We start from the raw sequence: 115,343 nt of genomic DNA, 5'->3' as shown, positions 1-115,343 counted from the left end.
ATGGTTTTGGGGTTTTCGAGATTTTATGCCAGCTGAATTGTACGACCTGTTAAATGAACTTGAGCGGCTTTAAAGAGCCGCAAATTTTTGTCCTAGGTGATAAGGATTGATAATTTAAAATTGCAGTTTTTTCTAAGTAGATGAATGATAACTCTTCTTTCAAACGGTTCGGTTTCCAATTGCTAAAGGTCCTAAACGATGAGTCCTCGGCTCCTGGGGAACAAATACTTATCCAAAGACAATGCCCTTAAATTAATGGTCTGCGTGGCCAAAGAGAATGTATGATTGATAAGACCTTTGATGGCATAAAATAAAAAACACCCTGCGCAGAGGGTGTTTTTTACTTAAATCAAGGTAACCTAGGTATGCAATTGATCACATCTTTAACCGCATAAAAAGTTCATGGGTATTGTGGTCCAAGCCGTCAATGGGATTTTGAATGGAGGTTTCATAGGCATATCCCAAATTGAATCCATTGCTAACGTTGAACAGGAACAGTCCGCTGATGCTCTCGTCATACCTGTAGCTTGCCCCGAACTCAAAGCGCTGGCCAAAGTCCAGGATTCCCGTCACTTCGACGGATAGGGGCGATGCGTCCACATACCGTAGCATCCCCATGGTCTTGAGGTCCAAGGTTTTTCCCAGCAGAAAGGTGTATCCCCCGCTCAGGTAGGCGTGCATTCGGTCCGTGCCCAAATAGGCATTGCCCTCACGTTCTTGCAAGCGGTCGGGGGTCAACAGCTTTGGTGCTGACAGGGATGCGAAATACCTGTCGTGCTTCAAATAGACCCCGGCCCCCACATTGGGGGTAAAACGGCTATCGTATTCCATCAATGATCCGTCCTGGCCCACACCATAGGTCACAAGACCTTGGGTGTTGGCTTCATAGGAGTTGGCACTTCCCTTGATGCCAAAGTAGAGCATATGTTCGTAATCCAATTGAATGTGGTAGGACACATCGATCGCCACCCAGGTTTGCTGCTCAATAAAGGTCTTGTCATTGAGGATGGAGGCGCCAAGTCCTATGTTTTTGCCCACGGGCATCCCAAAGATGGCACTCTGGCTTTCTGGAGCCCCTTCGATTCCCGCCCATTGGCTACGAATCCCCAAAGAGAATTCCGCAGCCTCGGAACTTCCCACAAAAGCGGGATTGTAAATGTTCATATTGTAGCGGTAAAAGGTGTAGTTGGGGTCCTGTTGTGCACTTGCCCACATGGAAAGTCCAAGGAACAGGGCCATTAGCTGTATTTTATTGATACGTTTCATCTGTCTTGAATGGTGTTTTTTGTTTTATTGGTGTTAATAGTTGATGAAAATCCAGCCTTGCAAGGGTGCGCTTCCATCTCCCAGGTTGATGATGTACATGTACGATCCCGCGGGTAGTTTCTCGTTCCTGTTCTTATAGAAGCCTTCCCAGTTGTTTCGGTACGATCTGGTGCCGAACACTTCATGACCCCATCGGTTGTAGACTTTGACCACATTGTTGGGGTAGTTGTCTATTCCCGGGATGACCCAGGCATCGTTGTTACCGTCGCCGTTAGGGGTAAAGGCCTGTGCAGGGACCAATGAGGGCTCCTCACTTGTTGGGAAAGCATCATCTGCATCCGGAACACCATCATTGTCGTCATCCTCATCAATGCTGTCTGGAATACCATCTCCATCGGTATCCAATGGCTTGCTGGATGCATCGTAAGGGTCGCTTCCTTCGGTCAATTCCATTTCGTCAGAATAGCCATCATCATCATCATCGGTATCTGCATTGTCGCCTATTCCGTCTCCATCGGTATCTATCGTCTCGGAAGCATCATTCGGGAAATCATCTTGATCATCCGGTATACCGTCGTTGTCATCATCGTTGTCAACGTTATCACCAAGACCGTCTCCGTCCGTATCGGTATCGGTAACCCCGTCATTGTCATCGTCCGTATCGGAATTGTCGCCAACACCATCACCATCAATGTCGGAATCCTCTTTCGGGTCATAGGGGAAAGCGTCCTCATCATCCGGGGTACCGTCATTATCTGCATCATTGTCGGCATTGTCGCCTGTTCCGTCACCATCGGTATCGGTATCCTCCGAATCATCCTTCGGGAAGGCATCCTCGGAATCAGGGGTGCCGTCGTTGTCATCGTCTTCATCGGCATTGTCTCCTTTTCCGTCGCCATCGGTATCGGTATCCTCGGAATCATCCTTCGGGAAGGCATCCTGGGAATCGGGAGTACCGTCGTTGTCGTCGTCTTGGTCTGCATTGTCGCCAGTTCCGTCTCCATCGGTATCAGTGTCCTCGGAATCATCCAATGGGAAGGCATCCTGGGAATCAGGGGTGCCGTCGTTGTCATCGTCATCATCGGCATTGTCGCCAGTTCCGTCGCCATCGGTATCGGTATCCTCGGAATCATCTTTCGGAAAGGCATCCTCGGAATCAGGGGTGCCGTCGTTGTCATCGTCATCGTCTGCATTGTCGCCAGTTCCGTCGCCATCGGTATCGGTATCCTCGGAATCATCCTTCGGAAAGGCATCCTGGGAATCGGGAGTACCGTCGTTGTCGTCGTCTTGGTCTGCATTGTCCCCGGTTCCGTCGCCATCGGTATCGGTGTCCTCGGAATCATCCTTTGGGAAGGCATCCTCGGTATCTAGGGTTCCGTCATTGTCATCATCCTCGTCTGCATTGTCCCCGGTTCCGTCGCCATCGGTATCGGTATCCTCGGAATCATCCTTCGGGAAGGCATCCTGGGAATCGGGAGTACCGTCGTTGTCGTCGTCTTGGTCTGCATTGTCCCCGGTTCCGTCACCATCGGTATCGGTGTCCTCGGAATCATCCTTCGGGAAGGCATCCTGGGAATCGGGAGTACCGTCGTTGTCGTCGTCTTGGTCTGCATTGTCCCCGGTTCCGTCACCATCGGTATCGGTGTCCTCGGAATCATCCTTAGGGAAGGCATCCTCGGTATCAGGGGTACCGTCGTTGTCATCATCGTCGTCGGCATTATCTCCTGTTCCGTCTCCATCGGTATCGGTGTCCTCGGAATCATCCTTGGGGAAGGCATCCTGGGAATCAGGGGTACCGTCGTTATCATCGTCTTCGTCGGCATTGTCGCCAGTTCCGTCTCCATCGGTATCGGTATCCTCGGAATCATCCAATGGGAAGGCATCCTGGGAATCAGGGGTACCGTCATTGTCATCGTCTTCATCGTCTTTGTCAGGTACGCCATCCCCATCGGTATCCTGGGCCGCATTGATACCCGCTGTGTGCGTGGTCGAGCTTAGTGCATCATCTTCATCCTTTACCTTAAATGAAAAGGAGGTATACGATGAACCATATTCTCCGTCTGCTGTTGTAAAGACGAGCAATGTCACATCGTCAATCATATCATTGGGCTTTACGGGAGAGCCGTTGTATTCCAATGTGCCTTTCGTCGGAAGTGAAATCACTTGTATGCCATTGAAGGTATCGCTCGGGTCAACATCAGAGAAGGTAAAATCAGTAGGTTTGAAAGCGTATCCTACATCTTGGGTTACGTCCAAGGTAATGTCGCCGCCTGCTGGAGCATCGTTCACATTGGTAATGTTCAATGTGGCCGTAACGGTTTCCGAGAAGGAAACGGCATCCTCAAAATTGTAGGTAAAGCTATCTGTTGCGGATTCATCGCCATTATGCTCGTAGCTGAATGTACCGTCAGCATTAAAGGTAAAAGCGCTTGCATGGGATGGATTTGAAATGATGTGATAAATTCTATCATCACCATCCACTTCCATGTCGTTTGTGGATACATCATCGCTCAAGGTGGCGTTTTCATCCAAAGTGAAGGAGTCTGCTACAGCTGTTGGTGCGTCATCCACTGCGGTAATGGATAAGGTAAGGGTTGCGGTTACCTTGGTGCCCGCATCATCCAGTTCATAGATGACGGCGTCACTTCCAAATTCATTCGCATTTGGAGTGTAGACAATTTTATTGTTTTCGTCCACCACGGCTGAACCTTTGGTTCCTTGTGTCGTAATGCTAACAGTTGGAGTGTTGTTGGTATCGTACACATCGTTGTACAACACATCGACCGGGTCGGATACGGTATCCTCATCCAATACGGCCAAGTCGTTCTTTGCACCGACCACCAAAGCAAGATCAAAAGGGCCAAAAGAGGCGGTTCCCGTGTTTCCGGCATTGTCCTTCGCCTCTCCATGGATGTACCATCCCGTACCGCCGCTGGAAAACGAGGTGGTCTTGGATTGACTGTTGCTCCAAGAGGACCATAGGCTGCTATCCGTTGCTGGAGGATTGCTGTCCTGAACCAATGCATAGCGTTGAACATCAAACCCACTTCCGTCATTTTCATCTTGAAAGGTCAACAGAATGTCGGTGTCGGTATCAATGGAGCCATTGTTCGGGGTGGCCGATAATGTAGGTTCGGTAACATCGTGAGTTATGGTCAATGTTCGGAAAAAAGGTTCTGACCAAACACCGGTACTGGTCTGTACACGCAGACTAATGATGTATTCTGCGGTTAGATTGTTATAACTTGAGAAATCCGTCATCTGGGTGGTGGAGTTGTGAATTTCCGTATCCGTTGGATTTCCTTCACTATCGTATACTCTTTGCGTCACAATCCATTCTTCATTGGAAAGCGTTCTTCCATAAGGGTCGATGGAGTTGTTCTCTATATTGATGTTCATCGAACCTGAGTAGGTAAACAGTGCATCAGGTTGAATGTTGAACTGTGCCACTGGCAAGTCTTCGTTGGTGGAAGAACTACTGCTGTCCACTAGGATATAGGCACTGGAAGGACTGCTCCAAACCCCCTGATGGTCTTGTACATTGAGCATCACCAAATATTCTCCATCCCCAACGGAATTCTTGTCGAACATTCCAGTATTCCAGTCTGCAGTGGATGCCGCATCCACGGGTTTCCATTTCCATTCGGTCTGGGCTATTCCATTGTTGGCACCACCATCCAAATCGTAAGAGGTGTCGTTGAACACGCCTGTGTCCGAACTGTAGGAGAAGCTAGCCACGGGCTTCCTGTGAAAATAAAGGGTGGTGGGGGAGGTGGGCAGGTCTTCGAAGGTAAAGGAGTATTTCCCGGGCTTTTCATAGAATTCCGGAACATCCTCCAGATAAAGATCGTTCCAGGAAACCCTTCCCTGGTTGTTGGGGAAGAAGGTCTCGTCATGTGTGATTTTCCATCTCCCGCTTGGGTAGCTTGCATTGGCGGTACTCGTTTTCATCTCAGAAGGGTCGACCGCTATCTCAACACTTGTTCCCGCAATGAAATAGTCGCCTTCGGTCACCGTAAGGAACTGGTATTGTTCATAAATATATTGGGCCATATCGTCCATCCAACTCGACCAGCTGCCCATATCTCGATTTACAAAAGTTCCTTGGTTGTTGTTTTGCTGTACAAAACGCTCGAACTGCACTTGGTTGCCGTTCAACCCCCACCCGATGTAATGGATGTCTTCGTTGATGGTTCGCATCAATATTTCGGCCAGATCCTGGTCGTTGTCAAAGTCTGCCACCTCTTGATCATCAAGGTTCACGTTGAATCGCATGGCACTGTTCCTCCATTGCGGCTCCCGAAGCACATCCTTGAATTTTTTAAGGCTCAATGAGGTCACTTCGATGTTCTTGAATGTGGCATAGGGCTGACTGTTGGAGAAGAATCCATAACTGCCTCCGATTTCCTCGGTTGCGGTGTAGTCGATGATCAATGCATCATCCATATAAATTTTTACGTTTTTACCGCTGACCACGATTTTAAAATGATACCAAGTCGTGGTCGAGTTGGGATTGAAAATAGTGCTTGAGGCATCTTGTAGTCCCTGAACATAGTGTTGCGGGTTGGCATTGCCATCGTCCCTTGTAATTTTGTACAAGCCCGATGCAAAACCGTGACCTGGAATGAACTCACTGGTGGTGAAGCCCCTTACGGCTCCCGATAGATTGAAAAGATAGGAACCCACAGGGCCATTTTTCATTCCGAAGGTTATCCCCATGTCATCGTTGTCGGAGCCAGAGGTAAAGGCAATGTCAGCTTCCAAGGTATAATTGGACGAATCAAAAACAGGATCGTAAAAACCCGCCATGTAGTCATTGTTGATTCTGCGGATGAATTTTTCTGCATCCACAAACTCCCAGGTCTCTGGGTTGTAGCCCCATCGTACCCAGTTATTGAAAATATCGGCAGCATCTTCCGAGTTGGAGGAAATGGTGGTTCGTTCAAAACCTTGCACGTAGAGTTTGTCGGCTGGGATACCCTTGCTCTCCAAGGCAGCACCTAGGTCTTCTTCGAAGGTATCTATATTTTGGTCGGTGATTCCCACGGTAAGTACCACATCAATGTTGGGGCCTTGTTGCACTTCCATATTGACCGTTTGGCCAAGCATGGAGTTCCATCCTAACCCAAAGAACAATAGTACTATGATATATGAATGGTGAAGGTTGATTTTCTTCATTTTGGTTGAATTTGTATTTGGAAATTGAAAAGGTTATTCAAAAAGGTTGCTGGTAATAGTCAATGGTCTTACCGAGTAATCAAACTTGAATTCTTCGTTGAGCTCTTTGCAAGAGGCACAAGAGGCTACATTGAAACCAGTTTTGGAGGATATGTTTTCCAAAAGAGATATCCCTGAAGGGTTTTTGGCCAATGTACAGGAGTACACATAAAGGGTTATGTCCCTGTTGGTGCTGAAATCAGATGAGGTCAGCTGCTGGTCCAGGACTTCGGCCGTGTACGCCATTTCCCCCATACTGATCGATGTCTCCGTGGATGGTGCAAAAAGATGGATGTTCTTTACACTGGGGTTCTCGGCCATCGCCTGCTTTAGGGTTTCGGCCAGGTTGGCAGCGGCATCGCTCTCGATCATTGTGACAGCAACGGGTAGGGACGCTATGAGTCCTGCGCGATTGGGAAAATCGGAATCCACGATCACCGCCTCGTCGGTTTGGGCAATGGATACGCTTAGCGTTAGCAAAAAGAAGAGCACGAAGCTCAACCGGATTTTTTGTTTAAAAAGATTTTTCATGGGTACGTTTGTTTTTTTTTGTGATTTGATTCGGTTCGGAAAAGGCACTAAAATTCCTGTCCGCTTGGATGCAGCTAATTTCCTTGCCTTGGACCTAGCTTTGGCTAGCTCCGGTTACCGAGGCTTGTCTGTAATGAATAAGTGAATGGAAAAGTATTTTTCTATGTCATGGGGCTAGGGAAACTTTTGTTGTTATGTTGAGAAAATAGTTCATCTTTTTGTGGGAACCTGAAATAAAAGCCGTATTATTTTTCTTTCATATGTGTAAGAAACGGCAATTCATTTTTCCTAGTATAAAAAAAAGTTTCAGAAATTGACATATGTCAATTTGATGTTATTTTCTTACATAAATTGCAGGACAACCGTAGAAAACACACCGGGAAAGATGAAAAAAATTCTTCTTATCCGAATCTGTTTCGGGGATATGTTGGGGGTGCCACAGGGGCGAAGGACTAATCTATTTCCTTCAATAGTCTGGATAAAGTCTCAGGTCTTATGGCCAGATAGGAGGCCAGGTGTTTGCGTGGGATTCTCTCGACAATTTGGGGTTTCATCTTTTCCATATAGTAGGTCAATCTTTTTTGGGCATTGGGGATCCTGGCCAAATACACCCTTTGTTCCGCAAGTATGTAATATTCCTCCAAAAGTATACGGTTAATGTGCCGCATTTCTGGAAAATTGTTCAAGCAATACTTATAGTCTTCATACTCCATATAATCACAATGGGTCTCTTCCAGGCTTTGGATGTTTTCTTGGCAAGGTTGATTTCTGAAGAAACCGGTAATCGAGGTGAAAACTTCGTTTTCGGTGTCCACCCAGGTCGTCAATTCCATCCCGTCGCTTTCAAAATAACCGCGAACCATACCTTTTTTGATAAGATAGAGACGATCGCAGACTTCTCCAGCTTTGCAAATGAACTGGTTTTTCTCGAAGTAACAACTTTTGATATGCTCAACCAGGTAGTTTTTTAAACTAGGGCTTAGGGGGTAAATGGAGTTGAGGAACAAAATGATGAAAAGATTTCCCTCTTTATGTTTATTCGGTAACATTTGATCAATTCGTTAGGTTTTCAAAAATAAGATTTATACTAAAAAATGAGCCATCTCTCATCTGGAATTCCTTTGAAGTATATGTATCGCAATATTAACTTTTGTAAGAAACCTTATCCTGACCGTAACCATCCGGTAAGCTCTTCGGTAAAAAAAACATTTTCTCGTGTTCACACGCAAAAAGATTGTATTGTTGGGAAGGGGCTCCATCCCATATGCTGTTTTGGTAAGCTCCAACAATGCCTTGGCTTTGGTGGTCAAAGAGCCCAGATCACCAATGTCCTGCTAAAGGAAACGTTTTGGGCGATAGGTGATATTTTTGGAACATCAAAGTATCCGATAATCCTTTAGAAATACCCAGGGTTTGAGAAATGACAAATACTTCTTGCAGATTTGCCATTCACCTTGACAATCTTTTCAATTTTCCATTAAGTCTTCATAGGCCATCAACCACTTTTCAATAGGTGCCAGCCATGACAATGATTCCTCGAAGGCCAAATTTCTGAACATCCAAGTTTATTCGGTCCATATTGTGCCCAGAAATACAATAAGAACGAGGTGGTGATGACATTTTTAAAAGGGTTCGATATATGGGTATATATGAAACCTTAAACCATCGATTATGAGAACACCGTCTTTTTTTGGGTATAGTCGGCTGATGTCCATCCTGTTCCTTTCATTATTAATCTCCTGTAGTTCTGGGGATGGAGAGGCACCACCCGAGCCCAACAGCAATCCAAATCAAAACCTAGATCTTGAACCGGAGCTCGAACCCGAACCGGAACCCGTAACACAAAATGATATCGGTGTGGTCGATGACGCAGTATCCGGATTTATGGCCCAGTATGGGGTTCCCGGGGTCGCCTTGGCCGTCAGCGTGGACGAAAAAATGGTCTATTCCAAAGGATACGGCAAGGCCAATGTGGAGAACGATATCGATGTGTCACCGGACCATCTTTTTCGGATAGCCAGTATCTCAAAGGTGTTTACGGCAACGGCCATACTAAAGCTTGTAGATGATGGTTTGGTGTCCCTGGATGAACCTGTCTTCGGCCCTGATGGCATATTGGGAGGTGATTTTGGTACAGCGGTGCTCACCGAGGATGAACTCGACATCACCGTGGATGACCTCTTGTTGCATGCTTCGGGCGGTTGGGGCACATCCACTGGGGGAGATCCCATTGATTACCAACCCAATCTTGGGGCTTCCGATTTTATCGAATATGTATTGAACAACTGGTCGCTGAGCAATGCCCCGGGAGAAGTGTTCAGCTATAGCAATATGGGATACTGGCTTTTGGCTCGAATCATTGAGGAAAGGTCCGGTGAACCCTATGAAGCATACCTCAAAGGGCTGCTTTCACCCTTGGGGATAAGTTCGTTCCGGGTAACGACCTTTCGGGAGGATGACCTCGGGGCAAATGAAGTACATTATTATGGCGCAGAGGGCGATGCACCATACATTTTCACGATTGCCTCGAGAAGGGATGGAGATGCCGGGGTTGTCATCAGTGCGCCCGATTTGCTCCGTTTTTTGTGCGCCATCGATGGGGCACCGGAGAGACCCGATATATTGACCCCTGGTTCGATCGCATTGTTGTCCGAGACCACCGAACTGTCCAATCTGGGAAGGGGTCTGGCCGTATGGCCGGAACAGCAATTGACCTATTTTACGGGAAGTCTTCCGGGAAACCGTTCGTGGATGATGATCGCTGAAAATGGACATACCGCCACCATTGTTTTGAACATGAGAAGGACGGATACCTCGGCTTTCGATAACGACCTGCAATCCCTTCTATTGAATATCGTGAAGGATGGAAACATTCCATGGCAAACCGATTTGAACCAGTTCTAGGTGGTTCGTTCAAAACAAATATTATGACTACAAAAACCTTAAAAATTAAACACAGCCTTATGAAAAGACCAATGCTAGTGGTGATTTCCTGTCTCTTGATTGTATTCTGTTGGGGAAGATCCAGTTCCAGAGCAGACGAAGTGGATGCCGAAGAAACCGGATATTCCGATCGGACCATTGATGAGGAGTTGGAAGATGATACGCTGGATGGCCGGGAATATGGGTTGTCTTCAGCGCTTGCACCTTCAAGCTCCACCAAAACACATCAACTAATAGATGCCCGGACAGGCCTTGTAGTGAACAGTACCGAATACCCCTCCAATTGGAATGTGATTTCCAAGCCTTCCTATACCATTGATCAAAAGCTGCCCACTTTTTTGATACAGATCACGGGCCCGGACCATTTGAATAGTTTCAATACCCCCATTGCATATCATGTCGATTACCAAGACCCACAGATGGCACAATTGATGTACAATACCCCCTATGGTAAAATGATCAGACCCTTGGCCGGTCCCCAACAGATTTTCAACGAGGAGGTAAAGGGCCGTATGGCCAAGAGTGGTTTTGAATATCTCGGGGAGCGTGAACAGCCCGAAGTGACCCGGTACCTCAGGAACAAGATCGCCTCCAAATCAGGGATGGACACCGCTCTATCGATCTACAATACCGAGTGGAAAAATTCCAAGGGCCAAAAGGCCATGGCAAGTGTATCGGTCATAAGCATGGAACAGCCGACCGTATCCGGCAACATGATGGTCTGGTTCTATACGGTCAATTACACCTTTGTGGATGAATCCGCATATGAAAAGACACTTGAACTGATGAAGGAGGCCACCTTCAGCTATAGGGAAAACCCACAATGGGAAGAATATGTGAACCGATTGGGGCAGCAAAGGGCACGGGAAAATCAAAGAAGGGCACAATTGGCAGCCGCCCAGCATCAAAACAGGATGCAGGCAAGGTGGAGCGCTTTCAATGCACATCAGGACAAAATGAAGGGGATTTGGGCCGCCCAGGATGCCAACCATGCTTCCTTTATGAACCGGAATTTCGGTGCAGGCAGCGATACGGGCCAACGCCAGTTCATCAATATGATCAATGAAGAGGAAACGGTGTACAATCCGCTTACCGGAAACAATTATCAAGTGAACGCAGGCTCCACGGAGTATTGGATGGACAGTGATGGGAATTACATCCGCAACGATGATCTATTCTATACCCCAAATGGGGACATCAATCTCAATAACCGCGAATGGGTCAGGGTCGAGAACGCCCATTGATGACATTTTTGAATAACCACGATATGTAATAAACCTCTAAACTCAAAGCAATGAAACAAGTTAAAATAATTTATGTGATCCTTGTCCTTGCTGTTGGCCTATCCTGTTCAACTGATAACGGCAATGAATCCCAAGAACAGGCCATCTTCGCAGGAAATTGGTCAGGAACCTATACGGGGGGCGACAGCGGAACTTGGACCGCAACCATCGACTCAAACGGCTCGGTGGAGGGGGAGGCCTTTTCCAATAATCTGCAACAATCCCTTCCCTTGAACGGCAGTATTGATACCTCTGGGGATTTCAGGGCCACGGTGGGTTCGGCGATGAATGGTGCAACATTTAAAGGTGCCTTTGCCTCAGATCAGGGCAGTGGCACATGGGAGAACAGCACGGACCAAATTTCAGGTAGTTGGACAGGAACCAAGGATTAATTTAAAAACGAGAACCGAATATAATACACCAAATATGAAAATTCCATATCAAAAAATTGTAATTGCATGGTTTGTTTTGGCGCTAACCATGGCTTGTAGCTCCAATGACAACGGGACCGACCCAATGACCGATGATGATTTCTCACAGACCGATGACGATCCTACACCTACAGACGATGATCCTGGCAGCGATGAAGGCTATGAAATGGCGGATGTTCAAGTGTTGTTGCCCGAAAATGCGGATGTAGATCTTACCAATGCCACATTGGCATCAATGGGTGCCGATTCCGATGTAGATGCCAGTGGGATGGGGAAATTGCCGTTCAACAGTGGTTCCGTTGAATCGGGATATCTGCTGGATGCGGACAACCACGTTTTACTTGCAGGTTTTATTTCGGGAGACAGGAAGGAAGTCTCTGTCGAGACCACCGCCGAACTGATGGTATACTATGCACTGGGTTATCACTTATTGCCCGAGAGTGGAAAAAGTGCTTTTTTGAAAAGTATAGGGCAAGTTCCTGGATTCCCAAATTTTGTGGGAGAAATTCGAACATTGTTCGAGAACAACCCACTTATGTACAGCGAAGGGGGTTATGAAGCCTCATTGCAGGCTTTCTTGGATCAAATAACGGCAAAACATTCGGTGGGCCTCGAAAACCGGATTTTTTTCAATGATGAAAATACCAAAAGCGGAGTGACTTTGTCAAGTGTCGATTCCACTAGGATAAAGTTGCAAAATTCCCTGGCAAGAAAGTCCAGGGTCGTCATTTACAAGAAGAGCTACAAGAATAGAAGCGGAGATCTTTTTGAGATACCAAATTATACCTCAAGTACCTTTGCCAATTTTAAATTGGAGTCGGGCGGCTCCAACGCCATACAGGAACTGGAAGTGGGGAACTCGCTCCAACAGATAAATGCGCAACAGGCATCTATAGACAATGCGATAGCAACAGACCCCATCCTTTTGCCGGTAGACCCTGACACTGAATTGGTGGCCGAATATGAAGTGGTCGTCATCGGTTCTGGTCAACGCAACACCGAAGTTAGGGGCATGACCGCCGAAGAACTGGAAATCTATACCGAAATCAATAAGGAGACCTATGTCATCGATTATTTTTTGCCCACCTTGCTTGATGTGGGCGGCAACAAATCATTGTTGCCACCATTTGGAAGTGACAAGGAAAATGCGCTTTACAATGCGGTACTTCCTGTTCTTGAACAATATCCCGATGTGATTGATGCGGTGGTGGAGAACGAGTTCAAGGAAGCCACTGAAATCTTTCTTCCCGCTCTGTATGAAGATGTCCGTTTGAGCAATGACCTAAGGGCCCTACTAACGGATGTGTACGCCATATTGTCCGGCAACGGAGACTTTCCGAATACGTTTATACAGACCCAAGAGTTGATCGAAACAGGTTATGAACGAACAAAGTACATTTTGGCCACAATCGATAAAAATATCAAGGCAACCAATTATTACGCCAATTTCAACGGTCTACGTACGACAGCCTTCAATTTTGAAAGTTGGGAGGTCAAGTCCATCGATGCCGTGGTGGAGCTGCAACAGGACAACGTTTCGCTCTGTCTGGGCGAGGCAACGGAACTGCGTGCAAGCGCAATTACAGATTATGACCCGGAAGTGGAGGACTTTGAATTCCATTGGAGCACTTCGAACGATTTTGGGGGAAGGGTCCAGGACATTGGCGGCGACCCCAACAATTTTGGAGTCTCCATTGTCACGACCAATAATTATGTGTCCTATATCAGTACCGCACTTGATTCCGAATTGGGCGGCGGGGACAACCTGGAGACCGTCACCGTGATATTGTATTTCCGAAACAAGAATACGGACGAACTCACCGAGGCCGGGAGGGACACTATGACCGTAAACAACAAAAAGGGCTGTGAGTCCTTTACGGTATCCATTGAGCGACAGCCCAATTTTAGGGAAACCTCAAGCTCAAGTCTCCTTTGTTCTGGCGGTCCCGAGTACCAAGCTTTTAGTCCGGTCCCATTTGCCGCTGAATTTGCCGCCGTGGATGGAGCGATTGGGTATAGGGGAGTCATAACCTCCAACAATGGCAACAAGAGCCCGGAGCAGGTTTTGAATACCGCAGATATTGGAGGAGGCATGTTAAGACTCAATCTGGGTGTGGGCAGTATCATTATTTATAACAGCTGCAATGAAACGGAGGCCCAGGCCTATGCTGAAGAGATTGTGGACAATTTGAATTCGCAGCCCGTAAGCGTTGAAATCACACCCATTTTTAATTAGAATATGTACTTTGTCGATGAAACCGTGCACCGGACTTTTAAATTACCCAAAAAGATGAATTTTTGTAAATTCCCCATACTTTCAATTGAAGTATGGGGAAAACCTTGCAGACAAAAGATAACCCACAGGTCACCGCATTCAAAAAAAATGACAGGCAGGCCATGCAAGAGGTATATGAACATACGTTTCCAAAATTTAGGAGCCACGTCTTCAGGAACAGTGGGAATGAAGCGGAGGCGAAGGATGTTTTTCAAGACGCCTTTGTTGCTTGCTGGAGAAATATCAAGGATGACAAGTTTGATGGCGCAGGAAGTGTTGAGGCCTACCTGTACACCATAGCCAGGAATAAATGGACCGACCACCTGCGTTCCGCACGGTTCAGAAAAACGGTGGGAGCGGAGGGCCTTTCCAAAGTGGTGCAAGAAGCGGGCGATGATTCCGGTGGGGAGCTGGACGATAAAAGGGAAACAATGCTTAAGGCATTGGATCAACTGGGAGATGCCTGTCAACAGCTTTTGGGTCTTTTTTATTACGAGAGAAAGACAATGAAGCAGGTGGCCAAGGACCTTGGGATTGCGGCCACATCTGCCAGAAATAAAAAATATAGGTGCATGGAACGTTTGCGTTCGCTTGCGGAACATATAACAAGGAATGGATAGGGAAGAAGCATATTGGACAAGGGAGGAGCAAGAGCTGTTCGAAAGTTGTCTTTTGGACCAGATGACACCTGCGGAAAAAGCCGGTTTTGAGTCAAGGATGGCCTCGGATCCGACGCTCAAGGCCAAGTTTTTGGAATTTAAGGCCCTTTTCGGAGCCATTGAAGAGGCTGGACTCCGCCTTGCCATGGACCATTTTCACGAGGGAGTTCAAGACGATGGAAAAGAAAGGCGACTTTCCACTGCCTCTAGAACGGTATATCGCATGGCAGCAGCAATAGCTGTGTTAATGACCTTGGGGGGCATATGGTATTTTTATTATCCCAATGACAATGAAAGGCTCTTTGCTGCATATTACACCCCCGACCCGGGACTGCCAACGGTCATGGGCAACAGTGACAACTATATGTTTTACGAAGCCATGGTGGACTATAAACAAGAGGATTATGGTACCGCCCTTCAAAAGTGGAAAGGCCTATTGCCGGGGAAAATGGACAATGACACGCTCAATTATTTTATGGGATCGGCCCATTTGGCCAAGGGTGAGGCCGATAAGGCCATCAGTTATTTTGACCGTGTGCTGGTGCACGACAGCACGCCCTTTCGGAGCGAGGCGGCTTTTTACAAAGGCCTGGCCCACCTTAAAATGAACGAGGTACGGGAGGCGCTCAAAAGTCTGGAGCATACCTCGGATGACAGGGCAAGGGAATTGGCACAAAAACTAAAGGACTGATCTGGCATGGGCAAAGGGTTGGTATATATTTTTGTTGGGGTTGCCCTTTTCTTGCAGACGGGCCTATATGCGCAACATAGGCATCCGGTGCTCAAACAGCTGGACAGCCTTATCTCAGTGGATGGGTTTGACGCTGCACAGCATATCATTGGAGAGGTCATTTCGGGGGAAACAACATACCCGTTCCTCAATGAGGGCCGATTGGTCTATCCCCTTGCCAAGTCGGAATTTTTATTGGACCCGGAGACGGAATTCCCAAAGGCACAGGAACTGTTGAAAATGATCCGATCGAACCATGAGGGGGATTCCATAGCGTATGAGGCACTCTTGGGACTGGGGCTGGCGCATATCGATCAAGGGAGCGCGGTTCAGGCCAAAGCGTACATCACACAAGCCAATCGATTGGCCGATGGCCTTGAGGATGCACAAAGAATGGTGGCCTCGGAATTTCACCTGAGCGAGGTGGGCTTGAAACTTGGGGACATGAACCAATTGATGAAACGGACCAACAGGGCCCTGCAGTTGATGGGGGAACATCCAGGAACACAGTTCCCTTTGGCACCCAGGATATTGAATTACAAGGGATCGCTGATGTACTTTACGGCGAAACCCGACAGTGCCGACTATTATTTTGAAAAGGCCATCCAGAGCATTGACACTTTGAACACCGATCCGGAACAGCGGTATTACCTGCCCGGTACCATTTATGGCAACTGGACCATGGTCAAACAGAGCGAGAATGATTTGGAGAAGGCGATGGCACTTACCTTAAAGAGCATTGCAAGTTTCAATGCATTCCTGGAAGGGACCCATAACCATCCTTTGACGGAAAAGGTACGCTTCAACCTATCGATCTCCTATCGAAATTTGGGCAGTCTGTACAATGATTTCGGCGACAAGGAAAAGGCCATCCAAGTGGCCACTTTGGGATATCACCATTCCAAAAAGCACTTTCTTCCCAACACGGTACAATATTTCAGTGCCGTATTGATGATGGGGGAGGCACACCTCTATGGGGAAGACCTGCAAAAGGCTCGAAAGTATCTCCAAGAGGCTGAGGCGTCACTGCAGGAGATACCGGGGGACAACTGGGCCTATGCCGCCAACCTGTATTACACCATTGCGGATCTTGATAAAAGAACGGGGGATCTCCTAAGTGCCATTGCGCACTACGAAAGAACATTGGAGGCCTACGGCAACAGCAATTCCGAGGAGTTTAGCCAGAACAGTATCTACGCCAGGGCGAATTTGGCCCAAAGCCTTGCCGAGAACGGACAGTTTGGCAAAGCGCAGGACCTTTTGGAAGAAACGTATGCCAAGGTGCTCGCCAGCTATGGGCAGCGGAGCCATCTGTCCAAAATGTTACAGCTTACCAAGGTGAGGATGTTCTTTTTAAAGGGTGATTTCGAACAGGCCATCCAGCTCTGTGAGGGTTTGTTGGAGGCACGTGGCGATCAGGACCTGCAGAACAGGCCCTATCTATGGGGTGAACGGACCGAAATTCTTTTATATCTGGCCAAGTCGAAATTGGGATTGGGGTCCCATTCCCAAAACCAGCTTGAGGCAGTGGCGAAAATCCTTGATCGGGCCATATCCCTGGTGGAAAAGCGAAAATCCCTGGTCACCTCCCAGGAAGGGGTGGCCAATTTGATCGAAAGCAGTCGCGAAGCCTTCGATCTGGGTAAAAAGGTCTATCTGAAGCTATATGACCAAACCGGGGACAAGGCCCATCTTGAAAAGGTCATGGCCCTTCATGAGTCCTCGATTTACAACCGTATCAGGGCGCGCTTGAACCTAAGGGGGGATGACATGATCCCCAAAGAAGTTCGGGAACGAGAAGGTCGGTTGCGAGAGGAAATAAATACCTTTTTTGATGTTGAGGATGACGAAACTCAGTTCAATGTGGCCATCTGGGATTCCCTCAGCAGAGGATGGCAGGACCATATGCGTTTCCTTCAAAAGGAGTATCCAAAGTACTATGGGATGCGGTACGCTTCCATAGTGGAACCCTTGCGGGACTTGGGGCGGCAAGTTCCGCCGAACACCACACTGGTGCGTTACTTCTCGGATGGTGATGATCGTTATGCCTACGTTTACCATAGGGGGGAGGCCGAGTTGGTGGCATTGGGGCAATCGGACGCAGCTTGTATATCCACCATTTCGGACTACGGGGCTGTCGGGGAAGAGCTTTTTGATTGCCTTTATGAGCTCTACCAAAGATTATGGAGGCCCTTGGAAGGTGTTGTCCGGACAGAACAGGTCATCATCTTTCCCGATGGGGAGCTCTTCAACCTGGCCTTTGAACTGCTCACACCAAAAAGGATACAATCCTATGCGGAACTGGCAACGGGCAGTTTGCTGGCCGAACATATCCTTTCATACAACTACAGCCTGTTCATGCTGGGCGAAAACAAGAAGGTCGTGGGGTACAAGGACGACTTCATTGCCTTTGCCCCTGAGTTTGACCAAGAAATGAAGACCCGGTATCAAATGTCGATTTCCGATTCGTTGTTTTTGGACAAAACCTATCTGACCCTGTTGCCGCAACCGTTCAGTACCGCATTGGTGAAAAAATTCAGCCGGAGATTCGATGGAAGTTCATTTTTGAACGAAAGGGCCTCCAAACCCTTGTTTATCCAAAATGCCAATGAACACAAGATCATCCATATTGGCACCCATGCCGAATCCAATAATGTGAGTCCCGAACTTTCACGCCTGGTATTCGCCAAGAATGTGTCAAACCCTTCGGATATCAACGACAATTACCTATACACCTATGAGATCTACAACCAAGACCTCGGGTCCAACTTGGCCATACTGACGGCCTGTGAGACAGGAAAGCCGACCTACCAGCCCGGGGAGGGGATGATTTCATTGGCGCATGCGTTTAACTATGCGGGCAGTGAAAGTGTGTTGACAAGCCTTTGGCAAATCGATGAAGAATCGAGCAGCCAATTGTTGGAAAGCTTTTACCGCCATTTGATGGAGGGCAGGCGCAAGGACGAGGCCCTTCGCTTGGCCAAACTGGAGTATCTGGCCCATGCGGAAGGTCGTACCCTGCATCCACAATATTGGGCGGGACTGGTCTTGATGGGGGACACCTCACCCATACACTTTACCCAAGGCAAACTTTGGCCTTTTGGAATCTTGGCGGGCTCATTGCTATTGATTTTGTTGGTTTTTTTCCTGGTAAAAAAGAAAAGCTCCCCAAAGGGAGCTGATCCAAACAAGAGCTAATTACCATTGCTGAAAGAATAGATTTCATCCCTGGTTGTTGGGGACATTGGGATTGTTGTCGTCAGGATCCTCGTTGGCGGGGACCCCGTCATTGTCATTGTCCACAAACGTGCCGTCCCTCCCCACGAAGAGCTGGAAATTTATGGGCAGGAAAGTGTCCATGACCTGATCATTGTATTCATTGCTCGGGGCCGAGGTGACCGAAATGGCGGAAAATGTGCCGCCGGCAAGATAGGTGGACCTTACCCAGACCTGGGCGGTTATGCCATTGAAACGGAGCAAGCGGGCCTCAAATTGGGAGGGTATCCCCTCGAAGGAGTTGTTGGCCGAGCTGATGCACAATACATTGGGGGTGCCATTGAAACCGTAGTGGGCGAACACCCCATTGATTTCATTGGCTATGATGGACCTGGCAGCGACCTGTCCTTGGAGTTGTGTGTTCGGAATCCATCGAAATACAACGGCATTGTCGTTGCGTACGAGATTGACACCAAGTGTCCCAGTCTGCGTGTCGGTCAGCTCAAAGGCAGAAAACCCTTGGGGATAGACAAATCCGATAAGGGGGTGTAGACTATGGACAAACTGTCCGCCCGGATTGTTCACTGTTGGCACTTGGGACAAGGGGGCCGGAATGGAATTGGCAAACTCCCAATAGATGCCGGTGAGCCCGGGGGCATTTTCACAAAGGCCCTGAGGCTCGGCATTGGCCAGGCCATTGTTGGAATCTGAATCCGAACTGCAGCCAAATAGGCATAGGGCAATCGTTGATAGGAATAGGGTTGGAATACGCTTCATGATATGTTTCTTTTTCCTAGTATCGAGGAAAAGGGGAAATGTCATCAGGATAGCTTTGGACTAGAAGAAATGGGGCGGGATGATGGATTTTATGCTCACCAAATAGGTCACCTAATTGTTAGGAATATGATTGTTGAACAGTTATTAATTTCATTGATTGCATAAGTCATGTTAAGCATAAGTATTACTATGTTCATCATAGATTTAATTGTTCAAATAATCTGTTCAAAAGTCAGCTTTGGTTGGAGGTACGATTATACCGTATATTGCCTCTGGTCAACATTTCAAATAGGAATCTAGAAAGATAAGTATACCACATATTACTGTTTTAGCAGTGATTTTTAATTATTGTACTAGTTTAACTAGAGAGCTCGGTAATAACAATTAAAATTACTGTTATAGCGGTAAAATTAATAATATTAATCACTTTTTAAACCTATTTGATAAATAAAACACTATATTTACCGCTAAAACGGTAATATATGGTTGATTTAGGTTTGCTGGTCAAAAAGCATCGCAAGAAAGCGGGGCTGACACAGCTTGAACTGGCCAATTTGGCCGGTATAGGCAAGACAACCGTCTTTGATATCGAAAAAAACAAGGAGACTGTTCGTTGGAGCAACATCCTTGCCGTGCTCCAGGTATTGAACATAGAAGTGGAATTTAAAAGCCCATTGACTGAAAACGGATGAGAAAGGCAGTGGTATATGCCCATGGAAAAAGGGCGGGTGTTTTAACGGAATTGTCCCAATCGAAATATAGGTTTGATTATGATGATGATTACAGTGGTCAGGCGATTTCATTGACCATGCCCGTTAACGAAAAGGGATTTGGTTTTGATGGGTTTCCTCCCTTTTTTGAAGGGTTGTTGCCCGAAGGTATCATGCTGGAAGGTCTACTTAGGATTTCCAAAATCGATCAAAAGGATTATTTCTCCCAATTAATGGCCACCGGTGCTGATTTGGTAGGCGCCGTAACTGTAAAACCTCTGGAATATGAATAGGTGCCCTATCACATATGAACCCTGTGGTACGGCTAAGTACAGCGCGAAAGGTCTTAAAATGATAGCGCCTAAATTAATAGGATTGAATGATTTGCCCTATACGGCATCCGAATTACGGAGAGAGGCGGCAAACAGGGCGAAGAAATTATCCATACAGGGGGTACAGCCTAAATTGAGTGCTAGTATTTCCGTGGTCGAACAAGAGTTTAAAATAGTGGATCAATTCGGAACCTACATCTTAAAACCCCAAAATGATATTTTTCCAGTATAAGACCGTTTGTGATAAACAAATATCATAGAAATATAAAAAACGATGTTATAGTCCAATTTTGACCAAGAGTTATATGATCTAAGATATGGCGTGGAACGAACCAACGCGTGGATGGACAGCTACCGTTCGCTTCTGAACAGATTCGACACAACCCCCGAGAGCTGGAAAGGATTCAACTATCTCGCTTTCATGGTCATAGCACTGAAAAAATTCAACAAAAAGAAAAACGAAAAAGTTTAAACCATTTCAATGATTACCAAAAGGTAACTGATTACCAATAGTAATCAAAAATAGTTAAATTTGTTGTGCCATCAATAAAACCTATCGCAAAATGAAAAACAAGATTCTTACAGTATTATGTATCCTATTCGGATTAATGATGATTAATTCAGGTTTAAACAAATTCTTCAACTATATGCCTATGCCCGAAATGTCTGAAGAAATGATGCAAATTATTGGCAGTTTTATGGCAATAAAATGGATTTTTCCGCTTGTTGCAATTATTGAAATCATTGGAGGAGCTTTAACAGCAATCCCGAAAACAAGAGCATTGGGAGCGTTAGTAATTCTACCTGTTATGGTAGGGATAATTGTCCATCATTTAGTACACGACCTATCAGGTATTGGAATCGCATTAATATTATTCGCAATCAATATTTGGGTCATTGTTGCCAACTGGAATAAATACCAGCCAATCATAGAAAGCGAAAAAAACCAAATAAAAGAAAAGTCCGAACCAATAAATAGTTAGTAGAGAATCCTTTGCAAAAACCCCTTTTCGATCTTGACTTGCTTTGATATACTATGGTTATCTTAATGTTGTCGACAAAAATCGCTTAATAATAGGGCAGTTGAGTTTTTCGGACATCGATCAAAGAGCCTTTACCCCAGGCCCTCGCCTACCAGAGCTTCCTTGAAGTGCCATATTGTCGTGAAGTCCAGCACCGTGGTAGTGTTGCTTTCATCTGCCCGCGAAGTGCTAGAAGCTGAGCCGGTCGTTGACTTGGTTCCCGAGTTCCAGGTCGCTCAGGTCATAGAGGTGCTGCTGGAAAAGTATCTTGACCTTGACCGAAAGGTCGCGGTGCGTTGCACCGCCGGTCCTGGGACTCGCCCTGTCGACCACCTTGACCTGAATACGGGAGGAGGTCAACCTTTTATTTTCAAGTGTTATTCTATTGGAATTGACAATAATGGTATGTTTATACCTGAAGCCATAACTCTTGTTTTACTTCTATGGACTATAGATTCCCAAAAACCATATTTTTTTGGCATCATCACTAACATATCAAAACTTGATTTGACAATCTCTTTTTCAATTACTTTTATTACAGCATCTGAGTTCACTTTCTTATAAAAATACGTAACATTTTCTAGACCTTTTTCAATATTCTCATAAGCTTTGTTTTCTGATTTTAGTTCATTTATTTTTTTCTCTACATAAAACACAGTGACTTCAGATTTAAGCTGGATGGCAACTCTCCTTAATTTTGCCAAAGTTCGTAAAGGTACGTCACTCATTACATCACAGGCAAAAAGAATCTTGTGTATTCCCGAAAATTTAGCATTTACAGGAATAGCCAATACTGGAAAATTTTTCATGCTGATTAAGGTTGTTGTTGGATTTCCCACTAAATTTTGTTCTAGTGATTTGGCTGACATTCCCATAACTAAAAATTTTGAGTTATATAATTTCAATATAGAATCTATTTCAAGTTCAAAATCCAAATAACTACATTGATACTCAACTTCAATTTTGAATTTATCGGATAATTTTAAAGCTTGTTTTCTTAATTTCTCTTTGGTGCTTTCAATTAAGGCGTCCATTGAGGTCGCCGATATACGCGCGTTAGAGGCGTGAATAGGCAACTTAAAAGCATTAAAAAGCACCAATTTTATATTTAATAGTTGAGCTAATGATGCTGAATACAGTACAGCATTATCTGATGTTCTGGAAAAATTTGTTGCAACTAAAATTGAGTACATAGTTTTGGTTAATAATGTTTAGTATGTAATTAATATTATCTCCACCACCAAGTGCTTCATATAAATCTACAACAGATATTAATTATAACCATCACTTATCTTTAGACTAAGTTCAGTCCACTTTTAGTTGAAGATTTACATCTCCGGAAAGAATGCATAAAGTCAATAACGGAAAGTGAAAATTTTTAACAAGTACGCAGCTAAAATTGCTGCACTTGCTGGAATAGAAAAAAAATTGCAACCTATACCCTTCGGGATACGTGGACAAATATCGGCTTGGACATGGGGTATCGATATCCGAAAAATCTCATCGGGACTTGGACATTCCACTGTTCAGGTAACTGAAAAACACTATGGCAAAAGTGTTTCCGAGAAAATATTGGATGAAATCAAGGCCAAGATTACAAAAGTTCAAAGCCCTTGACCAAAATCACTTTGGGAAGTACAAACCCCTACAGCTGTAATCGTCACTATTTAATCACACAGTTAGGGAGTACTTAAAATTGTCAGCCATGCTTTCAAGCACTAAAATCATATCCCTAAAGCGGCTTTTTTGTTCCTTGATTGGGACGGCTACATTTCGTGTGTCTTTAAATTGAAATCGTTTTATAGAAATTAAGGGTCTTTTTTTCCAATACCGAGATGATCTCTTTGCAAATATATCAATTCAATAAGCCCGATTTCCGGGTCTGTTCCACGTTCGAGTACCCTTACAATGATAAAGTCCCTGTCCTTTTCAGCATCCAAAAGGTTAATGTCCACATCCCAAAAGGTAGCAGGGTTTAAATGATCTTTGTTGAGCCTTTGCCTTTCCATATCTTATAATTCTAACAAAAATTTACTGATTTTTTAAGTGTTTGGCAATCCTGCTGCCCTGATTGAACATTGATTTTCTCGCTGTTCTTTTCTATCCCTTTCCACAAAAGAGCACCCCAAGGGTGCCAAAATCCCTAACTGTAATGCAAATAACGTGGGGTCGCCGTAGGAAAGTTGGTTTTTAGGCAAGAAAAAAAGAGGCTGGTTGTCCCTTTGTTCCTTGTTCTGGTGTTCCATATTATTTCTCTTTCAATCTTTTAAACCATTTCCTTGGGCTTCTGGACTGATGGAAAACGGAAATTACCGTAATCATGTCATCCTCGACCATATAATGGATCCCATAGGGAAAACGCCTGATGAACTTTATCCGAACGTCCCTGTATCTGACCTGATAACCAAGGGGTGTATTCAATATATCCGAATACCCTTCCTCCAGGCAAAGTTCAAAATCTACGGATAGACCCTTGCGGATATCCTCATACTGTAGAATCGCCTCTGCAATATCCTGATCGGCGGCTTCAAGAATCTGGAACTTATAGGTCATTCCTCAATTTGGCATTTCGTTTCCTTGATTCCTCCAGGGAATAATACTTGGCCCCTCCGCTCTTATGGTGGTCGATACGGCTATCGAGTTCCGTTTTCATTTCATCGCTCAACTCTATGGAGTCCTTGTCCTCTATTGAGTCCCAAATGTCCTGAGCAATCAAAATACGCTTGGCCACTGGCATTTTTTTAATATCCTGAATATCCATAACCTGATGTTTTATTGTCCTGTTTTCCCTTCATCCGTTGCCCCGCTTATCCGTACTTACCTGTAAAAATAATCCCCTGGATGCATTTGGGAATTTAGTGAGTTCCCCTTTTTGGTGACGTCGGAAACCTCTTTGACAGACAAATACTTGACAATAGCCCAAAGTTAAGCAATTAATGTTTTGGATACTTGTGTGTCGATAATTTAGACAATTAAGCAATTCTAAACTGAGGTAGCTTACAATAGGACCAAAATATTTTTAATAATGACCAACTATTACTGTTAGATTAAGAAACATCCAGTCTTTTAAAACTATAGTAAATACATTGACGCTGTTTCCATAAAAAATAGTTTACCGGTTTATGATATAAGAATATTGATAATCTCCTCCGGATAGGATTTTTGTGGGGTTGAAACAAAGCAATGTCCGGTAAATATTAATATCTCCCAAGAATTTAATACCTCAGACTTTTAAGGGTTTTGGTCTATTTGTATTAAAAAATAATATTTAACGGTTTCGCCCGGTTTCAATGTGACGAGGTGTGACTTTTTTTCGATATCTTTTGGAGAATCTTCAAAATCGTGGTGTGAGGCCATAGGTTCAATGCACACAAACGGATATCCTGGAGGGCTCCAAATATTGACATTCGGAAAATTCCCCAAAATCAAACTTATGTATGGTTTTTGGCCAGATTTGGCCAGACCAATTTTATTGATAACTGAGTCTTTGATGAAAATTCCAGTATTGGGAACCCTGTCATCATCAAGTCCAAGAGTCGTCTCATCTTGTAAAAAGGGGGCTACCGAATCTTTCAGAAGACTATTTTTAATTAGTTCTCTTTTGGCAGAAAGGGATTTATAAAAAAATAACTCATGTGTTTTTCTATCATTTGGTTGACCAAGTGACAGATTAAACCCAGGATGCCCACCGAGTGCAAAATACATGCTATGAGTACCGTTATTTGTGATGATATATTCGTTCAAGATGGTATTATCCGTCAATTTATATCGAACCGAAATTTTGAACAAAAATGGGTAGTTTTCGTGCAAAACCTCTTCATCGGGGACAAAACTTAATGTTGCCTCATTTTTAGATTTGTGCTTTAGGGCCATAAGACTCTGTTTTATGATTCCCATTTTTGGCATCTCGTATTTCACATTCCGAAAATAAAACTCATCGTCCTTGAATCTGACATTTACTGGAAACATTATAGGAGCCCTGTCGGTCCAATATTCACCATTGCCCTGCCATAGGTACTCAAACTCGCTGATTTTGCCTTTTATGCTTTGAAGTTCAGCCCCTTTTTTGCTAATTGATACTCTAATCGAATCATTTTCGAGCCAAAATACCTCAGAATCTTGGCCATAGACTGGAAAGAAAAATGTCAAAAAAATAAGTAAAAAACCCAATACTTTCAGGTGTGGTACTTTGCAATCCCACTTAACAGCCCTTTTTGAATTTGTTAGTTTCATCGTGTGAATGTATTAGTTCATAATAAGAAATTTAGCATAAGGACTGGAATTGGAAGCAAAAAGTAAAAAAGCGCAGACAAGCTGCGCTCTCATAAAAAACTAACTCAAAATCAACCTACGTATTATTTTTCACCATTTAAGTATTCAGACATTGCCGGAAATACCTCATTCATGAGTTGTTCACTCACCTTATCTGTATGATTACCGGTGTACCAGCATGTGCTATGTGGTATTTTTTCCTCTTTCAGCAATGTAGAGAAATAAACTGAACCTTCGAATAATCCGGGCATTTCGTCCTGATATCCACAGCTCAGCGCAAATTTTTTGAATTGGATTAAATTGTTTCTATATTTTTTTATTTTTTCTTCCAAATTTCCAAAACCAGCTACCCATTTCTTATGGATTTCTTCTACCTTAGTAAAATTACCATCAGGATTCCTTTTAAAAGGGAATGCGATTTTTAAAGGTTGTGAGAGATCGGGTGAGAAAGCTGACCCAAAGGCGAGAATACCAAATATACTCGTTACCTTTCGGTCATAGGATTTTAATTCTAGTTGCAAGGTTTCGGCAAAATCCTCATCCCTCACCTTTGCCATTTTTTTGGATAAATTCTGAACATGCACCAAGATTGAATCGTTCTGAAACATACCATTCAATAAAATATCATTTGCTAAAACGGCAGGGCTCATGGCATAGACCACAGAAAACACATCAGGATGCTTCAAACTGATGTTGATTGTGCCACCTCCCCCCATTGAATGACCAGTTATACCACGAGATTCCCGTTTTGCCAAAGTTCTATAATGGCCGTCAACATATGTCACGACATCTCTTACGATAAAATCTTCCCAATTTCCCGAAACCGGTGAATTGGTGTACATTGACCCTTCGAACAGGTTATGACCGTTCAGTTCTATTAAGATGAACTCTCGCTTTTCGCTATTTTTCATATAGCTGTAAAAAGCTTCCGTTTTGGGATATTCGCCAGCCTCAACAGTATATCCGTTCAAAAAATAGACCACTGGAAATAGTTCGCCCGAGCCTGAATAGGAAGGTGGTAAATAAACACCTATCTTTTGGATGTCATTTGTTCCTATTAAATTATCCTTGAGTGATGGGGCGGGAATTTCTACAAGTGAATAGCTACTATCTTGGTCCTGGGCTGCAAGGATACCGCTGACAAATAGGAATAGAATCAACAAACTTTTAATTTGATGTCGATTTTTCATATATCTTAAAATTAAGCGCATTTTAAATTTCAATGATAATTCAAAGGTCACCCCCGGTCTTTCAACTGGTCTTTCCCTTTGACCAAATCTGAATTATGTTTCTTTACCAAGGCTTGAATTTGTTCGATGATATCAAGATTGCTATCGGCAACATTAAATTTTTCAGACGGATCCACTTCAAGATTGTAGAGAAGTGGGGGATTATGTTCTTCTCGAGCAGGTGGGCCATAGGCACCTTCGGTAATGAAATGTGCTTTGAAGGCGCCCAATCTAACCGCATAGAGCTCATCGCCCCTATAATAAAACACTTCTTTTCTTATGCTGGGCATTTTTTCGAAAAGCGTTGGGCCCAGGTCTGTTCCGTCTATTTTTCGATCATCGGGCAATGGCACATTTGCCAATTTACTGAAGGTCGTAAACAAATCCATGGTGGTACCTATTTGTGTCACCAAACCAGGTTGTATTCGGCCGGGACCCCAAAAAATACATGGTTCACGCATACCTCCTTCCCAAGTTGAGCCTTTTCCTTCTCGCAAAAGTCCTGCACTTCCACCTTCTTCGTTCATGATGAGCCAAGGCCCATTGTCAGAGGTGAAGACCACAATGGTGTTTTCATCGAGGCCGTTTTTTTTCAGTTCGGCCAATATCTGCCCGACCCCGTGGTCAATCTCTTCAACGACATCCCCATAGATGCCCCTATTACTGGTACCCAAAAAATCCTTCGAGGCAAAAAGAGGTACATGTGGAAGATTATGGGCCAAATAAAGAAAAAATGGTTTTTCCTTGTTTTGCCGGATGAACTGAACAGCCTCTTCATTATAACGTTTTGTCAATGTGTTCTGATCAGCTGGTCGTTCCACTATCTCGGTATTGCGCATGAGGGGAACGTTGAAAGTGTTTATATCCTTTCTTTCTTCTGACTTCCAAAAATCAATATATCCATGAGCAGACCTAAATGGTATGATATTGTCCATGTCATTGCTGTAAGGAATTCCAAAATAGTAATCGAACCCTTGGTTTGTTGGTAGATACTCTTCTTTATGGCCCAAATGCCATTTACCTATACAGGCCGTTCTGTAACCGACTTTTTTTAATTGTTCCGCCATGGTTACCTCATTCTGCGGCAATCCATTGTGGGAATCGGGAAAAAGGACGCGGTTTACCCTGCTTGTCATCCCATTTCTGATGGGCAACCTCCCTGTCAACAATGCTGCCCTACTGGGGGTACATACGCTGGATCCAACATAGAAGTTCGTCCACTTTTGGCCTTCTACCGCCATTTGGTCCAGATTTTTGGTATGTATGGTAGGATGGCCGTATGAGCTCAGATCGCCATACCCAAGATCATCGGCAAAGATGACCACAAAATTCAAAGGCTTATCTTTCCCTTTCGATTCTTGGTCTTTCTCAGTTTGTTGTTCTGTACACGCTATTGTGAACGACAAGACTGAAAGTATAATAAAAATGTTTTTGCTCATGAATCTAATTATTTTTTCATTCAAATTGACTTTTTTATCTTCAATATTCCTACCTAAAGTTTGGGGTATTCGCTAAAATTTACTGACGAAGAAGCCTTTCAGCTGATTGTTAAAGATGGAAGAAAGCTTAGGTAGGCTGCCCATTAAAGTTGTCCACCGTTGCTTTTCTATTTTAACCTTTATTATAACATTCTGAAGACCCTTAAAATATTTAATACCCAGCATTTTGTTCCAGATTGGAATTGGCATCCAGCTCTCTTTGCGGAATTGGATAGAGCACATGAAATTCTTGGGCATTTTTTCCCCTTGCTTGAGCCCTAGAGATCATAACCCCGTGCCTAATCTGGTCTTCCCTTGCATTTCCTTCAAAATAGAATTCCCACTCCCTTTCACGTAAGATGGCATCCCGCAATGAGTCTTTGTTGAAACTTCCCAAAATCAAGGGAGTGGCCCCGGCCCGATTTCTGACCTCATTAATAAGGTCAATGACCTCTTGAGTGGGCCCGTTGAGCTCATTAAGCGCTTCAGCCCTTGTCAACAATATGTCGGCATACCTGATGACCACGATATCATTGCCAGCAGAAGGTCCTACCGCATTAGGGTCAAAAGGCAATTTATAGGGGTGTGATTGGTCATTGCCCAATCCCATTACAAGTTGACCTGTTGCTGTACTTTCCCATTCCGTTATTATGCGGCTGCTTCGTGTGTCTGTCGCCTCAAAGGAGTTTACAAAATCATCGAAGAGGTATGTGCGTGCCGCAAACACCGAATTGTTGGGAAAAGGCCGGGGATAATCAGGAGGAAAAATCAATGCATTCATGAACTGGCCTGCCCCGGCGGCATTCTTGGGAAGTGCCCAAATAACTTCAGCATTGCCCTCGTTCGATATATCAAAGACATCAGAGTAATTGGGCAATAAACTATAAAGCCCTAGATTCATGACATGTAGAGACATATCGGCCGCTTTTTGCCATTGTTTGGTATTTAGATAAAATTTTGCCAGGACCGACATGGCCACTCCCTGGGACGCCCGACCAAAAGCCATAGGCTCGGTCGGCAAAGTTGCAATCGCCTCTAGAAGTTCTTGTTCTATAAAAGCCCGTGTTTCTTCATCGCTAGAGCGTGGCAACAAAGGATCGTCAGTTGAAGACTGATAGAGCGGCAACCTGCCGAAAAGCTTGTAGAGCTCAGAATAGGCCCAGCCCCTTAAAAAATGGACTTCGGCCTCAGTTCTTTGCTTGTAATCATCCGAAAAAGAATCATTGTCCAAATTATCCAAGACTAAATTCGCATCACGAATGGAGCTAAAGTACACTATCCATACAGGAATTAACTGTCCATGGTTACTGTCCCAAGTGTAATCGATCAATGATTGCCATGCACTTTCAATCGACCCGCCGGCACCCCAGACTTCCCCAGCCGGCATGGTTCCCAAATAATAGGGGGACCAAGATTCATCATCCCCTGACCTGTGTGAATAACTATAAGCTGCATTCAACAGAGAATTGAGTCCTTGCTCAGAAGTAAAAAGTGTAGAGGGTGAGAGCTCAGAGAATACCTCCTCCTCCAAACGTTCTTCACAGCCCATCAAGCTTGTCAGCATTAAAATAAGGACTATTTTATAATGATAAGTTTTCATAATTGTAAATATTTTAATTGTTAGACCTAAAAGTTGGCAGTAAGACCCAACATGTAGGTTCTCGCCAAAGGATAACTACTATAATCAATCCTTACGTTACTTCTACCAAATGAATTTGCCTCTGGATCAAAACCTATATAATCAGTAATTGTAAATAGGTTCTGGCCAGTCACATAGACTTGAAGTGCATTTAAAAAATCAATATTCTGAACTGGCACGTTGTACGATAGCCGAACATTTTTCAATCTTAAATAAGAAGCATCTTGAATGGTAAGTGTATTGACTTTTCCTGCCCCGTACGCATTAGGATTTACCCCTGAAGGCCATTTTGTATTTGTATTTTGAGGTGTCCACCGATTCAATATTTGATTCGCCAGTCGGTTTCTTCTGAAATTTGCAGGATAAAGAGACTCTATTACATTAATGTTCAATAGGTCGACGCCGGCCTGGCCCTGAAAAAAGAAATCCAGCTTCAAATTTTTGTAAGAAATTGAATTTTGTATGCCATAGGTAAAATCAGGATAAGGCGTACCAATAATGCTCTGGTCTGCAGGTGTGATGGCACCATCTCCATTTCGATCTTCAAAAATTGGAAAACCGGGCTGGGCTGTCGGCTGCGCCGAATTGGCAATGTCGTCGCCTTCTTGAAAAATGCCGGTGACCACGTACCCATAATAGGAGGCAAGGGGGTCACCTTCTTGGATAATCGCCGTATTGCCCACTGCCTGAACACCTCCTGTAACGATACTTTCAATACGGCCCAAATCCACCACTTCATTCTTAATGGCAGAAAAATTCAAAGAAGTGTCCCATTTGAAATTATCGGTTACTATATTGGTCGAGTTGAAAAGAAACTCGAACCCACTGTTCTTAACCTCACCTACATTTGTCAATATTGAAGCATAACCAGACGCAAATGGCAAGGGAAGATCGAATAACAGGTCTTTCGATTCTTTTGAAAAATAATCCAAGCTTCCACTGAACCTGCCACCAGAAATGCCAAAATCAAGACCAACATTTAGCTGTTCGGTGGTTTCCCACTTAAGGTCAGGATTTGCAATACGCTGCGGGACGACACTGCCCGAAATCGTGCCACCAAACACCACGTTGGGTCCAGTGCCAAAGGTCAATTGCGATGCGTAGTTGCCAATTTCCTGGTTACCTGTCTGGCCCCAACTTGCTCTCAGCTTAAGCTGGCTGAAACTATCGGGAATAAATTCTTCTTGGTCTAGCTTATAGCCCAAGGCAAAGGAAGGAAAATAGCCCCATTTGTTGTTCTCTCCGAATCTTGATGATCCATCTGCCCGTATCGAGGCGGTCAACAAAAATTTGTCGAAAAGGTTATAGTTAACCCTCCCCAAATATGACAACAAAGTATTTTCTTCCTTGCCACTGGAGAGTACATCCGTATTGGTATCACCCAGGGCCAAATTGTTCGTTTTGATATCATCTGTCGGAAAACCACTGATATTACCCGAAAAGAACCTTGAACTGAACTTTTGAAAGGTGATACCGCCCAATACCGTAAGCGCATGATCTTCGTTAAAAGTTTTGTCATAGGTCATCGTATACTCGAACAGATAATTTGAACGTTCCAATACGTTGATGTTCGCAATACCACCAGCTGCTCCACCACGTATGGTCTGTGTGGTATTGTAAATGTCACGTCTTGATGTTTGCCTGTCGGTTCCGAAATTGAACTTTCCCGAAAGGTCTTCTGTGAAATCGTAGTTCAAAAAAGCACTACCGAAAGTTCTATTTGTCTCGCTCTCACTGATAATGGCGTTTATCAAGGTGACAGGATTGTTGACCGTAAGATTCGCGGATTGGCTAAAAGTACCATCGTCATTTAATATGGGTTCGGTAGGGTCATATAACAACGAAGAGTAAATGGGCCCTGCTTGCTCATTGGTATTGACGCCATCGACATTGTTGTTATCCTTGATCAAGCTTGTGTTGAAGTTTAGGCCAATCTGGGTCTTGTTCCCAATTTTTGTCTCTAGGTTTATTCTTCCGGTATATCTTTTTATACCAGAATTTTTGACAACACCTTCTTGGTCAAAATAGTTGAATGAGGCATAATAATTTGTGTTTTCGCTGCCCCCGCTCACGGCTAAGTTATGGCTAGTCAAAGGGGCCGAACGGAAGACCTCCTCTTGCCAATCTGTTCCTCTGCCAATTCTTGAAATGTCGTCATCATTAAAAACTGCTTCATTTCCTTGTGCAATGGACAGATCGTTTATGGCATCGATGTATTGGGAAGTAGACAACACATCAATTTTTTCGGCGACCGATTGAATACCGGCATAAACATCATAAGTAACATTTACCTTGCCCTTGCCTCCCTTTTTGGTGGTAATCAAGATTACCCCATTCGCACCTCTTGAACCATAGATTGCTGTTGCCGAGGCATCCTTTAAAATCTCTATGGATTCCACATCAGCTGGGTTCAGGGCATTCAACGGGTTTCTTGGGCTCAGGTTTTGGCTTACTTCGGCCACTCCGCCAGAACCAAGGTTGGGACTGTTATCAATCGGGAACCCATCAATTACATATAAAGGTTCATTGCTGGCATTCAAAGAGTTAGAACCCCTGATCCTAATTGCCAGTCCCCCACCGGGCGCTGAACTGGCCTGGTTTATCTGTACCCCGGCCGCCCTACCGAGCATCATCTGGTCGACCGATACGTTTGCCCCTGGGTTCATGTCATCTTGGCTCAATGATGCGACAGATCCTGTTAAGTCACTTTTCTTTTGCGTTCCATAGCCAACGACCACAATTTCATCAAGTGCAGCAGCGCTTTCTTGTAAGATGATGTTCAGGTTAGATTGTCCATTGACAGGTATTTCCTTGGTAGTAAACCCTATATACGACACAGTCAATACGGCATCACTGTCAGTCACTCTAATTGAAAAATTACCGTCAAAATCAGTCTGAGTGCCATTCGTGGTCCCTTTTTCGATAATATTGGCTCCCGCCAAAGGAACTCCTGAATCATCCGCTACAGTTCCGTTGACCGTAAGATCTTGAAATACAACAGTACTGGTGTCCAGTGACATATTGGTCGGGTCTTCAAATACTGTAACTTGTCTGCCTATGATATTGTAGCCTAGACCGTATTGTGCCAGAAAAGAATCCAGAATATCCGGCAACGTTACATTGTTCCGCTTAAGGGTAATCGAATTTTCGTTGGGCAAAATACCATCTTTATAAAAAAAGATGTACTCGCTATCCTCTTGTATTTCATCAAAAAGTGTCTCTAGATTTACCTTTTTAAGATTAAGGTTAAGTTTTGTCTGTGCATAGGTGTCATTTGCATTAAGGGCCGTTAATCCTATCAATATGTAGCAAAGAAATGACCTCATGAGGTTAGATGAAATGGACTGGTTATTTAATTTCTCCAAGGCATATGCAATTCTTGAGTAATTATTCATAATTTTATGATTCAGTTAGTTATTACTTCGGTAATACATTTACAACCGGCAGATGCTCCAACATCTGTCGGTTTTTGTTTAGTTGGTTTTAATTCATTGGCTTGGCGTTTTATAAATTTGTTGAGTGGTTATTAGTATGATTTTATCTGCTTGGCGTTCCATAGTAAAGTGATATGCTTTGCCTAAAGTTTGAATAACACTATATACATCTTCCTTTAAGTCAATTTTTCCAGAATAAGTGTCCTTACTCAATTGTTCGCCCTTGACAATTATTTCAACCCCATAGTATCTAGACAATTTTGTTGCTATATACTTAAGATCATTTTTTTGAAAGCTGAAGAATCCTTTCCTCCATCCAAAATATTCATCCATATTTACTGCATACTGTATATCAATTTCCTTGGTTGTGCTATTATAACTTGAACGTGTGCCAGGAGTTATTTTAAAAGATTTCCCATCATCTTTGGCATATGTAACCAATACACTACCGCTTTTAAGGACTGTGCTTGTTTTTTCATCTTCCCTATAACTACTAATGTTAAAAACAGTACCCAGCACCTCAACTTCCTGATTTGAAGAAAGCACTAAAAACGGTCTTTTAGGGTTATGAGATACTTCAAATATTGCTTCGCCTTCTAAATAAACCTCTCTTCTATCACCTTTAAAAACTACAGGATAAACCAATCTCGAGCCTGAGTTGATCCATACTTTTGTACCATCTGAAAGGGTCACATCTGTGCGCTTTCCATAGGGTACCAGGATAGTATTGAAAATAGGCTTGTCTTCATCTTTTAAGATTTGTCTATATTTTTCACCCGTTCCCACTTGTAGATCCTTTCCCGTTGGGGAATATTTTAATGTGTTGTTCTTTTCTTTTAGTTGTACTTTCTTTCCCTCGCCCAGCACCACAGTTACCTGATTACTCTTGCTAACGTCAATAAATGGCGCATCTTCATCAACAAAATCTTGTAAAGATTGTTCGCCGAGCATGTCAAAAACGCTGAAAACACCAAACAATATCACTATAGACGCCGCTGCGCCGTACAATAACCTAGCCCTTTGTTTAATCTTTCGATTTTCTCTCAGAATCCTTGCCGACCTAATTATGCGACTTTTGAGCTTTTCCCGCTCCGTATCGGATAGGGTTCCTTTGTTATTCAATTTCATAATTGTTTGGATAATCGGCAGTGGAAATTACAGCCACTGTATATATGTAAGAGAACAATTTCTGTTGTTTATAGACAATGAAATCTAATTATTTTTAGAAAAGTATACTTAATGCGGTCTTCCGGATTGTTTTTAAAGTTCGGTAAAATAACGTTCTGGCAGAAGCAACTGAAAGACCCATTTCCCTAGAAATTTCTTCGTAACTTTTTTCTTGATTAAAACGAAGACGGAGTATCCTTTTTTGATGATTGGTCAAATTGTCCATTATTCTTCTTAACCTCATCAATTGGGCATTCTCATTTTCTTCTTCGATAATTACTTCTTCATGTGATGCGACAGTCAAATTGGTGTTAGCTGTCATGTTGGTAATGTGTTTGAACTCGTTCTCTAGGCTCTTTAACCTATAATCATTGTGTTTATATAGATTTCTTTTAAGCGAAACGATTAAATAAGCCTCTATGTTGACCACATTTGACAATTTTTCACGGCACCTGTAAAGGTCTAGAAAAAGGTCGTGGATTTCATCTTGAATCAGCTCCCTGTCGTTAATGATTTTATACCCACAAGCAAATAGTTTGTCAACATGAAAGTTATATAGCGATTCTAGTGCCGATATGCTACCCTTCTTAAGATCATTCCAGATTTGAGTCTCTTCTGTTTTCATTAGCGTTACTTTTCTTTAGTTTCTTTAGTTTCTTTAGTGGCAGAGTTACCATTTAATTTTCGAAACGGAAAATTTGAATTTTTGCAGATTACGCTTGTTTTTTTTGAAGTTTATCGACAAAAACTCAACTAAAGTATAAAATATTTAGCAAATTGATAATTCATACAATTAAATACCCAATCTTTTGAAAGAAATGATATTCAGGCGTCAGCCTTCTTATAGGAAAATATGAGAAAAAGAATCAAGACTCCACTAAGCCAAATATACGACCTAATGCAGAGACATGTAAATGCAGTAATAGCTGACAGAATTATCATAGCTGAGCCGATTCGTGCTGGTATTCTAATTTGAAACAACACTTTTAAAATTGGAGAAGTTGAGGCAAATAATGTAAAAATCATTTATGTTAAAAATAAGCGCCAGAGTAAAAAAACTTAAAAGAATGTCTATAAAAACAGTTTTTCTTCCTCCTTATTAAAAGAGACAGTATGTTTAAAAGTCTGATCCCATGGAAAAATTATAGCAGGAGAATAAGGCGCGTATTGCTTTTGATTGTTATTTTAATAATCTTTTGTTTTTTTACAGCATCTTTTGGCCAAAAAAAGCCAAATATAGTTTGGATAGTATGTGAGGATATTTCTCCTTTTTTGGGGGCATATGGTGATTCAATCGTAAAAACTCCGAACATAGATAGTCTGGCACGTGAGGCAGTGCTTTTTACAAAAGCATATACCACAGCTGGGGTCTGCGCGCCGAGCCGATCATCGATAATCACGGGCATGCACGCCATTTCAATAGGAGCCCAACACATGCGCACTCTTTCAAGTTCCCCCTTTTTCATGCCTCAAGGCCTGCCAAGCTACTCAGCCGTTTTGCCCGATTATGTAAAGGCTTTTCCCGAATATCTAAGAGCCAAAGGCTATTATACAACAAACAACTATAAAGAAGATTATCAATTTGAAGAGCCTGTCACAGTTTGGGATGACAGTAGCCCTGCAGCATCTTACAAATACCGGCCCAAAAACACTCCGTTCTTCAGCGTGTTCAATTTGGCAATCACACACGAATCAAAGTTGATGGTCTCGCCCGATAGTATTCGGTATGACCCCAATGATATGAAATTGCCGCCTTATTATGTTGATACCGAAACCGCTCGAAATGACATGGCCGTCCTTTATACCCGTATCGAACAAATGGATCGAGCTGTTGGCGAGATTGTTGGTGGGCTAAAAAACAATAAAGTATATGACGACTCTTATGTGATATTTTTTAGTGACCATGGTGGATGTATGCCCTGGACAAAGCGAGAAATTCTCGAAAGGGGCACACATATACCTTTGATCGTGAAATATCCCAAAAACCGTTTTGCGGGCACTAAAGATGATAGGTTGGTCAGTGCGGTGGACCTGGCGCCAACCATGCTTTCCATAGCGGGCATCGAGCCTCCCGACCACCTTCAGGGAACCGCTTTTCTGGGACCTTTAAAAAAAAAGGAAGAAAGAAAATATGTTTTTGCCGCTAGGGATCGAATGGCAAATAAATATGACCGGGTACGATCTGTAAGCGATGGGAATTTCAGATATGTGTACAACTTTATGCCCGAACTGCCAAAATACCAAGACTTACAATACAGAAAGGGCATACCTACAATGAAAGAAATATTGGAATTGCACGAAATGGGACGTTTGGATAACCCAAATCTACTGGACTGGTTTGCAAAAAATAAGCCCACGGAAGAACTCTACCACACCAAAATGGACCCCAATGAGGTGCGCAATCTGGCAGATGAGCCCCAATATACGGCTAAAAAGAAAGAACTGAAAGAAGCACTTTTTGACTGGATAGCAGAAGTGGGCGACCTATCCTCGATACCAGAGAAAGAAATGGTATTCAACAATTGGTGGAAAAACAAAAAAGGACCACCTAAAACATCACCACCTAAAGTAATAAGGAACAAAAAAGGGTACACAATAGAATGTGGCACAAAAGGTGCCTCAATCGGTTATCGTATCGTTGAACAAAATAATCAAGCTTTAAATTCAAAACGTAGGACCGAAAGTTGGGATTTTGGTTTTACGATCGACCAAAATAAAACTGTTGCTTATGTTGATGTGCCCCAACCCTGGAAAGTCTATCAAGGTGAGACCATAAAATTGAAAAAGGGACAGACACTTTTAATCAATGCCCATAGAATAGGCTATTTGCCCAGTGAAGTAACATATACCCATTAGAATTCAAACCATAATTTTTACAAATAAATTAGTTTAATCATGAAGACAACCAATCGCTTATTTTTTGGAACGACATTCTTGTCGTTGCTTATGTTCACCTCTTGCTCAGATACATCTTTTGATGAAGCAAACTTAAATACAACTGAAAGTCTATATGAATCAGATAAAATACCGTTGCTGTTCGGGGACGAGTCTGAAGACATTCAATTTGATGGTTATTATGTTGGTGCGGACACCTTGCTTTTTGACCACCAGACCACCAGTATATTGGATGTTCCCCCTGTATATCCTGACATTATAACAAATGATGAACCCATATGGTTTGTCAATGGTGCTGGTACTGATGTGGCCAAGCAATATAAGAATATGGTGGAGATTGCAGAATTTACTGGCCGACCAGTTGTGGGTATTCATAATGGTACCAAAGAAGGAATAGCAGATGTCATTGAAATTATTTTACCTACTAATGAGACGGTGGAGGCAGCAATTGAAAAGAGCGTGCTCGAAATCATTGACACAGAGGAAAAGGTATTGTTGCTTGGGCATAGTCAAGGAGCCTATCACTTGGCAAGATCACTACGGTCATTGGAAAACCAGCTTTCTAACAACCAATTGGGACAACTAATGGTAGAGACTATTGGCGGTGCCGGTATGTGGTTCCCCAGAGGTCCACAGTATATCCACTATGCCAATCAAGGAGACAATGTACCAAAGTTTCATGGTGTGCTTACGCCTGGTGCTCTACCGGGAAATCGAAGTGTCATATTCACTTTTGATGACGAATGGTATGATATTCCACCAGAAATAGATACACCATTTATAAGGGTACATGCCCAAATTGTTTATTTGCGAAATCGACTGACTTTTGCTGAGGCCCGGACGTATGCCCCATTGTTCGGTCATAAAAAAATCAATCTGGATAATCTTTAATTGACTGAGAAATGAGACGATCAAAAAGTTTTATACTTCATACCGCCGCAATTACCATAACTTTTTTAAGCTCGGTGTTTTGTTTTGGACAGGGGAAAGTATTGGAAGCACAATCGATAAAGAGTGCCATTTTGGACAAAGAAATTGATTATACTATTTATTTGCCGGCCGGTTATGATGAATCAAAAAGAAGTTACCCTGTAATCTACCTGTTACACGGTTATGGGGGTGATGAAAATGTTTGGGTGCAATATGGTCTCATAGACCATTTCATGGATTCTGCCATTGAAAATGCCGAAATCCCCCCCTCGATTGTAATAATGCCTGATGGGGGGCAGCATTTTTACATAAACGATTTCCAGGGGTATTCAAAATTTGAAGATATGTTCTTTCAAGAATTCATCCCTATGGTCGAAAAAAACTATAGAATTAAAAAAACAATGGAGCATAGAGCCGTGGTTGGCAATTCAATGGGTGGCTATGGGGCCTTTCTTTATGGGGTGAAACACCATGATATGTTCGGCACCTGTGTTCCGCTCAGTGCTGCCATCATTTCGTTGGATCATCCGATGACCAAAAACCCTATGTGGAAGGGAATCGCGAAAAACCTATATGGAATGGATATGGATTCTCAAAACCCCTCCACTGGTCATTGGGATGCCAATAACCCCTTGAAATTGATCCAAACAATACCAAAGGGTCAACTGAAAACAAGGTTTTACTTCGATATCGGTGATGATGATTTTCTTTATTCCGGCAATGCCAAAGCCTATGTTGAATTACGAAATATGGAGGTAGAACACGAGTTCCGTATCCATGACGGTGGCCATGATTGGACATTTTGGAGGTCATCGATACCGGGTTTTTTAAAATTTATAGGGCAGGGCTTTATGAGGCAATAATGCTATAGGGTTGAGAGGGAGTTAAGTCCCAATTGGGCGGGCACAATACGTAATCTTCTTTTTCTATTATGTTGGAAAAATAACGCTTTGCCCAGGGGGCTTACTCTTTTTCGTTTTGTTGTGTCAAACTGATGTAACGGATAAAGGAACTCGGTATAGCTATGGTAGTTTACCCTTTTTTGGAATATTATCGAAGTAAGATGTTTTTTGAAAAAATGATAATAAGTTACTTACCGCAATCATATATACATTTCTTAATGGCCTCAACTAGTAGAATAAAGTTCAAAGTGTTCTATTACCTTTTTTGTTAAGTACCAACATTAGGAATTGATACATGACAAAAAAAATAATGGTTAAAAAATAAATTGTAAGGCAATTAGTATTTACTTCTTTTTCTCCTTTTTTGTCTTTTCACTATATGCAGAAAAGCAACAAGATTCGTTGATGGAAAAGAAACCCCGAAATGTGATTTTTATCCTGACAGATGACCATCATTTTGATTATATGGGTTTTACCGGTAAGGTACCATGGTTCGAAACCGCTAACATGGACAGATTGGCAGCTGAAGGCGCCTAATCTGCCCAATACTTTTGTTACTACTTCTCTATGTTCTCCAAGTAGAGCCTCAATTTTGTCCGGGCAATACTCACACACCCATACCATTGTTGATAATCAAGCTCCCAATCCTGGTAATCTAATCTTTTTCCTTACCTATCTTCAAGAAGCCAATTATCAAACAGCATTATTCGGGAGATGGCACATGGGCAGCCATACCGATGAACCTAGGCCAGGTTTTGACCATTGGGAAAGTTTTCACGGACAGGGAGTATACTATAATCCTCAATTGAACATAAGTGGAAAACGAAAACAACATAAAGACTCGACCTATATTACAGATTTATTGACCGAACATGCCATTGATCGGTTAAAGCACCGAGATAAGGACAAACCTTTCTTTATGTATCTGTCACACAAAGCGGTACATTCGGAATTTAAGCCCGCAAAATGGCACAAAGGTAAATATAAAGGCAAAAAAATTGATTTGCCTTCAACCTATGACCAAACCAAAACGGGTGAATGGAGGGATTTGAAATGGCCAAAATGGGTTGCCGAACAAAGAGTAAGTTGGCATGGGGTAGATTATACGTACCATACTAATATTGGTATACACGGATTTATACAAGCCTATTGTGAAACTTTATTAGGTGTAGATGGAAGTCTTGGTTCGGTCATGAAGTATTTGGAATCGGCAGGAATTGATGATTCAACGTTGCTCATTTATATGAGTGAATATGGATTCAGTTGGGGTGAACATGGACTGATAGATAAACGCCGTTTTTATGAAGAGTCGGTCAAGGTTCCTCTTTTGGTTAGATGTCCCGAACTTTTTCAAAAAGGAACTCAACCAAAAGCCATGGTTCAGAACATTGATATTGCTCCTACTATTTTGGCCGAGGCGGTCAAAAAACCTGATTATATGCCCGGGGTTTCCTTTATGCCGGTTCTGACAGTTGATTACCCTGCCGCAAATCGAAAAGAGGTATTCTACGAATACCATTGGGAAAAAGACTTTCCCATGACACCGACTATGTTCGGTATGCGAACCGACCAGTATAAATATATACGTTACCAAGGAATTTGGGACAGGAATGAATTTTACGATTTGCTAAACGACCCAGATGAAAAGCATAACCTAATCGGTGACCCTACCAAACAGGGCACCAATAAAAATATGCCTCAATCACTTTATGGATGGTTGGCAGAAACAGATTGAATGAAGATTCCTTTGAAACCGATATACAAACCGGCTTGGGGTGACTACAAGTACAAAAAGGAGGATTAATAATTTTAAACTTTACCGAAGTCATATGATAAAATTAAAACAAAGTGTCTCTATCTGCCTCGTTTTGTCATTGGCTGGTTGCCAGAACAGGCATGAAACTAAAACCGAATTGTCCACAATCGGGACGGAAGAACCCTCAACAGTTACTACCAAGAAAGAACCAACAATGGACACCCCTGACGGAATGGTCTGGGTCCCAGGCGGGAACTTTAGGCAGGGAGCCGTTGCTTCAGACAAAATGGCAATGCCCCATGAGCGACCTGCACATCAGGTTTTTGTGGATGGATTTTATATGGATATCCATGAGGTGACCAATGCTCAGTTTACCAAGTTCGCGGAAGCAACGGGTTACGTAACCGTCGCAGAAAGGCAGATCGATTGGGGGGAAATGAAAAAGCAGCTACCCAAGGGAACACTAAAACCACATGATTCCATTTTAAGGCCTGGATCGCTTGTCTTCAAAAAGATCAGGTCCACCCTGCCAAACCTGTATGATTATTCTCAATGGTGGGAGTGGAAAATCGGGGCCAACTGGAAACATCCAAATGGCCCCGACAGCACTATCGAGGGAAACGAGAACAATCCAGTGGTCCACATAGCTTACGAAGATGCCATCGCCTATTGTGATTGGGCAGGCAAAAGGTTGCCAACAGAAGCCGAATGGGAATACGCGGCACGTGCCAATAATAAAGATCTCATCTTCTCTTGGGGAAATGAGATTGAACAACTTGGGTCATATGCCAATACGTGGGAAGGTGTATTTCCTGTCGATAACACCAAAAAAGATGGTTTTGAGAGAAGTGCACCAGTTATGAGTTACCCCAATAATGATTTTGGCCTATACGATATGGCAGGTAATGTTTGGGAATGGACTAGTGATTGGTACAATACCAATTATTATAAGAGTTTGAAGGACAGCATTGTAATAAATCCCAAAGGCCCTCGGAGTGCTTACAACAAAAACAACCCCTATGCAAAGGAAAAGGTGATCAAGGGAGGATCTTTTCTTTGCAGTGCCTCGTACTGTGCCAGCTATCGAATATCTGCCCGGATGGCCACAAGCCCAGACTCAGGTATGGAGCACCTAGGGTTCAGGACGGTTTTATCCGCTGTAAAAACGAGAAAATCATCAATATATCATTCTAAAAAAAAATGATTAGAAGGGACTTAACGTAGGGATATTACGTTGAACGCTGTATGGGAAGAACCATTACAAACGATAATTTGAGTCACTATAAAGCCATAAGAGTCTGTTTATTGGTGGCTTAAATACGTTTTGCTATGCTCTGTTTTTTCCGTTTTGTCTGGTGTACTATGCCCGTTTTTTTTGCATTATGATTCGTTCAAACGTGATGGGCCCACCATGTATAATGCCATCATAAATAATGTAGGCAAATCAATATTTCTGTTTATTTTTTTATTGAAGTGATTTAAACTTTTTTTGTACGAGAGATAGGGCTTCTGAGATTTGTGTTACCATACTCAAATTTCATAGCCCATGCACAAAGTACTCGATAAAGATACTATAGAAATGGAGATAGTTCCGTACATACTTCTTTCCCAACTTGGTTTTCCATCGATAGCCCCGATTTCTGAAATTATGAATGCCATCCTATTCAAGATGAAGAGCGGTGGGTAAGGGAAGGAAGAGGCGCAAAAACAACCAATGTACTTTATCTGATCGATAGGCAGGTTTATGGGCTGGCTCGTCAAGTTTTTGTTTGTAATTCCCCTATTGTCAGGGGCGGACGGAAAAGTGACATAGGCATCCACAGATAGAAAATATATTCTTCCCTTTTAAAATGTGAACGGCATTATCGAATGTTTTTTGGGAATCCTTTGAATAATCCATTGGCAATAGAGGATATTTTTAATAGCAGTAGGCATTTATATTCGGTAGTTTTCGCTTCAACCTAATTTACCTTGAAATACTTTTTTACCAAATGATAGTTGTCGGTCTATTTTTGGATAAACCTGTTGGTGTAATCCTTGGTCACAATACCTTTTATGGTGTTGATGATGAGATGTTGTAGAATCTCTTGCTGGGTATATTTATCAAAAAGACTGGATCTACCAAAAGCGATAGCGTTCAAATTCAAAAAATACAGTTCACAAACCAATCTCAAGTTTACCTCATTTTGAACACAGCCCAATTTTTGTGCGTCGACAAAAAGTTCATAAATGGTTTCATTTACCAGGTCATTCCGAAAGCCGTTAAAGAGTTCATAGGCCTTGGGATAATATTTCCTTAGCCCAAATAGGAACGTGGGACTGAAATATTTTAAATGTTCGAAACCCTTTTTGTATATCAGTATGATCTTTTCCAGCGGATCTTTACATAACGCAATCTCCGGTCCTTGAATCTCCCTTGAATAACTTAGCAACAGATAGGCGGTACTCTCTTGAACCAATTCTTCTTTTTTGTTAAAATAATGGTAGATGGTCTTCTTTGATATGCCGAGCTGATTTGCCAACTCATCGAGTGTGAAGCGTTTGCTCCCAAATCGAGTGAAGTTTAAGGCGGAGCATGCGATAAGTTCGGATTTACTGATCATTTGGGCAAATTATTAAGGCAATATAAAGTTTACATATTTACGATGATAGCGGATATGATAAGGATCACCAAAATGATAAATGGTGCTAGGTCGTTAAGCCTTTTGTCTCGGTTCTTTCTAGACAAATATAATCGGTATTAAATTTCAATAGCTTTTTATTATATAGACCAGATAATGCCGGGAACCTTAAAATTCCATGTTCCGGCAGTTAACTTCCACCTTCTATGGCTCCATAGCCAAAGTTCCGGCGATTTCAAGATCACGTTTTCCAATGCCCCTGCATAGTCCTCTATAATCCCATTGGTTCTCATGGAAACGGGATTGTCCGTAATTAAACTAAAACGCAGTCCATAGCACCCTCTTCTTATTTTTTTGAAAGAAGGAAACAGAACAACTTCACCGGTTTTTTTTGCAAGCTTTTCGGCCCCTACGAAAAAAGCCGTTTCCCGATTCAAAAAATGGCACCAATGTTTGGCACTGATCCTGACAGGGCTTTGATCACCGATAATGCAATTCATCATAATGACATTCTTTCGTTCAAGGTCTATAATGGTCCTATATCCCTTGTTGGATTCAATGCAATGGACACCAAATCGCTCTCTGATAATTTTAAATAGGCCATTGAAATAGTGGTTTTTGATCGGTTTGTAAAATGTATTCGATCGGTATGGAAAAAAAAGGGGCAGGAATATCATCCATTCCCAATTTCCCTGATGGGCCGTATAAAGCAAAATATTCTTCTTCTCGCTTAAATAATGTTCAACCAAATCCGGATTCTCTATACGCAAACGTTTCATCGCCGACTTTTTACCGATGGTCAATGTCTTAATGGATTCGACAAGTATATCACAGAAATGCCGATAGAAGTCCTTTTCGATTTTTCTCCGAGTGATTGGTGGCTTTTGGGGAAAGGATTTTTTGATATTGTCCGATACTACATTTCTTCTATACTTCATTAGGTAATAGACCACTATAAACAACAAGTCGGATAACAAGTACAGAACGGGCATCGGCAGGGCCGAGATTGCATAAAAAGGCAAATACCTTATTTTGGGCAGCATCTTGTTTTTCATTTCATAAAATTTATAATTTCACAGGCAACAAATAATTGGTTTCCTTTTTCTAAGGGCCCACAATTTATTTTTTGATTCCTTTCATGAACATATTCAATGCGCTTTCATATTGTTTCTGCAATAAGGAATATTCGGTTTCCGTGATATTTATGGTGTCTTTTTTAATAATTACATCGTGCCGCAACCCTTGGAAGATTGCAATGAACAATTCGGAAAAATAAGCGATATCAAGATTTTGAAAATCTTGGGTGGCAATACCTTTTGCCAATATTTCACCCACAAGCCGTATTTCTGCTTTGCGAAAGTTTTCGAATAGGCGGGCGTAAACGGGCTTCAAACTGTTTATGGATTCCAGGTTCAAAGCATTGAGGTGCACAAATTCGCGAAAGTAGTTCAGTCGTTTTTCTAGGTAACCTTGTAATATTTCTTCTGCCGGAACACTCGAGGAAAGGAGTCCTTCAAACTCGTTCAAAAGTGTTTTATGTCCTTGACTTACTACTTCTTTGAATAGTCCTTCCTTATTGGGGAAGTAGTAGTACAGGGATGCTTTCGACAGACCTATATCCCCGGCAATCTCCGTCATGGTTGTTTTTTTAAGGCCATAACGGCAAAATCTTTTCTTGGCGGAATCAAGTATTGACAAAAAAATATCGGCGTCTCTATTTTTGACCATTCGACTATTATAGTTATAAAGTCGAAAATAGTGTTTATATTCGCAAAAGAAAAATATTATTCTTTTAAATTTTACAATAAGACCAATGCAGGAAAAAGGGCAGGATGACCATTTGTTTCTAAAGCATGCCATTGAAAACATGATGCCGGCCAATAGAATATTGGGGCTGGAAATCATGGAGATCAAACCTCGGTACGTGAGCATCAAAGTCCCTTTTAAGAAAGAATTTATAGGAGATTATCTGCAAAAACGATGGCATGGAGGTATTTTGGCGGCTATCGCCGATACGGCGGGAGGGGCTGCCGGAGCGACGACCCTCGATTCCTTACAGGACAGGATAAATACCTTGGATATGCGGATCGATTATCTCCATCCTACCGTTGAAGGGGATATTTTGGCCAAGGCAAAGATCGTTAAAAGTGGTAAGGCGACCGCCGTAGTGGACGTGGAACTTTTCCAAAGTGGACAAAAGGATCCAGTGGCTTTGGCAAGATGTATCTATAGCATATATAGAAATGGCTCCTAGACTTTAAATGATAAAGAATTATGCATAAAAAAAGAGGTATCTTAAAAAGCCTATAGGACATCCAAAAATTTCTTCCCATTAAATACGTATCCGTTTATGATCAAAAAATTTTTAAGCATTTCCCTTTTATGCCTTGTTTGCGTAGCCAATGCCCAAGAAATAAAACAGCTTAGTTTAAAGGAGGCCGTCACCTATGCACTTGAGAACAAGGCCGATGCACAAAAATCGAAGCTGGCAATTGAAAATAGTGAGTACCAAATCCAGGAAGTTCGTTCGCGGGCATTGCCACAGATCACAGGGAACGGTAGTTTGGTCTATAATCCCATTCTACAGACCAATGTGATCGATGGAAGTTCCTTTGGGCAACCGGGCACCATTATACAGGCAACTTTGGGGCAAAAATGGAATTCGGTCTTTGGTGTTTCGTTGAACCAGACCATATTTGACCAATCGGTTTTCACGGGTTTAAAAGCCGCTAAAACTACCCGTGAGTTTTATCAGATCAATAATCTATTGACACAAGAGCAGGTAATAGAAAAGGTAGCCAATAGTTATTATCGGGTATATCTACAGCGGTTAAACCTTCAAGTACTCGATAGTACGTTGGCAAATACGATCAAGGCAAAAAATATCATTGAGGGCCAGTTACAAAATGGGCTGGCGAAGAAAATCGATCTGGACAGGATCATTGTTAAAATTTCAAATCTCGAGACCCAACGGCTCCAGATAAACAATGCGTTACAACTTCAAGAAAATACCCTGAAATTTTTTATGGGTATGCCCATAACCGCCCAAATCGAAATTCCGGAAATCGAGTTCGAATTCAGGCCAAGGGAGGTAGTTTCATCCCCGGATACCGAGAATCGAACGGAGTATCTGCTTCTCAAAAAGCAGGAACAATTGCTGACCTACCAGAAAATGGCGGTCAAGGCGGAATATTATCCAACGCTTTCCCTGACAGGTGGGTACAACTATCTTGGCCAAGGCCCGGATCTTCCCTGGTTCAAAAAGCCGGAGGACAATGTATATTGGTCCGATTTTTCATCGATAGCATTGAGTTTGAAAATTCCCATTTTCGCTGGTTTTGGGACGCGTTCCAAAGTACGGCAGGCCGATATCGATCTGAAGATCTTACAAGAGGATATCAAGGATACCCAATTGGCCTTGGACCTTGATTACGAAAATGCCCGAACCCAAATAAACAATAGTGTTGCGACCATCGACAATCAAAACGAAAATGTCAGGTTGGCACAGGCAGTTTTGGACAATACCAGAAACAATTACGTCCAAGGTTTGGCTCCGCTAACGGATCTATTGGATGCGGAAAACGCCTTGACCGAGGCCAGGAACAACTTTAACACCGCAATTTTACAATACAAACTGGCAGAAATTCTGTTGTTGAAGGCCATAGGGGAATTAAGGACATTAACAAATTAATAAGCACGATGAAAAAGAACGTAATATACATACTTGTAATTGTAGTGGCATTGGCCTTGATCGCCTTTACCTTAATGAACAATAAACAGGAAAATCAAACAAAGACGGATATCGTTGCACAAAAAAATGCTAGCGTCGCCGTAAAAGTGGATACGGTAAAAACGGAAACCAGTTCCCTCAATTTTACCGCCAATGGGAACTTCGAACCCTTTAAGGAACTGGATTTTTCTGCGGAAAAGCCAGGTAGGGTCGTTAGGGTTTTGGTAGAAGAAGGCGATCATGTCAGAGTGGGGCAAACTTTGGCAATTGTGAGAAGTGAACAGGTATCGGCAGAACTGCACGCTGCTGAAGCTGCCTATCAGAATGCGGCCACAAATTATAAACGTTTTGAAAATGCCCTAAAAACCGGTGGAGTGACCGAACAACAAATGGACCAGGCCAAGCTGACCTTGGTTACCGCACAATCGAGACTGGAACAGGCCAAGGTAAATGCAGGGGATGTCAACATAAAAGCTACGATAAAAGGAGTTGTGAACAAACGTTATATCGAACCGGGTTCTGTTCTAGGAGCGGCAACTCCAATGTTCGACATTGTCGATGTCTCGAAACTGAAACTAAGGGTTACGGTCAACGAGTCCCAAGTGGCCAGTTTAAAAGTGGGCGACCCGGTAAATATAAAAGCCAGTGTTTTACCTGACAGGACATTCTCTGGAAAAATTACGTTTATAGCACCGAAATCGGATAGCAGTTTGAATTTTCCGGTGGAAATCGAGATATCGAACAATCCGGACAATGCCCTGAAGGCGGGCATGTACGGAACGGCAACGTTCACCTCGTCGGACCGGGAAAGCGAAAAGATACTGGTGGCCCCTAGAAATGCGTTCTTGGGAAGTGTAAGCAGTAACCAGGTTTTTGTGGCCGAGGATGGAGTTGCAAAACTGACCGACGTAACGGCCGGAAGAATATTCGGTGATAAGGTCGAAATATTGGATGGTCTGGACAGCAATGAACTCGTAGTAGTTACCGGTCAGATCAATCTACAGGACGGTTCCAAGATAGATATCATCGACTAGAACCGGACAATAACCTCTAACATTTTATTTCATACTATGAAATTAGCTGAAATTTCCATAAAAAGACCTTCATTGGTCATTGTGCTGTTTACCATACTTACCCTCGGGGGCCTGTTCAGTTATAACCAACTGGGATATGAATTGATACCCAAATTCGACCGAAATGTCATAACCGTCGCCACTATCTACCCCGGTGCCTCGCCCAACGAGATCGAAAATACCGTGACAAAAAAAATAGAGGATGCGGTTGCCTCTCTGGAGAACATCAAAAAAATAGAATCGCGTTCTTATGAAAGTCTTTCCACGGTTGCGATTACCTTGACGGATGATGCCAATGTTGATTTTTCCCTAAACGATGCACAACGGAAGATCAACGCTATTATCAGTGATCTGCCAGATGATGCCAAAACACCCTCCTTAAGCAAATTTTCATTGAGCGACCTTCCGATCATGACAATTGGTGCTAATGGCACGATGGATGAAATCAAGTTTTATGACCTGATCGATAAAAAAATTGCCCCTTTACTTTCCCGGGTCAATGGTGTTGCACAGATAAATTTGATCGGGGGACAAGAAAGGGAAATCCAGGTAAATTTAGATGCCGACCGACTTCAGGGATATAACCTTTCCATACCACAGGTCCAACAGACCATCCTGGCCTCGAATTTGGATTTCCCCACAGGAAATATTCAGACCAGGCAGCAAAAAATATTGATCCGATTGGCCGGAAAATATAAAAGCGTTGAAGAGCTGCGTAATCTAGTGGTCGCGGATCAAGATGGCATCCAAGTGAGGCTCAGTGATATTGCGGATGTTCAGGACAGTCAAAAAACACCCGAAAAAATTGCAAGGGTAAATCAAAAAAGTGCCATCCTATTGCAGGTAATTAAGCAGTCCGATGCCAATGCCGTGGCCGTAAGCGAGGATATATTGAAACGGATAGCACAGCTCGAGACCGATTATAAAGCCATAGACCTCAAGCTCAATGTCGCCAATGACAGTACTGTTTTTACCTTGGAGGCGGCCGATTCGGTAATCCATGACCTATTGATCGCTGTATTATTGGTAGCGATCGTTATGCTCTTCTTCTTGCACAGTTTAAGAAACTCGCTAATTGTAATGGTGTCCATACCCGCATCGTTGATAGCGACATTTATAGGGTTTTTGTTTTTGGACTATACCTTGAACCTAATGAGTTTATTGGGACTGTCTCTGGTGGTGGGCATCTTGGTGGACGATGCCATCGTTGTACTCGAAAACATTTACCGGCATATGGAAATGGGCAAAAACCGTGTCCGTGCGGCCTATGATGGTACCGCTGAAATAGGGGGCACGGTAACTTCGATAACGCTGGTAATCGTGGTCGTCTTTTTTCCGATCGCCATGAGCAGCGGTCTGGTGTCAAAAATCATTACCCAATTTTGTGTGACCATCATAATTTCGACTTTGTTGTCCCTGTTGGCATCGTTTACCATTATTCCTTGGTTATCGTCCCGTTTCGGAAAATTGGAGCATATCACTGGTAAAAACCTGTTCGGTAGGCTTATCATCAAATTCGAAACACAATTAAAACGTTTCACGAATTGGATCTCCGGTTTATTGACTTGGTGCCTGGATCATTATAAGACCACGTTGTCCATCGTTTTGGTTATCTTCTTTGCTTCGATTGCCTTGGTAGGGGCAGGATTTATAGGAGGTGAATTCTTTGCCGCATCTGATAGGGGCGAATTTTTGGTGCAGATAGAACTACCGAAAGATGCCTCATTGGAACAAAGTAATTTTATGGCCCAAAAAGCAGAGGCCTTTTTGAATACCCAAGAAGAGGTCAAGAGCCTTATCACTACCGTAGGCCAGACCAGCGAGGGCTTAGGTGCTTCACAGGCCACCGCTTACAAAGCGGAAATCAACGTTCAAATGGTAGATGAAAAGGAACGCGATGACGATTCTTATGTATTTGCAGCCAAAACAAAACGTCGTTTAGAGAAAATATTGGTAGGCGCCAAGGTGAAGACCGTACCTATAAGTCTTTTGGGAGTGGCGGAGGAAGCCCCGTTGGCCTTGGTCGTGACCGGGCCTAGTTTGGATAGTGCCATGGTCTTTGCCAGAAAGGCCGAGGCGGAACTATATAAAATTCCCGGGGCCACGGAAATCGAATTGTCCGTAGAAACGGGAAACCCTGAAATCAATGTTCAGGTAGATCGGGATAAGATGACCTCCCTCGGCTTATCGTTACAAACGGTAGGATTGACAATGCAGACCGCATTTAACGGCAATACCGATGGCAAATTCAGGGCAGGGGAATATGAATATGATATTAACATACGCTACAATAGTTTTGATAGAAAAAACATTGCCGATGTTGGGGATCTGATCCTTACGAACAATCAAGGACAAGAAGTAAAACTCTCACAATTCGCCGACATCACGGAAACGTTGGGCCCGAGCCAATTGGAACGCCGGGACAAGACCGCGTCGGTTACCGTAAAAGGTCAGTCCGTAGGCCGGCCGGCCGGTACGGTCGCGGATGAATGGGAAGCTGCCTTTAAAGATGTCGAACGGCCTACGGGTGTCAATTATGTATGGGGAGGGGATAAAGAAAGACAATCGGAAGGGTTCGGAACACTGGGAATTGCCATGTTGGCGGCTGTTATATTGGTCTATTTGGTAATGGTTTCCCTGTACGACAGTTTTGTGCACCCGTTCGTAGTTCTTTTTTCCATTCCGTTATCGTTCATCGGAGCTTTGCTGGCATTGGCGTTAACGAACAATTCCCTGAACATCTTTACCATTCTTGGTATAATTATGCTGATCGGGCTGGTGTGTAAAAACGCCATCATCCTGGTTGACTTTGCCAACGAAAGGGTCCGGTCGGGGGAAACGGTCAGGAACGCTTTGATACAGGCCAACCACGCACGTCTGCGCCCGATTCTGATGACCACCATTGCCATGGTTTTCGGGATGCTTCCCATTGCTTTGGCCTCAGGCCCGGGATCGGGATGGAAAAACGGTCTTGCATGGGTTATCATAGGGGGATTGATAAGTTCGCTTTTCCTGACCTTGATAATAGTACCGGTAATATATAATTTAATGGAAAAATTAGTGCATAAGTTTACCAAGGGAACAAAAACTGATTATGAGGAGCTTATGGTGGCCGATTACGAGCATAAAAAATTGGTAGATGGCTTTAACCCGGACCACACACTCTGATATGCTGGCCGTGTCCGGCGGCTGAGCTTTATCGACATCTAAAATGCTATGCCATGGTAGTCCTTGGTGCCCGCTTGTCAGAGTAGTGACCTCCTCCTAACCACACTTTATTTAATAATTGTCTTAAGAAAGCCCAAAGCAGAGCTTTGGACTTGCAACAAAAAAACGGACAAAAAGTTAAGCCGCATTTTTGATTTTACTTAAATTTTCAAATTCGTCGATCGTCATGTTCCCCAATGCGGAGTGTGTTCTGCTTTTATTGTACCATGTCTCTATCCATTCGAATACCGAGAGTGCGGCCTCTTTCTTGCCGGCATGCCGTTTTCTATGGATCAGTTCCACCTTGATGGACTTGAAAAAGCTCTTGGCAACGGCATTGTCCCAACAGTTGCCCTTACAGCTCATGCTCCGTTCGACACATCTGTAGCTTTCCAACAGGTCGACGAACTCTTGGCAAGCGTACTGGATTCCCCTGTCCGAATGGAAGACCGACCTTTCGGACGGGGGCCTGTTGCCCACGGCCATTTTCCATGCCGCTATCACGGTATTCCCCGCGCTCAGGTCGGTGCTCTGCGACCGGTGAAGATGCTTGGATTATACATCGTAATGGTCAATGACAATAATTAGCAATCAAATGACCTATATTGGTCATTGCGACCAAAACGAGGCTTCACTGGAATTCACCGACCCCACCTTGTTTTGATATTATCTTGGGTCATTTGGGCTCTTCCGGTGCTGTTTACGGTAGGATGTTGGGGATACGGATGCATTGCGCTTAAAGAACTTACTGAACGCATAGGCGGTGTTGAACCCGAGCAGATAGGCAATTTCCTTGATGGATCTCGGGCCGTTTAACAGTACTTTGGCCTCTTGCGTCAAGAGCTGCTGGATATGGTCCTTGGCCGTTCGGCCCGTATTCTTTTTGATGACCCTGGAGAGGTGGTCCGGTGTAACCCGAAGACGCTTGGCATAAAAACCTACTTGGTGCTGAGAGCTGTAATGGCGGGCGAGCAATTCCATAAATTGCAATACCAAAAAATGTCCGGCGGTGTGCATGATAGATGTCACAGGTTTTTCTTTTTGAATCAAACGGTCCAGTTCCCACAATAGCATATGGAGTCCATAGCGAAGGACAATTCCATGGACAGGGGAGGGAGTAGTAGGATGGATCTTGGCCTTGAGGATTACGAAGAGTTTCAACAACCAATGCAGTTCTTTGGTTTTAAGGTCCAAGGTACGGGGCTGTCGCTCCCAATACTTAAATAAGCTCATGGGCAATGCCCTGGAGGTATCTACATGAATCTGTTTTGAATCAAGGCCAACAATGCCCATTTCAATAGGGGAAAGGGATTGCTGGAGGAACCAATTTCTCCCTTGGGGCAGTAAAAGGAGTCGGCCAGGATAAAGCATCCGGGCGACTTGCTCAATTACTATTTGGATCCGCCCTTTTTTGACAAGAAACAGCAGGGCGTGCAGCCTGCCAAATTGGGTATGTACCGTACTTACTTGCTTGCTCTCCTTGATAAAAAGGATAACCAGCCCCGCTACCGGTTGCTTTCCATGGCTATCTGACCGTCCCAAAAGGTTCAGCGTTCTCCGATATCCATGAGCTTTGAAAACAATGTGCTGAGCGTTAGGAATAGGTTGCACAGCACACTGATGAACAAGAGCAGGGCCGGTTTTCCGGGATGAACACGTCTTGTGATACCTTCCGGATTAAAATGATCCACCAGTTGATCGTAACCGAACAGCTTAATGACAATCCAAATGGCACAGAGGTTGATGGCCATTAGGGTCACGGGCCAAAGGAGCTGCCATTTTCGTTGTGCACGGTCACGGGATTCCATCAGTTTTCCAGGCTAAAGGGTTCGGCCTCTGGCATGGGAGCAATGGAATCGAAATCGAGATTGGTCCGTTGTCGTATGAGAACCTGTGGGTTCCCAACTGCGTTGGGGATCGACAGGTCCCAGTCCTCATCTTCGATGACGGGGTCGGTGTCATGGGCCATTGGTTGCAGTGGCAACTGTTGTTTTGATGGTGAGGCGAGGCTATCCCCTAGTGGATAGTCGTCATAAAGGGTATCGGGCGTGCAGGCCACAAGTGTTGCCATGGCTAGTGCAAAGGTGTAAATGGAATGTTTCATTGTAATGGATTTTAATTGACCAATATTTGAATCGGTCCATGCTCACCCGGGTAATCTGAACCTTGTTGACCGCCGATGGTACGGAAGCCTTAAGGATTGAATTCGATGTAAAACTAGGGGTGATTCGGGTATCCGTGCAAGGGCTTGTTCGGTGATTTCCCGAAAAGGGCAGATGGTTTTCCTGAAATCGTCATGGTGGATTTTTAACAAGTATGTAAGTAAAAACGTACGTTTTATAGTATCTTAGGGAAATCCCGCTTTCATTTTTCATACTGGTAAAGAGCAGTAGGTACCAAAAGGATGGCAGTAGGATGGTTCCCCCGTATATTTTTATTGCCATGCAGCAACCGATGATTGGAAAACTGATCGTTTCCCTGTTCCTCATGGGCATGGGCACCCTATGGGCCCAAGATCCTACGGGACAGGTCGATTCCCTATTGGGACTGGAATATTATGTGCTGTTTGAACGGATCAGAAGCTCAGGGAAGGATACTATAGCCCGCGGTAGTTATCTGAAGGCCTATCTGGAGAAGGCCAAGAAAGAAAACAATGCCACCCAGTGGGTGCAAGGCTATAAAAACTACCTTCACCGTTCTTCTGGCAAGGCCAGGCTCGCGTATGCGGACAGTATGGTTTCCACCGCCAAATCCGTCATGGACACTGCCTTGATCGGCTCCACTTATCTCACCAAGGGAATTGTGTTCTACAGCGAAAAAGAGTACAAACGGGCCTTGGAGAATTACCTCTTGGCCGATGAGTACCTGGCCCGTATCGATGATGCCTACCTGCACCATAAGCTTCAGTACAATATCGCCCTGGTCAAATACTACACCGAGCATTATGATGAGGCGGTCGTTTTGCTCAACAAGGGACTAGGGTATTTTAAGGAGCACAGTGTGCCCGGTTACCTCAATTCCCTGTTGCTCCTCGGGCGTTGTCACCAGCAGATGGAAAATTATGGCCTGAGCCGTAAGGTCAATACCTTGGGGATGGAAGAGGGGCAACGGCTGGAATTTCACAGCTTGGACAGGTATTTTGTACAGTCCGAGGGCATCAATTATGCCCTTCAGGGCGACTATCCCATGGCGATAAAGTATCTGGACAGCGGTCTACAGTTGATACGGTACAAGGGCAACGATTTTGCCAATGAGGTATTGACCGGGTTTTACTTGGGACGCTGCCATTGGGCATCGGGACAACGGGAAAGGGCGGTGAGATATTTTAAGCAGGTGGATACGGTCTTTATGGAGCGGAACTATATCAAGGCTGAACTGCTGGGAGCCTTTAGTTACCTAGCGGAATACTACGGAGCCCAAGATAGACCTGATCTTCAGTTGGCCTATCTGAACAGGCATATTTCGGCCATTGATTTTTTACGGGAACAGCACCAATACCTGGATGATAGGGTCAAGCATGGTTATGACCTAAAAAGTATCCAACGGGAAAAACAACACATTCTCGGGATGTTAAGCGTCAGGGAGAGACAGAAAAACATCGGTGTTGGGGTAGTGGTACTATTGTCCATCCTGATGCTTTGGTTGGCTTGGCACTACCGACGTACCCGAAAGCTGTACCAAAAAAGGTTTGAGGCCATCCTTGCCGGGGAAAACCCACCTGCCCGTAAGCCGGAAAAAATCCATAGTGTTCCATCACATCCTTTGGATATATCCCGGGAGAAGATAGATGCCGTATTGGTCCGTCTGGAACGTTTTGAAGTCCGTCGGGATTTTCTCGACCCCAAAATGTCCGCGGGTAAACTGGCGGTCCTGGTCGAAGTGAACGGAAAGTACCTGTCCCAGATCATTACCCACTATAAGGGAAAACGGGTAACAGAATACATCAATGATCTTAGGGTGGACCATATCATTGAACAAATGAAAATAGATCAAAAGCTGGCCCGTTATAGCAATCGTTCCCTTGCCGGGGAAGCGGGCTTCAATAGTGAACGCACCTTTATCAAGGCCTTTAAATCCCGGGTGGGCATTACCCCGATGTTCTTTATGGAGCGGTTAAGGACAAAATAAAACAAGGGGTGGTAGGGCATTGAATATCAATGCTTATTAGGCCTAACCCTGACAGCGGGCCATAATACTTTAGTTGTTTCTTGGGCGTGTCCCTAGGGACCGGGCTTTCCGTTGCAAGGCCTGATGGCAAGGATTCAGGGCTTTTCACTGCAATCCCTCACGCGATGGAGGTTGGGAAAATTGTGTTGCCGAACAGTTGCTGCCTGCCAGCAAGAGGATTACCATACCAAATCAGTCCAAATAAATTCATATAAATTTGTTTATCAGTATGTTACTTGATTTTGAGTTCATTTAAGTTCAAATAAAATCAGCTATTTGCGTGCAAATTTTTTTACCTTTGATTAGGATGAATACCAATATAAAACTTTCTTTAGATACGCATAGGAAGAAAAAAGATGCTATTATTTTACGATTAACTCATTTTCGAAAAACAACTTCCATAAGCCTAGGTCAATCTATAAAAAAGGAATTTTGGGATAATAAAAATGAGAAATTAAAAAGAGCATTCAAAGGCACTTCATCATTTAGTAAGCTAAATATCAACTCTTAAAAGAAAAGACCAGAGGGGTCGATATAATTAATGAGCTGAACGAAAAGGACGAGCTTAATTTTTTATCCATTTTACAGCTTATAAAGAAAATGGACTTGCAACAAAAAAGTGGACAACAGATAAGAGTCATGCCGCTGATTTTTGGTTATACATTTCGTTTTCAAATTCCTCTATGGTTTTATAGTCCAATGTCGAGTGTATCCTCCTTCTATTGTACCAGATCTCTATCCACTGGAGTATCGATAGTTCCGCTTCGGACCTGAAGCCATAATTTTGATGGTACACCCATTCGACCTTCAAGCTCTTAAAGAAAGATTCCGCCACTGCATTGTCCCAGCAATCCCTTTTCTGCTCATTGACTGTACCACTGTACCATTATGTTCTTTTAGGATATCGGTAAACTCGTAATTGGAATATTGCGAGCCCCTATCGGAATGGAAAATAAGCCTGTCCGTGATATCCTTCGACCTTACCGCCATCTTCCAAGCGGGAATTATGGTTTCTGTAGTCCCCAAGGTCTTGCCCATCGACCAGTTATCAACAATAAGACTAGTGGGAATTTGAATACGGGTGCTTTAAAAAAGGTAGATTTTGGTGTTCGGAAGTTTCCTTTTTTAATACATCAAACAGAAAGCCAAACATTTTTTGGAAAAAACCATTCTAAAATTCGATCTATTTTATGATACTCACGAATATCAATAAAAACGTGTAAATCAATGAAAATAAACAAAATAAATCATCCCTTTAAACACTGGATTTAAAATACCATTAAGAATACTGTCAAACCAATAAATTTCGTTCAATCTGCTTCCAAACAAACTTTAATGATGACATTACATTAATTTAGTTATATACTACTAGAGGTTAATCAAAAGCATTCTAAAATGGGCCGTAAGTTTTACAAAAAACCCCACAACTGGCGTTGGCAACGATTTTATGGATTGAAGAATTCCCAGACTTCTTTGGAGGAAGAACTGGAACAATACCATTTAGACAAATCTGGAGGCCATGTCCATGATATGTACTGGAACAACCTAAGGGACCCTTTGGCCGCTTTGAATGGTTATATTCCCGGTTTCCACTGTTGTGTTGATTGCTATTATAGCGACATTGGAATGGGAAGCCAAGAGGATATCTGCGAATACAATTATCAAAGGGTGTACGAGAAGGTCATCAGCCGGGAAAGGACGGTTCAGAAGTTAAATGTCGGCGATAAGCTGCCTTGGGATTCAAGTCTACAAAAACTTCAAAAGACCTTGGTGCCGGGAAACCAAATCGAGGAAAGACTGCACTCCTATTTTAAGGATTTGAATAATCTACCAGACACTATGGACAAGACCGTGGAATGCCTACGAAAAGCGATTGGTGATCTATCAAATATTGAAATAATCAGAAAGGCGGTAGGCCAAGAACATGGGGAGTTTATTGCAAAGTGGTGCAGTTTGTTGTCCCCTTTTTGGTTGAGAGGTCCCGAATCTTGGACACCGGAAAGCGGAAAACACATCCTTGATCACCTTTTCACAGCATACGATGTACCCAGTTTTCTCAATAAACAATGGTTCCCAAATACCAATGGTGGCTTTGAAAGAAATTACATTCCCTTCAAGTGGATATGCTGGCACTTGATTATTGGACAAGGTGGAAGTCTTAAGAACGCGTCAGAATACTTTGGATGGAATATTTCCAATAAATTCCAGCACTTTCTTAAAGACGCACCCAACACCGATTACCCCATGGAATCATGTCTCTATGCAGAAATACGAAGGTTGGGAGGGAACCAACAGGACTTCATGCGCATTATGTACAGTCGTTCACTGGTGATTGACCCGACGGAACGGACGTCCGATGAGGCTTATCGCAGATTTTGGAAAAACACGGTGGTATGGTTGATTAGGAACCGAGAGTCAATAAGCGACGAGGAAAGCAACCTAATAATTGATTGGGCTCTTCATCGATATACTGAAGCGACTCGTAATGGTAATGAAGCGGAATTTACATGGAAAGGGAGGACGGTGAACAACGTGCTCGCGGCCAGCGAGGAATATTTGGCCTCCCGATACTTGCCCTCATGGGTAGGATACCAATGGGAGGGGCATTATTGGGATTGGACCTTTACGGACGGGAAGGACAATATATGGGATTTTGTGGAACTGACCAACGGCAAACAATTGTATGAAGAAGGACGGATTATGCGCCATTGTGTGGGAACCTATGCAGGAAGGTGCGCCTCGGGCACTTCGGCAATTTTCTCCCTGAAAAAGAATGGAAACAGGGCCATTACAATCGAGATAAGTCCAAAGTTCCGCATATTGGTACAGTGCTTGGGCAAAGGCAACAGAAGACCTTCGGAGGAGGAATCCAAAGTGACCAAGCAGTGGTTGTCAAGTGTCTGTAGCAAAGATTTATAGGGAAATTTTCCACTTAAAAGATGACATTTGCTACATTTGGTTATATACCATAAAAACAAGATGAAACCAACCTTTTCCACTCTTCTAGTCATTCTCCTTTTTAAATGGTCCGGTGCACAGGAACTGCCCTTGGATAAACTTGACGAGGCCATAGCCGTCTACACCTCCAAAGTTGAAGATGCAGCCTTGTTGAACAACTGTGGCCATGCATTTGATGGCCCCGCCTTTCTATTGAAACAGGCGGAGAACAATTGGCTTGATTTTGCACTCTATATCAGCAGTAATTCCAAAAGCTCCATCGGCAGGGAAATTTACAGCCGATACGTCTTGTTGGGCCAATTGGACAACACCCATTTTGCCAAGGAAAAGGTCGAGGAAATCCTACAAAAAATCTCAAAGAACGTTTCCCGTAAAGGGATAAACTACAAATTGAGCATACTTAAATCGGATGAAATCAATGCTTTCGCCACTCTTGGTGGCTATCTCTATATCACTACCGGACTATTGGACTTTGTGGATTCCTATGACGAACTGGCCTTCATCATTGGTCATGAGGTTGCCCATGAGGACCGATTGCACACCCAGCGTAAAGTGACCAAGCTCACACTCTCCACTGATCTAGGGGATATGACCCGAATGGAAGGTTTTGCGGAAATAGCTAGTAAAATCAACAAAACACTGGCCCCGCCCTTTGATCAAATTGACGAATATGAGGCCGACAAAGTCGGCTTTGAGCTTGCCAAGGCCGCAGGTTACGATGTGAACCGGTTTGCGGATTTCTTCAAAAAATTGGAGCGATATGAAAAACAGGATTTGCTAAGAAAGCTTACTTCGACACACCCCTTTGCAGAACATAGAAAGAACTGCATACACTCCTACATAGACAACAATAGATAAAAGAGATGTATTTAATTTACAATACGCGGTCGATACCCCTTGAGCCGGGGAAAAAGCTGACCATTGGAAGAAATGGACACGGTGCGGAGATTGAAGTGGACGGTGGAAGGGTCTCCCGGGAGCATGCCCAAATTGAAAGAAGATCAGAAGGGGTCTTTATCATCGACTTGGAGAGTGCCAATGGTACCAAGGTGAACGAAAAACGCTTGCAGCCCAATGTTTGGTCAAGTTTGAAACCAGGGGATATGGTCAATATCGCTTCTTTAACCTTTTACCTTTCCACTGAAAAACCTACCCAAAAAAAGGAACAAGAAGAAATTGAAAGACAAGGTCCATCCGATTTCAAACAAAAAATAATGGCGAAAGGGGTTTTAAAAGTTGGACGCCAAAAAAGTAATGACCTTGTTTTGGAAGACCCTACGGTGACCCGTGAACATGCCCTGCTGTCATATTCCCAGGGAAGTTTTTGGGTTGAGGACCTAGGATCCACCAATAAGACCTATCTAAACGGAAAAGAAGTAAAGACCAAGACAAAGCTGAACGACAGTGATACTATCACCATATCCTTTTACAGCATAACACTTGGTAATGGTCCCAGAGACCTAAGAAAAATCAAAAGTGCCATTATGGCCCGTGCCATCCAAAAAAAATACCCGAACAACAAAATCGGACTCCAAGATATGTCACTGGATATCCATCAATCCAAGTTCGTGGCATTGATGGGTCCCTCAGGTTGCGGAAAATCAACTTTATTAAAATGTCTCAATGGGGAGAATCCCGCCACTTCTGGGGAAGTACTGATTCATGGACTTTCGCTGGCAGAAAATTTTGGCTTAATCAAAAAAAAGATAGGATACGTACCACAGGATGATATTGTCCATAGGGAACTGACCGTTTACAAGACCTTGTTCTATGCCGCCAAATTGCGTTTACCGGATGATACGACCAATGAAGAAATCAATGAAAGAATAGACAAGGTCATCTCCGATCTAAATCTGGACCAAGACAAAGAGAAAGATATTCGGACTATAAAAGTAGGTAGTCTATCTGGCGGTCAACGCAAGCGTGTCTCCATTGCCGTGGAACTTTTGACCGAACCTACCATCCTCTTTTTGGATGAACCCACCTCTCCACTGGATCCTGAAACTATAGAGGGTTTCTTGACCAGCTTAAAAGAATTGGCACACAATGGGACTACTATAGTCATGGTCACCCACAAACCAGAAGACCTCAGTTATGTGGATGAGGTCATATTTCTGGGAGTACAGGGGCATTTGGTCTTTAAAGGATCAGCGGATTTATTGACAGCCCATTTTGAAGTGGGCAATATTGTAGAGGTTTACAGCAAAATGAGCGATTTCGAGGTGGTTGGTAAGTTTTATCAAAAACCGCCCAAGCAAAGTGTGCCTAGGACGATTAACCAGGAAATCAAAAAAGAGCGGAAAGACTCCCATTGGCTGCAATTGTTTTGGTTGATTTCCAGGTATTTCAGAATCAAGGTCAACGACAGGGGGAACCTCGGACTTCTCTTGGCACAACCTGTTATTATAGGTGGGCTTGTTTGTTTGGTCTTTGACAAGTTCCAGATAGGGGTTCTTTTCTTGATGGCCATTTCAGGGATTTGGTTCGGAGTCAGTAATGCCGCCAAGGAAATTGTCGGGGAACTTCCCATTTACAAAAGGGAGCGCATGTTCAATTTGGCCATCAATACATATATTCTTTCCAAATGGGCGGTTCTTGCGCTCATCGCACTGATTCAGACCCTAATTTTTGTGGGCATTGTGTATGTTAACTTTAAGTGGAACTCCCACCCCGACTTTGAAGAGATATTCCTTCGCTCGTTTTGGGGAAGCGCGGCATTCATGTTCTATATCTCCGTTTCGGCGTCACTCATAGGGCTTTGGCTCTCAGCGACCTTCAACAATACTGAAAAGGTGATGACAGTGGTGCCCATTGCATTGATGCCACAGATTATGTTGGCAGGGGTAATGACCAAAATAAACAATATCCTTGTGGAACTGTTGAGCTTTTTCACTTTGGGAAGATGGGGCACCGAGGGATTGGCACGGGTACAGGACGGGGCATCCCCGAATTTGGAAGGCACTGTCGATACCACACAATCCGTAATTGCTACAGTGGCACTGCCCCCTCCTGCCAACGGGGTACGGGATGCCCCTTCCTCAGCCCTTCGAATATTGGACCTTTATAATGAAAAACTGGTGGACCAAGGAAAATTGATAGGAAGTCTCTTTGATGGGTTTGATAGGAACCTTCTGGCCATCGCCATTCTCAGCATGCTTTTTTACCTGCTGATTTTCGTATCACTTAAAAAGAAGGATGCCCTATGAAAATAACAACCGAAATAAAGGCAACAGTCCTGTTTGCCGTCCTTTCTGTCATTATCTCATGTGCCAAGAGACCGGAATTCGTGGCCATCGACAACATTGCCATTTTGAATTCCAAAAATGACACCCTTATGGTAGGGATGGACTACATTGTTTACAACCCAAACAATGTCAGGACAAAATTGCGCCAATCCAGTATGGAAATCTACTATAGGGACTCGTTGGTGGGCAATGGATTCCTAAAGGAACAGATTGCGCTAAATGCAAATGATACCATAGGAATCCCTGTAAGCTGCAAAATAAGCCTAAAAAGGTTAAGCACATTTTATCCCGAACTGCTTACCTCGGACTCTTCGACTTTTGAGCTCAAGGGAAACGGAAAGGTCAGCTTTATGTTGAACTCTTTCAGTATAGGATTGGATGACCAAATTCATCTTAATACCAAAGAAGCTATTCTGACCCAGATTGAGCAAAACTTGGACTATGGTAAAAATTTTAAGTTACGCTCCATATCCAGTGACAAGCTACCTTCTTTAAGAAAAACGCAACTCAGACTCGAAATGGAGGCCATCAACCAAATGCCCATTGCATATCAAATCGATAGTTTGGAGCTGGGCTTTTATCTAGATAAGGCTAAAGAATCCGTAGCACATTGGACGTTGGAAGAACCATATGATCAGAAACCCATGGGGTCACAAATAATTCCTTTACAGGTTACCTTGAACAATCTGGACTTGTTGAAACAAATGAAATTCTCTTGGCTGACCGATCAAAAAGTGAATTTTGTTATTTTGGGGGAGGCACAAGTACTTATAGAGGGGTATAGGTTCAATGTGCCCATAGAAGACCTGCTTGAAATAAGTTTTTAAGAAAGCCTTTTGACCAAATGACTGACCAAGAACTTTTAAGCCAGCTAAAATCAGGTAACGAGGAATGCCTTGGGCAGTTATATGCCCATTTGGGGATGGTAAAAAGCTGGATTTGCAGAAACAATGGGAACGAGGAAGATGCGCTCGATGTGTTCCAAGAAGCGATAATCGTCTTTTACAAGAATGTCATATCGGGAAAATACGAGCAAAGAAGTAAAATAAGCACATACCTGTTTGAAATTTCCAAAAGACAGTGGCTTAACCAACTCAACCGAAGAAAGCGCCACGAGCAACCTAGGGAAGCCAATGGTTTTGAAAGCAAGTTTGAAGAAGAACTGATATATGAGGTTACCCACCGAGGGCCCAGATTAAAGGATTATTTGGGCAGGGCCATGTCACGCTTGGGGGAACCGTGCAAATCCCTTCTGGAAACCGCTATTTTTTTGGGCATGCGCATGGAGGATATCGCCGAAAGGTTCAACTACTCAAGCGCCCGGTCGGCAAGCCAGCAAAAATTAAGATGTCTCAAAAAGCTAAGGTCCAGCATTTCGTACGAGGACATAATCGCTTTAGAACAGTAAAATGATAGAGGATTTAAAGTACATAGCATTGATAGACAAGTACCTTCGAGGTACACTGGCCCCATCGGAAAAAGATGAGGTAGAGGAATTAATGCACCACAATCCCGATTTTGCCAAAGAGGTAAGGGTCTATGAAAAAATATATGAGGGAATAACCAAGAAAGAAAAGGCAGAATTAAAGAACCGCTTACGAAAGTACTATAAAGAGTATCAAGAAAACCAAGAAACTCCAACTTCAGACCGACCAAACGGAAGATATCGAAGACTTTTCATTTATAGTGGGGCAATAGCAGCCTGTTTGATAATCGGTGGGGCCATTTTACTGTTCAATCAGTACGGCCCTTCAACATCAAACACCGAACCCACCGTGGTGGACGTGGATACAACATCCACAATGAAGACCGATTCCATTTTTGATCTGGATGAGGGAAAACTGGTCGAAGAAAACAAGCTAGATAACCCAGATATTGATAGAGTGCAGGATAATGACAATCTGGTCAATCGAGAGAATACCGATGGTTTACAAAAACACGACAGTGTTCAAAATCCCAACACAGAGAGCGAGGTACAATTGGCTATTGGTGGTTACAAAACCCTTCCAAGCAGAGCGGTAAGAAAATATCAATCCTCTAGGTCCCTTTCCTATACTTTTCATGACGGTGTTTTCAAATTGTACGGTCGTCCATTGATGGGGAAATTGGAAGCCCTGTCCCTTAGGATTTTAAAGAACAAGGAATCTGGCTATTTTCTTAAGTATAAAAACGACTACTATGATCTGGAAAAAACAAAACGGAGGTTACCGTTGATAAAGGTTGATGCAAAGCGCAACAACAAGGGGGTGAATACACTTTTCAATAGACCCATTAAATCAGTTCCATCCCAAGAAGAGGTAACCGTGAACATTGTTGGCGTCCAAAATGCTTCAACTGTCCTATCGGAATTGTTGGTTAGGTTTGATAATGACAATAGTGGAGAACAAACATATTTTTTCAATAAAGAAGAACGGCAGTTGGAACTTATAATCCAAGCCGATCTGGATTTGGAAAAGGCAATGGTATACCGTGTGGAAGAAGCTGGACGATATTACTATTACCTGGTCCAGGACAGTCAAATTTATGCTTTGGATGAAGATGCAAAAGATGCGACGCCCTTAGTTACCGTTGATATTACCACGAACAGATTGGCACGCCTTTTTATAACAAGGGAACCCATAAAAACAGTAGTTTACGAAGAAAGATAAATGGGAATGGAAAAAAGAGACAAAATCCTTGCCCCGGCTCTCGTTCGCGGAAAATGGGGATATATCAATAAAGCGTGCGATTTTGAAATACCGCTCCAATTTGATAGGGCCTTTGGTTTTTATGAAGGCTTAGCGAAGGTAGTGCTTGGAGAAAAATGCGGCTTCATAAATACTGTGGGAGAATTCGTGATTCCTCCCATTTTTGACATAGATGGTTCCTATAATTTTTTTAATGATGGTTTTGTCAAGTTAAAACTAGAAGAGAAGTCCTTCATAGCAAATACAGATGGAGAAGAAATCGACGTAAATAAATTTGAAGAAATTTATGGGTTTTCAGAAGGTCTGGCCGCGGTCAAAACAAATGGAAAATGGGGATACATCAATAAACTTGGCGAAATGGTCATACCCCCAAAGTATAGCACTACCTACGAATTTCAAGAAGGTTTGGCCGAAGTCGAATTAAATGGGAAATGGGGCTACATCGACAAAATAGGTAACGAGATCATTTCTTTAAAGTATACCGATGCCTCGGAATTTTCAGAAGGTTTGGCCCGTGTAGAATTTGGAAACGGTTATGGTTTTATAGACAAGAGGGGCAATGAAACAATTCCTGGCAAATATGAGCATGCCAGTATATTTTCTGAGGGCAGGGTTGCCGTGGCGAAAGATAAATATTGGGGATATCTTGATGCCCAAGGAAATCCCATTACTGAATTTAAATATAATGAGGAACCCCCATTCCATTATGTGCTCAATGAACCCCAAGCTTTTTCTGAAGGCCTGGCAGCGGTTCAATTCAGTAACAAATATGGTTTCATCAATAGAGATGGAATCGAGGTCATACCATTCAAGTTTTCTATGACTCATGGTTTTAAAGACGGGTTTGCTTTCGTTGTAAATTCCCTTGGAGGCTTTATAAATAGTTATGGGGACGAGGTAGTTCCTTTAAGGTACTGGGAAGCCAAAAGGTTTTCCTACGGTTTGGCCCCGGTCAAATTTGAAAAAAAATGGGGCGCGGTCAATACCGACGGCGAAGAAGTCATTCCTATAAGCCTTGATTATTTGGGAATTTTCAGAAAATGCAGCTCACCCTTTGAACGGATAAAAGAATAGAAGTCGTAAAAAAAAGATGATATTTTCATTTTATGGTTATACATGTATGTAAACATGAACCAAACAGAAGATGAAGACCTTAAATTACATAAGCTTTAAATTACCCCCACTTTTATTGATTATTTCCTTCCTATTCTGGTTCCTAATATCAGGGATGAAACATGGATACTCCCAAAATGCACAAGAACAACGGTCAGTCATAGGATTTCACTGCTCTTTTTTCGGCAGACCAACAAAGTTGGTTTTGGAAATGGAGTTGGCCATAAAAAGATCGGAACATGAAAAGATCCGTGAGCTGCTTTTCTCGAATGATACCGGAAAAAGATATTTGGCGGTAGTGCTATGTGAGGCATTGGAAGAACAAAAAGTTATCAAATTGACCAATTTGGAGAAAGTCTACGTTAAAGGTCTCTATGATTCGGAAAGCGAGGTATCGTTTTGTGCTGGTTGTGCATTTTTCGAATCGCACAGTTTTAGGGACTTGCTCGGAGAGCATACCCGGTTTGGTGAAGAAGCCAGGAAATGGGCTTTCAAAAAAGTAAGTAGATCAAACTCTAATTATAACCATCAAAACTGAAATAATGAAAAAATTTGTTTTGATAGTATTCTTAATGGCCCTCGTTCCAAACATAGCCATGGCCAAAAGGGTCAGGGGTCTTTTCGGAAAAAGCGAACGCATAGAAAAAATTATGGATGTTGACATAAAGGGTTCGAATGGGGAAGATCTTTATTTAGGATATAAGACCACTTCCCAATTCTTCTTTATGGGAGTCTACATAAAGGATGATGGCTACGTTTTGGGCATTAAAGGAAAGTTTGGATCGTACTATCCACTGGATAACCAACAACTTTTATCCTTTCAAGAAAACGGTAGTCTCCCGAATCCTCTGCCGTCTTACGAAATACCATTTACGGATTGGCTATGGGGTTTTTCTCTTTGGATATTAATGGTAATATTGGCGGTGATTTGGTTCTTTCCAAAAAGCGGAAAGTCCCTTTATGAAAGGGGTTGTACATACTATTTTGGAAAAAATGTCAAAGTAGACTATTCCAAGGCTTTTGCATACTTTCAAAAATCGGCAAAAAAGAAATATGCCCCGGCGATATTCAATTTGGGAATCATGCACCTCAAGGGCCAGGGAGTGCCCAAAGACAATCAGAAAGCCGTTCCGCTATTTGAACAAGCATCGGATATAGGAAACACCAATGCAAATGTGACATTGGGCAACCTCTACTATGAAGGGGTGGAAATTCCGAAAGACTTGGGCAAGGCAAAGGTATGGTTCAACAAAGCTTGTGGACAAGGCCATGATGGGGCATGCAAAATGGTGGCTCATATCCAAGAACAACATTGATTTTTAGTACATTTAGGAAACGACCGAACAAACAACAAAAAACCTATGAAACTATCACATTATGAGTGGGACCCTGAAAAAGACCTAATCGCGGAAGGTGGATTTGCCGAGGTTTTCAAGGCACGTGATTTAAATACCGAAGGCAGGTATGTGGCACTAAAGATTTACAAAGAAGCCGTATCCAGGGGTACACAAGGGAGTACGGGACAGAAAAAGTACAGTCTGGAACAGGAGTTCTCCAAAATTGATGGGCTTTCTCATACGCATCTGATCACTTATTATGATCTCGAGTACATTGTCCACAAAGATGCCATGGGAAGAAATGCCAGCTATCCAGTTCTTATTATGGAATATGCTGGGGAGGGCACCTTAGCCCAGGCCATACAAAAAGGCCTGTCCCTAGAGGATTCCGAAAAAATCATTTTGGAAGTCGCCCAAGCCGTGGATTATCTTCATGGACAGGGTATCATTCATAGGGATTTAAAGCCTGGCAACGTTCTTTTCGGCAAGGATAGAGGCGGAAATAGAGTTTCCAAAATAACGGATTTTGGTATCAGTCAAGATGTCCTATCCGAAAAAACCATCCAACAGTCCATGACCGAGGGGGTAGGAACACCCCATTATATGGCCCCTGAGCAGTTCTTCAAAAAGAAGTTTGGATTGAATGGTGAAATCGGTGAACGAACGGACGTTTGGGCCTTGGGAATCATGTTTTACAAGATGTTGACGGGTAAACTACCTTTTGGTCATGGCAGTAAGGACTATGAACTGACCAGGGATAGTATCATTGGTGAAGAACCGGATTACTCAGAAGTACCAGAAAAATATAAAGCCATTTTACGAACCAGTCTTGAGAAAAATGCCATAGATAGATTTTCCTCTGTCTCTGGCTTCGTACGTGCGGTGAACGGAATCGATGATGGCGAGGGCACCATTTTTATTCCTTCAAATATATCCAAGGACAAAGGTAAAAGGAAAAAGGTCTGGCCTGCCCTGATAACATTCTTTTTGGTTTTGGGACTGGGCTTCGGGGGCTACGCTTTTTATCGCTCCAACAAGATAAATACGCTTTTGGCAGATGGGTGGAACCTTTATAAAGAAGGCAAATTCAAAGAGGCCTATGACATCTTTATTAAGGCCTCCGACTATGGGTCCGGAGAAGCCTTTTATTTCCTTTCCAGATTCAATCAAAATGGGTACGGGACAGAGGTCGATTACGAAAAGGGCTTTGAATATGCGGATATGGCCATTGATGCAGGATATGACCTGGCGAACTTTAATCATGGATGGGCCTATCAGAACGAACTCGGTGTGGATATGGACACGGTCGAGGCCAAAAAATTCTATGGAAAGGCAAAGAACAGCATTGTGACCTTAAGCGATGATGGCAACCCAGAGGCTCTAAATCTAAGGGGGTTAATGCACTTTTTTGGTTTTGTTATGGAAAAGGACGCGAGTAAGGCAAAACTGTATTATGAAAAAGCTTCTAGTAAGGGCCATCCAGCTGCAATCGAAAACCTAGCAATCCTCAATACGTCTGAAAAAAATTATAAGGAAGCGTTCGAGGGGTATGAAAAATGCGCGTCCATCGGCAGGTATTCTGGATATCGGGGCATGGCAAATATGTACAGGTTTGGTCAGTATGTGGCCAAAGATACTGTGAAGGCTTTGGAACTATTTACAATCGCTGCTGAGAACGAGGATATTATTTCCCAATTTAATCTGGGCATTTTCTATAAAAATGGAGTATTGGCTAAAACGGACCGCATAAAGGCAATACAATGGTTGACCAAAGCGGCAGATAAAGGACATTTGGGAGCTCAAAATGAATTGGGCACTTTATATTTCACCGATAAGAATTATCGAGAGGCCAAGAAATGGTTCCAATTGGCGGCCGATAAGGGAAATACGTTCGGAATGCACAATATGGGTCTTCTACACTATTATGGACGGGGTATTGCAAAAGACATAAAAATTGCAAAAGGTTGGTACCAAAAAGCCGCTGACAAAGGGTATGCCAACTCACAATACATGATGGCCAAAATCCTTGAATATGGGGAAGCGGATGGAACCGTAGATCTGCCCAAGGCAATAAAATATTATGAGCTTGCTGCTGGTCAAAATCAAGGTTCAGCTCTTTACGCTTTAGGCAGATTATATTATGAAGGAAAAGGAATAAACAAGGATTACGAAAAGGCCAAAGATTTTTTTACCAAATCAGCGGCCCAAGATATTTTAGCTGCAGACTTCATGTTGGGCACTATGGCTGAAAAGGGTTTGGCTGGGCCTGTAGACTATTTGGAAGCCGAAAGAAGGTATCTCAATGTAGCTACTAAAGGCCATCTCGAAGCCCAAATAAAATTGGCTGACCTGTATTACGACCTCAAGTTGGGCAAGGACAAAAAAGGAAATGCTACCCCGTGGTATTTGAAAGCCGCAGAAAATGGGGACTTGCACAGCCAATACAGGGTGGCGGTGATGTATTACAATGGCAAATATTATTACGCTGCCAAAAAATGGTTCCAAAAGGCGGCCGATCGAAATCATGCCAATGCGCAAAGTTATCTCGGCTATATGTACGACAGTGGCCTCGGAGGGTCTAAAAACATGAAACGGGCTTTTGAACTATATCAAAAGTCTGCCAAAAATGGTGATCGAGTCGGAATGTATAACCTGGCCTCTTGTTACTATAGTGGCCTTGGAACCGGAAAAAACACCTATCTGGCAAAAACCTGGTTTCAACGATCTTGTGAAAAGGGGTATAAAAAAGCCTGTGATTGGGTTGTTAAAAAATATTGAAGAAAATGGAAATTCAACTACCGGTCCGTTGCAATGAAATAGGCAGTAGGGAATCAAATGAGGATACCATATACCCTGCAATTCCAACCAAGGATTCCCGTCTGTTCATGGTATGTGACGGTGTCGGTGGCCAGGCCAAAGGTGAATTGGCATCCCGTCTGGTATGTAACGAAATGGCTTCCTTTATCAAAGATAACCCTTCCAGGGGAGTGCAAGATCCAGCCTATTGGTCGAAAGCCCTAGAATTTGTGGAAAATACCTTCCGTGAACATTTAAGAAACTTTCCGGAATCAAAGGGCATGGCAAGTACATTGAGTCTTTTGTATATATCAGGCCAAGTTGGAAAAGTGCAGATAGCTTGGTTAGGTGATAGCAGGATATACCATATACGTGATGGAGAAGTGCTCTACCGCACCAAGGACCATTCAGTTGTGGAGGCAATGTTGGATATGGGAGAGATTACGCCGCGGGAAGCAAGGAACCATCCCAAACGGCATATCATTACGAGGGCGATCAATGGCCTGAACCCATCCAAAGTAGATGTGAAAACCATCGAAAATCTTCAAGAGAATGATTTCTTTATGCTCTGTTCCGATGGAATCCTCGAGAATATAGACGAGGAAAAAATTGGAAAGTTGTTTAAAAAGGAAATTCCTGTTGAGAAAATATCAGCAATGATAACGGCCGAGGCAAAGGGAAACACGAAGGATAATTACTCCTTTTACCTAATAAAAATTGATAAGATATAGGTACTGCTTTGAGCCTTAAAAACTTCTATAGAAAATTTGAACGGATGAAAAATACGTATTTAAAAAATTCAGTCCTTATAATGATAGTTATGTTCCTTGGTTCCTTTGATTACCCAGTTGAACAACATCCAATCAGTATTAAAAAGAGCGGCGATTCCATGGAACTGAATACAGAAGGATTGTACTATGCAGAGTTCTTTGACTATGTCTTTCGGGGGCATTTTGAAAACATTGAAATGACCAGGGAGGACATGGAATTCCTATCCATATTCAGTCAATATCTAAGGGCTTTTGGAAAGCAGTGCCCTCAAGCACTACCCTATGATAAAGTTGAGATTATGGAAGATGTTTGCGTTAAGGAACGAGTCAAAACCGATGTTTTCGGGGTGGAGACGGATAGGATATGCGTGCAGTGGGAAACCGTTGGTACAGGAATCTATGCACGTCCTCAACTTTACGGGGCTTATTTGACCGTTCGTGACATACAGAACAGCGATGCACTAAAGACTACTATTGAGATTATGACCGATCCCAACGCCATGGGAAACACCGTTGATATGGCCCATAAAGCCAAAGGTCTGGCAACGGATATGACCATGATCTTCAATCTTAATCCCTGTTCCAGTCCCTCTATTGAGCGCCTTGAAGAGAATTTGCGATTGTTTGCACTGGACCGGCCGGCAATTCGAATGAAGGAGCGCAGCAAATATGAAAAAATGAAAAATTCAGGAGGGCCAAGTGGTGACCAAGACTTTGAAAGATTGATAGACGACCTAGTGGACGACCAGGCAAAAACTTGGGCATTCAATCGTTACGTTCCAAACAGTGTATCCGGTGTAAAAAAATATACAAATGCCAGAGGAAGACCCACAGAGCTGGTCGCAAATTACAGATACAACGGGTTCAAAACCAACAGTCCAGGAACTGTTAGGATCACCTTTGAAAAAGGTATTCCGAAATGTATCTATTTCTCCGATTTCCCGAATAATTGTAAAACACCAAATGCATCCATATTGGCTTCTTATGCGAAAGGAGAATATTCCAGGTAGATTTTTTGTGGAGATTCCTTTTTTAATGAAATTTATGAATATACTCCTATGGTTCAAAACATGAAAACCTGATTGAAAGAACATCTATGCCTCCATCCACTAGCAGTTGGAGAATGATATGAATGATATTCCCATTGGTTTTGGGAAGCAAAAAGTGAAAAAGAATCAGGATATTTACTCAAGTTTTAATGTAATGACTATCTGGTTTTTCTCTTTTCTTAAATCAAATTTTGAATTCCTTGAGAAGGTGACCATTATTCTCCATAGACAAAAATAGACCATACAATTATGGATATACTGGAAAGAACAAAAGACTACGCTATCAGAAAACATAAAAGTGTAAATCAAAAATATGGCGAGCATGATTATGATTTTCATTTAAACATGGTGTTTGAAACAGCTTTGAAATTTATACACTTGATAGAATTTGATGAACGGGAAAATGTATTGGCTGCTTGTTGGGTACACGATATTATTGAAGATGCAAGAGAGACCTACAACGATGTCAAGAGGGAGACAAATGAAACAATTGCTGAACTTGCTTATGCCTTGACAAATGAAAAGGGACGGACCAGGCAGGAGCGGGCCAATGACAAATACTATAAGGGAATCAGAGAGACCAAAAATGCTTCATTCATAAAGTTTTGCGATAGAATTGCCAATGTAACTCATTCAAAAAATAATGGTTCAAGGATGTTTAAAAAATACAAAGATGAGAATGAGGCTTTTACAACCAAAATATTTGTTCCTGAATGCGAAGAAGTCTCTGAATATTTAAAAAAAATATTGGAGGAGTAGTATGATATCAACTATGGAAAATAACGGAACACTCACCTTTTTGTTTAAGATTGATTTTTTTAAGCTTTTTGGTTTAGTTCTACAAAAACGGTAAAAGTTGACGTTAAGGCTATTTTAAGATCATATTTTCTTTAACAGTTATCGTGAAAATGAAAAACAGCAATGTTTTATATCGTAAAGGACTCGCCGAATCCGTTGAAATCTTTCCTTTTAATGGAAAGGTGTGTATAAGGGGGAACAACCACAGTGGTGAGCATTTGTTATACATCCCAAAGAATAAGGAAGAATATTAGTTGAAAAACCTGAGGTAGAAAAATCTTCTAAAAAGATTATTTCTATGGATAAGGAAAGAGAAATTGTCCCAAAAGCAACGGAAGGAAAAGCTTATTGCACTATTAACCGAAGCATTCTTTTACAATGACAAAAATCCTATGGTAGACATTCATTTCTTTTTCAAGAAGTATGAGGTTAAATTAGACGAGGAATATTGGCCAGATTCGGATAGGTTTTAAAGGAATATTTCTTAGAAACCTTACTCAAATATTTTTAAACCTTACACAGTGTTGGAGTCGTTCGTACTCACCTAAGAATTGAACTTCTTTTTGAAGTTTTTTAAAAGACTTCTTGGTCCGAAGAATTTAAAGGAATCTGCTGGTTTTTCACTCCAGTCTTTCACAACGGGCGATTTAAGGAACGGTTCTCCAATAATTACTACTTTCCCAAAGTGAGTCTCAATTGCGGTTTCTTTCGTGGTTTCGTAAATTCACCTTTTATGGGACATAGCTTCTTAAAGCTAAGAAGAAGTTAAAGAATGTAATAGATGATGTGATACTTTTTCAAAATATACTGCAAAGAGTGAAAAACATCAAAACAGACCAGTTTTTATCAAAAAAACCAAGTTTTATTTGAAACCAAAATTGCGTGCAAATTGCGTGCAGATGAAAAAAGCTTCAAAAGTCATAAACTCTTGAAGCCCTTGTAAACATTAGTGTAGAATACCGGATTCGAACCGGTGGACTCTTGCCTTCCAGAAAAGGGGTATGCTTCGATGAAAGGATTGGTTACTGGCGATGGTTCACTTGGAATTGATCGACTCCAACACAAAATCCGCTCTTTCCTGAACAGTAACCCTGGGAACCTCAATTAGGTCATATTGGTAGCCCCGATAGGTCTGGATCATTTTGTTGTAGGTGAACACCGATTCGTTCCAGTCCTGTGTCCGCTGGGCATCGGTATGGTAAATGTCCTTCCAAGGGGGCAGGATAAAGACCTGGGGATGGTATCTGCGGGTTTCGGCCAAGCTTTTCATTTCCTGGTCAATGGGAAGGCCTTCCAAAGCGGCATAGCAGAGGGCGTCCAAAAAGCCGCGGTCGAAAAATACGGGCTGATCGGTCCTGACGTCATGGAGGGTCTTTTCAAATTGGGCTTTGCAACCCTCGAACATCAGCTCCATATACCGTTTTCTATTTTTCCAGGGCAGGGCCTCCCCGTCGATGGCCTGTTGCGCCTTGATCAATTGGCGGGCCGTTTCGGGCACGACCTTAAAGCCGCGTTGACGTAGTTCCTCCAAAAGGGTGGTCTTGCCCACGCCAGGGCCTCCGGTAATTACATAAAACGGAAGGTGGTCTTTGCTTCGTTTCAAGGGTAGGGAATTTGGTTTGGTGTTGTCACTGTTATTTCGGGCTGCAATAATACAAACTTTCATGAAATCCAAAACTACTTGGGCAAGCTTTGGAAATAAGGGTTCCATCAATAGGTGGCCAAAGCTAAACGTCGCAGCCTGTTGCCGGACAAGGGACGGCATAAAACGGTTCCGTTGGTTTCTGCTTGTAGGGGAGGGGACATTTATTCCGTTTCCTTGCCGCTCCACAGCCTGTCTTCCGTTTGGTGCATCCGGCACATATTGTTTAACCTTAAATCATTGATTATGTATTTGAACAGATTACAACAGGATGAGGTCTTTGTGCCAGTACAGCTAAGACCTTTGGAAGCATTGACGGGAATGCCCAACAGAAAGGGGATGGAGCGGGCCATTGTGAGCAATGAGAAGATCGTGAACGTGGTATCCAAGCGCTACGGGCATATCCCCAATGAACTGTTTTTTGGGAAAGCCGAGGAGCGGGTCATCAAAACGGGACTGGCCTACCGTAGGCAGACTATCAACCGGGCCGATCGTAGTTTCAGTATGGACTTTATCCTTACCGACAGTTCCCAGTTTTCCGTGGGACAGCGGGAGGATACCATACTGCCCATGCTGCGCTTTACCAATTCCTATGATGGGAGCGAACGCACATCGGGACATTTTGGATGCTATCGCAAGGTGTGCTCCAATGGACTGCATGTGGCCCAAACGGAGATCGGTTTTTCCATCAAGCACCACAAGCGTTGTGTGAACTTGATCATGCCCGAGCTGGAAGGATTGTTCCGTAAGTTTATGGACAATGAGTTCTACACCATCTCCGATAGGTTCCATCAATTGATGACCGTGGAGCTATTGGATACCAAGGCCTTTGTGAAAGAGGTGCTGGATCGGACCAAACTCTTCCGTTATGAGTGCAGTGATACCAATGACGATCCCTCCAAAAGGGCCCGTGAGGTCATCGAGGTCCTAGATCGTGAAGCCGTGTTATTGGGTACGACTCCCAACCTCTGGTTGGGCTATAATGCCTTTAATGCTGTATTGCACGGTAGCCTCAGAAGAAGCTTTTCACGACAGGAACGTTTGGACAAACAATTGTTCGAGACGGTTTGTGAGATGGTCTAAAGGCCAGAAAGGGCCGCTCCGGTGCCCATAAACCGGAGATTTTTGATGAGCGCGGGGGTAGAGATAAATTTTATTAGAGTTGTTAATTTATTATTTAGAATATTATCAATATTAATGGTTAAAAATTGGGTTGGTGCTGGGATTTATAGATAAAGATGTTTTCTGTTTTAAAATAAGCTTTAATCTAAACTAAGGCATTTTTATCCAAGCTACTGAATAGTTCGGTTTGTTTTGTGTCTAGAATTTCGATTGGTATGGTACCAATCTTATATTTCTGTTTTTTTAGTTCTGCTTTGAAATTTATACAATACTTAGAAAGCTTGGTTATTAATTGATTGTTCATTATATTTACTTGTTCATTGTCACTGAACACACAAAATAAATGAACACACATGGCCATGTATCACAATAATGATTTTGTTTATGAAGCAGTCGCGAACCTAGAGAACGTCATCGATGTTCCAATAGATATTGAAACGAATAGGGGGCAATATAATGCGATATTAAATATAAAGGATATTCAGTTCATAGTAGAAGCTAAATCAACTATGAGAACCTCCAATCAAGGACTTGTATTATCAAAGTTAGAAGAATTGAGAAGCATGAGTAATAGGCCAGTAATATTTATTGCAGATTATATCTCAAAAGCAGGAGCAAGTCAACTAAAGGAAAGAGGAATTAACTATATCGATGCAGCTGGGAATGCTTTCATAAGTAACGGCGATTTAATGATTTTTGTGGAGGGCCGGAAAAGAACCTTTAAACACCACACTAATCAATCTCGTGCTTTTCAAGAAGCAGGTATAAAAACCATTTTCCATCTATTAAACGAACCTATAAACTTACAGGATTCCTACAGAGAGATAGCTCAAAAAGCAGATGTGTCATTAGGTTCTGTAAGCAACGTAATGTCTGAGCTTGAAGATCTTAACTTTATTTTAAAAACAAGATCAAAAAGAGTATTGAAAAATAAAAAAGAGCTTTTAGAAAGATGGGTGGTAGCTTACAACGAGGTATTGAAACCTAGAATATTAAGGAAAAGAATGAGGTTTATTGATAGACTTTCTGAAAATGAATGGAAGAGTTTAACATTAAAAACAACATCAGATTTTATTTATGAACAGGCAGAGCAACAAAATAATATACTTTGGGGTGGAGAGCCTGGTGCTTCCATTCTAACAGGTAGACTAAGACCAGAGGTCTTTACCTTATTTACAAATTATGAAATTCCTCTAATTGCCAATCAGTTAAGACTAGTACCAGACTCAAAAGGAAAAGTTTATATATATAAAAAGTTTTGGAATGACTCATCTGTAATAGGCAATGCAGCCCCGGCATTATTAATATATGCAGATTTGATCAATAGTGGCCAGGGCAGAAACATGGAAATAGCGAACCAAATATTTGAAAATGAGTTACAGCATATCCAGTAAAAAGTTCAACCATCCGCTATTAAAGCCTATTCTTCAGGAATTAACCGACTATTTCAAGGCTTCGGGTATTTCCTTTTTTGTCATTGGGGCAACAGCGCGGGATATTATTATGGAGTTACACGATGAAAGTTCCGGACGTTTAACTCACGATTTGGATATTGCCATCACCATCAACGATTGGGAACAATACAAAACAGTTGAAGAAGGTATCACCCAACTACCTAATTTTACTAAAGACCAAGACCAAAAGCAACGCTTCCAATATTTGGGAAAGTTCGATTTAGATATCGTTCCTTTTGGTAATATAATGAAGGAAGACGACAAAATCTTTTGGCCACCAGACGAAGAGTTTGCCATGTCGGTACTTGGGTTTTCTGCCGTAAATGAGGCGTCTTTAAAGGTAAGTATTGATGAGGATATCAATATTCAAATTGCATCCTTGGCAGGTATAGGGCTCCTAAAAATAGTAGCTTGGAAAGACCGAAATCATAAAACGAATAAAGATGCGGATGATATCGCTTTTATCCTGCAAAACTATCTGGAAATTCATCTGGACGAAGCTATAGAGCACTATGATGTTGTATATACAGATGACCATACCATAATTAAAGGTGGTGCAGCCTTATTGGGGATACACATCAATCACTTGTTAGATAACTATCCAGAGGCTAAACAAAGCATCAAGGAGGTGCTTTCAATTGAAGTGGATAAAAAAGAAGAAAGCAGACTCATCAATCAAATATTGGAAACCCATAAGACTTTAAACTACGATGAGGTTTTAAAAAGTATAGATAACTTAAACAACCAAATAAAAATATAGTCAATCAATGGCAACAGAAATAAAAGAAAAAAAGTAAAGTACCGTATTAGAGGATAACCAATTACTCTGTTTATAATAGGATGTTCAGACATTCCTAAATTCCAAATCACATTTCATGATATAGGATATATGAAATGGTGGCATAAAGGAAAGATTTCCTATGAAAGCTTTGTTTAATGTTATCTTGGGGGAGACGTAAATATAACCAATTGAAATTCAATAACATTGAAGTAAAACCATAGGTTTTTGGCAGGTAAACCATAGATAGATGAATTCCACGGACAATGGTGTCGTTTTATCGATTGAAAAACAAATATCGTTAACTGTTGATAGGCATTTTAACCCACATTTATTCTAAGAAGGAGTCCTTTTTATAGGAGTGCACTGGTACATAGGTCTGGATGATATAGGGGGTGATCTTTCGCAAGGTTTCGTCATTGGTCGGATGCAGTCCCGGAGCCGTAAAATATTCAATTTCCCCATCCTTGTTCTTATGGTACCATAGTAAGGGTTTATCATCCTCCGAAAAGAACTGCGTTGCCATGTTGACGTCCACTTTTTTAAAATGCTTCAGCTTTGTTATATCCATGGGCTCCACCTTGGTTCCAAACGAAGAATAGGGTTTGGTAGTACAGGGGACTTCCACATATATGGAGTCGGCCCATGCCATGCATTGGTTTTCAGCCTTTTCACCTGTGGAAACTGTAGTGTTCCCATATCGTATCCCCATCACGATCGCCAAAACCAAGGAAACGACCACGAGGATGGGTATGGTCCATTTTGTGGCAGGGACCGTTTTTCTTTTTTTTATATAATCGGCATAATTGTCATAGCCTAGATATTTACAGCATAGATCCACACTCTCCGCTTGTGGGGCACCGTACTTCTTTTTTTTGTTGATATACCTGTCATAGGCCCTCTCCAAGGTTTTTGAACTCAAATCGCTATGGTCGCTGATATGACTGGACAATGCAAACCTAGAGTGGGAAGCATGCTCCGTCTTCGCTTTTTCAAAAACCTTCCGAACGATCTCTGCTATATATTTTTCATCCATTGGACTAAAAGTACAAATTTTAAAAAGGCAAATCATATTACTGAACCCTTCCGAACCCTTGATTTTATTGGTGTCTAAAAAATGTCCAATACAAGTCCAACTGCTGTCTGCAATGTAAATGAACACTTCAATTTACTTTGTCGCAGAAAATGGATTCCGCTATGTGTTGCTGACATGGCTTTTCTAGAAAGTTCATTTTTATGGGATGCTGTAATGCGGCCTGTAAGGTCCATTGGAAAGTAACCTAAAGGGTCGCTTACAGTTTCCACTTTCCAAAAATAGCAAAGGAGTACTCCAAAACTCACGGGTGGCTGAAAAGCAAAAACGCTCCGGAAGATTCCGGATGGCCACCTCTTTGTTTCTTTGGACAAATACAACCAATTATAGATCGGACTGCACGGGGATTGTGTTCAATGATCGCGAGTTCAATATTCCTGTGCTGAAAGATGTCTGGGACGAAGGGAAAAAGCGTATCAAGGCACGCAACTTTGCTATTTTTGCCCCGACCGGGGAAGGGAAGTCCTTTTTGGCCAATAACATGCTCCGTCAATACTTTGAGGTGGGGGTCCGGCTGGTCATTATCGATCTGGGCGGTTCCTACACCAAGTTCGCGAGCCTCTATCCCGGACAGAGTACCGTGCTTCGTTATGAAAACGGTAAGAGTCTTGGCATCAATCCATTTTATATATCGAATCGTGACGATGTGATCCCAGAACGCTTGGAGGATCTTTCCCTCTTCCTTTTTGAGCTAATGGGGGCCGGTACCACACCCCAAAAGGAATGGTCGGTGGCCTTGAAGAAACTATTGCTGGCCTACTATAAGGAAAGCCAAATTGTTCCACATTCTTTGGAAGGGTTCTACAATTTCGTCAGCAAACATCAAAAGGACCTACTGTCACGATTGCAGATCGATTCGGAATATTTTAATGTCAAGGGATTCCTGCACATCCTTTCGGAATATGTGGGAGAAGGACTCTACAGCTTTCTTTTTGGCGCCAATGAAGACCAGTCCTATCGATTGGAGGATAAACGGTTGATCGTGTTCGAACTTGATGAAGTAAAGGACAACAAGGAGATTCTCTCCGTGATGCTCAAGCTCATCAAAACGGCCATCCAACGGACCGTTTGGAGGAATAGGGAGGAGCGGGGCATCATCCTCTTTGATGAGTTTGCCAAACAGCTCAAGTTCGACAATGTGTTGGAAAGCGTGGAGTTTTATTACCAGGCTATCCGGAAACAGGAGGGGGCAATTGGCATCATCCTACAGTCCATCAACCAACTGCCCCAGAATTCAACCTCGGCCAGTATTCTGGAGAATACACAGATCATTTATAGCCTTAGAAATGAAAAAGGCTATGCTGCGCTCCAGGAAAGACTTCAGCTATCCGCACATGACCTGAATCAATTGAAATCCATCAGGAACCATCTTTCCGGACATCCTAAATACACCGAAATCTTTATCAAGATTGGAAAGGAAAGCAACATCTTCCGCTTGGAGGTGCCCCCAGAGGTCTATGCGGCCTACCTGACCGAGGGCCCGGATAATGAGTCCATTATGGCCCTGTACGAAGCATATGGTGATATGGAGCAAGCCATCAAAGCATTTATAAACCTAAAAAACAAGGAAGAATGAAAACAAAGGAGAATCAAAATAGTGGAAAAATGAGCCTATTAATAATTGTGGTGTCCCTGTCCTTGGCAATGCACTTGCCCGGCCGCGCTACGGCCCAGGGGATGCCGGTATATGACAATACCAACTTTATCACCTTGGGCAAACAGATCATCGAATCGGCCAAGCAGACCTCCGAACTCTTGAAGACCGTGGAATTTTTACGGGAACAAAAAGAGCGTATCGAAAAAGTCAACGATGTCATCAAACAATTAAGGGCGGTCCGTGAACTGACCCGGAACCACCAACGCCTTTTCGATCTGGTGCGGGACGATCTGCGGGACATTCTCGACTCTCCCCATATCCGTCCAGAGGAGGTGGAATACATTTCCGATGCCTTCAATGCCATCATCGAGCACTCGCTGGAAGACGTGAAATTTGTGGAACACATACTCTCCAGTGATTTTTTGAAGATGACCGATGCGGAACGGATCAGGGTGCTCAAGGAAAAAGAAGTCCAATCCAAGGAAATGGTCGGTGAGGTCCAGCGCAAGGCCAAACGATACCGGGACATTGTTTCCTTTCGGGAAATGCAGGAGGCCATCAATAACCGTATAACAACCCATTGATCATGGCCGGCGTATTGTTAAGTATCGGACTGGAATATGTGGATGCGGTGTACAGCACCATCACCGGAAGTGATTTTTCCCAGTACACCATCACGGGCATGAAGGCCTTGGCCCTGTTGTTCTTTTTGATCAATATCATCAAAAAATACAATGAGGGAATAGCGGCACGCGATGGACATACCTGGGGGCTGACACCAACGGAACTGGCAAAGAATTTTGTCGTGGTGCTGTTGGTGTTGTTTTCCGATCAGGTGTTGGATGCCTTTGATACCATCCTGGTGGGCATTGAGACCCAATACCGCGGCACGGCACCGGATCTGTTGCCCCTGCAGTTGCAGGATATTTCCATTGAAGAGGATGCCGGATTCATGGACGCTGCACGAAAGGGGATGGCGCTGCTTTATGAGGCGCTGGTCAGTCCCTTGTTCGGGATGCGGCTATTGGCATTTATCATTAGTGTGTTCCTCTGGCTGCTGGACCTGTTCATCTATCCGATGTTTTTGGCGGAACGTTTTTTTCTCCTCGGCATCATGCGTGCCTTTTTTCCCTTGGTCATCAGTTTGGCGGTTTTTGAGAAGTTCAGAACCTTGGCCTACAACTTTTTTAAGCTCTATGTGGCCGTTTACATGCTGGTACCTGCCTTTTTTCTCGTGAACATTTTTATCAATGCCCTCTATGGGGAGTTGACGACCAACTTTTGGATCAACCTTTTTGGTACTAATTACGGGAGTTCCGTGTTTGCGCCTTTGGTGGAACTGGGCACCATTGGCTTTATCGTCTTTTTGAAATTCAAACTGTACCGAAGGGCAACTTCTTTTTCACTCAAACTCTTCGGTGCCTAGTACCGGATCAAACCTAAAATAATATGAAAACAATGTATAAAAATATATCTGCAATACTTCGGACCAATCGTTTTGTGGTCCTGACCGTGGTCATGACATCGACCCTCTGTACGCTGGGTGCTGTGTTGGTGGCCTATCAAATGTATCAGGAAACTAGGACGGGAAACTTTGCCATTGGAACGGATGGTTCCATCATTCCATTGAAATGGACGCTCCAACAGGAAAACCGTGAGGTGGAGGCCTTGGCCCATATTGAACAGTTCCATAGGTACTTTTATGGTATCGATGCCAGTAACTATCAAAAGCATTTGGAAAAGGCCCTATGGTTGGGGGACAGTTCTGTGGACAATGTCTACCGGCAAAAAAAGGCCGATGGGGTCTATAACCGGCTCTTGCAATATTCCTTGGTCCAAAAGGTGCTGTCCGTGGAAACCGATCTTTTTGGGGAAGCAGGTGCCTTCTCCTTCAGGTCCCGGGTGATTTTTGAAATTGACAGGGGTTCGGTAACCGATACCTACGAACTGCAGACCTCAGGTCAACTTCATATGGTCGACCGACACTTTCCCAATAATCCCCATGGACTATTGATCACGGCCTATTTTGAAAATCAATTGAAAAAGGTCAATGACCTATAAAGACTTCTGCTATGAAACTGGATAAAAAGAAAATCGTTTTTGGGATCGTCATTCTGTTGGTCCTGGTATTTATGGTAGTGTATGCCATGCTCTTCCTTACCGATGGAGGTGATTCCGTGGAACCATTGAAGCAACCCTTGGTACCCGCTTTGGAAACGGCCCAAAAGGAGTATGCCTCCAAACTGGAGGCCATTGATGATCTTAAAGAGGTGAAGACGACCAATGCGCCAAGTATCTATGATGAGAAGTATTTGGATACTACAGGGGTTTTTGCCCCAGATTTTATAGATAGGAAGAAGGCGCGGATTGTGGACAGTATTTACAGCTTGGGGCGCATTGATTATACACAGGGGTCCTATCGGAAACCATATAAAGAAAATGACGTAAAGGTCAATGCCCATGTTCCTAAGGAATCAAACGAGCTGGTGCATGGATCTGAACAAAATGAAAGCACAATACCTACCTTACCTGAAATGGCCTTGGAACAGCAATTGTTCTTTGCTTCCGATCCCCGACCCGATGTAGATGATCGGAATGACATGGTTATTTCGGCGGTGGTAGATCGGACACAGACAGTCAGGGCCCACGACCGATTGGAAGTCCGACTTCTGGAAGAGATGGTCATTCACGGTAAGGTCGTGCCAGAAGGTACCATCGTTTTCGGAATCGTGGGCTTTCAGCCCAATAGGATGGTACTGGATATTGGGAATATTGACCATATTCCCTTAAAGTTAAGGGCATATGACTATCGGGACGGGCTGGAAGGTCTCTATATCCAGAATTCCCTTAGGGCCGAACTGTCCAAGGAAGTGGTCGATGATGTCGTGGGAGATATCAATGTACCGGGGGTCCCCCAGGTAAGGGGCCTGAAAAATATCTTTCAACGCTCCAACCGTCAGGTCAGGGCCACCGTAAACAGAAACTATAAAATCCTTTTAAAAATAAAGCCTTGATATCTCGTTTGAACCGGGGTCTTTCGGGCTTCTAAAACCATTTCGTCATGAAAAATGCAATCATCATTGTTGGGATGTTACTTGCCGTTGCCTCCCAAGCCGCCAACAATACAACCTTGGACACCATTTATGCCAATGAACATATGAACATGGCCCTGTTCTTTCCCGCCAAGATCAAGCAGGGCATCGTGGGCAACAACAATTTCGCCTTTACCTATAATCGGGAAAAAGGACAGACCTTGGGACTATTAAAGGCCGTTCCGGGTAAGGACAGCAATCTGCTGGTCATTACTAAGGACGGAAGTGTCTATTCCTTTATGGTCCGTTATGCCGAAAAACTAGAATATCCGAATAGATTTATTGGATTGGAGGAACGCATCGGGACCGAAGACCAAGGGGTAAGGGAAGATGCCCAACAGGAAAGGGTAGCCCGGACTTTGATTGCGGATTCCTCGGAGGTTCTTACCATTAGTGACCGAAGGTTTCAGGTCTCTTGTGAATCACTCTTGCAACTGCCCGAACGAAAGCATTCGGTCAAGAAAAAGCAGGGGCTCTCATTGGCCGTAAAGAATATGTACCACATGCAAGACGAGGTGTATGTCCAATTTGAAATAGCGAACCATTCGGGTGTCCGGTTTGATTTTGGAGACTTGGAACTGTTCAAGGTCAGTGGTAAAAGAGGGAGGAGGGCTTCTTATCAGGAATTGGAACTGCTGCCTTTGCATGGACATAATGTCCCTGTTAATGTTATGCATGGCCAAACGGTTCAATCGGTCTATGTTTATCCAAAATTTCATTTGGACAAAGGGGAGAGGCTGAAGGTCAACCTTTCTGAAGCGGGTACATCGAGGCTGGTTGTATTGTCCTTTAAGTAAGGTATTAGATGTTTTAAAGCTGGTTTTTAATACCAATTTGATTGGTACAATTGTTGATCGAAACGAGACTCCCAAATAAACCTAATGGAATGTGGTTATCAAGACACTGGGCAATTTTAATTTATGAATAACTAGCTATTCCTTAGTTATGTAGGGAAATTTTATGGATTGGTCGATTCATATAGGTATTTTTTGTTGATATCCATATATTTACCCTCCCCCGATACAACAGTACATTTATGAAGACAAGAAGCGCAAACTACAGGCTGTCCGATAGTAGGCTTTGGCAAAGGATAAATAGGGATTTCGGTGATGGAGGAGGTATCTATGAGCTTTATTGCATGTTGCCAAAAACTGAAATTGTAGCAGTAAAGCAAATGCACAAAACAGATGCTATGGGGACGCTGTACATTGGTCGGGCCCAGAAGTTCTGCGATGAAGTCATTGAACTCAAAAAAGCCATGGCCCCAGATGATTCATCTTTAAACCATGAAGGTGGTGTTAGGTACATGGATTCCGAAACCCTACAAGAAAAGTATCCCTATGAACATCTCTATGTCGAACTCCATGGCACTGACAAGAGCGTGGAAATGGAAAGTGAGAAACTGAAATCCTATGTCAAGGAATTTGGTGAATTACCACCTTTAAACATGATGTCTTGAAAGAGCATTAACCCGTAGTTTAAGTAATGCCGAAAAAGAATATGTAACGTTTGTAAATGTAGCGCATTAAGATTTCATTCCTTCCAACGGCTAACCTCTACATGTTTACGTCCTTTTTCCTATATTCTTATAATTTTACATGGATATGAAGGATGGACCAAAAATAGACAAGGATTCTTTTATAAGGGATTGCAACCTTAGTGTAAGAACACAAAATGTGCTCTACAACAATGCAGAAGCATTTGGGGTTGAACGGGCCTCTTGGATCATGTACAGCAATCTTAAAGTTTCAGATATTGGTAAACTTTCGTTGCGGGTTATCGGTGGTTTTAGGAATTGTGGCACAAAAACACTTTCTGAAATTAAGGAATTATGCAGGAAAGCAGGAGTGGAATTAAAAGAATGACCTAACGAATGGAAATAGTACTAAGGTACATCTCAAATCAATATGAGGTGCTTGGGTAATGAGTCAGGCCAAAGGTATTTCTAATGAAAGGCCTGAAAAGAACAGCCCGCCCCCGACAACTGACCCGGGTAAATGAATTCGTTTTTCCGGTTACGGGTTGGCAGGCTGTCATAATTATGAAACTTCAAGATGTCTTGTAGTGTCTATGATTTGCTCCCAATGGGATGCAGCCCGAAACTAAAGGGATAGTGAAGATTCTGCAACTAAACCAACATATATTCGACGAAAGAATCCATCAAGGGAGAACAGGACGGGCAGATTTTTAAGAAGAACTTGGTTAGCCCCCATTTTTGATTTACGGGTTGCCAAATCGACTGAGGCTTTGCACAAAACCCTGATCGTGCAGTGAGGGGCTCCTATTATCTTTTCAAGCTATAAGCAACCTAAACAAGATCCCACCATCTAAAGAAAAAACACCTATGTTACGCTTTCGATTTTCATTGTCATACCTGTTCCTTTTCAGCTTGTTGTCCATTCTTGGATGTAGTTCTGATGACGGTTCCGATATTCCCTTGGCCGAGAATACCTTTGAGGCCCAAAAGGACGATGTCCTATGGGAAGGCAGCACTGAACTGCAGCTGATGGAGAACGGTACCCTGGTCTTCTTGGCCAAAGGGGAAGGGCTCGACAATGGGGTTTTGATGGTCAAGGTGAAGTTTGAAGATGAGGGCAGCTATACCGTGGCCAAGGAAAATGGTCTATACTACGATACCCTAGGCGGGGATGCCATTGTGGCGCAATATACCCTACAGGAACCCGAAACAGCCACCTTTATGGTGGAGTCCTATGACCAATCCAGTAAAACCTTGACCGGTAGCTTTGAGCTGGATTTGGTTCCCGAGGCCCAGAATGGCAAGAACATTGAATATGTGCTAAGGATCACCGAGGGCAGGTTTAAGGGAACCCTGACGGAAGTTCCTTAGACAGCTTGATTCGCGTTTATAAACCGAATACCCATGGTATGGTGGGATACCCTAAAACATATTTTTCCGAGGAACATTATAAATTTTGATGCCCTTACCGAGGTAAAATGAACATGTTTTTATCTTTTAGCGTGGAATTTTGAAACCTTGGCCTGTTTTTACCATTCCTGTAACAATGGACCCTAAAAATTAGGGTTCTTTGTAACATAAAGGGTAATGGCAAAAAGTACATACATCTCGGAAAATCTCAATGAAGATCGCATTGCATTGTTGAAATACTTGGAAGACCTTGAAATCCTGTACTTGCATTTAAAGGAGTTGACGGTCCAATTGCCATAAAAATTGGCGGGCAACAGCCATGAATTGGTGGAAAACCTATATCGACATGGACTGCTCAACCGCATAGCACGGAATTGTATTCCAAACCCAATAACGCCAACCTAAATGTCTTTGCCACCTTATTCAGTTCCTATAGTACCATAGCTTATTGGTCTACTCTGTATTATCATAACCTAAGGGTGCTATCTCCAACTACCATTTTGGTTAAAAAAAACCTATTCCGAAGGAATAGTTTACAGGGATTCATCCAGTATGCCAAGAAACTGGTCAATCAACTATAGTCTTATGCATGGTGGCCCCTCATAAAAGATGGTTTGTAAGTGAATGGAAACTGGGATTGAATGTCCCCAGGGAGGATTTGTTACCAATGGCCGAACCCCAAAATTAAATGATATTACAAAAGGAGATTCCCAAACATGGAAAGTGCCCCCTGATACTGTGGTGGTGGACTTGTCTTGGGACACTTTCTGTCGGTGTTTTTTGAATACCTGTAAACCTGGAACTTCCGGTAATCCCCATTTTTCATCACTTCAAATAGCCGTTGTTTTTTCCGTTGCTCCCATTCCTTTCGCATTTCCCGTTCTTGATTCCCTTGCCCAAGCCGTCCGTGCTTCCTTTTTGACGGCAAAACAACAACATCCAGCCTTGCGGGCGGCATAAAGCCGCTACGCTTTTTATACGCCCTTGTACAAGCCTGGAGGTTGTACCGCGATCAGCAACAAAAAGGATACGTGACGGCCCTATGGGAAGTAAATCATTTAAACCAAGAACGATGAAATCATACGAAAACAATAAAACGGGAGCACTTCAAAAGTTAAAAACAAACAAAAAGGAAAACGCTCTGGATATAATAAGTAAATCAGTTTTCAACGCCCTGACGGATAGGGCTCCATATAATTCTAATCTTTAAATTTTTAATCATGAGTACATTGAGAAACAAAGTCCAATTGATCGGGAACATCGGAAACGATCCCAAAGTGGCCGTACTGGAAAGCGGGAGCAAGACCGTACGCTTTGCCATGGCCACCAACGAGTATTACAAGAACGCCCAAGGGGAAAAGGTACAGTCCACCCAGTGGCACAACGTGGTCGCCTGGGACAAAAGGGCGGAGGTCATCGAACAGTATGCCCACAAGGGCAAGGAAATCGCCATCGAGGGCAAACTGGTATCCCGTAGCTATACCAATGACATGGATGTCAAGGTCTATGTGACCGAGATTGTGGCCACTGAGATCCTGCTCTTGGGAGGCAAGGAATCCCAAGAAGCCGAGTCAACCCCCGAAAAGGGAAAAGGCCAAAAAACGGTTTCAAAGTCCAAGAACCCCAAAACGGCAAAGACCGCCTAATACGGTAAGGCCGATGCCTTAAGAGGGTGGGCAGCTAAAAACTTCCGCCCTCTTTTTTTCATCAGCACCCTAATACCATCATCATGGGAACACAAGTCAACGAAATCCATATCCGATACAAAGAACGCATCCCAGCCCCCTTTTGGAAACAGATCAAATCCTCCAAGGATGCTGCGGAAATGCTATACCAAACATGGAATACCGATACCATCGCCGTTCATGAATCCTTTAAGATCGTCCTGCTCAACAACAGCAATAAGGTCAAGGGCATTTACCAAGTCTCACAGGGAGGGATAACGGGCACCCTAGTGGATCTGCGTATCCTCTTTGCCGTAGTGCTCAAAACGCTCTCCGTGGGAATCCTGCTCGCCCATAACCACCCCAGCGGAAAACTGCAGGCCAGCCAACCGGACAAAGACATTACCCAAAAAATCCAACGGGCGGCCAAGCTCTTCGATGTCAAGGTCCTTGATCATATCATTATCGCCCCCAATGGGGACTACTTCAGTTTTGCCGATCAAGGGGTGTTATGACTGCGGGAACAACCGCACTATGTAAGCTTAGGGAATCATATCGGTTCCCTTTTTTATTGAAAATGTGCAACTTTCGGAGGGTTTACTTGCCTATTCGCCAAAACCAACCTTTCCAACCTCTTAAAATTCAATGTTCCGACCTCCCTCACCGTAAGGGCCTATACCTTGGGATAGGTAGGACGATTTCCCCGTGTGCGCGGGGAAACGGAATAGCGAGAGGGTAGCACGCCAAGGCGGTGCTACGTATCCCATTTGCTTCGCAAAGCCCATAATAACAGAGGGTTTCAAGAATGATGGTGTATATGCGACATCCGTGATTTGCTGTAAATCCTTTTGAAACACCTGAAAAGATTGCAAAAAGTTGCAGCAAAACATGAAGCAGAAAAGCAAAACATATCGATTCTCGGCCATCAATATTAAAAAGGCGGTGGCCAATAGGTTCCGTAATTTCTCTAAAAAAACGGCAAAATCCCACACGGAAACCTTAATAGCGGTCATGGACTTTTTTGAGTGGCATGGCTTTGTTCCTACGGACCGCATGTATCAAAGTGTCTTGCAGGAAATCATCAAAAACCAAAAACTTACCGAAACCTCCATTAAACGCACCGAGGCCTCCATCGCCATTATCCGGGATATCGAGATCACACAGACCAAACCCACCAATGCCATTTTGGAAGTTTTATTGGAACAAAAGGCCAAACACGAAAAACCCAAAGTGGAACCTGTACCCCAAAAACAGGAACCACGGATTGAGATTACCGTTCCCAAAATCCGTTACGAACGCCTCCAGGACAAATTGGAAATGCTAAAAAAGGAAAGCCAATATCTTATGGAACATACAACGCTTGTAAAGCCCTCCTTTGGTAAACCTTTCCTGCGATTGGATATCACCGAGGGGGAGCTGGAAAACTATAAACGTACCCTTCAAAATCTATGACCATGTACATCACTATCACGGCACAGAAAATCGGCAGAGGTTTCGAGACTTATCACAGTAGCGTCCGGGACTATGTGGCCTATTTGGAAAAAGAGAACCAAGATTTGGAACCAGAGGAACAGGAGACCTTTTTTGACCAAAAAGAAGATAAGATTCCTCCTGAAACCGTCATATCGGAAATTGATGGCAATACCGCCAAACTCAAGAAGCATGAACCTAAATTCTATTCCATCGTGGTAAGCCCAAGCCAACGGGAACTCAAACAGATCAGCAATAATCCAAAAGCGCTTAGAAAATACACCCGGGAAATCATTAAGGATTATGCCGCATCCTTTTATCGTGATAGAACGGTCACTGTAGATGATATCAAATACTATGCTAAAATCGAATACGAACGCAGCTTTCGGGGCTTTGAAAAGCAGGTGCAGGAAAATGTCCCGTACCGCAAACAAATCGCCAAACTCCGAAATGACCTGGCCAAGGTGGAACGGGGTGCACTACAAGGCAATTCAAAGGTCATTCAACAGGAAATCCAGCGCCTGACCCAAGAGGCTCCCCATAAGATAAAAGGCCAAATGATCGTAGAGGGGATGAAAAAGGAAGGGACACAATCCCATATCCATATTATTGTCAGCCGAAAGGATGTGACCAATACCTACAGCCTGTCCCCAGGGAGCAAGTTCAAGGCATCCGAAACCACCCTACAGGGTAAAAAGGTCAAACAGGGTTTTCACCGTGATCAATTCTACCAATCCGCAGAAAAGTCCTTTGATCGGATGTTTGCCTATGACCGAAACTTTATGGAAAAATATGGCACGAAAAAGCTATACCGACAGGATCCCAAAAAGTTTGTGGCCCTTTTGTTGGGATTGCCGAACAACGAAAAGCAACTGGCCCTAAAACTATTGCGCAAAGGAGGAGTAACCATCCCCAACATCCCGACCAACAAGGTGCAGTTGGCCTATAAGACCCTGATGAAGCTCAAACAAGGTGTCGAACAGGCCATCCGATCAGGGGGCATTGAAATCTAATATAATGTTGACTGCTTCCATTATACATATTGTTTTGCTGGTGCTTCTATTGGGAAGCTTGATTTCTTTTCTTTTGGTCAAGTACTTCCGTTATGGGTTTATCGGGTCTTGGCTGTTGGTTCTTGGAGTGGTGACAGCTCTTTTCTTTCTATTGGAAATGAGTGATTTCCTAAGGGTAATGCTCTACCTATTGTTGCCTTGGGCGTTTATCAATTTGCTATGTTATGTTTTCATCCCAAACAAGGAAGCCAATACCATTGATAAAAAATATCGATTGGTGCTGCAGACCAAGGGAACCAAATTGGTATTGTCCAATATCCGAAGGGGTATTTCCATTATCGGGGCAGCGGGCAGCGGAAAGACCGAAAGCATCGTCCTCAACCTTTTTCAACATTTTGCGGCCCATCGCTTTTGTGGGGTGATGCATGATTACAAGAACTTTGAGATTACCGAGATGGCTTATCCGTTGTTTAAGGGCACTGACCGGAAATTCCATATCGTTTCCTTTGATCCCATTTACCAACGGGTCAATCCCATTGCGCCCCGTTATTTGCCCGATGAGGAAAGTGTCCATGAGATCTCCCGGGTGCTTTTGGAAAATCTCTTGGAACTCAAGGAAAGTGGTAGTAGTGGTACCTCACGTTTTTTCCAGGATGCCGTGGAGGGCCTGATAGGAGGGCTGATCTGGCGGTTGAAGGAAGACTTTCCCGACTATTGCACCATTCCCCATATGATTGCTCTCTACCAATACCTCGATACGGAGCACTTGGTACGTTTCTTAAGTGCCGACCTGACTTCCAAGGCCATGGCCGATGCTTTTATCAGTGGGGTGGACTCCGATAGACAGACCGCCGGAGTGAAAAGCACCTTGGCCAATGCCTTCAAGAAAATCAGTACCCGGAAGATATTTATGGCGCTCTCAGCGGATGAGGTGCCTTTGGATATCAATAATCCCCAAAACCCCTCGGTCGTGTCCATTGTCAATAATCCAAAAAAAGAGAGCTCACTTTCTCCCGTCATTGCAACGATCATCCATACCATTTCCAAACAGATGAGCGAGCGGAACCGATTGACCTCCTTTTTTCTCATTGAAGAGGCCTCCACCATTCGCCTATTGAACATGCACCGGATTCCGGCGACCTTACGGAGCTATGATATCGCGACGGTCTATGTATTGCAGGACAAGATTCAAAATGATATGCTCTACGGGGACAAGGCCAGTAAGGCCATACTGAGCAATCTGTCCTATCAGTTTTTTGGCAAGGCCAATGATCCCGATACCGCGAAATATTATGAGCGCTTTTTTGAAATCGTAAAAAAGCAGTCCAAGAGTGTGAACAAAGGTTATAACCTGAATTTTGATACTCGAGTGACCCAAAGTGAACGGGAAGTGACCAAGACACGGGCCGATGCTTTCTATGGGTTACAACAAGGGGAGTTTGTAGTGTTCTTTGATGGGAAGGATAAAAAAATACGCTTTAAAAAGCCAGTGATATCAAAGGAGCTGCCTCAACCCACTCCAAAAACGCCCGAAGAATTAAAATTGAATTTTGACCGAATTCATAAGGAGGTCAGGTCAATGATACCGGAGTGAAATCAGCACCTTTCATAGGGATTGTTAATCCATCCTTTGAGATTCTTTCACAGTAAATAAACAGGTCTTTTCTTACCAGTTATACATATATATCTTACATTCATATAATTATTTCACCACTAGCTTTCCTTAACCTTTAACTTATTGAGTTATAAATCCGATTATCGGGCCTATAATATGTTATTCATTTAAAGAATATTTTAAAATTCTCTTAAAGATTACAACCATGAAACAGCGAATCCTAACAAGTGTATTGGTTTTGGTTATATCCACTGCTAGCGTTTATGCCCAAAAAGTGAAGAGAAAATGGTATATCATAAAGGATGCAACTGATCTGTACTACAGTAATGGTGAAAAAACCAAAAAGAAAATAGTCAAAAACATATACCTGGGTGAGAACAACGAGCTCTCATATGATACTGACGACCATTATGAAAAAAAGGAGATTGAATCATTATTGTTACCTAAATACAAGAAAGCCGACGTCTTTCAGAAGGAGAATGAGCTTAGAGTTTATTTTAGGCCAATTCCGGAGAACGGCAAATTAAAATTACTTGAAAAGTCCAAAATAGAAGAAAAAAACGCAGGAGGGTATTATTTTTACGAATTGAAAGAACGCACATCTAGAACCTTGGATTATCGAGGTTTTATCATGGGGGCGGTAACAATCCCCTTTAAATACTACTTGGGTAGCAAGGACAATGATAATGACGCTGGAAACCTTTCTGCAAATTTTAATATAGGTACGCACCTTGGATGGATATTCTGTGGTAAAGAGCACTTCTATTACTATGCCGGTCAAAAGAAAAGTGTTTTTAGTGAACAATCCATAAACATTCTTTTCAACACTACTCTAGTACCGCTCAATGCTGAAAACACAGAGCCAGATATCGATAACAACACCAATGTCATAATGCCATCTTTTGGGTTGGCTTATATCTATTCATTTAATGGTTTTGAGATCATAGGAAGTATTGGCTATGATATTCCCTTGGGTTCAAATGCAAATACATGGATACATAAAGGGTATCCGTGGTTAGGTATAGGCTTCGGTTTTGGTATTTTCTAGATTATTCATAGAAAACATCGAATTACAACGAAATCTATACGATTTAATTTGGATAAGGAACTTAAACATTCAAATCTTAAACTACTTGAGTTTTGAAAAGCATACATTTTCAAACGAATCTGAAATATCCTCAATCAGCGACATTTTCATTAAGTATCCCACTTAAGGACAGCCTTATTTCCATTTTGATTTTCTGATTATCCTTAGGATACTTTAATTTACCGAACGAGTATTATTAACAAGGACTTTTTCCCTAACTTGTGCAATACGGTCATCTACCAATGCGCTTTTCGGCTGCTGTTTTCTATTGCTCCAGACCTATTTATGCATACAAAATTGTGGTAGCTGCCTACCGTTTTAAGTAATTAAAAACAAGAATTATGAATCAAATAAAATGGTTTGAAAGAAAATTTGATTTCTCGTATGAACAGAATATTTTCCCTTCTATTGTGGAGCGACTTGAAGGAACATCAATCCGAATAAAATCAAAACTGGAGACCATTCCATTTGATTTACTAGAAACCAAAAATGGTGGTAAATGGTCCATTAAAGTGAATGTTGGACATTTGAGTGACTTGGAACCTTTATGGAAAATTCGACTGGGTGAGATATTGAATGATGAGGAATATCTAAGTTCTGCTGATCTAGAGAATCAGAAAACCGAAATTGCTCTACACAATAATAAGTCTATAGATGACTTAATTTTTGAATTCGAAGGATTAAGGAAAACAACTTTAGAGCAATTATCAAAGCTAACAGAAAAAGATGTTTACAGAACCGCCTTACACCCAAGATTATTGCAACCAATGCGAATAATGGATTTGTTTTTGTTTGTTGCCGAACACGATGACCATCATTTAGCAAGAATTACGGAAATAATAAGGGCACATGACAATGATATAAGCAGTGCAAGCTTATAATTATTGGAAATAAGACATTTATAAAGACCTATTATAGGCTTTTTGTCTTCTGGTGATTTTAGTTTTAATAATGTATGAAATATCAGTCATAGAATAGTAAAAAACATCAATATGAATGAAAAATCATTCAATACTTTTTGATGCTCTACCATACTAGATAAAATCTTTTTACCTCACAACTCATATTTTCCCTCAAGTAAACTCATATCATCATGTAATTTCTTGTCGATTACCTTGGCATATATTTGAGTTGTCTTTAAGGATTGGTGCCCAAGCATCTTGCTGACCGATTCAATTGAAATCCCATTGGACAGTGTTACAGTTGTCGCAAATGTGTGACGAGCCAAATGAAAGGTTAGCTTCTTTTTAATCCCGCAACAAGAAGCAATTTCCTTTAGGTAGGCGTTGGTCTTTTGGTTGCTGACAACTGGTAGTATTGTTTCTGTACCCATGATTTGCGAATGGTCTTTATACTTGAGCAATATTTTTTCCGCAATGGGGAGTAAGGGCACTGTGCTCAAAGAGTCTGTTTTCGCCCTTTTGATTTTGATCCATCGTTTGCCACCAATACCATCTACTATGTGGTTATTTGAAAGTTTTTTGACATCTACGTAGGCCAACCCAGTAAAACAACAAAAAACAAAAACGTCCCGTACCTGCTCTAAACTTTTTGACTCGGGTTCCGTTTCCATTATAGCCCTTAGTTCTGCTTCGGTCAGAACATCTCTTTCCACTTTTTTCCATTCGGCCTTCCAATAATAGAAAGGGTCTTTTTTCACCCAATTATTGGCAAAGGCCATCCTCATGATTTTTTTGAAGTTGACAACATATTTGGTAACTGTATTTTGGTTACCAACTTTTTGGGTCTTTAAATAATGATGAAATCCATTGACGAAGTTTAAATCCACCTCCATAACATATAGGTCGGACACTTTATATTCCTTTTGGATAAAGCCGGCAAGATGGTTCATTGTGCGTACGTGCCTGCGGTAAGCTCCATAGGAATAGTCAGATCCGATCAACTCTTTGATCTGGGCATTGTGTTCTTCATAAATGGCAAGGAGTGTTTTATGGGCAGTTCCTTTGCCCAGAAGTTTGTTTTTGATGGTCTCGGCATTGAAAGGTTTCTTTTTGACGACCAGCTTTGAATGGATTTCATAAGCTTTGGATTCTAGCTGGTCCATGTAGTGGTTCAGCTCTTTGGCCTCCTTGCTCGAGCCTTTTAACCTTCCTTTGTTGGAACACCATTTTTCGGGACTTGTTTTTCGTTTGATACTGAGCTCTGCCCGATGACCGTTTACGGTAATCCTGAGATAGATACCAGCTTTTCCGGTTTTGTCCAATTGGGCCTTTCTGAGATAGTGGATTAAAGAGAATGTTTTTGTTTCCATTTGTCATCGATTTGCTGATTCAATTTTGTTCCGGAACATTTGAAAAAAAATGTTCGCAGCGTTTTTAACATTGATCAGGTGCCATTTTTGCGGATTCTAAAACCGTTCACCGAATCGTTCACCGCGATATATGGTACTATTTGATATCAAATGAAATCAATAAAAACAAAAAAGTCTGTAAATCAACGATTTACAGACTTTTTGAATTTCCTTAAAACGGAAAAAGTGACCTGACTGGGGCTCGAACCCAGGACCCTCTCCTTAAAAGGGAGATGCTCTACCAACTGAGCTATCAGGTCTCCTATATGTGCCCAGCTGTTTGGCTAAGCGGGTGCAAATATAACATCAATAATTAATTTTCCAAGGTGAATTAATGATAAATTTGTGTTTTTTTGAAATCGATTAAAATTCTAGAAGATGAAAATAGTTTTGATGGGATATATGGCAAGTGGAAAGTCAACGGTTGGAAGGTTGTTGGCCAGTCAATTAGGAGCTCGTTTTGTAGACTTGGACGATTATATTGAAGCGTCTGAAAAAAAATCGATCAAAAACATTTTTTCCGAAAAAGGTGAAATCTATTTTAGAAAATTGGAGCATCAAATGCTCAACGAGGTTCTGGAAAGTGACGAATCCATAGTCTTGTCAACCGGTGGAGGCACCCCTTGTTATGCCAATAATATTCAAATTATTCTTGAAAAATCCGATGGCTCCGTTTATTTAGGGATGACCATTCCACAATTGGTCGATAGAATTTCCAAAGAAAAGGAACACCGTCCCTTGGTTAAAAATATTCAGGACCAAGAACTTCCCGAATTTATCGGAAAGCATCTTTTTGAGCGGATACCATTTTATGCCCAAGCAAAATATAAGGTAGACGGTAGCGGAACAGCGGAAGAGGTGGTAGCGGAAATAAGACGTTTACTCTAGGTATACCGCATTGTTTTTTGTTTCGAACACCACCTTTATGTGCTCGTTTAAGGAGGTGGATAGGGAAATTCCCTTAAAATCTGCCTTGATCGGATATCTTTTATGGTTCCTATTGACCAGCACAGCCGTTTTCAATTGCTTGATCGGTGTCTTTAAAAAATGGTGTGTCCCATAAATGAGAGTGGTACCGGAATTCAGGACATCATCTACAAGTACAATGGATTTATTCGTGTAATCATCAAAGGAAAGGGAAGTGGTCACTCCACTTTGTAGGGGATTTTTTTTATCCATGTCCACTTTGCAAAAAACAATTTTGGCATCCGTTATCTTATTGAGCACGGCGATAATTTTTTTGGCAAAGCTCTCCCCGCCGCCATTGATTCCTGCAACTACGATTTCTTTTTCGTCCACATTGGTTTCATAGATCTGGTAGGCGATACGTTTTGTAATGTGCTGTATTTGGTCGTGGGATAAAATGCGGTTTACCATAGTGTTCGTTGCTTGATTCAAAGATATAAAAACAGTTTATTCCGGCTCGTCCAAAAAATCATCCAAGTCACGCCTGTCCTTTTTTGTTGGTCTTCCAAGGCCTTTCTTTCGATAGTGTTTTTTGGCATATTGGAGCAGTTCATTGTGCTCAAACGCCTCTTTCGGGGTGGTGTCCTTGCGATATATGTCCACCAATTTAGCCCCTACACGGCTTTCCGGAAGGTCGAGTACCGTAAGTTCATAGTCGATCTGATTCTTTCTCACGGTAATCTTGTCCATAGGAAAAACATCGCGAGATGCCTTTACTGCACTGCCATTGACTTTTACCTGTCCTTTTTTTACGGCATTGGACGCAATGCTACGTGTTTTAAAGTATCTGGTGCACCAAAGGTACTTGTCTATTCGCATGGTCTTCGCAATTCTTTGTTAATGGACAGAGCAAAAATAACGGAAAATTGTATCTTGCGCGCCTAAATATCAGACTTGATGAGGTACGGAGTATTTCTTTTTTTATGTTTTGCAGTAACGCTCATATCATGTAACAACGATGATGACAACGGTGTTATCGAGGTGCCGCCCAGCTTGCTGAGCGATGTTTCGCCAGAGGACGATGAGACCATTAGGGAGTTTTTGAGTACCCACTTTTATAATTATGAGGATTTTGCGACTCCGCCCGAAGGGTTCGATTACAAAATTGTCATAGATACCATTGCAGGGGACAATGCCAACAAACGCTCATTGATGGAGGATGCCGAATCCTTTACGTTAAATGTATCTTCAAGTCATTTGGGATTGAGTGCCGGGGAAGAGGATATACCACATACCTACTACTATATTGAAGTAATGGAGGGTGGCGGTGGAAGCCCGACCTATGCGGATTCCACATTGGTAAGATACCAAGGGTCTGCTTTGGATGGCACCTTGTTCGATGAAAGCCAGGACTTTACTTGGCAAGAACTGCCTTCTACTTACCGTGGCTATGGGGACGGTATTTCCAAGATGAACGCTGGATCACCTGGTCAGATCATAGAAAATCCCGACGGTACTTATGATATATCCGATAGAGGGATGGCCATTTTGGTACTGCCTTCAGGATTGGCCGCATTTAACAGAAGTGTGGGTGCAGCAGGCACGTATGCTCCTGTATTGTTCAAAGTTGAATTGGGGCTTTATGTGGAAGATACCGATAGTGATAATGATGGAATTCCTTCCATAATGGAAGACTTGAACAACAATAGATATTTGTTGGACGACAATACGGATGCTGACAGTGAGCCTTTTAATGCACCTCCAAGTCCAAACTATAGGGATGCGGATGATGACGGTGATGGAGTGTCCACCAGAAAGGAAATTTCCGATGATGACGGTAACATTATATTCCCTTATCCAGATGCCGATGGTGATGGTGTTCCCGATTACTTGGATCCAGACAACTAGTAGTGAAATTTATATCGATAAAAAAAGCCCCGCTGATTTCAGCGGGGCTTTTTCATGTAATAAAAAAAATAAGTTTTACAATTTCAATGATGCTGCAAAGATGATCTGTGATGGTCTTGTATCCACTCTACCGGATATATCGGTAATATTATTCCCTATGAACCTTGCCTCGTTTTCAGAGAACCCTCGTTCATAGCGCACATCAAGTCCCAATCTGCCTAAATTGACACCAACTCCGGCATTTAAACCAACAGTGAAGTCATTTTCGACATCTTGCGCATCCAAATCGCCCAAATCGTTCTTTAGGGTATATTGAAATGCTGGACCTGCGAAAATATGCAATGGACCAATCAATTTATATCCTAATAGCACTGGAAGATCTAATTTGGAAACATCATAATCTTGGGAATCCCCACCTACATCATAAGAACTCTTGGTCTTGGAATAAACCAATTCCGGTCTCAAATAAATTTTTGGAAAATCCAATTTGCCCCAAATCCCAAAATGGTATCCGGTTTTTCCTTCGGCGCCTTCAACAATATCCTGTCCGCCGTCGCCTACGGAGCTTATCAAATCACCATTTTTGTTGTAGGATAGACCAGCTTTTACACCGAAGCCCGAGCCGCTCTGGGCCATTGCTGCAGAACCGATAAGAGCCAATACAGCTACTAGAAAAGTTTTTTTCATAAGTGTTGTTTTAAAAGGTTGAGAATATTCCAAAGGAATATCCTATTGAAACTATTTACGCTTCAACACTTTTAAAACGGCTGCTTCTATGGCTTTATTGTTCAGTCCGTACTTCTCCATCAATTGGTCTGGTGTTCCACTTTCACCAAAAGTATCCTGTGTTGCCACAAACTCCTGTGGGGTAGGGTGGTGGGTAGCCAAAACACGGGCGACACTTTCTCCCAGGCCTCCCAGATAATTGTGCTCTTCGGCGGTCACCACACATCCGGTTTTTTTAACGGAGTCCAAAATGGCTTTATCATCCAAGGGCTTAATGGTGTGAATATTGATCACTTCGGCGGATATACCTTGGTTTTCCAAATTTTCGGCAGCCAACAAAGCTTGCCATACCAAGTGTCCTGTCGCCAAAATGGTGACATCGGTCCCTTCGCTCAGCATCAAGGCCTTACCAATCTCAAAGGTTTGGTCCACGGGTGTAAAATTCGCCACTTTTGGCCGGCCAAACCTAAGGTAAACGGGTCCATGATGTTCTGCAATGGCAATGGTCGCCGCTTTGGTCTGGTTGTAATCACATGGATTAATGACCGTCATTCCGGGCAACATTTTCATCAAGCCGATATCTTCCAATATTTGGTGGGTAGCCCCATCTTCACCAAGGGTCAACCCAGCGTGGGAGGCACATATTTTCACGTTTTTATCCGAATAGGCGATGGACTGTCGTATTTGATCGTACACCCTGCCCGTGGCAAAATTTGCGAAGGACGAGGCAAAAGGAATTTTTCCCCCAATGGTCAATCCGGCCGCAATACCCATCATATTGGCCTCGGCAATCCCTACTTGGAAGAACCTTTTTGGGTTTTCCTCTATGAACGTTTCGATCTTCAATGACCCGATGAGGTCGGCACAAAGCGCCACTACATTGGGATTTGTTCTCCCAAGTTCTGTCATTCCCGCACCAAATCCGCTACGTGTATCCTGTTTTCCTTGATCTGTATATTTAGTCATTGTATATTGTTCTTTATTAGTAATCGCCTAAAGTTTCGGGGTTTTGCTCCAATGCAATGGCCAATTGCTCATCGCTCGGTGCTTTTCCGTGCCATGCATGGGTATGCATCATAAAATCAACGCCGTTGCCCATTTCAGTGGTCATGACCACGCAGACGGGTTTTCCTTTTCCGGTTCGGCTTTTGGCTTCATTAAGGCCGGCAATTACCTGCTTGAGATCGTTACCGTTCTCGATTTCGAGTACATCCCATCCGAACACTTTAAACTTTTCTGCAACATCTCCCAATGGAAGGACATCTTCGGTACCACCATCGATCTGTTGGCCGTTTCTGTCCACCGTGGCAATAAGATTGTCTACTTTGTTACCAGCAGCAAACATGATCGCTTCCCAATTTTGGCCCTCTTGGAGCTCTCCATCTCCATGGAGGCTGAACACTAGGTGATCGTCACCGTTCAATTTTTTTGCCAGTGCCGCACCAATGGCCACGGACATTCCCTGTCCCAAAGAACCGGAAGCCACGCGGATTCCAGGAAGACCTTCGTGAGTGGTAGGGTGTCCCTGTAAACGCGAATCGATCAATCTGAAGGTGTTTAATTCTTCGACGGGAAAGTATCCTTTTCTGGCCAGGACACTATAAAATACGGGGGAAATATGTCCATTGGATAGGAAAAATAGGTCTTCACCTATTCCATCCATATCAAATCCATCCTTTAGGTCCATTATCTCGTTATATAGCGCAACAAAAAACTCGGTGCAGCCCAATGATCCACCAGGGTGTCCCGAATTAACCTTGTGGACCATTCTTAAAATGTCCCTTCTTACCTGTACTACCAGGTCCTGTAATTCTTCCGTTTTCGGCATTGTGTGAATATTTAGATATCAAATGTAATGGCATTATCGGTAGAAAACAAGTCAAGTACCGGCACGTAATCTATTGAATATGTTGGGAAACTTTATTTTTTTGTTAAGGATGAACGATACAGAGTTGGTTATATTTGCGGTTCTAAAACGAACAATTGGATTTTACCTTAATACAAAAGGACAGTAAGAGCAAGGCCAGGGCAGGTAAATTGACCACCGATCACGGTGATATTGAGACCCCGATATTTATGCCCGTTGGTACAGTGGCATCCGTAAAAGGGGTGCACCAAAGGGAATTAAGGGACGAAATAAATCCCGATATCATTCTGGGCAATACCTATCACCTTTATTTAAGGCCGAAGACCGGAATCTTGGAAGAGGCCGGTGGGCTGCATAAATTTATGGGGTGGGACAGACCGATTTTGACCGATAGCGGCGGATATCAGGTATACTCCCTTTCGGGTAACCGTAAGATAAAGGAAGAAGGGGTGAAATTTAAATCGCATATCGATGGCTCACGACATGTATTTACCCCTGAAAATGTAATGGAGATACAGCGTACCATAGGTGCGGATATCATTATGGCGTTCGATGAGTGTACGCCTTACCCCTGTGATTATCAGTATGCCAAACGTTCGATGCACATGACACATAGGTGGCTTGATCGATGTATGAACCATTTGGAGACGCTACCTTATACCTATGGTTATTCCCAAAGCTTTTTCCCCATTGTCCAAGGGTCCACTTATAAGGATTTGAGGAAACAGTCCGCTGAATATATAGCATCGGTAGGAGCGGAAGGTAATGCCATTGGAGGGTTGTCCGTTGGGGAACCTGCCGAGGAAATGTACGAGATGGCCGAATTGGTCTGCGATATACTGCCGGAGGATAAGCCCAGATATCTTATGGGGGTAGGGACTCCCATCAATATTTTGGAGAACATTGCCTTGGGCGTGGATATGTTCGATTGTGTGATGCCGACACGAAATGCAAGGAACGGTATGCTGTTCACCGCACACGGCACGATCAACATCAAAAACAAAAAATGGGAGAACGATTTTTCCCCTATAGATGAAATGGGCATCACTTATGTGGATACCGAATATTCAAAGGCCTACTTACGACATTTGTTCGCTGCCAACGAATATTTGGGCAAACAGATCGCCACAATTCACAACCTTGGTTTTTATTTATGGTTGGTACGTACCGCAAGAGAACGTATTTTAGCCGGAGATTTTTTGGAGTGGAAGACCAAGATGGTCGACCAAATGGATAAAAGATTGTAATGTTCACCATACTCGATAAATATATCCTAAAACGTTACTTGATCACCTTTATGGGGATGCTATTGCTGTTTGTGCCCATTGGTATCATGGCGAATTTGGCCGAAAAGATCGGAAAGATCATTGACAACGAGGCGCCATTGGCAGAGGTAATAGTATTCTATGGTAACTTTACCCTGGTAATCGGAAATCTGCTATTGCCCATATTTTTATTTCTTTCCATAATTTTCTTTACCTCCAAGCTGGCCAGTAACACGGAGATCGTGGCTATTTTAAGTTCGGGAGTTTCATTTGGCAGGTTTTTAAGGCCTTATTTTGTGGGAGCCACCTTGGTCGCTATTTTAATATTTATGATGGGGATGTTCATAGTCCCCCATGCCAGTATCGGTTTTAACGAATTTGAATACAAATACTTTAAAAAAGGCAAGAGGGACAGGGTTACAGAGAATATTTTCAATCAGCTGAACGAACAGGATTATATCTATGTGAGCAGTTTTGATCCCAATCGCCAGATAGGGTACAATTTTACCTATGAGCATTTTGACTCCATAGGTAAATTGGATTATAAGATTTCAGCGAGTAATATTCGTTGGATAGAAAAGGACAGTATATATAGATTGACCAATTACGAAAAGAGGGAGGTGCGCAACGAGACGGAATATATCAATGCCAAGAGGAGATTGGACACCGTTTTCTCTTTTCAGATCGATGACCTGACCCCTGTTTCATATGTGGCGGAAACAAAGAACCTTTTTGAACTCAATGAGTTTATCGAGGATCAGCGTAGAAAAGGGGCATCCAATATCAATGCCTATGTTTTGGTAAAGTACAAGCGTTGGGCACTTCCCATTGCTGCCTTTATACTGACGGTCATAGCGGTTGCCGTGTCCTCCGTAAAACGTAGGGGAGGTATGGGGCTCAACCTGGCATTTGGTATAGGTGTGGCTTTTGTGTACATCTTTTTCGATAAGGTTTTTGGGACCTTGGCGGAGCAATCAGGATTTTCCCCGTTGCTGGCCGTGGTGATTCCCAACCTGTTGTTTGGCGTTTTTGCCGTTTATATGCTAATGAAAGCCAAGCGCTAGATCATCATTGTCAATGTATCGTATTGACGTTAAAAGACTTGTATATTTCATGTGAGTATTCCATAATGTTATATATTTGTCCCCATTGTTTTTCGTGAAAATAAAAGACTTCCCATGGAATATCTAGAATTTGAACTCCCTATCAAAGAACTTGAAGATCAACTTCAAAAATGTATGGTGATCGGGGAAGAAAGTGATGTTGACGTTACAGAAACTTGCTCGCAGATCGAGAAAAAACTAGCTCAGACCCGAAAGGATATCTATAAAAACCTTACCGCTTGGCAAAAAGTTCAATTGTCAAGACATCCCAGTAGACCATATACCATGGACTACATCAATGCCATTTGTGGGGACACCTTTTTGGAACTGCATGGAGACAGGAACGTTAAGGACGACAAGGCGATGGTCGGCGGACTTGGTAAGATAGGTGAGCAGAGCTATATGTTCATCGGTCAGCAAAAGGGATACAACACCAAAACCCGTCAATACCGTAATTTTGGGATGGCCAATCCCGAGGGATATAGAAAGGCCCTAAGGTTGATGAAATCCGCCGAGAAGTTCAAGATTCCCGTGGTATGTTTTGTGGATACTCCAGGGGCATATCCAGGTATTGAAGCAGAGGAACGCGGACAGGGAGAAGCCATTGCCCGAAACATTCTGGAGATGACACGCCTTAAAGTGCCGATCATCGTGATCATTATCGGTGAAGGGGCCTCGGGCGGTGCATTGGGTATCGGTGTTGGGGATAAAGTACTTATGTTGGAAAACACCTGGTATTCGGTAATCTCACCAGAATCCTGTTCTTCCATTCTATGGAGAAGTTGGGAGTACAAGGAGCAAGCCGCCGAAGCGTTAAAATTAACGGCCACCGATATGAAAAAGCAGGGATTGGTAGATGAGATCGTCAAGGAACCACTTGGCGGGGCACATGCCAACCGTGCAAAAACATTTGAAACCGTTGCCGATAAAATTTCCTCACATTTTGAAGAGCTCAAAAAGTTATCACCAAAAGAATTGGTGAAAACACGCATGGAAAAATATGCGAACATGGGCGTTTTCAGTGAATAATTCTTGATTATCAAGGGTTGGTCTATTTTATTAGGTTATATCCTTGATTTTTTTTATGTTATCAACAGGTATTTTAAGTTATCAACATATGGAATGTTGAGTACCTGTGGAAATCGCACCTATCTAAATTAAAGTTAACTAAAGGTTAATTAGCTACTTTCGTATTCATGGAAAAACCTAGCCCCATCATAGGACATAGAGTGGACAAATCTGCCCTTATCAATCTTGAGAAAGGTAAAATACCACCTCAAGCTGTTGATTTAGAAGAAGTTGTGCTTGGGGCTATGATGATTGACAAAAAAGGTGTCGATGAGGTAATCGACATTTTGCATCCTGATGTTTTTTACAAGGATTCACACAAGTACATATACGAGGCCATCTTTAAATTGTTCGAATCATCCGAACCGGTGGATTTATTAACGGTTTCTTCCCAATTGAAGAAGGATGGCAAGCTGGAAGCCGTAGGAGGTGATTTTTATTTGATCAAACTCACCCAAAAGGTAGCTTCTTCTGCCCACATTGAGTTCCACGCAAGAATCATCCTTCAGAAATATATTCAGCGGAGCCTAATCAAAATATCCAACGATATAATCGAGGAAGCCTATAGCGATGCAACGGATGTATTCGACCTTTTGGACAATGCGGAAGCAAAGTTGTACGAAGTGACCCAAGGAAATTTAAAACGTTCCGCGGAAACCGCCCAAAATTTGGTGATTCAAGCTAAAAAGAGGATCGAAGAGATTTCCAACAAGGAAGGTTTGAGTGGAATTCCATCAGGTTTTGATAAGTTGGACAAGCTTACCTCTGGATGGCAGCCCAGTGATCTGATCATTGTAGCCGCACGTCCAGGTATGGGTAAAACAGCCTTGACGCTTTCCATGGCACGAAATATAGCCGTTAATTCGGAAATTCCTGTAGCATTTTTCTCTTTGGAGATGTCATCTGTACAATTGATCACACGTTTGATCTCTTCGGAAACTGGCCTTTCCTCAGAAAAGTTAAGGACAGGAAAGTTGGAGAAACATGAATGGGAACAGTTGAACGTAAAGGTGAAGACCTTGGAAAAGGCCCCATTGTTCATTGACGATACTCCTTCTCTTTCCATTTTTGACCTTCGTGCCAAGGCAAGACGATTGGCATCCCAGCACGGCATTAGACTCATTATTATTGATTACCTGCAATTGATGACGGCTGGAGGTAGTCAAAAAGGAGGTAATCGTGAACAGGAGATTTCTACGATTTCCCGAAACCTTAAAGCTTTGGCGAAGGAATTGGACGTACCCGTGATAGCACTTTCACAGTTGTCAAGGGCCGTGGAGACCCGTGGTGGCAGTAAGCGACCCATACTTTCGGATTTGAGGGAATCCGGGGCAATTGAGCAAGATGCGGATATCGTATCATTTATTTATCGACCAGAATACTACAAAATTGACGAGTGGGACGACGAGGAGCGCACGCCTACCCAAGGTCAAGCTGAGTTTATTGTGGCCAAGCACCGTAATGGTGGTTTAGAAAATATTAGGTTAAAATTTGTGGGCGCTCTGGGTAAATTTGATAACTTGGATGACTTTGACTCCCCATTCGAATTCCAATCGAAGATGAATGCGGACGAAGACAACCCCTTTGCGACACCAAATCTTCCGAGTGCGGACGACGCTTTTGGTAGCGCAATGAACAGTGATGATGACCCAGATGATAATGACGTGCCATTTTAAAAATCCACTTTCTAAAGTGCCATTTCGAGCAAAAGCGAGAAATCTCACCTTCATTTTTCTATTGTTTTTTTTTATTAAAACATCCGCCTCCGTTATCCTGGTTCCCATGGATGATGAGGGGCAGAAAAATCATTTAAAGGCATATGGGATTACTTATTGGGTATTGTCCAAACAACAAAAGGTACAATGGTTGCTCAATTACAGGGGCGGCTCCTTTTTATTGCCCGATGGTGATGCCATACGTAAAGAATGCCAAATAAGAGGGGTTTCTTTTGAAGTACTTTCTGATGGACAGGCCAATCAGATTTTGGATGAAATAAGCAGTCCCTCGCAGAACCAGGATGCCGTAATTTTGGAAAAAGCTCCTAAGATAGCGGTCTACTCCCCCAAGGGTAACCAACCTTGGGACGATGCCGTTACCATGGTGCTTACCTACGCAGAGATTCCCTACACCACCATTTATGATACGGAAGTACTGGGCGATAAACTGGCCCTTTACGATTGGTTGCACTTGCACCACGAGGATTTTACAGGCCAATATGGACGTTTTTATGGACATTACCGTGCGGCTCCCTGGTATATCGAGGATAAGGCGAAAGCTGAAGAGCTGGCCCAAAGTCTTGGATACGCTAAGGTGTCCGAGGAGAAGTTGGCCGTAGCCCTTAAAATTAGAAATTACGTGATTGGTGGTGGGTTCATGTTTGCCATGTGTTCCGCTACCGATAGTTTTGATATTGCCCTGGCGGCCGAAAATGTGGATATCTGCGAACCCATGTTCGATGGCGACCCATCGGACGCGAACTACCAGTCCAAATTAGATTTTAGCAATACATTCGCCTTTACCAATTTTACCCTGGAACGCAATCCCCTTCGCTATGAATTCTCATCGATAGATATGACCAACAAAAGGGCTAATGTGCCCAAAGAGTCGGACTATTTTTCATTGATGGAGTTTTCTGCCAAATGGGACCCGGTTCCGACCATGTTGACTCAAAACCATACAAGTCTGGTCAAGGGATTTATGGGGCAGACAACCGCTTATACCAGGGCACAGGTAAAACCGACCGTGATGGTATTGGGAGAGAACAAGATCAATGGGGAGGCTAGATATATCCATGGCATAAAAGGGAAGGGTTTTTTTACTTTTTATGGTGGACATGACCCTGAGGATTATCAGCATAGGGTAGGGGACCCCAAAACGGAACTGGAGCTTCACCCCACTTCGCCAGGCTATCGATTGATCTTAAACAATGTGTTGTTCCCTGCTGCCCGTAAAAAGAAGCAGAAGACCTAACTCAAATGATTTTTAAAGAACTCAACGGTTCTTTTCCAGGCCAAGTCGGCCGAGGCTTCGTCAAAACGAGGTGTGGTATTGTTATGGAACCCATGGTTGACCTCGGGGTAGAAATGAACCTCATAATCCTTGTCGAGCTCTTTTAATTTAGCCTCGTAATCCTCCCAACCGGCGTTTACCCGTTCATCCAAACCAGCATAATGAATCAATAGGGGTGCGTTGATCTGTGCTACCTCCTCATCCGAAGGTTGGCTTCCGTAAAATGGTACGGCCGCTGCCAAATCAGGAACTTTTACGGCCATCATGTTGGATATCCAACCGCCAAAACAAAACCCCACCACACCTACTTTTCCATTACAATCCTCATGGTTTTTGAGATAGTTATAGGCGGCTATAAAATCTTCCAACATTTCGTTGCGATCTCGTTGTCGTTGTAGCGTTCGGCCCTCATCATCGTTTCCGGGGTACCCTCCAAGTGGTGTGAGGGCATCCGGGGCCAAGGAAATAAAGCCTGCTTTTGCAGCTCTGCGGCCAACATCCTCAATGTAAGGATTGAGGCCACGGTTTTCGTGTACCACAACGACACCTCCCATTTTTCCGTTATGGTCTTTAGGCTTGGATAGCAATCCTTTGATCTCACCACCACCATTTGGTGAATTGTAAGTGATGAATTTGGAATCCAGTTCCGGGTCGTTGGGTGATACGGTAAGGGTGTCCTTATAATTGGGCATTATAAAGCTCATCAACGAAGCCATGGTAATACCTCCAACGGCGTACATGGAAAGTTTTTCCATGAACTCCCTACGGTCTATCTGGTTGTGGGCATATTTATCGTACAGGTCAAAGACCTCTTGTTTAATGTCATCTTTTTTTAAGGGTGCCATAGTGGTGTTGCTTTATAGTTCGTCCCTTAAGGTACAAATTTTATAATAGCAAATCACTTAGCGTGAGCAGGGTAAGGCGCTGCTTGGGTTGTTAGAGCAGTTTTTCCAATATGCGCTCCACACCAAAATCGTCGTTGCTGGAGGTGGTGTATTTGGCGGTCTTCAGCACATTGGGATGTGCATTGGCCATGGCAAAACTGTAGTCGGAAAGCTCCAACATTTCCAGATCATTGTTGTAATCCCCGAAGACCATGATTTCATTGGAGGCCACATTATATTGGTCCATTACCTTTTTTAAGGCGTATCCTTTGTGTGCATCCATATCGGAAACATCCACCCAATTGGCACCGGAGACTTTTACTTTTAGGTCCCCTTCCAAATGTTTTACATTGGGATAAATGTGCTTTTCGGAATTTTCAAAATGATAGATGGCGATCTTTAACACCTCTTCATCCACCTCCTTTTGATCATCCACAATATGGAACTCGGAATAATATTCCTGTAGCATCTCCAAAAATTCATTGCTATCGCCCCCTACAAATGCGTTGTTCTGGCAACAAAGTACGGGATGTACATTTGGTAAAGGCCGAACGGTGTCCAGGATTCTGTCGACTTCGGTTTTCCCGATAGGAGTGGTCAATAGGGTTTTTCCCTGCTTTTTGATCAGAGCCCCGTTTTCGGCGATCACAAGAATTTCATTTTTGATGGAGTCCAGTTTATCCACCATGCTATGGTACTGTCTTCCACTTGCCGCCACAAAGGCGATGTTTTTCTTTTTGAGTTCTTCGAAGATTTCAAAAAAACGTGGACTCACCTCGTGTTTGGAATTTAAAAGTGTTCCATCCATGTCGGTCACCACCATTTTGATTTGTGAAAGGTCCATTCCAATAAATTAAGCTGTAAAGTTATTTGTTATTCATGGAACTGGCCTGCTGTTTTGGTAAACTTTATATTAATTTCGGGGAAAGAAGGTTTTATTACATGAATTTTTATCAGACAGAAATACGCCTGCGACCGTATTCCAGAGGTTTTCATTTGATCACTGAAACGGTAATGGATGCCATACCGGAACTAAGTGAGATAGATAAGGGTTTCCTGCAGGTTTTTATAAAACATACCTCGGCCAGTCTTACAATCAATGAGAACGCCGATCCAACGGTAAGGACGGATTTCGAAAGCCATATCAACGAAATGGTCCCCGAAAACAGACCCTACTATGTGCACAATTATGAGGGTCCCGACGATATGCCTGCACATATCAAAGCTTCATTGATGGGGGCCTCTGTTCAGGTTCCCATAACAAAAGGCCGACTTAATATGGGAATTTGGCAAGGGATTTATTTGTGCGAGCATAGAAACCATGCCTCGGGAAGGACATTGGTGTTGACCGCCTATGGTCTATAGGAGTGTGGCATTAGATGCTTTATCCCCGATGGGGGTACTAAAAACAAAAGATCCCGCACAAGGCGGGATCTAAATAAGCGGGGTAAGTTTATATTAGCTTTTTATTTTACTTTCTCAACAATTGCTTTGAAAGCATCTGGGTGGTTCATGGCCAAATCGGCAAGAACTTTTCTGTTAAGTTCGATACCATTGGCTTTTACCTTGCCCATAAATTGAGAGTAAGACATTCCGTGCATTCTGGCACCCGCGTTGATACGGGTAATCCATAGGGAACGGAAAGTACGCTTTTTGTTTCTTCTGTCACGGTAAGCATAAAGCATTGCTTTTTCTACCGCATTTTTGGCTACTGTCCAAACGTTTTTACGTCTTCCAAAGTAACCTTTGGCTTGCTTCATCACTTTTTTTCTTCTAGCTCTTGAAGCAACTGAATTTACTGATCTTGGCATAATGTGTCATTTTTTTGTAGCAGGCGTCCCAGTTATTGGGAACTTTGAAGGGCCCGACTCCATGGTTAATAAATAATGTACCTGTCGAACAATTATTTTAAACGTAATTGTTCTTTGATGTTGTCCTCGTCCGCTTGGTGAACCAAGGTAGAGTGGGTCAACTTCAGCTTGCGCTTTTTCGATTTTTTAGTCAAAATGTGACTCTTAAAAGCGTGCTTTCTCTTGATTTTACCAGTTCCTGTCAGCTTAAAACGCTTCTTGGCACTGGATTTTGTTTTCATCTTAGGCATTTTCCTAGTATTTAACTCCGCTTATTGTTCCGGACTGTGTCCGGTTTTATTTTTTACTCGTTTTTGGTGCGATGAACATGGTCATACGCTTGCCCTCCAATTTGGGCATTTGCTCCACCTTACCAAGATCTTCTAGTTCTTGGGCCAATCTGAGCAGTAATATTTCACCTTGGTCTTTATAAACGATGGATCGTCCTTTAAAGAACACATAGGCTTTAAGTTTGGCACCATCCTTCAAGAATTTCTCTGCGTGTCTTTTCTTGAATTCATAATCATGATCGTCCGTCTGCGGTCCAAACCTGATTTCCTTCACAACAACTTTACTTGCTTTGGCCTTCATGGCCTTGTCTCGCTTCTTTTGTTCGTAAAGGAACTTTTTATAGTCCATTATTTTACAAACGGGAGGTTCTGCGTTTGGTGATATCTCCACCAAATCCAACTCCTGTTCGTTGGCTAAATCCCTAGCTTTTGAAATGGGGTAAACGCCCATTTCAACATTATCGCCCACAAGCCTTACTTCCCGGGCCTTTATTTTTTCATTGATATTGTGAGGGTTTTTGTTTTCCCTCCTGGGTTGGGGTCTAAATCTTCTTCTAATTGCTATGACGTAAACTTTTTAATTAAACTTAATTTTTAGAACGACTTTAAGGTACTATTTATTTCAGTAGTTACCAAGTCTGAAAATGCATCTACGCTCAAACTGCCCAAATCATCCCCTCCATGGCGCCTTACCGAAATGGTCGCGGACTCTTCTTCTTGTTCCCCCACGATGATCATGAAAGGAATTTTTTTGAGTTCCGCCTCACGGATTTTTTTCCCTACAGTCTCGTTCCTGTTATCAATGAGCGCGCGAATTTCGTGATTTTCTAATGAATTCAAAACTTTTTCGGCATATTTTTCATGTTTCTCACTGACGGGCAGAACGATAGCTTGTGTTGGAATCAGCCATAACGGGAAGTTTCCTCCGGTATGCTCTAATAACAAGGCCACGAATCTTTCCATGCTTCCAAAAGGTGCACGGTGGATCATTACGGGCCTGTGGAGTTCATTGTCGCTTCCTTTATAGGTAAGGTCGAAACGTTTTGGCAGGTTGTAATCTACCTGTATGGTTCCCAACTGCCAGTTTCTTCCAAGGGCATCCTTAATCATAAAGTCCAACTTGGGTCCGTAAAAAGCGGCTTCACCACTTTCCACTACATAGTTGAGCCCTTTCTCCTCAGCAGCACTAATGATGGCCTGCTCGGCTTTCTCCCAGTCGTCCGTGTTACCGATATATTTGTCGGGATTTTCAAGGTCCCTTACAGAAACCTGGGCGGTAAAATCTTCAAAGCCCAACGAGTTCAAAACATATAAGGTAAGGTCTATCACATTTTTGAACTCATCGTTCAATTGTTCGGTCGTACAGAAGATGTGCGCATCATCCTGTGTGAATCCCCTAACCCTGGTGAGACCGTGCAATTCCCCACTTTGTTCGTATCTATAAACCGTACCGAATTCAGCATAGCGCTTGGGTAAATCCTTATAACTGAACGGATGGCTATTGTATATTTCGCAATGGTGCGGACAGTTCATTGGTTTCAACAGGAATTCTTCATCCTCTTTGGGTGTATGGATAGGTTGAAAGCTATCCTCTCCATATTTGGCATAGTGGCCAGAGGTTACATATAGTTCCTTTTGACCAATATGAGGGGTAACGACCATTTCGTAACCCGCTTTCTTCTGTGCTTTTTTCAGGAACTGTTCCAAGCGTTCGCGCAAGGCAGCTCCATTGGGCAACCAAAGCGGTAGACCTTGGCCGACCTTTTGTGAAAAAGTGAAAAGTTCCAGTTCCTTGCCGAGTTTTCTGTGGTCTCTTTTCTTGGCTTCCTCCAAAAGATGCAAATACTCGGTAAGCTCTTTTTGTTTTGGGAACGAAATACCGTACACACGAGTCAACTGTTTGTTGTTCTCGTCACCTCTCCAATAGGCACCTGCAACACTTAAGAGTTTGATCGCTTTGATTATTCCCGTATTCGGAATATGTCCCCCACGGCATAGATCGGTAAACGAGCTATGGTCGCAAAAGGTAATGGTACCGTCCTCAAGATTCTCGATCAGCTCCACCTTATATTCGTTTCCTTGTTCCTTATAATAGGAAAGAGCATCGGCTTTGGAAACACTTCTCATTTTATAATCGTGCTTGCCCCGGGCAATTTCCAGTGCCTTTTTTTCGATTTGCGGAAAATCCTTTTCTGAAATGGATCGGTCTCCAAAATCAACATCATAATAGAAGCCGTTCTCAATGGCCGGACCAATGGTGAGTTTAATACCAGGATAAAGCTCTTCCAATGCCTGGGCCACCACGTGGGAGGTGGAGTGCCAAAAAGCTTTCTTGCCTTCATCATTGCTCCATGTATATAATGTGAGGGTGCCATCGCTGGTCAAAGGGGTTACTGTTTCCACAACGGTATCATTGAATTTGGCAGAAATAACATTTCTGGCTAATCCTTCACTAATGCTTTTAGCGACCTCCATGGGCGTGGTTCCCTTTTCAACTTCTTTTACAGCACCATCTGGCAGTGTGATCTTTATCATGTTCGAACTTCTATTTTTTATAATCGAGAGGACAAAGATAATACCTTGTATAGATGCTACAATACTTCCCTTATATATAAACACTTTTTTTCTGTGATGAATAAGGTATATGCACTTCTTTTCCGGGTTGAAGTAAAATGAAAAAACAGGTGGTTTTGAAATTTTAAAAAAAATCGTATTTTTATCTGCTTTGTTTTCAGTCAATTGAATGCAAATTGGACAAGATGTTGGGAAATGCTCTTGTTTATTGTTGAAATGGTGTTACATTTGCAGCCCGAAAAACAACAAAGGCTTTGTTTTTTGGCAAGTTCAGAAGCTTATTGACAAACAGTTTTGACGAGTTGGAAAGACTGAAAAAAAATATTTAAAAAAGCATTGTGTAATCAAATAAACCGTTTTACATTTGCAGCCCGAAAAACACCAAGGTGTTTAGAGGGAAAGTTCTTGTAAAATGATTGTTTTTTGAGGTCAAGAAAATGTTTTGATTTTTTTCAAAAAAAGCTTGCCAGTTTAAAAAACAGTTGTAAATTTGCACCCGCTTTACCGACGAGGTAATGTGGTGAAAACCGAGAGAGGATAAATGTTGATGAAGATGTTTCGGTTTTAAGAATAAAGAAGTTCATATACATATTGTAACGACAGCGTAGAATTAAGAACAAACCATTTTGATGCGAGGGCTCGGATATTTCGGGTGTCGGACAGACATTCAAGGAAATACAATGAAGAGTTTGATCCTGGCTCAGGATGAACGCTAGCGGCAGGCCTAACACATGCAAGTCGAGGGGTAACAGGGAAAAGCTTGCTTTTTTGCTGACGACCGGCGCACGGGTGCGGAACGCGTATGGAACCTGCCCCTGTCAGGGGAATAGCCCAGGGAAACTTGGATTAATGCCCCATAGTATCGGGATATCGCATGATATTCCGATTAAAGATTTATCGGACAGGGATGGCCATGCGTACCATTAGTTAGATGGTGAGGTAACGGCTCACCATGGCAGCGATGGTTAGGGGCCCTGAGAGGGGGATCCCCCACACTGGTACTGAGACACGGACCAGACTCCTACGGGAGGCAGCAGTGAGGAATATTGGACAATGGGCGGGAGCCTGATCCAGCCATGCCGCGTGCAGGATGACGGCCCTATGGGTTGTAAACTGCTTTTATACGGGAAGAAACGCACCTACGTGTAGGTGTCTGACGGTACCGTAAGAATAAGGACCGGCTAACTCCGTGCCAGCAGCCGCGGTAATACGGAGGGTCCGAGCGTTATCCGGAATCATTGGGTTTAAAGGGTCCGTAGGCGGGCCTGTAAGTCAGGGGTGAAAGTTTGTGGCTCAACCATAAAATTGCCTTTGATACTGCAGGTCTTGAGTCATGGTGGGGTTGCCGGAACATGTGGTGTAGCGGTGAAATGCATAGATATCACATAGAACACCGATCGCGAAGGCAGGTGACCAACCATGTACTGACGCTGATGGACGAAAGCGTGGGTAGCGAACGGGATTAGATACCCCGGTAGTCCACGCCGTAAACGATGGATACTAGCTGTGGGGACTTCGGTCTCCGTGGCCAAGCGAAAGTGATAAGTATCCCACCTGGGGAGTACGTTCGCAAGAATGAAACTCAAAGGAATTGACGGGGGCCCGCACAAGCGGTGGAGCATGTGGTTTAATTCGATGATACGCGAGGAACCTTACCAGGGCTTAAATGCAGGCTGCATGGGGTAGAGATACCCCTTTCTTCGGACTGCCTGCAAGGTGCTGCATGGTTGTCGTCAGCTCGTGCCGTGAGGTGTCAGGTTAAGTCCTATAACGAGCGCAACCCCTACCGTTAGTTGCCAGCATGTCAAGATGGGGACTCTAACGGGACTGCCGGTGCAAACCGTGAGGAAGGTGGGGACGACGTCAAATCATCACGGCCCTTACGTCCTGGGCTACACACGTGCTACAATGGCCGGTACAGAGGGAAGCCACCCCGCAAGGGGGCGCGGATCTACAAAACCGGTCACAGTTCGGATCGGGGTCTGCAACTCGACCCCGTGAAGCTGGAATCGCTAGTAATCGGATATCAGCCATGATCCGGTGAATACGTTCCCGGGCCTTGTACACACCGCCCGTCAAGCCATGGAAGCCGGGAGTGCCTGAAGTCCGTCACCGAGAGGAGCGGCCTAGGGCAAAATCGGTAACTAGGGCTAAGTCGTAACAAGGTAGCCGTACCGGAAGGTGCGGCTGGAACACCTCCTTTCTAGAGAAAGAGACGCCCGGATGTCCGGGTCCTGCACGAGGTGGTTGTTACGTTTTGCGCTGTCGTTTATAATATGTTACAAATACTGGCGATAAAAGGCCAAGACAGTCTCATAGCTCAGCTGGTTAGAGCGCTACACTGATAATGTAGAGGTCGGCAGTTCGAGTCTGCCTGAGACTACGATGAAAAAGTTCATTGAGTACTGAAATTAGGAAATTCT

General features: G+C 43.0%; 104 protein-coding genes, 2 tRNA genes, 1 rRNA gene and 3 pseudogenes. 71 read left to right on the top strand and 39 right to left on the bottom strand.

All coding sequences use genetic code 11. The features are described 5' to 3' along the window. Positions 1–375: 375 nt before the first annotated feature. The 4 genes from PY091_RS16525 to PY091_RS16510 all read right to left on the bottom strand — a co-directional run bounded on the left by PY091_RS16525 (position 376) and on the right by PY091_RS16510 (position 8,063). Positions 376–1,266, bottom strand: a complete 891-nt coding sequence (locus PY091_RS16525) for a PorP/SprF family type IX secretion system membrane protein (RefSeq protein WP_166247245.1) — start codon at positions 1,264–1,266, stop codon at positions 376–378. Positions 1,267–1,299: 33 nt separating this feature from the next. Further along, a complete protein-coding gene (locus PY091_RS16520; protein WP_166247246.1) occupies positions 1,300–6,444 on the bottom strand; it encodes a T9SS type B sorting domain-containing protein in 5,145 nt (1,714 codons plus the stop codon). A gap of 33 nt (positions 6,445–6,477) precedes the next feature. Beyond that, positions 6,478–7,014, bottom strand: a complete 537-nt coding sequence (locus tag PY091_RS16515; protein ID WP_166247247.1) for a DUF4347 domain-containing protein — start codon at positions 7,012–7,014, stop codon at positions 6,478–6,480. 452 nt (positions 7,015–7,466) lie between these two features. Next, positions 7,467–8,063, bottom strand: a complete 597-nt coding sequence (locus PY091_RS16510) for a Crp/Fnr family transcriptional regulator (RefSeq protein ID WP_166247248.1) — start codon at positions 8,061–8,063, stop codon at positions 7,467–7,469. A gap of 166 nt (positions 8,064–8,229) precedes the next feature. Between PY091_RS16510 and PY091_RS16505 the strand changes: the two genes are divergently transcribed. The 8 genes from PY091_RS16505 to PY091_RS16470 all read left to right on the top strand — a co-directional run bounded on the left by PY091_RS16505 (position 8,230) and on the right by PY091_RS16470 (position 18,533). Next, complete coding sequence (locus PY091_RS16505) at positions 8,230–8,352, top strand: hypothetical protein (protein ID WP_258537770.1); 123 nt, start codon at positions 8,230–8,232, stop codon at positions 8,350–8,352. A 333-nt stretch (positions 8,353–8,685) separates the two neighbouring features. Further along, positions 8,686–9,918: a serine hydrolase domain-containing protein gene (locus tag PY091_RS16500; protein ID WP_166247249.1), complete on the top strand. Its 1,233-nt coding sequence runs from the start codon at positions 8,686–8,688 to the stop codon at positions 9,916–9,918. 59 nt (positions 9,919–9,977) lie between these two features. Further along, positions 9,978–11,201: a hypothetical protein gene (locus PY091_RS16495; protein WP_166247250.1), complete on the top strand. Its 1,224-nt coding sequence runs from the start codon at positions 9,978–9,980 to the stop codon at positions 11,199–11,201. A 50-nt stretch (positions 11,202–11,251) separates the two neighbouring features. Then, the gene (locus tag PY091_RS16490; RefSeq protein WP_166247251.1) at positions 11,252–11,632 is read left to right on the top strand and encodes a hypothetical protein; all 381 of its coding nucleotides are present in this window, start codon (positions 11,252–11,254) and stop codon (positions 11,630–11,632) included. A gap of 34 nt (positions 11,633–11,666) precedes the next feature. After that, positions 11,667–13,907, top strand: coding sequence for a hypothetical protein (locus PY091_RS16485; protein WP_166247252.1), 2,241 nt, complete (start codon positions 11,667–11,669; stop codon positions 13,905–13,907). A gap of 104 nt (positions 13,908–14,011) precedes the next feature. Beyond that, on the top strand, positions 14,012–14,566 hold the full coding sequence (locus tag PY091_RS16480) for an RNA polymerase sigma factor (RefSeq protein WP_166247253.1): 555 nt from the start codon (positions 14,012–14,014) through the stop codon (positions 14,564–14,566). Further along, a complete protein-coding gene (locus PY091_RS16475) occupies positions 14,559–15,296 on the top strand; it encodes a tetratricopeptide repeat protein (protein WP_166247254.1) in 738 nt (245 codons plus the stop codon). Before PY091_RS16480 ends, PY091_RS16475 begins: the two co-directional genes overlap by 8 nt. A 6-nt stretch (positions 15,297–15,302) precedes the next feature. Continuing rightward, positions 15,303–18,533: a CHAT domain-containing protein gene (locus tag PY091_RS16470; protein ID WP_166247255.1), complete on the top strand. Its 3,231-nt coding sequence runs from the start codon at positions 15,303–15,305 to the stop codon at positions 18,531–18,533. Between the two features lie 24 nt (positions 18,534–18,557). Here PY091_RS16470 and PY091_RS16465 read toward each other — a convergent pair whose 3' ends face one another. Then, positions 18,558–19,328 carry a hypothetical protein gene (locus PY091_RS16465; RefSeq protein ID WP_166247256.1) on the bottom strand — a complete coding sequence of 257 codons (771 nt, stop codon included), beginning with the start codon at positions 19,326–19,328 and terminating at the stop codon, positions 18,558–18,560. A 482-nt stretch (positions 19,329–19,810) separates the two neighbouring features. Here PY091_RS16465 and PY091_RS16460 point away from each other — a divergent pair, with 482 nt between their 5' ends. The 5 genes and pseudogenes from PY091_RS16460 (at position 19,811) to PY091_RS16440 (ending at position 21,353) form a co-directional block, all read left to right on the top strand. After that, a complete protein-coding gene (locus tag PY091_RS16460) occupies positions 19,811–20,020 on the top strand; it encodes a helix-turn-helix domain-containing protein (RefSeq protein WP_166247257.1) in 210 nt (69 codons plus the stop codon). Beyond that, complete coding sequence (locus PY091_RS16455; RefSeq protein WP_166247258.1) at positions 20,017–20,331, top strand: HipA N-terminal domain-containing protein; 315 nt, start codon at positions 20,017–20,019, stop codon at positions 20,329–20,331. Before PY091_RS16460 ends, PY091_RS16455 begins: the two co-directional genes overlap by 4 nt. Before the next feature lie 58 nt (positions 20,332–20,389). After that, positions 20,390–20,602 carry a hypothetical protein gene (locus PY091_RS16450; RefSeq protein ID WP_275650623.1) on the top strand — a complete coding sequence of 71 codons (213 nt, stop codon included), beginning with the start codon at positions 20,390–20,392 and terminating at the stop codon, positions 20,600–20,602. 60 nt (positions 20,603–20,662) lie between these two features. After that, positions 20,663–20,842, top strand: a pseudogene (locus PY091_RS16445) (IS5 family transposase); the annotation flags it as partial. A gap of 91 nt (positions 20,843–20,933) precedes the next feature. Further along, positions 20,934–21,353, top strand: coding sequence for a DoxX family protein (locus tag PY091_RS16440; RefSeq protein WP_166247260.1), 420 nt, complete (start codon positions 20,934–20,936; stop codon positions 21,351–21,353). A gap of 416 nt (positions 21,354–21,769) precedes the next feature. Here the strand turns inward: PY091_RS16440 and PY091_RS16435 are convergent, their stop codons facing one another. Continuing rightward, on the bottom strand, positions 21,770–22,585 hold the full coding sequence (locus PY091_RS16435; protein ID WP_166247261.1) for a universal stress protein: 816 nt from the start codon (positions 22,583–22,585) through the stop codon (positions 21,770–21,772). A gap of 175 nt (positions 22,586–22,760) precedes the next feature. Here PY091_RS16435 and PY091_RS16430 point away from each other — a divergent pair, with 175 nt between their 5' ends. Continuing rightward, complete coding sequence (locus tag PY091_RS16430; RefSeq protein WP_166247262.1) at positions 22,761–23,009, top strand: site-specific integrase; 249 nt, start codon at positions 22,761–22,763, stop codon at positions 23,007–23,009. Positions 23,010–23,200: 191 nt separating this feature from the next. Here the strand turns inward: PY091_RS16430 and PY091_RS16425 are convergent, their stop codons facing one another. The 10 genes from PY091_RS16425 to PY091_RS16380 form a co-directional block, all read right to left on the bottom strand. Further along, a complete protein-coding gene (locus PY091_RS16425; RefSeq protein WP_166247263.1) occupies positions 23,201–23,401 on the bottom strand; it encodes a DUF6922 domain-containing protein in 201 nt (66 codons plus the stop codon). A gap of 238 nt (positions 23,402–23,639) precedes the next feature. Continuing rightward, positions 23,640–23,945, bottom strand: coding sequence for a type II toxin-antitoxin system RelE/ParE family toxin (locus PY091_RS16420; RefSeq protein ID WP_166247264.1), 306 nt, complete (start codon positions 23,943–23,945; stop codon positions 23,640–23,642). Beyond that, positions 23,935–24,153 carry an addiction module protein gene (locus tag PY091_RS16415; protein WP_081894260.1) on the bottom strand — a complete coding sequence of 73 codons (219 nt, stop codon included), beginning with the start codon at positions 24,151–24,153 and terminating at the stop codon, positions 23,935–23,937. Before PY091_RS16415 ends, PY091_RS16420 begins: the two co-directional genes overlap by 11 nt. Before the next feature lie 470 nt (positions 24,154–24,623). Further along, positions 24,624–25,625, bottom strand: a complete 1,002-nt coding sequence (locus PY091_RS16410; RefSeq protein WP_166247265.1) for an aldose epimerase family protein — start codon at positions 25,623–25,625, stop codon at positions 24,624–24,626. Between the two features lie 122 nt (positions 25,626–25,747). Continuing rightward, positions 25,748–26,854: an alpha/beta hydrolase gene (locus PY091_RS16405; RefSeq protein ID WP_166250396.1), complete on the bottom strand. Its 1,107-nt coding sequence runs from the start codon at positions 26,852–26,854 to the stop codon at positions 25,748–25,750. 47 nt (positions 26,855–26,901) lie between these two features. Beyond that, positions 26,902–28,332 (bottom strand): sulfatase family protein, encoded by a 1,431-nt coding sequence (locus PY091_RS16400; RefSeq protein WP_166247266.1) that lies wholly within the window; start codon positions 28,330–28,332, stop codon positions 26,902–26,904. Positions 28,333–28,543: 211 nt separating this feature from the next. Then, positions 28,544–29,971 (bottom strand): RagB/SusD family nutrient uptake outer membrane protein, encoded by a 1,428-nt coding sequence (locus PY091_RS16395; protein WP_166247267.1) that lies wholly within the window; start codon positions 29,969–29,971, stop codon positions 28,544–28,546. Between the two features lie 26 nt (positions 29,972–29,997). Further along, a complete protein-coding gene (locus PY091_RS16390; protein ID WP_275650622.1) occupies positions 29,998–33,405 on the bottom strand; it encodes a TonB-dependent receptor in 3,408 nt (1,135 codons plus the stop codon). A 93-nt stretch (positions 33,406–33,498) separates the two neighbouring features. Next, the gene (locus tag PY091_RS16385) at positions 33,499–34,572 is read right to left on the bottom strand and encodes a FecR family protein (protein WP_166247269.1); all 1,074 of its coding nucleotides are present in this window, start codon (positions 34,570–34,572) and stop codon (positions 33,499–33,501) included. Between the two features lie 94 nt (positions 34,573–34,666). Beyond that, entirely contained in the window at positions 34,667–35,236 is a 570-nt protein-coding gene (locus PY091_RS16380; RefSeq protein WP_166247270.1) for an RNA polymerase sigma factor, read from the bottom strand. 488 nt (positions 35,237–35,724) lie between these two features. On the opposite strand from PY091_RS16380, the gene PY091_RS16375 reads away from it, so the two are divergent. The 7 genes from PY091_RS16375 (at position 35,725) to PY091_RS16345 (ending at position 42,781) form a co-directional block, all read left to right on the top strand. Next, entirely contained in the window at positions 35,725–37,467 is a 1,743-nt protein-coding gene (locus PY091_RS16375) for a sulfatase family protein (protein ID WP_166247271.1), read from the top strand. A gap of 39 nt (positions 37,468–37,506) precedes the next feature. Then, positions 37,507–38,397, top strand: coding sequence for a hypothetical protein (locus tag PY091_RS16370; RefSeq protein WP_166247272.1), 891 nt, complete (start codon positions 37,507–37,509; stop codon positions 38,395–38,397). A gap of 11 nt (positions 38,398–38,408) precedes the next feature. After that, positions 38,409–39,299: an alpha/beta hydrolase gene (locus PY091_RS16365; protein ID WP_166247273.1), complete on the top strand. Its 891-nt coding sequence runs from the start codon at positions 38,409–38,411 to the stop codon at positions 39,297–39,299. Positions 39,300–39,743: 444 nt separating this feature from the next. After that, complete coding sequence (locus PY091_RS16360) at positions 39,744–39,875, top strand: hypothetical protein (RefSeq protein WP_258537782.1); 132 nt, start codon at positions 39,744–39,746, stop codon at positions 39,873–39,875. 55 nt (positions 39,876–39,930) lie between these two features. Next, entirely contained in the window at positions 39,931–41,073 is a 1,143-nt protein-coding gene (locus PY091_RS16355; RefSeq protein WP_240905120.1) for a sulfatase/phosphatase domain-containing protein, read from the top strand. 94 nt (positions 41,074–41,167) lie between these two features. Beyond that, on the top strand, positions 41,168–42,298 hold the full coding sequence (locus tag PY091_RS16350) for a formylglycine-generating enzyme family protein (protein ID WP_166247274.1): 1,131 nt from the start codon (positions 41,168–41,170) through the stop codon (positions 42,296–42,298). Positions 42,299–42,640: 342 nt separating this feature from the next. Then, positions 42,641–42,781, top strand: coding sequence for a hypothetical protein (locus PY091_RS16345; RefSeq protein ID WP_166247275.1), 141 nt, complete (start codon positions 42,641–42,643; stop codon positions 42,779–42,781). 319 nt (positions 42,782–43,100) lie between these two features. On the opposite strand, the gene PY091_RS16340 is transcribed toward PY091_RS16345, so the two are convergent. The 3 genes from PY091_RS16340 to PY091_RS16330 form a co-directional block, all read right to left on the bottom strand. Continuing rightward, positions 43,101–43,697, bottom strand: a complete 597-nt coding sequence (locus PY091_RS16340) for a TetR/AcrR family transcriptional regulator (RefSeq protein ID WP_166247276.1) — start codon at positions 43,695–43,697, stop codon at positions 43,101–43,103. 158 nt (positions 43,698–43,855) lie between these two features. Then, entirely contained in the window at positions 43,856–44,770 is a 915-nt protein-coding gene (locus PY091_RS16335; protein WP_166247277.1) for a lysophospholipid acyltransferase family protein, read from the bottom strand. Positions 44,771–44,834: 64 nt separating this feature from the next. Continuing rightward, positions 44,835–45,443: a TetR/AcrR family transcriptional regulator gene (locus tag PY091_RS16330; RefSeq protein ID WP_166247278.1), complete on the bottom strand. Its 609-nt coding sequence runs from the start codon at positions 45,441–45,443 to the stop codon at positions 44,835–44,837. 85 nt (positions 45,444–45,528) lie between these two features. Here PY091_RS16330 and PY091_RS16325 point away from each other — a divergent pair, with 85 nt between their 5' ends. The 4 genes from PY091_RS16325 (at position 45,529) to PY091_RS16310 (ending at position 51,686) form a co-directional block, all read left to right on the top strand. After that, positions 45,529–45,969, top strand: coding sequence for a PaaI family thioesterase (locus PY091_RS16325; RefSeq protein WP_166247279.1), 441 nt, complete (start codon positions 45,529–45,531; stop codon positions 45,967–45,969). A gap of 99 nt (positions 45,970–46,068) precedes the next feature. Beyond that, the gene (locus tag PY091_RS16320; RefSeq protein WP_166250397.1) at positions 46,069–47,406 is read left to right on the top strand and encodes a TolC family protein; all 1,338 of its coding nucleotides are present in this window, start codon (positions 46,069–46,071) and stop codon (positions 47,404–47,406) included. Positions 47,407–47,414: 8 nt separating this feature from the next. After that, positions 47,415–48,479: an efflux RND transporter periplasmic adaptor subunit gene (locus PY091_RS16315; protein WP_166247280.1), complete on the top strand. Its 1,065-nt coding sequence runs from the start codon at positions 47,415–47,417 to the stop codon at positions 48,477–48,479. 36 nt (positions 48,480–48,515) lie between these two features. Then, on the top strand, positions 48,516–51,686 hold the full coding sequence (locus PY091_RS16310; protein WP_166247281.1) for an efflux RND transporter permease subunit: 3,171 nt from the start codon (positions 48,516–48,518) through the stop codon (positions 51,684–51,686). A 177-nt stretch (positions 51,687–51,863) separates the two neighbouring features. Here the strand turns inward: PY091_RS16310 and PY091_RS16305 are convergent, their stop codons facing one another. The 4 genes from PY091_RS16305 to PY091_RS16290 all read right to left on the bottom strand — a co-directional run bounded on the left by PY091_RS16305 (position 51,864) and on the right by PY091_RS16290 (position 53,829). Further along, the gene (locus PY091_RS16305) at positions 51,864–52,247 is read right to left on the bottom strand and encodes a transposase (RefSeq protein ID WP_470299861.1); all 384 of its coding nucleotides are present in this window, start codon (positions 52,245–52,247) and stop codon (positions 51,864–51,866) included. A gap of 144 nt (positions 52,248–52,391) precedes the next feature. Further along, entirely contained in the window at positions 52,392–53,267 is an 876-nt protein-coding gene (locus PY091_RS16300; RefSeq protein WP_166247283.1) for a helix-turn-helix domain-containing protein, read from the bottom strand. Between the two features lie 5 nt (positions 53,268–53,272). Further along, on the bottom strand, positions 53,273–53,533 hold the full coding sequence (locus tag PY091_RS16295) for a hypothetical protein (protein WP_166247284.1): 261 nt from the start codon (positions 53,531–53,533) through the stop codon (positions 53,273–53,275). Beyond that, the gene (locus PY091_RS16290; RefSeq protein WP_166247285.1) at positions 53,533–53,829 is read right to left on the bottom strand and encodes a hypothetical protein; all 297 of its coding nucleotides are present in this window, start codon (positions 53,827–53,829) and stop codon (positions 53,533–53,535) included. The genes PY091_RS16295 and PY091_RS16290 overlap by 1 nt, the downstream gene beginning before the upstream one ends. 338 nt (positions 53,830–54,167) lie before the next feature. On the opposite strand from PY091_RS16290, the gene PY091_RS16285 reads away from it, so the two are divergent. Beyond that, the gene (locus PY091_RS16285) at positions 54,168–55,853 is read left to right on the top strand and encodes an AraC family transcriptional regulator (RefSeq protein WP_166247286.1); all 1,686 of its coding nucleotides are present in this window, start codon (positions 54,168–54,170) and stop codon (positions 55,851–55,853) included. Positions 55,854–56,199: 346 nt separating this feature from the next. Next, entirely contained in the window at positions 56,200–56,403 is a 204-nt protein-coding gene (locus PY091_RS18725; RefSeq protein WP_166247287.1) for a hypothetical protein, read from the top strand. Between the two features lie 126 nt (positions 56,404–56,529). Here PY091_RS18725 and PY091_RS16280 read toward each other — a convergent pair. Beyond that, positions 56,530–56,945: pseudogene (locus PY091_RS16280) on the bottom strand (integrase core domain-containing protein); the annotation flags it as partial. Positions 56,946–57,287: 342 nt separating this feature from the next. Between PY091_RS16280 and PY091_RS16275 the strand changes: the two are divergent. From PY091_RS16275 to PY091_RS16215, 13 genes are all read left to right on the top strand, one after another. Continuing rightward, on the top strand, positions 57,288–58,811 hold the full coding sequence (locus tag PY091_RS16275) for a PcfJ domain-containing protein (RefSeq protein WP_166247290.1): 1,524 nt from the start codon (positions 57,288–57,290) through the stop codon (positions 58,809–58,811). A 60-nt stretch (positions 58,812–58,871) separates the two neighbouring features. Continuing rightward, the gene (locus PY091_RS16270; protein ID WP_166247291.1) at positions 58,872–59,708 is read left to right on the top strand and encodes a M48 family metallopeptidase; all 837 of its coding nucleotides are present in this window, start codon (positions 58,872–58,874) and stop codon (positions 59,706–59,708) included. 5 nt (positions 59,709–59,713) lie between these two features. Continuing rightward, positions 59,714–62,056 (top strand): FHA domain-containing protein, encoded by a 2,343-nt coding sequence (locus tag PY091_RS16265; protein ID WP_166247292.1) that lies wholly within the window; start codon positions 59,714–59,716, stop codon positions 62,054–62,056. Then, the gene (locus tag PY091_RS16260; RefSeq protein WP_166247293.1) at positions 62,053–62,922 is read left to right on the top strand and encodes an LEA/WHy family protein; all 870 of its coding nucleotides are present in this window, start codon (positions 62,053–62,055) and stop codon (positions 62,920–62,922) included. Before PY091_RS16265 ends, PY091_RS16260 begins: the two co-directional genes overlap by 4 nt. A gap of 17 nt (positions 62,923–62,939) precedes the next feature. Continuing rightward, positions 62,940–63,503 carry an RNA polymerase sigma factor gene (locus PY091_RS16255; RefSeq protein ID WP_166247294.1) on the top strand — a complete coding sequence of 188 codons (564 nt, stop codon included), beginning with the start codon at positions 62,940–62,942 and terminating at the stop codon, positions 63,501–63,503. Position 63,504: 1 nt separating this feature from the next. Next, complete coding sequence (locus tag PY091_RS16250) at positions 63,505–64,743, top strand: hypothetical protein (protein WP_166247295.1); 1,239 nt, start codon at positions 63,505–63,507, stop codon at positions 64,741–64,743. Between the two features lie 6 nt (positions 64,744–64,749). After that, complete coding sequence (locus PY091_RS16245; RefSeq protein WP_166247296.1) at positions 64,750–65,856, top strand: WG repeat-containing protein; 1,107 nt, start codon at positions 64,750–64,752, stop codon at positions 65,854–65,856. 154 nt (positions 65,857–66,010) lie between these two features. Beyond that, positions 66,011–66,433, top strand: a complete 423-nt coding sequence (locus tag PY091_RS16240) for a hypothetical protein (RefSeq protein ID WP_166247297.1) — start codon at positions 66,011–66,013, stop codon at positions 66,431–66,433. Positions 66,434–66,437: 4 nt separating this feature from the next. Beyond that, entirely contained in the window at positions 66,438–67,211 is a 774-nt protein-coding gene (locus PY091_RS16235; RefSeq protein WP_166247298.1) for a tetratricopeptide repeat protein, read from the top strand. A gap of 45 nt (positions 67,212–67,256) precedes the next feature. Next, positions 67,257–70,010 (top strand): serine/threonine-protein kinase, encoded by a 2,754-nt coding sequence (locus tag PY091_RS16230; protein WP_166247299.1) that lies wholly within the window; start codon positions 67,257–67,259, stop codon positions 70,008–70,010. 5 nt (positions 70,011–70,015) lie between these two features. Beyond that, entirely contained in the window at positions 70,016–70,759 is a 744-nt protein-coding gene (locus tag PY091_RS16225) for a PP2C family protein-serine/threonine phosphatase (RefSeq protein WP_166247300.1), read from the top strand. Between the two features lie 44 nt (positions 70,760–70,803). Then, complete coding sequence (locus tag PY091_RS16220; RefSeq protein ID WP_275650621.1) at positions 70,804–71,808, top strand: hypothetical protein; 1,005 nt, start codon at positions 70,804–70,806, stop codon at positions 71,806–71,808. A 288-nt stretch (positions 71,809–72,096) separates the two neighbouring features. Further along, complete coding sequence (locus tag PY091_RS16215; RefSeq protein WP_205791862.1) at positions 72,097–72,606, top strand: phosphohydrolase; 510 nt, start codon at positions 72,097–72,099, stop codon at positions 72,604–72,606. 1,075 nt (positions 72,607–73,681) lie between these two features. On the opposite strand, the gene PY091_RS16210 is transcribed toward PY091_RS16215, so the two are convergent. Further along, the gene (locus PY091_RS16210; protein WP_240905122.1) at positions 73,682–74,506 is read right to left on the bottom strand and encodes an AAA family ATPase; all 825 of its coding nucleotides are present in this window, start codon (positions 74,504–74,506) and stop codon (positions 73,682–73,684) included. Positions 74,507–74,533: 27 nt separating this feature from the next. Between PY091_RS16210 and PY091_RS16205 the strand changes: the two genes are divergently transcribed. The 3 genes from PY091_RS16205 (at position 74,534) to PY091_RS16195 (ending at position 77,623) form a co-directional block, all read left to right on the top strand. Further along, a complete protein-coding gene (locus PY091_RS16205; protein WP_166247302.1) occupies positions 74,534–75,370 on the top strand; it encodes a DUF932 domain-containing protein in 837 nt (278 codons plus the stop codon). A gap of 392 nt (positions 75,371–75,762) precedes the next feature. Beyond that, a complete protein-coding gene (locus tag PY091_RS16200; RefSeq protein ID WP_240905123.1) occupies positions 75,763–76,803 on the top strand; it encodes a type IV toxin-antitoxin system AbiEi family antitoxin in 1,041 nt (346 codons plus the stop codon). Beyond that, a complete protein-coding gene (locus PY091_RS16195; protein ID WP_166247303.1) occupies positions 76,781–77,623 on the top strand; it encodes a nucleotidyl transferase AbiEii/AbiGii toxin family protein in 843 nt (280 codons plus the stop codon). The genes PY091_RS16200 and PY091_RS16195 overlap by 23 nt, the downstream gene beginning before the upstream one ends. A gap of 349 nt (positions 77,624–77,972) precedes the next feature. Here PY091_RS16195 and PY091_RS16190 read toward each other — a convergent pair whose 3' ends face one another. After that, positions 77,973–78,677: a hypothetical protein gene (locus PY091_RS16190; protein WP_166247304.1), complete on the bottom strand. Its 705-nt coding sequence runs from the start codon at positions 78,675–78,677 to the stop codon at positions 77,973–77,975. Positions 78,678–79,038: 361 nt separating this feature from the next. On the opposite strand from PY091_RS16190, the pseudogene PY091_RS16185 reads away from it, so the two are divergent. The 18 genes and pseudogenes from PY091_RS16185 to PY091_RS16100 all read left to right on the top strand — a co-directional run. After that, positions 79,039–80,310, top strand: a pseudogene (locus PY091_RS16185) (VirB4 family type IV secretion system protein); the annotation flags it as partial. Between the two features lie 29 nt (positions 80,311–80,339). Next, complete coding sequence (locus tag PY091_RS16180; protein ID WP_166250402.1) at positions 80,340–80,915, top strand: conjugal transfer protein; 576 nt, start codon at positions 80,340–80,342, stop codon at positions 80,913–80,915. 2 nt (positions 80,916–80,917) lie between these two features. Next, positions 80,918–81,757 (top strand): hypothetical protein, encoded by an 840-nt coding sequence (locus PY091_RS16175; RefSeq protein WP_258537760.1) that lies wholly within the window; start codon positions 80,918–80,920, stop codon positions 81,755–81,757. Positions 81,758–81,780: 23 nt separating this feature from the next. Beyond that, positions 81,781–82,392, top strand: a complete 612-nt coding sequence (locus PY091_RS16170; protein WP_166247337.1) for a conjugal transfer protein TraK — start codon at positions 81,781–81,783, stop codon at positions 82,390–82,392. Between the two features lie 11 nt (positions 82,393–82,403). After that, complete coding sequence (traM, locus tag PY091_RS16165) at positions 82,404–83,345, top strand: conjugative transposon protein TraM (RefSeq protein ID WP_166247338.1); 942 nt, start codon at positions 82,404–82,406, stop codon at positions 83,343–83,345. Positions 83,346–83,392: 47 nt separating this feature from the next. After that, positions 83,393–84,220, top strand: coding sequence for a DUF4138 domain-containing protein (locus tag PY091_RS16160; RefSeq protein WP_166247339.1), 828 nt, complete (start codon positions 83,393–83,395; stop codon positions 84,218–84,220). 239 nt (positions 84,221–84,459) lie between these two features. Beyond that, the gene (locus PY091_RS16155; protein WP_166247340.1) at positions 84,460–84,882 is read left to right on the top strand and encodes a hypothetical protein; all 423 of its coding nucleotides are present in this window, start codon (positions 84,460–84,462) and stop codon (positions 84,880–84,882) included. Between the two features lie 145 nt (positions 84,883–85,027). Beyond that, positions 85,028–85,288, top strand: a complete 261-nt coding sequence (locus PY091_RS16150; protein ID WP_166247341.1) for a hypothetical protein — start codon at positions 85,028–85,030, stop codon at positions 85,286–85,288. Positions 85,289–85,767: 479 nt separating this feature from the next. Further along, the gene (locus PY091_RS16145; RefSeq protein ID WP_166247342.1) at positions 85,768–86,271 is read left to right on the top strand and encodes a DUF6252 family protein; all 504 of its coding nucleotides are present in this window, start codon (positions 85,768–85,770) and stop codon (positions 86,269–86,271) included. A 216-nt stretch (positions 86,272–86,487) separates the two neighbouring features. Further along, positions 86,488–86,610 carry a hypothetical protein gene (locus tag PY091_RS16140; protein WP_258537761.1) on the top strand — a complete coding sequence of 41 codons (123 nt, stop codon included), beginning with the start codon at positions 86,488–86,490 and terminating at the stop codon, positions 86,608–86,610. 324 nt (positions 86,611–86,934) lie between these two features. Then, positions 86,935–87,270, top strand: coding sequence for a hypothetical protein (locus PY091_RS16135; RefSeq protein WP_166247343.1), 336 nt, complete (start codon positions 86,935–86,937; stop codon positions 87,268–87,270). A 260-nt stretch (positions 87,271–87,530) separates the two neighbouring features. Then, positions 87,531–87,956, top strand: coding sequence for a single-stranded DNA-binding protein (locus PY091_RS16130; RefSeq protein WP_166247344.1), 426 nt, complete (start codon positions 87,531–87,533; stop codon positions 87,954–87,956). Between the two features lie 83 nt (positions 87,957–88,039). Then, on the top strand, positions 88,040–88,489 hold the full coding sequence (locus PY091_RS16125) for a JAB domain-containing protein (protein ID WP_166247345.1): 450 nt from the start codon (positions 88,040–88,042) through the stop codon (positions 88,487–88,489). 373 nt (positions 88,490–88,862) lie between these two features. Beyond that, complete coding sequence (locus tag PY091_RS16120; protein ID WP_166247346.1) at positions 88,863–89,426, top strand: BfmA/BtgA family mobilization protein; 564 nt, start codon at positions 88,863–88,865, stop codon at positions 89,424–89,426. Between the two features lie 2 nt (positions 89,427–89,428). Then, complete coding sequence (gene mobB / locus PY091_RS16115; protein WP_166247347.1) at positions 89,429–90,457, top strand: MobB family relaxase; 1,029 nt, start codon at positions 89,429–89,431, stop codon at positions 90,455–90,457. Positions 90,458–90,461: 4 nt separating this feature from the next. Further along, a complete protein-coding gene (locus tag PY091_RS16110) occupies positions 90,462–92,051 on the top strand; it encodes a type IV secretory system conjugative DNA transfer family protein (RefSeq protein WP_166247348.1) in 1,590 nt (529 codons plus the stop codon). 226 nt (positions 92,052–92,277) lie between these two features. Then, the gene (locus PY091_RS16105) at positions 92,278–93,120 is read left to right on the top strand and encodes a hypothetical protein (protein ID WP_166247349.1); all 843 of its coding nucleotides are present in this window, start codon (positions 92,278–92,280) and stop codon (positions 93,118–93,120) included. 380 nt (positions 93,121–93,500) lie between these two features. After that, the gene (locus PY091_RS16100; protein WP_166247350.1) at positions 93,501–94,040 is read left to right on the top strand and encodes a DinB family protein; all 540 of its coding nucleotides are present in this window, start codon (positions 93,501–93,503) and stop codon (positions 94,038–94,040) included. Between the two features lie 173 nt (positions 94,041–94,213). On the opposite strand, the gene PY091_RS16095 is transcribed toward PY091_RS16100, so the two are convergent. Beyond that, positions 94,214–95,431, bottom strand: coding sequence for a site-specific integrase (locus PY091_RS16095; protein WP_166247351.1), 1,218 nt, complete (start codon positions 95,429–95,431; stop codon positions 94,214–94,216). Between the two features lie 226 nt (positions 95,432–95,657). Continuing rightward, positions 95,658–95,730: transfer RNA gene (locus tag PY091_RS16090), tRNA-Lys, on the bottom strand. A gap of 118 nt (positions 95,731–95,848) precedes the next feature. Between PY091_RS16090 and PY091_RS16085 the strand changes: the two genes are divergently transcribed. Further along, positions 95,849–96,358 (top strand): shikimate kinase, encoded by a 510-nt coding sequence (locus PY091_RS16085; protein ID WP_275650620.1) that lies wholly within the window; start codon positions 95,849–95,851, stop codon positions 96,356–96,358. Here the strand turns inward: PY091_RS16085 and PY091_RS16080 are convergent. Both PY091_RS16080 and PY091_RS16075 read right to left on the bottom strand, forming a co-directional pair. After that, positions 96,350–96,847 (bottom strand): phosphoribosyltransferase family protein, encoded by a 498-nt coding sequence (locus PY091_RS16080; RefSeq protein WP_275650619.1) that lies wholly within the window; start codon positions 96,845–96,847, stop codon positions 96,350–96,352. The genes PY091_RS16085 and PY091_RS16080 overlap by 9 nt on opposite strands. A 36-nt stretch (positions 96,848–96,883) precedes the next feature. Next, positions 96,884–97,255, bottom strand: coding sequence for an RNA-binding S4 domain-containing protein (locus PY091_RS16075; RefSeq protein WP_275650618.1), 372 nt, complete (start codon positions 97,253–97,255; stop codon positions 96,884–96,886). Between the two features lie 78 nt (positions 97,256–97,333). Between PY091_RS16075 and PY091_RS16070 the strand changes: the two genes are divergently transcribed. Further along, positions 97,334–98,284 carry an FKBP-type peptidyl-prolyl cis-trans isomerase gene (locus PY091_RS16070; RefSeq protein WP_275650617.1) on the top strand — a complete coding sequence of 317 codons (951 nt, stop codon included), beginning with the start codon at positions 97,334–97,336 and terminating at the stop codon, positions 98,282–98,284. 75 nt (positions 98,285–98,359) lie between these two features. On the opposite strand, the gene PY091_RS16065 is transcribed toward PY091_RS16070, so the two are convergent. The 3 genes from PY091_RS16065 to PY091_RS16055 are packed head-to-tail and all read right to left on the bottom strand — an operon-like array spanning position 98,360 to position 100,838. Beyond that, positions 98,360–98,971, bottom strand: a complete 612-nt coding sequence (locus PY091_RS16065; RefSeq protein WP_275650616.1) for an outer membrane beta-barrel protein — start codon at positions 98,969–98,971, stop codon at positions 98,360–98,362. A 51-nt stretch (positions 98,972–99,022) separates the two neighbouring features. After that, the gene (locus PY091_RS16060) at positions 99,023–99,976 is read right to left on the bottom strand and encodes a transketolase family protein (RefSeq protein WP_275650615.1); all 954 of its coding nucleotides are present in this window, start codon (positions 99,974–99,976) and stop codon (positions 99,023–99,025) included. A 16-nt stretch (positions 99,977–99,992) separates the two neighbouring features. Next, positions 99,993–100,838: a transketolase gene (locus tag PY091_RS16055; RefSeq protein WP_275650614.1), complete on the bottom strand. Its 846-nt coding sequence runs from the start codon at positions 100,836–100,838 to the stop codon at positions 99,993–99,995. A 155-nt stretch (positions 100,839–100,993) separates the two neighbouring features. Here PY091_RS16055 and tgt point away from each other — a divergent pair, with 155 nt between their 5' ends. The 5 genes from tgt to PY091_RS16030 all read left to right on the top strand — a co-directional run bounded on the left by tgt (position 100,994) and on the right by PY091_RS16030 (position 107,283). Further along, positions 100,994–102,124 (top strand): tRNA guanosine(34) transglycosylase Tgt, encoded by a 1,131-nt coding sequence (gene tgt / locus PY091_RS16050; RefSeq protein WP_275650613.1) that lies wholly within the window; start codon positions 100,994–100,996, stop codon positions 102,122–102,124. Further along, positions 102,124–103,206 (top strand): LptF/LptG family permease, encoded by a 1,083-nt coding sequence (locus PY091_RS16045; RefSeq protein WP_275650612.1) that lies wholly within the window; start codon positions 102,124–102,126, stop codon positions 103,204–103,206. Before tgt ends, PY091_RS16045 begins: the two co-directional genes overlap by 1 nt. Positions 103,207–103,320: 114 nt before the next feature. Then, positions 103,321–104,274, top strand: coding sequence for an acetyl-CoA carboxylase carboxyltransferase subunit alpha (locus PY091_RS16040; RefSeq protein WP_275650611.1), 954 nt, complete (start codon positions 103,321–103,323; stop codon positions 104,272–104,274). A gap of 167 nt (positions 104,275–104,441) precedes the next feature. Continuing rightward, positions 104,442–105,989, top strand: a complete 1,548-nt coding sequence (dnaB, locus tag PY091_RS16035) for a replicative DNA helicase (protein ID WP_275650610.1) — start codon at positions 104,442–104,444, stop codon at positions 105,987–105,989. Next, positions 105,973–107,283, top strand: a complete 1,311-nt coding sequence (locus tag PY091_RS16030) for an asparagine synthetase B (protein ID WP_275650700.1) — start codon at positions 105,973–105,975, stop codon at positions 107,281–107,283. The genes dnaB and PY091_RS16030 overlap by 17 nt, the downstream gene beginning before the upstream one ends. On the opposite strand, the gene PY091_RS16025 is transcribed toward PY091_RS16030, so the two are convergent. After that, the gene (locus PY091_RS16025) at positions 107,280–108,167 is read right to left on the bottom strand and encodes a dienelactone hydrolase family protein (protein WP_275650609.1); all 888 of its coding nucleotides are present in this window, start codon (positions 108,165–108,167) and stop codon (positions 107,280–107,282) included. The genes PY091_RS16030 and PY091_RS16025 overlap by 4 nt on opposite strands. A 91-nt stretch (positions 108,168–108,258) precedes the next feature. Then, a complete protein-coding gene (locus PY091_RS16020; RefSeq protein ID WP_275650608.1) occupies positions 108,259–109,050 on the bottom strand; it encodes an HAD family hydrolase in 792 nt (263 codons plus the stop codon). Between the two features lie 98 nt (positions 109,051–109,148). Between PY091_RS16020 and PY091_RS16015 the strand changes: the two genes are divergently transcribed. Next, the gene (locus tag PY091_RS16015; protein WP_275650607.1) at positions 109,149–109,571 is read left to right on the top strand and encodes a secondary thiamine-phosphate synthase enzyme YjbQ; all 423 of its coding nucleotides are present in this window, start codon (positions 109,149–109,151) and stop codon (positions 109,569–109,571) included. 101 nt (positions 109,572–109,672) lie between these two features. On the opposite strand, the gene rplT is transcribed toward PY091_RS16015, so the two are convergent. From rplT to thrS, 4 genes are all read right to left on the bottom strand, one after another. Next, complete coding sequence (gene rplT / locus PY091_RS16010) at positions 109,673–110,017, bottom strand: 50S ribosomal protein L20 (protein WP_014033571.1); 345 nt, start codon at positions 110,015–110,017, stop codon at positions 109,673–109,675. Between the two features lie 92 nt (positions 110,018–110,109). Continuing rightward, positions 110,110–110,307, bottom strand: a complete 198-nt coding sequence (gene rpmI, locus PY091_RS16005) for a 50S ribosomal protein L35 (RefSeq protein ID WP_108245191.1) — start codon at positions 110,305–110,307, stop codon at positions 110,110–110,112. A 46-nt stretch (positions 110,308–110,353) separates the two neighbouring features. After that, positions 110,354–110,905, bottom strand: a complete 552-nt coding sequence (gene infC / locus PY091_RS16000; protein ID WP_275650699.1) for a translation initiation factor IF-3 — start codon at positions 110,903–110,905, stop codon at positions 110,354–110,356. A 35-nt stretch (positions 110,906–110,940) separates the two neighbouring features. Continuing rightward, on the bottom strand, positions 110,941–112,881 hold the full coding sequence (gene thrS, locus PY091_RS15995) for a threonine--tRNA ligase (protein ID WP_275650606.1): 1,941 nt from the start codon (positions 112,879–112,881) through the stop codon (positions 110,941–110,943). A 716-nt stretch (positions 112,882–113,597) separates the two neighbouring features. Here thrS and PY091_RS15990 point away from each other — a divergent pair. Both PY091_RS15990 and PY091_RS15985 read left to right on the top strand, forming a co-directional pair. Then, positions 113,598–115,123, top strand: a 16S ribosomal RNA gene (locus tag PY091_RS15990). Between the two features lie 106 nt (positions 115,124–115,229). Then, positions 115,230–115,303 (top strand) — tRNA-Ile (locus PY091_RS15985). The last annotated feature ends 40 nt before the right edge of the window (positions 115,304–115,343 follow it).

It is taken from the genome of Flagellimonas okinawensis, from assembly GCF_029194005.1.
GTDB lineage: Bacteria > Bacteroidota > Bacteroidia > Flavobacteriales > Flavobacteriaceae > Flagellimonas > Flagellimonas okinawensis.
This window is presented reverse-complemented; position numbering and strand designations above follow the sequence as displayed.

What these genes read in the sequence shown, in the direction of transcription:
- PY091_RS16470 (WP_166247255.1), top strand. Translation starts at nt 15,303, where the DNA reads ATGGGCAAAGGGTTGGTATATATTTTTGTTGGGGTTGCCCTTTTCTTG.
- PY091_RS16245 (WP_166247296.1), top strand. Translation starts at nt 64,750, where the DNA reads ATGGAAAAAAGAGACAAAATCCTTGCCCCGGCTCTCGTTCGCGGAAAA.
- PY091_RS16175 (WP_258537760.1), top strand. Translation starts at nt 80,918, where the DNA reads ATGGCCGGCGTATTGTTAAGTATCGGACTGGAATATGTGGATGCGGTG.
- PY091_RS16100 (WP_166247350.1), top strand. Translation starts at nt 93,501, where the DNA reads ATGAATCAAATAAAATGGTTTGAAAGAAAATTTGATTTCTCGTATGAA.
- PY091_RS16420 (WP_166247264.1), bottom strand. Translation starts at nt 23,945, where the DNA reads ATGACCTATAAGTTCCAGATTCTTGAAGCCGCCGATCAGGATATTGCA.
- PY091_RS16485 (WP_166247252.1), top strand. Translation starts at nt 11,667, where the DNA reads ATGAAAATTCCATATCAAAAAATTGTAATTGCATGGTTTGTTTTGGCG.
- PY091_RS16015 (WP_275650607.1), top strand. Translation starts at nt 109,149, where the DNA reads ATGAATTTTTATCAGACAGAAATACGCCTGCGACCGTATTCCAGAGGT.
- PY091_RS16080 (WP_275650619.1), bottom strand. Translation starts at nt 96,847, where the DNA reads ATGGTAAACCGCATTTTATCCCACGACCAAATACAGCACATTACAAAA.
- PY091_RS16455 (WP_166247258.1), top strand. Translation starts at nt 20,017, where the DNA reads ATGAGAAAGGCAGTGGTATATGCCCATGGAAAAAGGGCGGGTGTTTTA.
- PY091_RS16380 (WP_166247270.1), bottom strand. Translation starts at nt 35,236, where the DNA reads ATGAAAACAGAAGAGACTCAAATCTGGAATGATCTTAAGAAGGGTAGC.
- PY091_RS16285 (WP_166247286.1), top strand. Translation starts at nt 54,168, where the DNA reads ATGCAGCAACCGATGATTGGAAAACTGATCGTTTCCCTGTTCCTCATG.
- PY091_RS16310 (WP_166247281.1), top strand. Translation starts at nt 48,516, where the DNA reads ATGAAATTAGCTGAAATTTCCATAAAAAGACCTTCATTGGTCATTGTG.
- PY091_RS16230 (WP_166247299.1), top strand. Translation starts at nt 67,257, where the DNA reads ATGAAACTATCACATTATGAGTGGGACCCTGAAAAAGACCTAATCGCG.
- PY091_RS16435 (WP_166247261.1), bottom strand. Translation starts at nt 22,585, where the DNA reads ATGTACTCAATTTTAGTTGCAACAAATTTTTCCAGAACATCAGATAAT.
- PY091_RS16030 (WP_275650700.1), top strand. Translation starts at nt 105,973, where the DNA reads ATGACGTGCCATTTTAAAAATCCACTTTCTAAAGTGCCATTTCGAGCA.
- PY091_RS16475 (WP_166247254.1), top strand. Translation starts at nt 14,559, where the DNA reads ATGGATAGGGAAGAAGCATATTGGACAAGGGAGGAGCAAGAGCTGTTC.
- PY091_RS16140 (WP_258537761.1), top strand. Translation starts at nt 86,488, where the DNA reads ATGGCAAAAAGTACATACATCTCGGAAAATCTCAATGAAGATCGCATT.
- PY091_RS16060 (WP_275650615.1), bottom strand. Translation starts at nt 99,976, where the DNA reads ATGACTAAATATACAGATCAAGGAAAACAGGATACACGTAGCGGATTT.
- mobB (WP_166247347.1), top strand. Translation starts at nt 89,429, where the DNA reads ATGTACATCACTATCACGGCACAGAAAATCGGCAGAGGTTTCGAGACT.
- PY091_RS16135 (WP_166247343.1), top strand. Translation starts at nt 86,935, where the DNA reads ATGGAAACTGGGATTGAATGTCCCCAGGGAGGATTTGTTACCAATGGC.
- PY091_RS16110 (WP_166247348.1), top strand. Translation starts at nt 90,462, where the DNA reads ATGTTGACTGCTTCCATTATACATATTGTTTTGCTGGTGCTTCTATTG.
- PY091_RS16250 (WP_166247295.1), top strand. Translation starts at nt 63,505, where the DNA reads ATGATAGAGGATTTAAAGTACATAGCATTGATAGACAAGTACCTTCGA.
- PY091_RS16415 (WP_081894260.1), bottom strand. Translation starts at nt 24,153, where the DNA reads ATGGATATTCAGGATATTAAAAAAATGCCAGTGGCCAAGCGTATTTTG.
- PY091_RS16330 (WP_166247278.1), bottom strand. Translation starts at nt 45,443, where the DNA reads ATGGTCAAAAATAGAGACGCCGATATTTTTTTGTCAATACTTGATTCC.
- PY091_RS16275 (WP_166247290.1), top strand. Translation starts at nt 57,288, where the DNA reads ATGGGCCGTAAGTTTTACAAAAAACCCCACAACTGGCGTTGGCAACGA.
- PY091_RS16085 (WP_275650620.1), top strand. Translation starts at nt 95,849, where the DNA reads ATGAAAATAGTTTTGATGGGATATATGGCAAGTGGAAAGTCAACGGTT.
- PY091_RS16020 (WP_275650608.1), bottom strand. Translation starts at nt 109,050, where the DNA reads ATGGACCTTTCACAAATCAAAATGGTGGTGACCGACATGGATGGAACA.
- PY091_RS16205 (WP_166247302.1), top strand. Translation starts at nt 74,534, where the DNA reads ATGTATTTGAACAGATTACAACAGGATGAGGTCTTTGTGCCAGTACAG.
- PY091_RS16525 (WP_166247245.1), bottom strand. Translation starts at nt 1,266, where the DNA reads ATGAAACGTATCAATAAAATACAGCTAATGGCCCTGTTCCTTGGACTT.
- PY091_RS16095 (WP_166247351.1), bottom strand. Translation starts at nt 95,431, where the DNA reads ATGGAAACAAAAACATTCTCTTTAATCCACTATCTCAGAAAGGCCCAA.
- PY091_RS16105 (WP_166247349.1), top strand. Translation starts at nt 92,278, where the DNA reads ATGAAACAGCGAATCCTAACAAGTGTATTGGTTTTGGTTATATCCACT.
- PY091_RS16365 (WP_166247273.1), top strand. Translation starts at nt 38,409, where the DNA reads ATGAGACGATCAAAAAGTTTTATACTTCATACCGCCGCAATTACCATA.
- PY091_RS16065 (WP_275650616.1), bottom strand. Translation starts at nt 98,971, where the DNA reads ATGAAAAAAACTTTTCTAGTAGCTGTATTGGCTCTTATCGGTTCTGCA.
- PY091_RS16270 (WP_166247291.1), top strand. Translation starts at nt 58,872, where the DNA reads ATGAAACCAACCTTTTCCACTCTTCTAGTCATTCTCCTTTTTAAATGG.
- PY091_RS16265 (WP_166247292.1), top strand. Translation starts at nt 59,714, where the DNA reads ATGTATTTAATTTACAATACGCGGTCGATACCCCTTGAGCCGGGGAAA.
- PY091_RS16500 (WP_166247249.1), top strand. Translation starts at nt 8,686, where the DNA reads ATGAGAACACCGTCTTTTTTTGGGTATAGTCGGCTGATGTCCATCCTG.
- PY091_RS16390 (WP_275650622.1), bottom strand. Translation starts at nt 33,405, where the DNA reads ATGAATAATTACTCAAGAATTGCATATGCCTTGGAGAAATTAAATAAC.
- PY091_RS16495 (WP_166247250.1), top strand. Translation starts at nt 9,978, where the DNA reads ATGAAAAGACCAATGCTAGTGGTGATTTCCTGTCTCTTGATTGTATTC.
- PY091_RS16225 (WP_166247300.1), top strand. Translation starts at nt 70,016, where the DNA reads ATGGAAATTCAACTACCGGTCCGTTGCAATGAAATAGGCAGTAGGGAA.
- PY091_RS16350 (WP_166247274.1), top strand. Translation starts at nt 41,168, where the DNA reads ATGATAAAATTAAAACAAAGTGTCTCTATCTGCCTCGTTTTGTCATTG.
- PY091_RS16255 (WP_166247294.1), top strand. Translation starts at nt 62,940, where the DNA reads ATGACTGACCAAGAACTTTTAAGCCAGCTAAAATCAGGTAACGAGGAA.
- PY091_RS16370 (WP_166247272.1), top strand. Translation starts at nt 37,507, where the DNA reads ATGAAGACAACCAATCGCTTATTTTTTGGAACGACATTCTTGTCGTTG.
- PY091_RS16200 (WP_240905123.1), top strand. Translation starts at nt 75,763, where the DNA reads ATGGCCATGTATCACAATAATGATTTTGTTTATGAAGCAGTCGCGAAC.
- PY091_RS16465 (WP_166247256.1), bottom strand. Translation starts at nt 19,328, where the DNA reads ATGAAGCGTATTCCAACCCTATTCCTATCAACGATTGCCCTATGCCTA.
- PY091_RS16340 (WP_166247276.1), bottom strand. Translation starts at nt 43,697, where the DNA reads ATGATCAGTAAATCCGAACTTATCGCATGCTCCGCCTTAAACTTCACT.
- PY091_RS16510 (WP_166247248.1), bottom strand. Translation starts at nt 8,063, where the DNA reads ATGTTACCGAATAAACATAAAGAGGGAAATCTTTTCATCATTTTGTTC.
- PY091_RS16070 (WP_275650617.1), top strand. Translation starts at nt 97,334, where the DNA reads ATGAGGTACGGAGTATTTCTTTTTTTATGTTTTGCAGTAACGCTCATA.
- PY091_RS16335 (WP_166247277.1), bottom strand. Translation starts at nt 44,770, where the DNA reads ATGAAAAACAAGATGCTGCCCAAAATAAGGTATTTGCCTTTTTATGCA.
- PY091_RS16170 (WP_166247337.1), top strand. Translation starts at nt 81,781, where the DNA reads ATGAAAACAATGTATAAAAATATATCTGCAATACTTCGGACCAATCGT.
- PY091_RS18725 (WP_166247287.1), top strand. Translation starts at nt 56,200, where the DNA reads ATGAATACCAATATAAAACTTTCTTTAGATACGCATAGGAAGAAAAAA.
- PY091_RS16325 (WP_166247279.1), top strand. Translation starts at nt 45,529, where the DNA reads ATGCAGGAAAAAGGGCAGGATGACCATTTGTTTCTAAAGCATGCCATT.
- dnaB (WP_275650610.1), top strand. Translation starts at nt 104,442, where the DNA reads ATGGAAAAACCTAGCCCCATCATAGGACATAGAGTGGACAAATCTGCC.
- PY091_RS16235 (WP_166247298.1), top strand. Translation starts at nt 66,438, where the DNA reads ATGAAAAAATTTGTTTTGATAGTATTCTTAATGGCCCTCGTTCCAAAC.
- traM (WP_166247338.1), top strand. Translation starts at nt 82,404, where the DNA reads ATGAAACTGGATAAAAAGAAAATCGTTTTTGGGATCGTCATTCTGTTG.
- PY091_RS16345 (WP_166247275.1), top strand. Translation starts at nt 42,641, where the DNA reads ATGCACAAAGTACTCGATAAAGATACTATAGAAATGGAGATAGTTCCG.
- PY091_RS16240 (WP_166247297.1), top strand. Translation starts at nt 66,011, where the DNA reads ATGAAACATGGATACTCCCAAAATGCACAAGAACAACGGTCAGTCATA.
- PY091_RS16440 (WP_166247260.1), top strand. Translation starts at nt 20,934, where the DNA reads ATGAAAAACAAGATTCTTACAGTATTATGTATCCTATTCGGATTAATG.
- PY091_RS16405 (WP_166250396.1), bottom strand. Translation starts at nt 26,854, where the DNA reads ATGAAAAATCGACATCAAATTAAAAGTTTGTTGATTCTATTCCTATTT.
- PY091_RS16025 (WP_275650609.1), bottom strand. Translation starts at nt 108,167, where the DNA reads ATGGCACCCTTAAAAAAAGATGACATTAAACAAGAGGTCTTTGACCTG.
- PY091_RS16260 (WP_166247293.1), top strand. Translation starts at nt 62,053, where the DNA reads ATGAAAATAACAACCGAAATAAAGGCAACAGTCCTGTTTGCCGTCCTT.
- PY091_RS16160 (WP_166247339.1), top strand. Translation starts at nt 83,393, where the DNA reads ATGAAAAATGCAATCATCATTGTTGGGATGTTACTTGCCGTTGCCTCC.
- PY091_RS16425 (WP_166247263.1), bottom strand. Translation starts at nt 23,401, where the DNA reads ATGGAAAGGCAAAGGCTCAACAAAGATCATTTAAACCCTGCTACCTTT.
- PY091_RS16195 (WP_166247303.1), top strand. Translation starts at nt 76,781, where the DNA reads ATGAGTTACAGCATATCCAGTAAAAAGTTCAACCATCCGCTATTAAAG.
- PY091_RS16395 (WP_166247267.1), bottom strand. Translation starts at nt 29,971, where the DNA reads ATGAAAACTTATCATTATAAAATAGTCCTTATTTTAATGCTGACAAGC.
- PY091_RS16145 (WP_166247342.1), top strand. Translation starts at nt 85,768, where the DNA reads ATGTTACGCTTTCGATTTTCATTGTCATACCTGTTCCTTTTCAGCTTG.
- PY091_RS16125 (WP_166247345.1), top strand. Translation starts at nt 88,040, where the DNA reads ATGGGAACACAAGTCAACGAAATCCATATCCGATACAAAGAACGCATC.
- PY091_RS16450 (WP_275650623.1), top strand. Translation starts at nt 20,390, where the DNA reads ATGATAGCGCCTAAATTAATAGGATTGAATGATTTGCCCTATACGGCA.
- PY091_RS16515 (WP_166247247.1), bottom strand. Translation starts at nt 7,014, where the DNA reads ATGAAAAATCTTTTTAAACAAAAAATCCGGTTGAGCTTCGTGCTCTTC.
- PY091_RS16120 (WP_166247346.1), top strand. Translation starts at nt 88,863, where the DNA reads ATGAAGCAGAAAAGCAAAACATATCGATTCTCGGCCATCAATATTAAA.
- PY091_RS16295 (WP_166247284.1), bottom strand. Translation starts at nt 53,533, where the DNA reads ATGGAATCCCGTGACCGTGCACAACGAAAATGGCAGCTCCTTTGGCCC.
- PY091_RS16220 (WP_275650621.1), top strand. Translation starts at nt 70,804, where the DNA reads ATGAAAAATACGTATTTAAAAAATTCAGTCCTTATAATGATAGTTATG.
- PY091_RS16520 (WP_166247246.1), bottom strand. Translation starts at nt 6,444, where the DNA reads ATGAAGAAAATCAACCTTCACCATTCATATATCATAGTACTATTGTTC.
- PY091_RS16190 (WP_166247304.1), bottom strand. Translation starts at nt 78,677, where the DNA reads ATGGATGAAAAATATATAGCAGAGATCGTTCGGAAGGTTTTTGAAAAA.
- PY091_RS16055 (WP_275650614.1), bottom strand. Translation starts at nt 100,838, where the DNA reads ATGCCGAAAACGGAAGAATTACAGGACCTGGTAGTACAGGTAAGAAGG.
- PY091_RS16290 (WP_166247285.1), bottom strand. Translation starts at nt 53,829, where the DNA reads ATGAAACATTCCATTTACACCTTTGCACTAGCCATGGCAACACTTGTG.
- PY091_RS16130 (WP_166247344.1), top strand. Translation starts at nt 87,531, where the DNA reads ATGAGTACATTGAGAAACAAAGTCCAATTGATCGGGAACATCGGAAAC.
- PY091_RS16385 (WP_166247269.1), bottom strand. Translation starts at nt 34,572, where the DNA reads ATGAAATTGAATAACAAAGGAACCCTATCCGATACGGAGCGGGAAAAG.
- PY091_RS16215 (WP_205791862.1), top strand. Translation starts at nt 72,097, where the DNA reads ATGGATATACTGGAAAGAACAAAAGACTACGCTATCAGAAAACATAAA.
- PY091_RS16315 (WP_166247280.1), top strand. Translation starts at nt 47,415, where the DNA reads ATGAAAAAGAACGTAATATACATACTTGTAATTGTAGTGGCATTGGCC.
- PY091_RS16040 (WP_275650611.1), top strand. Translation starts at nt 103,321, where the DNA reads ATGGAATATCTAGAATTTGAACTCCCTATCAAAGAACTTGAAGATCAA.
- PY091_RS16075 (WP_275650618.1), bottom strand. Translation starts at nt 97,255, where the DNA reads ATGCGAATAGACAAGTACCTTTGGTGCACCAGATACTTTAAAACACGT.
- PY091_RS16180 (WP_166250402.1), top strand. Translation starts at nt 80,340, where the DNA reads ATGAGCCTATTAATAATTGTGGTGTCCCTGTCCTTGGCAATGCACTTG.
- thrS (WP_275650606.1), bottom strand. Translation starts at nt 112,881, where the DNA reads ATGATAAAGATCACACTGCCAGATGGTGCTGTAAAAGAAGTTGAAAAG.
- rpmI (WP_108245191.1), bottom strand. Translation starts at nt 110,307, where the DNA reads ATGCCTAAGATGAAAACAAAATCCAGTGCCAAGAAGCGTTTTAAGCTG.
- PY091_RS16150 (WP_166247341.1), top strand. Translation starts at nt 85,028, where the DNA reads ATGAAGGATGGACCAAAAATAGACAAGGATTCTTTTATAAGGGATTGC.
- PY091_RS16410 (WP_166247265.1), bottom strand. Translation starts at nt 25,625, where the DNA reads ATGAAACTAACAAATTCAAAAAGGGCTGTTAAGTGGGATTGCAAAGTA.
- rplT (WP_014033571.1), bottom strand. Translation starts at nt 110,017, where the DNA reads ATGCCAAGATCAGTAAATTCAGTTGCTTCAAGAGCTAGAAGAAAAAAA.
- PY091_RS16155 (WP_166247340.1), top strand. Translation starts at nt 84,460, where the DNA reads ATGAAGACAAGAAGCGCAAACTACAGGCTGTCCGATAGTAGGCTTTGG.
- PY091_RS16490 (WP_166247251.1), top strand. Translation starts at nt 11,252, where the DNA reads ATGAAACAAGTTAAAATAATTTATGTGATCCTTGTCCTTGCTGTTGGC.
- PY091_RS16460 (WP_166247257.1), top strand. Translation starts at nt 19,811, where the DNA reads ATGGTTGATTTAGGTTTGCTGGTCAAAAAGCATCGCAAGAAAGCGGGG.
- PY091_RS16045 (WP_275650612.1), top strand. Translation starts at nt 102,124, where the DNA reads ATGTTCACCATACTCGATAAATATATCCTAAAACGTTACTTGATCACC.
- PY091_RS16400 (WP_166247266.1), bottom strand. Translation starts at nt 28,332, where the DNA reads ATGAGCAAAAACATTTTTATTATACTTTCAGTCTTGTCGTTCACAATA.
- PY091_RS16375 (WP_166247271.1), top strand. Translation starts at nt 35,725, where the DNA reads ATGTTTAAAAGTCTGATCCCATGGAAAAATTATAGCAGGAGAATAAGG.
- PY091_RS16360 (WP_258537782.1), top strand. Translation starts at nt 39,744, where the DNA reads ATGGAAAAGAAACCCCGAAATGTGATTTTTATCCTGACAGATGACCAT.